This window comes from Pseudoalteromonas maricaloris (genome assembly GCF_024746855.1).
In the GTDB taxonomy this organism is placed as follows: domain Bacteria; phylum Pseudomonadota; class Gammaproteobacteria; order Enterobacterales; family Alteromonadaceae; genus Pseudoalteromonas; species Pseudoalteromonas maricaloris.
This window is the reverse complement of the sequence record NZ_CP024625.1, coordinates 227,844-343,186: the sequence shown is the minus strand read 5'-3', so window position 1 is coordinate 343,186 and position 115,343 is coordinate 227,844. Positions and strand designations below refer to the sequence as shown.

The window sequence follows — 115,343 nt, the reverse complement described above, 5'->3', positions numbered from 1 at the left end:
CAAAATCAATTCCATCAGGTAGGACGAGCTGCTTCTGCTCAGCTGCCCAATAACAGAATTCACTAAACGACCCCGAAAAAATAGCCTTATTGACCGAAGGCACACTCACGTAATGTTTATCTGCGGTAAGTTCTCTGCGCAGCGCATCAAACCCTAAGCGCCAACTCACCTCTTTTTTACGTACTTGTGCCACTCTCCCGGGTGCTGTAACTGTCTCTTGCAGCGCTAACTTCATATCGTGATGAGATAAGTTGAGCTGACTCTGCTGTGCTTCAACACTCATGGCTTGATAATCAGGTGGTGTAAATAAGTGATAGCAGCATGGAGAGAGCGATAGCTTTTTCATGCCATTCGCCACTGCTTGGTGCATAAATACACGATGTAATTCACCACATGCATGCAGGGCAATACCATGGCGGTTTTCAACGAAGTGGTGATGTATGTCATCTTTCAGCACGTCGGCACAATGAAAATGCAAGTTTAGATTTTGCCGCTTCGCACTTTCCTCTCCTTGTCGACACAGATCTGCTTGAAGCTCAATACTGTTCACTTCAGGCGCGCCATGATAAGAAAGCAATCGGCCTAAATGACCTTTACCTGCGCACCACTCTAGTACCGATGCTTTGGTTTCGTTTACTGCGGCAACAAAGTCTTGAAGTTGCTCTAATTTACGTCCCTTTATGCCATTGCTCAGCCAAAACGGTAACTCATCTCTACGGCCCACTTTTTGCGGTAAAGCACTTAAGGCCGCAAGTTGTTCAAGTTCGGGAATATAGCAACTAAAAAAAGCAAAAAGGGCATCAGTGTCACTGTCTAATGTTGATACTGCATCATCGCTTAACCGCAGTAATTCAGATTGCAGTTGTGGCCAAGGAATAGTGAGATGCTCAAAAGCAATGACTTGCCAATATTGTCGGGTATCGAATAATAATTTATCTAGAAGTTGAAAGCGTTTGCTCGGTTCCACAATGGCCACGGTTGTCAGAGAAACAATACCCTTATTCTAGCGTAATTGTTGATGATATTTACGAGAAAAAATTAAGTGGATATACATTGGGATACAAACCAATGTCAAAATCGCTGCAATAATCAACACCCAAGATAGCTTAGGTTGTTCATTCTTCACTTCTGAATAAATAAAGCGCGCTTTGTGTTCATGAAACTGACTCACATCTAAGTGATATAGCTGTGCTATCCATTGCCATTTTGCCGTTGACATTGTTCCAATTGGAATATTAGCCACCTTGATGAATTCCCTTAACTTCTCTGCCTCAAATGCGAGCTGTTCTAGGGTTTTTTGGGTAGCGTATTGCTGCTTAGTTATCGCTAAAGTCTCTTCTAGATGTAACATAGCGTATCGCCAACCTTTAAGGCTCGCGCGACGAAAGCGTTTAACAAGCTCAGGGCGGTTTTCTAGTACGCTTTCCGTAGTAAAGAGCACGTCAGCATAAACGTTTAAACCAAACTGCTTAGGGCAAATTTCACGGGTTGATAGACCGCTTTGCTGTACTGCATAGGGCTCATTGGTGCTATATACTTGCATCGCATCAAATTTACCCGCGATAAAGTCTTTCAGTGGCTCACTGCCTGAATACAAGCGCATATTTTGTGTATTGACGCCTGCACGTTGCAACATCATGAGTAACTCACCGTTTTCTGTGTGTCCTAAATGACTGAGGCGTTTCCCCTGAAAATCACGGGGAACATAAATATCACTGTTGGCTCTTACCATCCAACAATAAGGAGAAGACTGTAGGATCGCAGCAAGCGCCACAAAAGGTTTACCGTTGAGCCTTTGTTTTAAAAGACCAGAGTGAAACACACCAAACTGTGCTTGCCCGTATAGCACGCGAAAATCAACGTTAGGATTATTGGGATCGGCAGGAAGAATATGAACGTCTAACCCTTCCCTATGATAAAACCCTTTTTCCTTTGCCATATAGTAACCAGCAAACTGAAATTGATGCGTCCACTTTAACTGTAATGTGACTTTTTCAAGGGCTGCAATTTGAGTGCTCAAAAATAAAAGTAATAACGCAACATAGTACCTAAACATCATATCCTTGCGTTTTTCAACTGATAATAGCTAACTATAGTTTAAGGTGCTCAGGCTGCCATTAAGATTGGGTAAGTATTGAATATGAAAGTGAGTTAAGTACTACTTTAACTGACTAGGGTTCAAAGCAGCTGTACGTTGCAATTCTCTATATGTGTACCTAGTATGTTCTTAAGGTGATGATAGATCTGCTCCTGGCTGCCTTTGCACATAATGTCATAGCCATTACCATTATTCTTCTCGATGATCCCAAGGTAATTATCATCAATAGCGACAGACTCAACTTGCGCTATTGGCATCATAATTTTATTTGCCCCGTAGATGAGCATTAACTTCTCGCCCTCTTTTAATAACATTTGCTCTGGGCGTCTGTTGGTACCTGTACCACCTTGGAATACGACCGATATCACTGTAATTGCAAACACAATTGGCAAGAAAAGTGTGTGCTCGATCAGATCTGGCCAAAGCGCGCTCGCACCAAAATATAAGCCCGCAAGTAATACAAGCCTTGTAACTAACGTTATGAAGATGTCCTTGTTTTTTCTTTTTCTAATCATGTAATCCACTGATAAAATTAGATACTTTCATGACCAGCGTACCTAATTCAGTACTTATTATCCAGCCTTTTGCTTTGCTAACTGCTCGCCATGCAAAAAGCGTGTAAAACACGGGTTATCTGTTTCTTCTTGAAACTGATACGCTAACTTTGCAAGATGTTCATCAAAGCGCTCATAATCACTGGGCTCTACTTCAAAAGCGGCTAATACATTCCCCTGTGCCGCACCGTGATTGCGATAATGAAATAAAGTAATATTCCAATTACAGCCGAGCATGTCTAAAAAGCGCGCTAATGCGCCTGGATATTCAGGAAATTCAAACCGCAATAAACGTTCATTCATGACGCTCGGCGGTTTGCCGCCTACCATATATCGCACATGTAACTTTGCCAGTTCGTTATCTGATAAGTCATCAAACAGATAGCCATTTTGATGCAACGAGGCAGTTAACTCGGTTAGCTCTTGTTGGCCATTTCTAAGCCCAACACCAACAAAAATTTGCGCTTCGCCACAGCCAGCATAGCGATAATTAAACTCGGTGATCGCTCGGCCACCAAGAGAGTGACAAAAACGCTTAAAGCTGCCTTTTTCCTCTGGAATAGTCACCCCGAGCAATGCTTCATGTTTAGCACCTAGCGCCGTTCTTTCGGCGATATATCTCAACCGATCGAAGTTTAAATTAGCGCCTGACAAGATAGCCGCAACACTCAGCCCCTTTTCACCCGTTTGCGTGAGCCACTTCTTCAAACCCGCGGTTGATAACGCGCCAGAAGGCTCTGCAGTTGCTCTCGTCTCCACAAAAATATCTTGAACCGCCGCACAAATTTCATCGGCATTAACCGTCACGACTTCATCACAAAACTTTTGTGCTAATCGAAAAGTTTCTGTACCAATAAGCTTTACCGCCACGCCGTCCGCGAAGCCACCGACTCGCTCAAGCTCCACAGGTTCTCCCGCTTCAAGTGCAGCTTTAAGGCATGCACTGTCCTCAGCTTCTACCCCAATAATACGGATATCAGGGCGAAGTGACTTCAAATACACTGCCATTCCCGCAAGCAACCCCCCACCTCCTACGGGAATAAATACGACGTCTAGTTCATCAAGTTGCTGAATTAACTCTCGCGCCACCGTACCTTGGCCGATGATCACATCTTTATCATCAAATGGCGGGACAAAAACACCATTTTGCGCTGCACAAAGATCTAGCGCGTACTGCTTTGCCGCATCGAAGTGATGGCCGTGTAAGATCACTTCACCACCGAGCTTACGAACCGCGTTGACCTTGATCTCTGGCGTAGTCACAGGCATAACAATCGTGGCGTGCTGACCTAGATGCGTTGCACTTAGTGCAACCCCTTGAGCATGATTACCCGCAGAAGCGGTATACACCCGCGATCCTTTCGGCAACTGACGTAGCTTGTTATACGCACCACGCAATTTGAAAGAATAGACCGGCTGTTGGTCCTCTCTTTTCAGCCAAATTTGGTTACCAAGCTGGGCTGACATTTGCTCTAGTTGATTCACTTGCGTTACCTCAACGAGCGGTGCCACATTCGCCTGAATAATGGCTCTAAAGTAATCAAGCTCTTGGGAAACCATCGCTAGCCTAACTCCTCTAGTTTTTGTAAGTCACGTACCGCGCCTTTGTCTGCACTCGTTGCTAACAGTGCATAGGCTTTTAGCGCGGGACTCACATAACGTTCTCTGTTAACTGGTTTGTACGCTTCTTTACCACGAGCGAGTTGCTTTTCATGGCGCAACGCCAACTCGGTGTCGTCCAGTTTAACGTCAATACTGCGGTTATAGATGTCGATAGCGACAACATCGCCGTTTTCAACCAGCGCCAGATTGCCACCACTGGCAGCCTCTGGAGACGCATGGCCAATAGAAAGTCCAGAAGTACCGCCAGAAAAACGACCATCGGTAAGTAAAGCGCAGTCTTTATCTAGCCCCATCGATTTAAGATAGCTAGTTGGGTACAGCATTTCTTGCATACCCGGACCACCTTTAGGCCCTTCGTAGCGAATGATCACTACATCACCTTTCTTAACTTGGCCACCCAGTATCCCCTCGACGGCATCGTCTTGAGATTCAAATACTACAGCCGGCCCCGTAAAGCGCAGCATTTCATCGGCCACCCCGGCACTTTTCACGATACAACCATCAGGCGCTAAGTTACCTTTCAATACAGCAAGGCCGCCATCTTGCCTAAAGGCATGCTCGATGGAGCGAATACAGCCGCCTTCACGGTCTAAATCAAGCTCATCCCAGCGATACTCTTGGCTCATAGCTTGGGTAGTGCGGATCCCAGCTGGTCCCGCGCGATAGAAAGTTTGTGCCCGCTCATTATCACGGTCTGCGGCATTCCAACGCGCAATAACTTCACCTAGATTTCCGCCAGCAACATGTCCCACCGACAAGTCCAACTTATCGCCTCTGGCCAGCTCGTTGAGAATGGCCATAATGCCGCCAGCACGGTGAACATCTTCAATGTGATATTGCTGTGTTGCCGGAGCAACTTTACACAAAAACGGTGTGCTACGAGATAAGCGGTCTATGTCATTCATATCAAAATCGACAAAGCCTTCTTGCGCTGCCGCCAATAAATGCAGCACGGTATTAGATGAACCGCCCATCGCGATATCTAATGTCATGGCGTTCATAAATGCGGCTTGGTTAGCAATGTTGCGTGGCAGCACTTGCTCATTGTCTTTACCATAGTACTCATCACATAAAGCCATGATGCGCTTTGCTGCGCCCAAATAAAGCTGTTGGCGGTCTTTGTGTGTAGCTAGTGTCGTACCATTACCAGGCAACGCTAAGCCCAGCGCTTCTAATAGACAGTTCATGGAGTTGGCAGTAAACATGCCTGAACACGAACCACAAGTAGGACAAGCAGAGCGCTCAACTTGCTCAGAATCTTCATCACTCACGGTTGGATCTGCGCCTTTCACCATAGCGTCGACAAGATCCAATTTTAGATCGATATCCGCTAAACGAGTTTTTCCCGCTTCCATCGGGCCGCCAGAAACAAAGATCACCGGAATATTCAACCGCAATGCAGCAAGTAGCATGCCTGGGGTGATTTTGTCGCAGTTAGAAATGCAGACCATGGCATCAGCACAATGAGCATTAACCATGTACTCTACCGAATCTGCAATTAAGTCTCGAGACGGAAGCGAGTAAAGCATGCCGCCGTGGCCCATGGCGATACCATCATCAATAGCAATGGTATTAAATTCGCGGGGTACGCCGCCTGCTTCTGTTATCGCATCAGCCATCAATGCGCTAAGTTGATTGAGGTGAACATGACCCGGAACAAATTGGGTATATGAATTCACGACCGCAACGATCGGTTTATGGAAATCACTGTCCGTCATTCCCGTTGCTCGCCACAATGCACGAGCACCCGCGCGTTGTCTGCCCTCAGTAGTTGTCTTGCTCCGTAATTTAGCCATGCTTCACCTTTTTCTCGGCTTTGCCGAGTTCCTCATTCCCACAATTTACAATGCGCTTTTGTTCGGGACGCTTGGCCCCGATTCCAATAAAATTATTCGTTTACGTATTCTAACCAGCCATTTTCGTCATCAGCTTGACCTTTAACCAAAGCGAAATATGCCTGCTGTAACTCTTCCGTAATTGGACCTCTACCACCATTACCCACGGTAATCTTGTCTACGCTGCGAACAGGTACTACTTCCGCTGCGGTACCAACCATAAAGAACTCATCAGCAAGATAAAGCGCTTCACGAGCGATTGGCTCTTCACGTACTTCATAACCGCGTTTTTTTGCCAAATGGATGATAGTGTCGCGCGTAAGACCAGGTAGAATACAAGCTGTGGTTGGCGGGGTATAAAGCACGCCTTTTTTCACAACAAATAAGTTCTCACCAGCACCTTCGCTTAGGTAACCATTAACATCAAGTGCGATCCCTTCAACATAACCATTACGCTTCGCCTCACCTGAAATCAGCTGTGAAGATAAATAGTTACCACCCGCTTTAGCCGCGGTAGGCATGGTATTTGGTGCAAGGCGGCTCCAAGAAGAAACACACACATCAACACCTTGCGCTAAGCCTTCTTCACCAAGGTATGCACCCCATTCCATCGCAGCGACTGTCATGTCTGCACGGTGAGATTTCGGGTTTAAACCAAGACCTACATGACCCAAAAATGCAAATGGACGAAGGTAAGCATTGGTAAAGTCATTTGCGCGGATTGTCTCTTTACACGCTGCGATTACTTCCTCTTTGGTAAAAGGAATTTCCATACGGTAGATCTTCGCGGAATCAAAGAGGCGTTGAATATGATCGGTTAAGCGGAAAACAGCTGGACCATTTGGCGTATCGTAAGCACGGATCCCTTCAAAAACTGAGCTGCCATAATGTAAAGCATGGCTAAGCACATGGGTGGTCGCTTGAAAATAAGGAACCATTTCACCGTTATGCCAAATTACTTCTGATGTTTGTGTCATTGTTAACTACCTTAATTCTTCTAAATTGCCTGTTTCTGTAGTGTATGCAAGTCAACCGCTTGCACTTCTACTAGCTTACTCAGTTGTGAGGTTAATAAATAGATAGGTTTGTCACTATCTACGGTCATTTTGACGTGGAATAAGTCATCTTGACCTTGTAATTCCAAATTCGTTAAGCGAAATCCGCGATGTCTGGCTACGCGTAAAAAGCGCTCCACTGCGATGCTCTGTTGTTTTACTGCAACGGTTAAATGGTGTTTCATGAAAGGCTCTCCGTCATCATTTCATCATTGGCAGCACCAGGTGGAACAAGCGGCCATACGTTTTCTTTATCGTCGATACAAGCATGTAAAATATAGGGCCCTTGCGCATTCACTATGGCGTCAACGGCATCATCTACTTGGTTTGCATGAGTAATTGTCTGCCCAGGAATACCGAATACGGCAGCCAATGAGACAAAATCTGGATTGTCTGACAGGTCGGTTTCACTGTAACGACCGTCAAAAAAGAGTTGCTGCCACTGTCTCACCATACCCAGCCTTTGGTTGTCTAATATTAATATTTTAACTGGCAGGTTATTACGGCGGATGGTTGCCAACTCTTGAATATTCATCATGATGGAGCCATCGCCAGATACCGTGATCACTGTGTTATCTGGACGTGCTATCTGTGCACCAATTGCAGCTGGTAAGCCAAATCCCATCGTGCCTGCGCCGCCACTACTTAAGTGATTGCTTGGATGACTGAATTTCATGTGCTGCGCCACCCACATTTGATGTTGGCCTACATCGCAGCACACTACCGCTGTATTGGGTAGCTTTTGGCTCAGTTGATTTAACAAATACGGTGCAAATACTTTTTCGCCAGGATAGTCATAACGCCACGCATGTTGACGTTGCAGTGCTTCGATGGTCTCTAACCATTCGGTGTTCGTAACCACGCATTCAAGTTGCGGCAATGACTGTTTTAAATCTGCAATAAGCGAAGCGGCTGCGGGTTTTCGTTTACCCACTTCTGCAGGGTCGATATCTAAATGGATCACCTTTGCCCCTGCAGCAAACTTTGCCAAATTCCCCGTTACACGGTCATCAAATCGCGCCCCGATACATACCAGCAAGTCACATTGCTGAACCGCCAGATTCGCCGCTTGAGTACCGTGCATACCTAGCATTCCTAAGTCATAATCATAATCTGGGGTTACGCTGCCCAAAGCTTTTAGCGTCGATACGGCTGGCATATGGGTCTTTTCTAAAAATTGCATCAGCTGTGACTGCGCATCGGCGCTTTGCACGCCACCACCAATGTAGGCAACGGGTCGTTTAGCATCACATAATAATTGATTGGCTTTTGCTACTTCAGTTTGCGAAACCTTCGGCTGTTCGTCTTGTGGCGCAGCAAAAGGATGAAAAGGTACTTTAGCTAACTGGATATCTTTAGGAATATCGACCAACACCGGACCGGGCCGGCCAGACTGCGCTAAGTACATGGCTTCTTGTAATACCTCAGCCAAGTCTTCCGCTCGCTCAACCATGTAGCTGTGCTTGGTACATGACAGAGACATGCCCAGTACATCCACCTCTTGAAAGGCATCCGAACCGATAGCGGCGGTCGGCACTTGCCCAGTGATAGCCAATAGCGGAACTGAATCCATCATGGCATCAGCAAGTGCGGTGATAAGATTCGTCGCGCCGGGTCCAGAAGTGGCGAAACAAACCCCAAGCTTACCTGTACTGCGAGCATACCCAACAGCAGCAAAACCAGCACCTTGCTCATGACGAGTCAAATAATGCTTAACTGGCGCGCCATACAAAGCGTCATAAATGGGCATGATGGCACCACCTGGGTAACCAAATACGTGTTTAACGCCTTGCTCTTCTAGCACCTTGATAACAAGTTGTGCGCCGGTTGTTGGATTGCTCATGATCTGCTCTCAGTTGCCTTTTTTATGCCCTAAAACGAAAACGCCCCCCGAACCTTTTGGTGCGGGGGGCGTTTATGCTGATACTTTTCTTACAGCACTAACTAGCCCCCGCGGTAATAATAATCACCACGTTGATAATCACGACTAGTAGAGTTGCTGTTAGTAACATTGCTTGAATTCCGTAAATTTAAACTTGGCAATCATTCAGTGTAAGCACTGTGCTGCCTCTTTTTCTATTAATACCGCGCCTTGCACACTGAAGTCAACACAAAAAACTATGCTATTTAAAATTAAAAAACTGACTTTAACGCATAAAAAAACCAAAAAATCACAAACTAAAGAATTAAAACAACCACACATTTTAAAATGCGAATTTTCTATTGGTTCAATTTCGATATAACGAAAAATTTACTTTCTCGATTTGCCTATATGAAATTTTTTCTACCGCCTAAGCGCACTTCATTTTTTAGTGACATTCACATTTCGATATCGCAGACTGACCCTTTAAAACCAACAGGGATCATTACTATGGTTAAAGTATTTTCACCATTGTTATTTATTTATCTTTGCTTAAGCCTTTTCAGTAATCTCGCCAACGCAGAAGTTGGCCTGTGGAAAATAGAAAAGGGCAACAAAATGTCGTACTTATTTGGTACCGTCCACGTCGGTGACAAACAAATGCAAGGTTTACCAGCCAAGGTAAAAAGCGCCATTGCGAGCAGTGATAAAGTCATGGTTGAAGTGAACTTAGAGGCGCTTTCTCCGTTTGCGATCCAACAGCGCTCCATGCCATTTATGTTGTTAAAAAACAACCAAACACTAAAAGATCAGCTCTCTGCAGAAGTCTATCAGAAGCTACAAGACTACTTTTCCAAAAAGCAGATAGATATCGCCTTATTTGAACGCTACGCACCATGGGCCGTGATGATAACTATGCTACAACTGGAATATCAAAAGCTTGGATTTACCGATACCAATGGCATCGATAAACAAGTAATTGCCTACGCAAACGAAAAGAAGATCCCAATTGGTGAATTTGAAACCTTAGAATATCAGCTTGAAATGTTCAGTCAGCTGAGTATTCATAGTGACGCTATGCTCAAGGAAACATTTGCACAGATGTCTGATTTGAATACCTATTTCTTGGATTTAGTTTCCGCGTGGCGAAGCGGCGATTTGGAGAAGTTATCGCATTACTACCAGGTAAGTTTTTCGGATGATAAATACGGCAAATTAGCCGAGCAACTGATGATCATTGAACGCAATAATAACTGGGTGCAAATGCTTAAAAAACAGCTCCCTAATGAATCAACGTTTATTGCCGTTGGTGCATTACATCTTGTTGAAAAGTATGGCCTTGTTGAGCAACTTAAAAACAATGGTTATTCAGTCACCCGACTATAACGCTCAGCGTTATCTTGCTAAAAGGTAAGTAGTTTACTTTTTACTTTGTGGGCGTGTTAAACAGGTACTTCCATCAACACGCCCTAAAAAAATAAAAATCTTTTTAAACCTTTTCATTTTTATTTGCGACTCACCTTTCAAACACTCTCGTTGAAGGTAAAAAATAATGAAAAAGTTAGCGTTAGTTTTAGCATTAAGTGCAGCGGCAATGACTGCACAAGCAAAAGATTCAAAAACCATTACAGCATCATTCCCAAGCAATAGTCTAGCCGAGTTAGAAGTGGATATTGCCGTAGGTAAAATCGATCTACAAACTTACAACGGCAACACCATAGAGGTCGAAATTTTGGTTGAACCGAAAGAGTCAGACAGTTGGTTTGGTAAACCAGATGTAAGTGAAGCTACCCTAAACAGCAACACATCAGGGGATAGATTATCACTCGAGATCAATTCAGATGATTATGAACTATCTTGGCAAGTTAAGGTGCCTGTTAATTTGGCCTTAGATGTTGAGGTTGGTGTTGGCAAAATTGATATTCAAGATCTTAATAACTCTGCTGATTTAGAGGTAGGCGTAGGAAAAATTAAAATTGAGACTACCGCCACCGATTTCAAAAAGGTGTCTTTAGATTCAGGTGTTGGTAAAACGGCAATATCAGGGTTTGGCAACGTAGAGACTGCCAAAAAGAGTATGGTTGGCTCTACAACAGACTATCGTGGTCAAGGTCAATATTCCATCGATGCAGAAGTCGGGGTTGGAAATATTCGTTTAAGACGAGACTAAGTCTCCACACTCATTCAGTAATAGCGCCACTTTGCTATGCAGCACATCCGGTTGCAACGGCTTATACAAATGAGCCGTTGCGCCAAGTGCATAGACCTTATCCAGATCCTCCGCATTAGTATTTGCGGTCACGACCAAAATAGGCACGGTTGGATCTAGTGCTCTCAAACGCTCAGTGGCTTCAAAGCCATCCATCACTGGCATATTTAAATCCATAAGCACGATATCAAACTTACCCACCTCATAGACTTCAAGGGCACCTTCACCATGTTCGGCATGCGTTACCAACTTGGCTATGGGCTGAAGCATTTTTTCAATCACGCGCGCATTTAGTAAATTATCTTCCACCAGTAAAATACGAGCTGACACTGGCTCCATTTTACGAGCCAGCGTCTGTTGGTTGTCAATTTCAATCGGGACTCTCAAGGTTGCTCTTGTACCTGTTGGCTCCCTCGCAATAAAACCTAATCGTCCTCCAAGCGCTGAGGTGAGTAATTGGCAACGCTTCAGCCCTAACTGCGTGCCTTGAAAATGCTCGCTATGCACAGCTTCTCGCAACTGCTGATAGTCGAACCCAGGCCCAGTATCTTCAACAACAAACTCTAAATATGGCGTATCTTCATCTACAACCAAATCCGCAAATACTTGAATGCTGCCACGCTCAGTAAATTTAATTGCATTATTAACCAATTCACCGATCAACCAACCAACACGCTTACAATCACAATAACAAGTCACATCTAACTCATTACTCAATGCCAAATTAAAAGCGAGAGATTTCTTGTGTGCGGTTAGTTGAAAGGCAATACAGGCTGACTTTATTACTTCTCGCAACGCGACTTGATGACGCTCAATGACCACTTCTTGCTCGGAAAGGTTATTAAAGTCTTGAACCGAATAAAGTAATACATCCAATTGATTTACTGCGCTTTTCACATGTTGTAAATGTTGGATTTCTTTGTTTCTCAGATATTCATCTAAATACCCCTGAATGGCCTGCAACGGCGTTCTTAGCTCGTGACTAACACGTGCTAAAAATCGTGATTTTGAGTGTAGTGCATCGTCGGCAAGCTTTCTTGCGACCTCTAATTTATTTAGTGCTTCAGCAATTTCTCGCGCCATTGGGCGAAATACAAATTTCGCTTCTATAAACAGCAGCAACAGTCCAAGCAGCCAAATTAACAACTCTATTTTCCTCACCATTTCTGTTTTACTTCGTGCATGCTGCTCAAATAGTGAAACGGCCTCATTAAGATTGGGGAGTAAATGCTGAGATGCAGTAAAGAGTTGTTCCACTAATTGAGGAGTGGATTGCTGTAACTGAGACCTTGATAAAGTGACAAAAGTATTACTTTGTAAATCCAATTGCACTGGCTCTTGGTAGTAAAGCGCGGCAAGCGCCTCATTCAGATAAATAGCCTCCCCCCCCTCTGTTTTAGTTAAAAACTCATGATTACTCTCAAATTTATCAATGGTTTGACGTAGCTCCTCACTGTCTTTTTTATCCTCTTGTGCACTATAAAGCGCAATACGCTGGGACAACATCCGCTGCATACCGGCAATATTAATTACGTGCGCGTCTTGGCTCTGCTGATACAGCAAGTACTGCATAATCCCCATCGCCATCGACAGCAATATAGCCATAGCAAGTAATGCCCCGATATAACGATTTTTAACTTTATTTATTAACGACATATTTTTGTTTTTCATCTCATAGCATTGTCTCAGCTGCAATGTTAAGTGTAGTTAACAATCGTATTATTTACAGTCCGATGCTTGACACCTAGACGGCCAAAATGTTTCAATGCGTGTTCACCCTATTTAGATAGTTTGATGCCACGGCGTCAAACTAAGGGCTGGAAGAGGTGCGTTATTCAGGTAACTAAGTGAAGGAGAGCAAACTCCGTTGCAGCTTAGTGAGGGGAATATACGCCGAGAAATTGAGTTATTGTTTGCTAATACTCATTTCGGGCGACTGGGCTGAATCCCAGCGACTGTCACCAACATACTTGGTGGAGAGCTTCTGGTCTTAGAAAAATAAGGCCATTGGCTGCCTTATCCTTTTTAAGTCCATTGCTCTTCGAATTTTAACGGTTCGAAGTTTGGACACTCTCCTAACTCCGAACATGATTTAAGTTCGGTAGAGATGAAATCACAATTCAACTTATCTGACTATCCGTTGTGGACGGCTTTAGTAACGCCTTTTGATGCTGAAAATCAGGTTGATTTTAGCGCATTAACGACGCTTGTACGCGATCAAGAGCAAGCTCGTAACGGTATTCTTTTACTAGGCAGTACCGGCGAAGGCCTTGCGCTTACCCAACAAGAGCAGCAACAAATCGTTGAGTTTGTTTGCCAGCTAGCCCCAAGCGTACCACTTATGGTTGCCGTTGGCGGCAGTAATCTTGAGCAGCAAACACAATGGGTGCGCTTTTGTAATACGCAGCCCATTCATGCGCTCTTACTTGGCTCACCAATCTACGCAAAGCCCGGCAAAGTTGGTCTGGCACATTGGTTTAGTACACTACTTAATGAGAGCCACAACCCTTGCATGCTCTACAATGTACCCGGTCGCAGTGCCGTTGCTATCGCCCCTGAACTACTCGGCGAGCTAGCTTGCCACCCTAATCTGTGGGCACTAAAAGAAGCCAGTGGTGATATTGCCACCTTTGAAGCATTTCGTCAGGCAGCGCCTGATGTCGCCATCTATAGCGGCGACGATGGCTTAATGCCCTACTTTGCACAAGCAGGTGCAACGGGTCTGGTGTCTGTTGCGGCAAACGCATGGCCACAGCAAACCGCAGAATTTGTAAGGCGCTCGTTAAGCGGCACCTCTCCTAATTTATTTACCACCTGGTCAGAAGCTGCAAATAGCTTATTTGCAGTGGCAAATCCCATTCCAGTCAAAGTGTTAATGCACTTGCAAGGGAAGCTCACAAGTCCAAACTTGCGCCCGCCACTGACACATTTGGAACTCACCCATACCGATGCGATCACTCGCGCGAACAAAACGATTTTATCTTGGAACTAAGGCAGTAAACATGAGCTGGTTAACCCTACTAAACGATTTAGAAAATGGCACAGTACGTGCGGCAACACAGGATGAGCAAGGCCATTGGCATGCTAACGTAGAAGTAAAACAAGGGATCCTTGAAGCATTTAGAAATGGCGTAAATACGGAGTTCCCAGGTGGATTTGTTGATAAAGACAACTTAGCACCACGCGGATTTGCTACCCAAGATGGCGTTCGTATGGTTCCTGGCGGAAGCAGTGTAAGACGTGGCGCTTACGTTGCAGCCGGCACAATCATTATGCCACCGGCTTATGTCAACATTGGTGCCTATATTGATTCAGGTACTATGGTAGATAGTCATGCGTTGGTTGGTTCTTGCGCGCAAATTGGTAAAAATGTGCACCTTAGCGCAGCTGTGCAAGTGGGTGGTGTATTAGAACCAGTTGGAGCAAGTCCTGTTGTTGTTGAAGACGATGCCTTTATTGGTGCAGGCTGTGTATTGGTTGAAGGGGTTGTTGTTAAACGCGGTGCCGTATTAGCACCGGGCGTGCGCCTTTCAGCAAGTATTCCTGTCTATGATTGCGTGAACGAGCGCTTGCTTGACAAAGGTGAAGCCATCCCTGAAAACGCGATAGTGATCCCAGGCTCTCGTCCAGCTTCAAGTGAGTGGGCTCGCGCGCAAGGATTAAGTATGTCATGCGCACTTATCGTAAAATACCGTGATGAACAAAGTGATGCATCACTGGCGCTGGAAGAGGTTCTACGCTAATGACTTGGTTGAGCACGTCACAGCGAACTGCAGCTGAGGCATTGATCCAGCAACAAGATACGCCTTTCTTTTGCTACGATTTAGATAAGCTAAGTGCGCATGTTAAGCCCTTAGTTGATCAGCAAATCGTTAAGCTTTGGTATGCCGTAAAAGCGAATCCGTTATCACATATCATTGAAACCCTAGATAACGCTGGGTTTAACTTTGATGTGGCATCTAGCGGCGAGCTTGATCAAGTGTTATCTCAAGGGATCGCTCCTGAACGCGTGCTCAACACCGGCCCTGCCAAATCGCTAAAGCAGATCCGCCATTTTGCAACACAAGGCGTACGTATTTTCGTGGCTGAAAGCCACAATCAAGTACGCTGGTTAAATCAAGTGGCCGAAGAGTTTGAGCTTCAATTTGAAGTTTTACTGCGGGTGCAATTACGCTTTGATAAAGCAGAGCACAATCCACTTGGTGGCAATACGCTTACTCCTTTTGGTCTTGGTGCAGAGCTGTGGCAAGCCCTAACTTTAAGTGACTACACCCACCTAGACTTTGTCGGACTGCATATTTTCCAGTGGGGCAATATGCTCTGCAGCGATACACTCGCTGAACTTTGGCAGGCTATGGTTGCGCCTTTAGTTCAGCTCGCTGCTGATTTAGATATTACTCTAAAGGTACTCGACTTAGGTGGCGGCCTTGGCATTCCCTATGATAGGCGAAGCCCTTCTCTCGATTGGCAGAAATTATTAGACACGCTCGCCTTGATAAAATCCGCCACGCAAGTGCAAGAGTTATGGATGGAATTAGGCCGCTATGCGGTTGGCGAATGTGGTTTTTATCTCAACCCTGTGGTGGAACAAAAGCAAAACTATGGTGAACAACAACTGATCGTCGCAGGCGGTGTCAATCACCTGCTGCGTCCAGCGGTTACCGGACAAGCTTTCCCCGCTGAATTGTTACGCCAGTCTCAAGCTGAGACCACAGACTTTCATATTCATGGCCCACTTTGCACAGCATTGGATAAATTAGGCACCCTAGCCTTACCAAGCGACAGTGCCGATGGCGATTGGCTTGTTTTCAGTCAGTGTGGCGCTTACGGCTACACCGAAAGTATGCCGTTCTTTCTATGTCATGAGCTCCCAGCTGAGTACATCATCTCAGCTGGAGAAATCAGCTGTGTCCGTGAAGCAGAGCCCGCTTCAAGTTATTTGAGGTAAACATGAATACCATTACACAACAACATATTCAGGTTGGTGAAATTGCCAACGGCTTGCCTTTGACTATTCCAGTCTATCGCATCAAAGGCGATGGCAGTGGGCCAAAGGTGTATATCCAAGCAAATATGCATGGCGCCGAAGTGCAAGGTAATGCAGTGATTTATCAACTGCTGGAACAGTTGAAGCAATTGTCATTAAAAGCGGACATCACCTTAGTGCCTTACGCAAACCCGATTGGTTGTAATCAGAAATCTGGTGAGTTTACCTTAGGACGTTTTGATCCAATTACAGGCACGAATTGGAATCGGATGTACATAAACCATTCCGGGCTGGTTGCCGAGTTTGTGGAGCAAAATCCGACGCTTTCAATTACAGAAATCACTCAGCAATTTCGCCAACAATTAGTTGAGCACACCCAAGCGCTACTTGATGGGCCCTTAGATAGGTTGACAACGGGTAAGCGCATCGCCTTGAATTTACAACGTCTAGCTCATGAAGCTGACATTGTTTTAGACCTTCACACGGGGCCAATTTCAGCAAAACACCTGTATTGTCCTGAGTATGCAAAAGACAGCGCTCGATATTTTGATATTCCGCATGTGTTACTTATTCCAAGTGACTTTGGTGGAGCAATGGATGAAGCAAGTTTTTGTCCATGGTGGAACTTGCAGCAAGCCTATCAAGCTATAGGCCGAGAGATCCCAGTATTAACAGAAGCGTTTACGGTTGAACTTGGCTCTCAAGAAAAAATTGATCTAGCGGAAGCATTGGATGACGCTAATAGCATTTTGAGCTACCTGAACCATAAACAGGCCTTTCAAGATGCGCACTTTATGCCACAAAACATCACCCGTTACGTCTGTCGACTAGAGAATTATCGCACCTTTTATGCACCAATGAGTGGCATGGTGGAATATACGGCAAAGCTTGGAGAGCATATCAAGGCAGGTCAAACCATCGCCAAAATTCTCAGAATGGAGCGCTATTTATCAGAAACGTCCTTAAATGAGATCAAGTTGGACGAAGATGCCATCGCCATTTTGCACTTTGCCTCTGCTAGTGTGAATCAAGGCACTGAGCTTTATAATTTCTTTACTCAAGTTGAAACACTTTAACTCGAGTACTTTTATTGCGTGAGAGTAAGTCAAAGCAAATAAGCTCTGCTTGTTTAGCTTAACGCTTACTAAGGTATGGCGGCGATAGCCGCCACCTTTTTCTTATTCGACCGTATTTCGCTTTCTGACATTTTTGACCTTCGAGATTCATTTCCCTTTCATTATCATTGATTAATAATGTAATCAATTGTACTTACTCTCGGCGCACACAGGATGAAACTTACATACTTATCAATACCGGCTTTAGCCTTGCTTACCTTGCCACTTTACGCTCAAGAAGCCCAACAGGAAGATGAAATAGATTTAGTCAAACAGTGCGTGCTAAACGCGGTATTAACTGGAGAAAAAGATAAAACCATAGAACAGGTCCGTACCGAATGTGCCGAGGCTGATGCAGATAAAACCTTAAGCCAATTAGATAAACGCATGGCGCGCGAACGTGTAACTGAAAAGAACCGTAATGTATTAACACCACATAAGCGTAACTATATTTTGCCAGTTTCTTATATGACCAACGTCAACAGTAGACCATTCGACGGTCTAAAAGCCATTGACGATGAAGACGGCGAGCCAATCGACAACTTTGAAGCCAAATACCAAATCTCGTTAAAAGCGCCTATTTATAAAAACTTTTCGGATAAAGATCAGGCAATCTATTTTGCTTTTACGCTGCAATCGTATTGGCAGCTGTATAACAAAGATGTGTCTTCGCCATTTCGTGAAACCAACTATGAACCAGAAATCTTTTGGATTAACTTTTTAGATGATGAAAACGTGCTGTGGGGCGATGAGATGGCCTTTGTACTTGGGATTTCCCACCAATCTAACGGTCGCAGTCAACCAAATTCCCGCTCCTGGAATCGTATCTATGCGAATTTTATCTGGGAAAACCGAGGCTTTGTATTCAGCTTTAAACCTTGGTATCGCTTACCTGAAGACGACAAAGAAGATGCCTTGGATCCACGCGGAGACGACAATCCAAACATCGACGAGTACTTAGGTCATTTCGAGTTTAGCGGGGTGTATCGTCACGAGGAGCATGAGTTTGGCTTTATGTGGCGCAATAACTTAAACAGTGATAATCGCGGTGCAATTCAGCTAGACTGGTCATTCCCGATTTGGGGAAGACTGCGCGGCTACGCACAATACTTTAATGGTTACGGCGAAAGCTTAATAGACTACAACACACATACCCAAAGGCTTGGTATTGGCGTGTTGCTCACTGATATTCTTTAAGCGCATTCGAATACAAAAAAGCTCTGAACACTCAGAGCTTTTTCGTTTGGAAAGCTGAGAATAATTCTCTACTTATTGCGGTTTTATCACCACAAATTGCCCCTCAAATTTAGCAACTAGCATGTCGCCATCATAGACATTCACTGGCACCACATATTTTGCTTTGCCAGCCGTCTCTAGCGCTTGTAATTCACCTTCACAGTCCGCAATGGTAACCGTTGCCGCTGGTGCTGTGGTTAAAGGTTTTAGATATTTAATATTGGCATCAGCTAACACAATATCTCCCTCCAACCCAAGTTCCTTAAGTGCCAAATAAGTCGCTCCCCAGCCCGTTAGCGTCGCCATGCTATATATAGAGCCTGCAAACATCGAGTTGTGTAAGTTGAGGTTCGCTTTTAAGTCAGCCTTAGTGGAAAACTGCCAGTCTGTATAGCTTTCGACTTTAATTCCCATCGCATCACTGATTGGAATAGACTCGCGCCAAGTATTTTGTAATACATGGGTCCAATTTGGTTGTCTAAACCAGCCTGGCTCCGTAGGACGTTGTTTTACCATCTTCCAGTGCTGCACATCGTCATAGGCTAAATGTGCCTTTTCAACCACTTCATAGCCATGACGCTCATAAAATGATAACGCGCGCTCACGAGCATACAAAACTAGCTCTTCTGCTTTTTGCGTCCAAGCAATAACCTCAAGCTCGTGTAGCAAACGACTACCTAAGTGATGACCTCGATGCCCTTCTGCAACGGCCATATAGCGTACTTGTGCTTGCTTATGATTGTTAAAATGGAGCCTAGCTACGCCTAGCACTTCACCATCATTATTTTTAATGTAGCGATGTTCAGCTTCTTGTTCTAAATCATCCTGTTCGCTGCCACGAGGTTGATCCCATGGCGCTCTTAACACCTGCCAGCGTAACTGGTAATAGGCTTGCCAATCTTCGCTGCTTTGTGGTGAAGTTACCTCAAACATCACTGACTCCTGTTTTGTTATTAGCCTGTTAAACGACTTTGAATCTAGTACGGATACACCCTACAAGATAAGCCCAGTGTAGGGAATAAAATGCGCCAAAACACTTATCCTTTAGTGTAAAAACTGGTGGACAAGCTGGCATTCACAAAATCCTCGTCTATGATGATGTTATCATGGGAGAATTTATTACGCATTCAGGCACTATCAGCAACGATTTTGTGGACCGGAGCCACCAGCTAGGACACTTGCTATATTGGCATAAACAAGGCAGAAATAGCATCCAAGTGCGGCAAGAGAAATCGTTAAGATGGCTTCTGATAAACAACACATTACAATCCGTTGTGGAGTTAAACCACCCGGAGCACTTGTTATTTCCTCATTTAAAAACATTCGCGAGTCGCTGGCAGCAAGTCACCCCGCCAACCAGCGTACTAGAGCTGGGTCTTGGCGCAGGTGCAATCCGTGATTACCTCAATGCCACTTATCCAGATTGTCACATTACCACCATAGATAACAACCCAGATGTGATCCATTGTTACAAACGCTACTTTGGTGGCGACCCTTTGTGCGATGTTAATTGTGTCGATGTATTTAAAGCGTTGCAACAAGGCAAACGCTACGATTGGATTGTGCTCGATTTATTTAGCGAACTTGAGCCTCCCATTTTCTTGTTTCAGCACCAGTTTTATCGTCTACTCAGAGCTGCTATTAATGATGGAGGCCGACTGTATATCAACTTTTTAACTGAGCATGAGTCGCAGCTCAAGCAACTTCAACACTTATTAATTACCAACTTTGGTAAAAAGCCCTTTATCGAAAAAGTGCCGGACTACGCCAATATGATTATCGAAGTTAAACGCTAGCATTTGTTGATCTTAGATTTTTACGTCAAATCACTATTCAATACTAAAGTTAAAAGTCACAGGGCCGTCATTCAGTAAACTCACCTTCATATCCGCAGCAAATTGTCCTGTCGCGACTTTCAACCCTGCGGCCTTGGCTTGAGCCACAAAGTATTCGTAGAGTGTATTCGCTTGCTCAGGTGTTCCTGCGCTCGAAAAACTTGGCCTCATGCCTTTCTTGGTGTCTGCCGCCAAGGTGAATTGCGATACAACTAATAGTTCGCCTTCAATGTCTTTTAAACTTAAATTCATTTTTCCCTTGTCGTCAGTAAAAATACGGTAGTTACTAACCTTGTGCAGTAACTTATCCGCCGTTTGCTCTGTATCCGACTTTTCAACGCCTAATAGTAACAATATTCCCTTATCGATTTGACCTACAATCTTACCCTCTACTTCTACCTTTGCTTCGCTGACCCTTTGAATTAGTCCTTGCACTACCTACCTCTTGTGACTGCTAATGATGCTGAATTTTGCACAGTAATAGATCAGCCGCTCGCCTTATCGCTTCTGCATAAACGGGGTTAACACTACAATGCCCAACTCCATTCAAAATCAACAACTGCGCCTTAATGCTTTGTGCTAACTGATGAACCGGTGCGTATCGACACATTAAATCATGCCGACTGTGAATAAACCAGATAGGTAAGTGATTGAGCTGATCTGCATCTGCTGTAATTTGTTGTTTTTTGATAAAGCACTGGTGACTAAAAAAATGCACCATATGCTGTGCTTTGCTGAGCTGTTTGTCTGCTTTGCAGAGCCTAATACCTTGTGTATCGCTATCTGTTGTGATCAGGTTATCCCACTCACACCAGCGCTGTGCCGCTTTTCTTTTGAGTAATTCATCCTCGCCAAAGAGTGCCGAATGATAATGGTCTAGCAAGGATTCCACAGTTTGTGCACCTTGTGCAAAGGCAAGATACTGCTCTGGATAAATTTGCGCGGGGGCACCTTGGCTACCATAAAGCCAATGAAGATCCGCCTCATTGCCCAAAAAACTCGACCACAACACCATCCCCAAGACATCTTCACGATGTTGCTCAGCATAAAGAAGTGCCAGCATGGCACCGAAAGATTCCCCAGCGAGTACAGCCTTTTGCAGTCCTAAATGCGCACGAATGGTGTGAATATCTTTCAGCAGGCTCGCGGTATTTATATTACCAAAGTCAGCAGGCGTTGAGTTGCCACAGCCTCGCTGACTAAACAGGATAATGCGGTATTTTTGCGGATTGAAATAACCGAGTACATTACGAGAATGGCCCTGACCTGGGCCACCATGCAGCATGATAAGTGGTGTGCCATCACTACAGCCATATTCCTCTATGCCCAATTGATGTCCTTCACCTACCGCGAGATGAAAGCGACGCAATGCATCGCCATGTTGATACAATAAGCTCATAACTCCCCCTTGGGGGCTTAAGCTAACCGTTATCGGTAAAAGCTAAAGTCCCTGCGCGTCTGGTGGGTCAAACTCCGAGCTTGTATCTAATCCTGCGGCTTCCATATCTTGGGTTAAGCACACTGTAAACTCCGCACCTAACAACACCACTATCCAAGATAAATATACCCAAACAAAAAGAATAGGTACTGTCGCAAGCGCCCCATAGATAACTTCGTATGAGGGAAAATGGCTAATGTATAATGCAAAGCCTTTTTTCGTTAGCTCAAATAACAAAGCTGCAAACAAAGCGCCAGGAACCGCGGCTCGAAATGACACACTGGTATTTGGTACTAAAGTATAGAGCATGATGAAGCCAACCATAGAAATTAAATAGGGCAACATCTTAATTAGTGCACCACTAAACCCTGGGATCCCTTGATCGGCAAATGTCACTAAAGAAACGATATAAGATGTCATACCAATACTCGCGCCCAATAGCACAGGGCCAAGCGTGAGCACCATCCAATAAATAGCAAACGAAATCATCAACGGACGCTTTTGCTTCACTCGCCAAATACGGTTGAGTGTGGTGTCAACATTACGAATAAGTAATAAAGCCACGACGGCCAAAAAACTCACCCCCACAGCTGTCATCTTATTCGCGTTGCCAGTAAATGCACTGATGTGTTCTTTAATGGTGTCCGTCGATGTTGGCACAAAGTTATTGAACACAAAGTTTTCAATTGCAAAACGCGTATCTTCAAATCCAGGAAACGCCGAAAAAATTGCTACACCCACCGCAACTAAGGGAACTAAGGATAACAGAGTGACATACGCTAAATAGCCGGCGTTGACCGTGATCTGGTCCTCAATACACCGCTTACTATAGCGACGCCACCAGCTAGGCTGAGAATGTAAGAATCGCAGTGCTACGACCTTCATTTCGGTTATTCTTTGCATCATAATCAAGTTAATATTCATGGATCACTTTACACATCATAACAATCCCCGCCATAATTTATAGCGCTAAATAGTAATATATAACGACGGTCACATGGCCACTTACTGATTATTGACCTTCTAGAGCCCGGGAGTGCAAATGAAGAAACTCACCTTAAGCGCAGTGTTACTTTTACTTGTTACTGGCTGCCAAAGTGCCTATTACGCCACCATGGAAAAGTTTGGTGTGCATAAACGCGAGATATTGGTGGATCGTGTCGAAGAAACCAAGGAGTCCCAAGAGGAATCACAAAAAGAGTTTCAATCGGCATTGGAAAGACTCACCACCTTAATTAATTTTAATGGTGGTGAATTACAAGAAGCCTATAACCTGCTTAACGATGACTACCAATCATCCCTTGCCGCTGCAGCTGAAGTAAGTAGCAATATAGACAAAGTGGAAGACGTGGCAAACGCACTATTTGACGAGTGGCAAGATGAACTTGAGCAATATTCGAGTGCAAACCTAAAACGTGAGAGTGCTAAGCAATTAAGTCAAACACAGCGCCAATTTGAACGCTTACTTCGCTCAATGCGCAGCAGTGAAGCCAAAATGCAGCCCGTGCTCGACTCACTACAAGATAATGTGCTGTACCTTAAGCACAACCTAAATGCACAGGCGGTAAGCGCTATTAAAAGTGAGTTTACGGGGTTAAAGCGTGATATTAGCGCCCTAATCGCAGATATGAACCGCTCTATTGAAGATTCGAACAAGTTTATTGCTGAGATGAATGCACGTAGAGCTTGAGTATCTTAGTCATTACGGGTTAAAAATAAGACTAAATAGCGTAATCCAAAAGGGCATGTCTCACCGCTATATTGACTTGCACTTATGCGAATACGATTAAAGACCATACTAATCAGGAGACTAGTATGGCCTTCGAATTAAACAGGCAATATTGACCCGTGTCGTAATTTAATGAGGAGTAGGACTCCCCATAAGTAATTGCCATGCAGCAGCCATATAAGTTTGATATTCAAGGATTGGTACTTGCTGCTCAACATTTTGAGCACCCAGTTTTAGGTTAACCTGATAGCTATAAAACTGCTCACCATCACCTTGTTTCCAAACTCGCTCCGTATCTCGAATTGTTTTATATCCAAAAACATTTTCTGGTGCTTCAGAACCAACAAGTGAATGGCCAAAACTAGAAAATGATGTGTTGGGCCTCGCTATCAAGTCCATAATTGTAGCTGTGATATCCATATGTGAAGCAATTGTTCGGTTACTCAATTTAGGTGAAACCCCTTGCCCCAGTAAAAGAATTGGGACATGGGTAAGTTCGTACAAGTTAGGCTTAGCATGAAAATAGCGGCGGCTGTAGTGATCTCCAGTAATGATAAATAGCGCATCAGGATATTTGCGTTGCATATTATCAACAAACTGTCCCATCATTTGATCTGAATACCACAAGTGCCCAAGAGTGTTGGCAGATAGCACCTCATCACCCATTAGCTGAAACTGGGCTGGGTAGTCTCCATTTTTCCAAGGATAATCACTAGCTGATAAATCCAAATTAAATGGACCGTGATAGCTAGTAGTCATAATCAAGTTAAAGCTATTTTCTGGCACTGACTGGCTAACGAGATCAAATAGCTGCCCATCATCAACCCCCCATACACCGGCACTGCCCTTACCTCCTGCATTTGCCGCCGAATAAATATGATCGACGCCATGTCTACTCATAAAATCACCTACTGTTTGCCAAGACAATAAGCCACCATAAAAAAATTGTGATGTATAACCTTGTCCCTCCATCAAATGGATTAGCGAGTAAGTATGAGCCTTACTCGTGAGGCGGCTCATGTTAATACCACTAAATGGAATCCCTGTAACTAGACTGGATAATGAGTTCATTGTGCTTGAAGCAGCAGGCAATGCTTGTTCAACGTAAATACCCTTTGCTTTTAGTCGATGAAAATTTTCTGTTAGCGCCAAATCCCTATATTTATCCTGCAGAGGCCAAGAATCAAAGCTTTCCATCACAATGTAAAAAATGCGAGAAGGTTTTTGAATTAAGGGCCCCATACTACGAGTCTCATTATTTAGCAGCGCAACATCAACCTCATGCTTATCGGCTAAATAAGGGTTAGTACTTGACGTAGTGAGCTGATTTAATTCACCGTAGTCTTGTATCGCGTAGAAGAAACTGCGAAATGGGTTAATAACTAAATTGTTTACAAATGGATCAGTGGTAACAGCTGACCACTTTCTCGATGCAGGACGGGAGTCAAATGAACCTCTAGCGGCGCAAACGAACATAACAAACACCAATATCGAAATAACTGCTTGTTTGATTCTGCTCTTCGGACAAATATTTATTAGTAAGCGATAGTTTCTTTTATCCACAAAACGAGTCCATGCGACCACGCAAGTTAGCAGTACACCTATGCTCAACAAACTACCCCAAGGTTTATACTGCTGAATCGCGGTGCTCAGTATGGCCTGCTGATCATCATATAACCCTTCCAGCATAAAATAATTATATTGAGTTCCATACTCACTGATATAAGTTATCCCGCAGATTCCTAATAATACAAAAACACTCAGATAGATTAGCCCTATCGTATTACGTGCTCGTCTAACCCAATTATCTAATCGCAAAGGCTGTAGGAAACAATTCAGCAAAAAAGGAATAGCGAGACAAACTCCAGCAGCAGAGGAGTCAAATTTAAAACCGGTAGCTAAGGCATCAAACAGTTGGCCAAGCGTAAGATCATACGATACTTTTTCTTTAAAGTTAAAGAGATAGAAAACTCTAAATGACATAAGTAGAAATACCCCACTCAGCCATAATAAAAGTATCTTCCAACTCTCAGTAATAAAAAGGTACCACCGCCCCACCTTTGGTGCGCTAAAAGAAGCTTGCATTGAATGTCCTTTGCAAATTGTAATAAACAATTGTACCAATTTAAGGTTTATATGGGAGGCTTTACAGGTAAGTGTTTACTATTTTTTACAATTTTATGACTACGATGAGAAGCTATAGCATGGGGAAGGATAATTAAGGAAAAATAGGATTTTTAGATAACTGAGAAGAAATTTTGGTTACAAGCCACCTTGTGACAACAGCGTAGAATAACAAATGTAGCGCAGCTCGCGTTACAGCCAGCTGCGTGCATAGCGTGGTAACTCAGCTTTAGTGCAATCCTAGCTAAACGCCATCTCCGGTACGTCATCTGGGCAAATCAATATACCAGCGGTTTTGGCTTGTATTTCCGCGATGCTAACACCGGGAGCTCGCTCAAGTAAATGAAACGCACCACCTTTGACTTCAAGCAGCGCAAGATCGGTTACTATCTTATTGATACAGTTTACGCCGGTGAGCGGTAAACTGCAGTGCTGTAGTAGCTTGGACTCGCCTTGTTTATTCGCATGCGTCATGGTACAAATTATATTTTTAGCCCCAGCGACAAGATCCATCGCACCACCCATGCCCTTGATAAGCTTATCTGGGATCATCCAGCTGGCAAGATTACCTTGCTGATCTACTTCAAAGGCGCCAAGCACCGTCAGGTCCACATGACCGCCACGGATCATTGCAAAGCTTTCTGCCGAACTAAAAATGGCGGCTCCCGTACGGGCCGTAACGGTTTCCTTACCCGCATTGATCATATCCGCATCCACTTCCTGTTCAGTTGGATAAGCGCCCATGCCTAATAAGCCGTTTTCCGATTGCAGCATCACATCCATGCCCTGTGGCACATAATTGGCCACCAGCGTGGGGATCCCAATGCCAAGGTTGACATAAAACCCATCTCTTAATTCCTGTGCCACTCGCATGGCCATTTGCTCTCTGGTTAGTGTCACTATACTTGCTCCTTCACAGTACGTTTTTCGATGCGTTTTTCGAACTGTCCTAGAATCACTCTGTCGATATAAATTCCGGGGGTATGAATTTGGCTCGGCTCGATTTCGCCGGGCTCAACTATTTCTTCCACTTCAACGACAGTAATTTTTCCAGCTGTTGCGGCCATCGGGTTAAAGTTCATGGCGGTGTGGCGATAAATACAGTTGCCAAAACGGTCTGCTTTCCACGCTTTTACAATGGCAAAGTCTCCCGTAATACTCGGCTCTAAAATATATTCTCTATCACCAAACGTTTTTACCTCTTTACCCTCAGCGACGGGTGTACCAACGCCTGTTGCGGTGTAAAAAGCGGGGATCCCAGCTCCACCTGCGCGCATCTTTTCTGCAAGTGTCCCTTGTGGAGTTAATTCAACTTCCAATCCACCGCTCAATAACTGCTGCTCAAACAAGGCGTTTTCTCCCACATAAGAAGCCACCATTTTGCGGATCTGCTTATCCTCAAGCAAAATCCCTAAACCAAACCCGTCTACTCCGCAGTTATTAGAAACCACGGTTAAGTCCTTTGTGCCCGAGTGGCGTATTTGGCTTATCAAACCTTCAGGGATCCCACACAAACCAAAGCCCCCTGCAATCACGGTCATGCCATCGCAAAGTCCTGCCATTGCTTCTTCGTAGCTTACGACTACCTTATCAAATCCAGCCATCATTCCTCCTATTGCACTGTCCAGCCGCCGTCCAGCACAATGGCTTGGCCAGTAATGTTGCGTGACTCATTTGCGAGTAAAAAATTGACAGCATGCGCAATCTCATCCAACCCTATAAAGGCCTTTTTCGGCATTGGCGCCAACATAATATTGTTTATCACTTCATCTTCGCTGATCCCATGCTGTTTCGCTTGCGCGGTAATTTGCTGTTCTACCAATGGGGTTTTTACATAAGCGGGGCAAATAGTGTTCACGGTGATATCGCAGTCCGCGGTTTCCAGCGCCAATACTTTGCCAAATCCCATTAACCCATGTTTTGCAGCGACATAAGCAGACTTATATTTAGAAGCAACTAAGGCGTGGATAGAACCAATATTGACGATGCGGCCAAAGCCTCCTCTGCGCATATGCGGCAATACCGCCTTACACAACATGGCGGGGCCTGTTAGCATCACGTCTTGCAGCAATTGCCATTTATCTTCTGGATAATGCTCTAGTGCTTCAACATGTTGCACGCCTGCATTATTGATAAGCACATCAATGTTATCGTGCTGACGGATAAAGTCAGCGATGTCTTGCTTATTAGCTATATTGAGCGCAAACGCTTGAGCATTTCCTCCGTCACTGACGATAGACTCGGCCACCGTCTGTGCTTGCGCTAAGTTCAAGTCTACCAGTAATAGGCTGTAACCTTGTTTGCTCAGGGCCATCGCGATATAGCGACCAATGCCACTTGCAGCCCCTGTGATCAACGCCGTCTTCATCGTCACTCCTTGATTATTTTGCTAAGAACTGAGCAATGGTGTCAGCCTGTGATTGAATTGAAAAAATACCGTCTAAATGCCCCCAAACGCCTTCTATCTCTGTAATTTGCACGTCTTTATTCTTGGCTTTAAGGGTTTCTGCTAACTTACGAATGGGCTCAGGCCTTAATAACAAGTCATTGCTTGCAGGCATCAACAAAACCTTTGCTGTGATTTTATCGATAGCGCTATCAAAATTACCTTGCATGCCTGCGGTATATAGTTGCGAGGCGCGGACTAAGTACAAGATAGAATTCGCATCTTGCGTTTCAGCCCTCGCTCGTGCGCGCGTGGCTAGCGTTTGGCTGAGTTTAGGAAGCTGACGAATATCTTGTTTTGCTTTGGGATCAAGCACAATAAAGTCTGGAAAACTGGCGTTGTAAATAGCGGGGTGCATCGCGTCTTGAGTAATATTAAGCATCGTAGCCGTGAGTCCAGCAAGCGGCCTTTCCCCGTCGTAGTAGTCCCCGCCCTGCCAATTTGGATCAAGTCGGATAGGTAAAGCCCATTTCTCTAACGCCGCAACGGTCCAAGCATCCATCTTTGCCGCGCCAATCACATGAATTAAACGTGACACTTTTTCGGGATAGCGCACCGACCATTCTAACGCTTGGAAAGACCCCATAGACGCGCCCATCACCGCATGTAGTTTGTCGATACCTAAGCTATCCAGTAGTTGCTTTTGCACTTCAACAAAATCACCGATAGTCACCACGGGAAAATCCAAGCCGTAAGGTTTGCCTGTTTTCGGATTAATAGACGCCGGGCCCGTCGTGATCACATCTTTACTATGCCAGTTTGCATTGACCAAAGTATCTGCGCTTATCACAAAGTACTTGTTAGTATCTATCGCTTTACCCGGGCCGATAATGGCATCCCAGTAACCTGCCAATACGTCAGACTCTCGATACTTACCCGCAGCGTGAGATGTGCCAGAAAAGAAATGCGTGATCAAAATTGCATTGCTTTTGTCGGCATTTAATTTGCCATAGCTTTCCCAGCCTACCTTAACGTCAGGAATGCTGACTCCAGACTCCGTAGTAAAATGCGCGAGTGTAAATGACCGCTTTTCAACCAGCATAGGTTTGTTTGTCTCACTGCCATAGACAATATTGCTGGCAACGAACAAGAGTAACAGGAAAATCCGCTTCATTGCTGTATCTCTCCGTTAAAATAAGATGAATAGGGTTAATGCGAGGGCAACGCCCACCAGCGGCACGACCGCAGTCAACGCAGCCATGGACCAGTATGCTCGTTGATGTGTTTCTTTACAGATGGCGCGAATGGTTGTGACCACATAACCGTTGTGCGGTAAGGTATCCAAAGCGCCTGAGCTAATAGCGACAACACGATGTAATTGTTCTGGATTGACACCCGCATCAATGTAGTGCGGTGCCACTAAAGGTAACGCAATAGCTTGCCCACCGGATGCAGAGCCAGTTAAACCGGCTATTACACTTACCGCCACAGCGGCGCCAAGTAGCTCATTACCCGGCATCTGTGTCATCATATCGACCGCTAATTGAAATGCCTCGGTGTTTTTTGCTACCGCACCAAAACCCACTACCGCACTAGTATTACCGATAGCAACTAGCGCACCTGTTGTACCTAAGTTAATCGCGGCCCCTATGTTGTGAAAATGCTTAAAGTTAATCGCGACAATACTGAGTACACCGCCAAGTAGAGCTACAATAAGTGCATTTTGCTGCAGCACATCATGAAGTGTAAAAGATAAAATCAACACCACGATTAGAGGCAGTACGCCAGTGATTGGATGAGGATAGTTACGTTCATGGATTTCAGGGTCGTCTTCTTTCGCCTCAAAGTGCTCTCCATTTGCCACCGCTTTGGCTATCATCTTTTTCAACCACCAATAGCCAGTAATAGCCATAAATGTGGCAACCACTAGACTGACTTCCCAAGCCGCATAAGGCGAAGTGCCTAAATATTTTATTGGGATCCAGTTTTGGATTTCCGGGGAGCCTGCCGAAGTCATGGTAAAGGTGACTGAGCCGAAAGCCAGAGTTGCGGGAATAAAGCGCCTTGGTAAATTGGCATCTTTAAATAAGCTAAGCGCCATAGGATAGACAGAGAAAGCGACAATAAAAACACTGACGCCGCCATACGTTAGTACCGCACAGGCAATCACCACCGCTAATACCGCATGTTTCATACCTAACTTGTCGACAATATAGCGTGCCACGCTGTCGGCAGCACCACTGTCTTCCATGAACTTACCGAACAAAGAGCCAAGCAAGAACATGAAAAACCAAGCACTCAAAAAGCCAGCAAAGCCATCCATATAGAGTGTAAGAAAGCTGCTTTCTACAGCTTCTGTGGGAAATAGCGCAACGCCACTCGTTAATGCGACCAATAAAGCGCACAGTGGAGCTGCGATAAACAAGTTTACGCCACGGAGAGTTAGCCAAATAAGCAGGCCAAGTCCTCCTGCCAGTCCAAGCATACTGAGCATAAGGGCTTCCTTTTATTGTTATTAATGCCCGTTATAAGTTGATGTGTTGGGCATGCTGTTGATGAATATCAGTGTGGCGTGCAGGCGCAATAAAAACCATAGTACTAAGGTTATAGAAGCCCTACACCCCGTGTTAATCCTAGCGTATCAAGGCATTAGTACTAAGGTACTAATAGAAAAACTTTACAACTCCCCTATGCTTTGGTGTGACAACAAGCACCCAAAATGACAATAATAGGGATCACAGGATGAACATTTACCAACCTAGATATTCAGCTATCGCGTTGGCTATTACACTCGCAACTCAAGTCAGCCCAGCGGCAGCAGAACAAGCAACACAATCAGAAGGCAAGCTAGAACGCATCGAAGTCACGGCGCGTAAGACGGTAGAAAACCTTCAAACCGTTCCAGTTGCAGTGACTTCTATCGGTGAAACCGATCTACTCGAAAATGGCATTTCAGTACTTTCTGAAGTCCAGCAGTTTTCACCCAATACCACGCTTCAAGCTAGCCGAGGTACTAACTCTACCCTCACTGCCTTTATTCGTGGTGTGGGGCAACAAGACCCATTATGGGGTTATGAACCTGGTGTAGGCATTTACATCGATGACATTTATTTAGCAAGGCCACAAGGGGCCGTACTTGACCTCCTTGATGTACAACAGATTGAAGTACTACGAGGACCGCAAGGAACGCTATACGGCAAAAACACCATTGGTGGCGCAATAAAATATGTCACTAAGGAAATGTCTGGCGATGCGACTTTTAACGTGGAAGGGACTGTTGGTAGTTATAATCAACGCGATCTTAAGATCACAGGTCAACTGCCGCTCGTGGAAGACACGCTCTATCTAGGTTATGGCTTTGCCACTTTGAATCGAGATGGCTTTGGTGAGTTCAAGGTTTCAACGCTACCCGGCCAAGACAAGGAAAACTACAATAAAGAAATTCAAGCTGCGCGGTTAACCTTAGAATATCGTCCAAGCGATGATTTGTTCTTCCGTTTAGCATGGGATAAAACCGACGATGACTCCAACTCTAAAGGGGGTTATCGGTTGTTGCCGAGCTTACTGACTGACGCCCCCGTGCCTGACAGCGTATTTGATTCTTACACTAGTATGCCAACTTGGAATAAAGTCGAGCTTGAGGGATATAGTTTGACCGCTCGCTGGGATCTTTCTGACGCCACCACAATAAAATACATCGGTGCTAGCCGAGATAGTTACTCCCCGACCAATATCGACTTTGATAATACGCCATTACGGATCTTTGATGTACCCGCCATTTATGATGACGAGCAAACCACGCATGAGATACAGCTAAGCCATGCAGGTAACGGCTATAAATTTGTCTCTGGTCTATATTATTACGATGGCGAGTCATGCGGCCAATTCCAAGCAATTTTGGAAGTGTTAGGACAAAGCTTGGGCGCTCCCGGTCTTACGCGAGAAGTCAGTGGTTGTAACAACTCAAATAGTAAAGCCGCGTATATTCAAGGCACCATTGATTTAGCAGAGCAGTGGTCGCTCACATTGGGCGCTCGTTACACTAAAGACAGCAAAGAAGCACAAGTCAGCAATGGTTTGGTCTTTGATGTCGTGTATCCCGAATCAAATTGGATCCCAGGTTATACACGCCCTGCAGGTGAACTCGTACCGTCAGTGCTTGATGATGAAGAAGATTGGTCACGGTTTACACCAAGAGTGGGAGTGGAATATCAATACAACCGCGATATCATGTTCTTTGCCAGCTATGCTCAAGGATTTAAATCCGGCACCTTCAACCCCAGAGCTAGCACCGCAGAGCCTGCTGCAGACCCTGAAATCGTAGATTCATTCGAAATCGGTATGAAAAGCGAGTGGCACGATAATCTAAGAGCCAATATCACGCTATTCACATTAGATCACAAAGACCGCCAATATATTTCCGTGTTGCCCGGTGCAACCTCAGCCGATCTAAACCAACGACTTGGCAACATTGGTAAGTCTACAGCAAATGGTATTGAAGCCGAGCTTAGCTATGTCGCTACAGAGGCGCTGAGTTTTGATGCCGCGATAGGATATATAGACAGTGACTTCGAAGAGGTACTCGACACTAATCCAGACACCGGTGCGACATTTGACAAATCAGACCGCTTTAGTATTTCTAACACCCCTGATTTAACTTTTAACTTTGGGGCGACATACAAGCTCTACAGTGATATTGGCGATTGGGTGTTCAATGCCAGCTACTACCATCGTGGTGATTATGTTTTATTTGAGGAAGATAGCCTACTGACGCAGGATAGCTATGGTTTAGTCAATCTGAGTATTAATTGGTATAGCACAGATGGCAATTGGCGTGTTGGTCTTCATGGGAAAAACCTGACGGATGAAGAATATATGATAGGAGGCTATCAGTTCGTGACACCAGACCCAAGCGATCCGAGTAATGTGAGTAAGTACACGCCGGGGCTTGGTGGTGATAATACCTTGATAGGCTACTTTGGCGACCCAAGAACCGTTTCGCTTACCGTGGGTTATCGTTTTTAGCACCGAAAGCGAGGCTGCTAGGGAGCCTCGCTATCTCAATCACTTGATGTAGTTTTGGAAATACCCTATAACAACGGATACTAGGAGTTAGTTAAGGATGTCTCAGGTGCAAGCAATCATCGCTGATGACCACCCATTATTTCGCAGCGCACTCAAACAAGCCGCTGCACAAGCGATTGGTCATGACCCTATCAAAGAAGCCAGTACCTTAGACAGCTTATTCGAGATGTTGCTCGCGCATCCTGAAACAGAGCTAGTATTTTTAGACTTATCTATTCCTGGCGCGAAAGGTCTCGAAGGTCTTGCCCGGTTAAGAAATCAGTATCCAGACATATTAGTGGTCATGGTTTCAGCCAACGAATCGGCAGCCGTTATTAGCCAATGCATTGCCCTCGGGGCAAGCGCTTATATTCCCAAGTCTTCCTCACTAGAGGTGATCAGTGATGCCATCAAGCTGGTTATTGAAGGAGAAACTTGGTTACCCGAAATCGTGGATATCGCGCCTGAAAATGACAGCGAACAAGCACAATTTGCACGTAATTTAGAAAAGCTAACTCCCCAGCAATATCGAGTATTAACCATGATTGCCGACGGCCTTTTGAATAAGCAGATTGCGTATGCGATGTCGATTCAAGAGACCACCATCAAACAGCATGTTTCAGCTATTTTAAAAAAGCTCAATGTGTATAACCGCACCCAAGCTGGGATCCTATTTAATCAGCTGGCTACGGATGTACATCTCGACGATGAAGCGAGTGCTTAAATAACCTGAGCTGCGGATAATTAATGCCTTTCTAGCAGCCAGTTTTAGCGCTAACTGCGTTGAATTCACTTCCAATAGCCAGCTATTGGTGCGTAAATTCGCCTTGCTTTCCCTAAAACTCTCTGGCTAGACAAGGAAAAAACTAAGTTGTGCTTTAGAAACAATGAGTTGGAACATTCCTTATCCAAACCTCAGGTTAAATAACTAGATTAGTCGCTTAATCATGCGCTTTAGGGCTGGCGTTTTAAGTGGTTTATAGAGTAATGGGCTCCCTGCATCACTCACTCGCTCGCGTATAGCCTCGTCATGGTTAGCCGTGTTAATAATGATTGGCATATCATCAAGCGCAAGCGCTGCTATTACCTCAAGTCCCGTGACACCATGATCAAGCTGATAATCCGCGATCAGCATATCTGCCCGACTCGTTGCTTGCAGCGCGCTAAGCTCTGCTTCATCTCGTGCCACAGCTACTTGGCACCCCCAACTTAGTAATACTTGAGATAATGCATTAAGTGCGTTGGCATCATTATCTAGCAACCAAATAGATAGACCCGATAATTGCGAATCACCGCTGGGCTTGTCAGCGGTTACTTCGGTCTTTTGATCTGTCTGCATTCCAAAACTTGGCAATGTTAAGGTAAATTGTGTGCCTTTATTAAGTTGTGAGCCAAGGGTAATGGGAATTTCCAACACTTCGCAAATTCGTTTGCTGATCGCAAGTCCAAGTCCTAACCCCTGTGCTAACTCTTTACTGTGAAGCTGTTTGAACTCTTGAAATATGGCGTCCTGATCTTGCTTTGCAATACCCACTCCTGTGTCTTCAACAATGATAGAAACACTCTCCCCCTGACATTCAGCGATAAGTCTTACCGTACCAGACTCAGTGTAACGGATAGCGTTACTCAGTAAGTTTCCCAATACCCTTTTTAGCAGTGCTTTATCGGTGTAGAGCATGACATCACAAACCCGCACCGCAAACGCTAATCCTTTGTCTTTCGCAACCGCCCCATATTCATTTTCCAATGGTTCCAGCAGTGACGACAATGCAAAGCGCGAGCGATTAACCTTAAACGCCCCAGCCTCTAACTTTGTGAGTTCAAGAATGCTCGACAACAGTTCTTCAGCACTTGCCAATGAACTTTTAATGCTTTGCGAAAGCTCAGCTAAGTCGGTCCCTTGGGCCTTTTCACTCATCAATGAGCAAAACAGGCTCGCTGCGTTAAATGGCTGTAACAGATCATGACTTGCTGCGGCGAAAAAGCGGGTCTTACTCTCCGTTGCATGTTCCGCTTGGCGTTTCGCAGAAGATAAAGCACGGTTGGCGTCTATCAACTCTTTGGTCCTTGCCGCGACCGTTTCTTCTAGATTTACATTTACTTGCTCTAGTAAGGATTGTTGTTTTACAAACTCGGTGATATCCGTATAGGTCGTTACAAATCCACCTCCAGGCAATGGGTTACCTTGCATTTCAAACACTCGACCATCGTGATGCTCGCGGCGGTAGCGATACGCATTGCCTCGTCGTAAATGTGATAGACGTTTCTCTACTTGCTGCTCTACATCAGCATCACCAAATAGTCCACGCTGCGCATTGTAACGAATAAGCTCAGCCACAGGACGCCCGATAAACAACGCATTGTCTGGATAATTAAACATTTCTGCGTAGCGCTGGTTCCAAGCGACCAATTGCAGCTGGCTATCTACTACACTTATCCCTTGACTGACGTTTTCTATCGTTGACTGTAGTAAGTCGCGATTAAAACGTAGCACCTGTGACGCTTCATCGACAAATTCTGCAACTTGCTCTAAAGGTTGGCGTTTTTCATCTTTGGCAACATCTAAAATCAGTTTCGCAGATGCCCCTCCAACGAGCGTCGACATCTCCCGCTCGATCATATTTTCCACTTGCAATGGCGCTGGCAGTTTCCAGTTAGCAGGCTCTTTAGGAAAATGAAGCTCTACAAGCTGCTGTGCACGCGCTTGCTCGCTAAAGCGCTGCAGTAATGTTGCCAAATCCTGGTAACTCAATACCGTGTTAGCGGACTGTGCAGACTTGGACGGCATGACAAACTTATTGCTTTGTAGCCGCTCAGCAAGACGTGCGGATGAAATAAACGGCACCAGCAAATAAACCAACAAATTTGCACTTAAAGAGATCAAGACGGACTGGCTCGTACTGTCTAACCCCAGACCCAAAAAGTCTAAAGGTGCTAACCATCTTATATTCATAGGCCCCGCGCTCAGCCAGTTACTTTCGAAGTTAAAGCCACTAATGAGGCTCGGTAACAACAGCGTGTAAAACCAAATAGCAAACCCCGTCACAATCCCCAATTGCGCGCCTAAGCATGAAGCCCCACGCCACCATAAACCAACCACCATAGCGGGCGCAAACTGCGCAACCAAGGCAAATGACATGAGCCCCATATTCGCCAACGTGTTGCCCTCAGCCAGCACGCGATGACTGGCGTAACTCAATAATAAAATGCCAACAATAACCACCCGTCGAGCATTGAGCAGATTAAACTTAGATAAACCCCGATGGCTCGAATTTAACTGCGAGCGGCGCAACAAAAATTGATTGATAAAGTCATTGGTGATCATAATAGATAGCACGATGGCTGAGACTATCACCATGCTCGTCGCCGCAGAGAACCCTCCTAAAAAGGCTATCAAAGCGACTAAAGGTGCATCAGATCCCAGTGGTAAGGCAAGCACAAACGTATCGTAGCCAACATCTTGACCATTAAAATACACCAGCCCGGCATAGGCGATCGGCAAAATAAATAAATTAATCAGCAACAAATAAACGGGAAACAACCAGCGTGCGGTCTTAAATTGGTTTTGTTCATCATATTCAATAAAAGAGGTATGAAACTGCCTCGGCAAACACAACGTTGCCAATACCCCTAAAAGAACATGAACTAAATAAACATAGGTTGGGCTAGCCGATGCCTCTATTTGCTTGGTAATTCCCTGCTGCTCCGCCTGGTTAAATAAATGAGTAGGTGATTCAAAGAGCACAAAACAGACATAAACACCGACAGCAATAAACGCTAGTAACTTAACTAATGACTCAAAGGCGATGGCAGTCATCAATCCCGGGTTATGCTCACTCGGTCTCAGCCTACGAGTGCCAAACAAAATAGCAAACAGGGCTAACAGCAAGGTGATATAAAAAGTACTATCTCGCCAAAACGCGACACTCACCCGCTGGGTGTCACTTGTTAGCATACCGATACTGGCGCTGGTAGCATTAAGCTGAAGGGCAATATAGGGCACGACCGCAATAACAGAGATCAGAGAAATGAGTCCAGACAAACTAGAGGAATTACCGTAACGCGTGGCAATAAAGTCCGCCATAGAGGTGAGCTGCTGCTGGCGGCATATTTCAGCAATTCGTGTGTAGACTTGCCAACCAAATATAAACAGTAAAATCGTGCCAACATAAGTTGGGGCAAGCCACCAGCCATTATTTGCCGCTTGCGCGGTAGTACCAAAAAACGCCCAAGAGGTGCAATACACCCCAAGTGACAAGGCGTAGGTAACTTGCTTGGCACGATAAGATCTAAATTTAGTACTCGCCCTATCTGCGCCCCATGCAATGGTAAATAAAAGCGCTAAATACAGCAGCGCAATAAGACTGATCAGCCCGATAGAAAACATAACTGTGATGATTTTTTATTATTTGCTCTAGCATAACGGCTGTACAGTAAAAAGACAGCACACTTTAGTGCTACAGCTTATCACCACTTATAACCTAAAACTGCTGACCGATTTATCCAGTGCACGGGATAAAGACAGCAGCGACAATGCTTCATCTGACGCTCGCTCGGCTCCGGTTGCTGTCTCTTGCGCAGTTTCGCTGATTTCTGTCACACTTTGCGAAAGTTGCTGTGTAACCGTATTTTGCTCCTCAGAAGCACTGGCTATTTGCAGGTTCATATCTTTAATCGTACTCACAGAGGAGGAAATCGCTTGTAACACTTCATCCGTTTTCGCTGACTTGTCCGCTGTATCTTTAGCATCTTTCACGTTCTCTCGCATCATACCAACGGAGCGCTTCGCTTCATTTTGCAACTTAGAGATCATCTCTTGAATTTCGTCCGTGCTCTTTTGGGTGCGACTCGCAAGGCTTCTCACCTCGTCGGCCACTACAGCAAAGCCTCGCCCTTGTTCGCCAGCTCTTGCGGCTTCAATTGCTGCGTTGAGCGCCAACAAATTAGTTTGCTCCGCTATACCCCTGATAACATCCAAAATAGAACCTACCGACTCTGTTTCTTGTTCAAGATTCTCAATGGTTTTGCTAACATTTTCTATTTTACCAACTAGACCTTCCATTGCTTGCTGTGTTGCAACAACAACTTGAACACCTGAATTAGATTGAGAATCGGCATCGGTCGCGGCATCCGCTGCGAGTTGAGCACTTTGGGTTATCTCAGCAATCGTGGCAGCCATTTCATTCATCGAAACAGCACTATGACTGAGTTGCTCCATTTGGTTGTCTGCTCCTTGTTTAGACTGGGAGGTGATAGCACTAAGAGTTTCCGACGAGGAAGATAATGCATGCGTGGAGCTTTGGATTTCTGCAATGATGGCTTTTAGTTTGTCAGCCATATCACGCATTGCCAAATAAATACCGCTAACCGATTCCCCCCTGTCAAACTGTAGTGTGAGGTCGCCACTGGCTATCCTTGATGCCACTTCCGCGATTTCTTTTGGCTCCCCACCAATAGGGGCTTTGATTAGTCGTGTGATATACCAACTTAAAAAGCAGCCTAACAAAATTACCACAACAGATACTGCAATAATAATTGTTACTGTCTTCCTACTCTCACTTTGAGCTATGGGACCTAATTCATCCTGCCTTTCCTTGATCGATTCTTTCACACGTGCCAAATGCTCTGCGATATTTTGACCATTAATATTTAGTACTTCGGTAATCAGTCGATTTCTCTCTGTGATAATATCTTGTACTTCTCTCACTCCATCTAAGTAGCGTTCTCCTGATTGTTCTATATCAAGCAGTAAATTTTTTGCATTTTCATTCATAAACCTAGACTTAGACTGAGTTAGAAACATCTTCTCTTGTTTTAGTTCATCCATGGCTCTGTTGTAGTCATTTAACTGGTTACTCACTAAGAATTTCGTTACGAAAAGTCTTCCTAGCAGCAGCTTTTCCTGCATATGTGTAGCAGCCGCAAGTCCTTCAAAGTCACTCATATCAATGCTAGATTCTATTAATTGCGAAATATTCTTGCGCATTTGAGGGCCTATTTTATCCAGCCCGTCATGAACCACAGTATTTCTACGACCATAAAGTGCCATAATCTCCCTAAAAGCAGTTTCATATATAACCAAAGCTGTTTCACTTTTTTCAATGAGCTGCTTGCTTTCTTTTTGACTAAGGGCCTCCTTGGCTTCCGCTAATTCATCATGTAAAAGCTTTACCTTCTGTTCAAATTGTTCAATATCGTCTTTTGATTGCTGCTTCAAATAATTCAGCACATTGATCCTAAGTGAGAGCAAATTCGCTTCTAATGTACTTGCTAGATTGCTAGCCCTTGCCAAAGAGCGATACTCAACAAAATTACTATAACCGCCATTCAATCCAACATAAGCGACGCTAGAGAGTACAACCATAAGTACAATCATTACTCCAAATGAAGTAGATAATTGTTGGCTTAACCTTAACTTAGAAAGCATAAAAGCACCTGACATTGTATTTATAGATAAGCCTATCAGCATTCATAGATGCCAAAACTATTAGCTTGTATTTAATACAATAATCATTGTCGTGTTTTTTGATTTAGTAAAGAAATGTACCGATTAAAAATCGAACAAAGTAAAGTAACGACCTTTAATGCTCCATATTTATGATTGGCTTGTTGAATAAGGAGCGGCGTATTACGTCCAGCACTGCGATAAAGCTATCGACTCTGGAACAAATAAGTATATAGAGGTAATAACCAACCATCTTCGTTGCGCTCAAACATACATCCAGAAACGCAAAAGCCCCAGCAGATGCTGGGGCTTTATAAAAGTCTAATTTAGTTAAAAACTAAAATTAAGCTTTCTTAGGACGTTCAATCACGTCAACTAGCGTCCAAGACTTTTTCTTAGAAATTGGCGCACATTCGCGAATAGTCACGACGTAACCTGTGAGTAGCTGTGTTGTTTTCATCGTGTGCGTGCAACTTAGTTGTACGCTTGATGCTTTCTTTCTATAAAGAGTACCGTAGATCGGGTGGTTAACCTGACGCTCGATAGAAACAACGGTTGACTTGTCCATTTTGTCGCTAACTACGATAGCGGCTTATAAAAGCCATCCAGAAACGCAAAAGCCCCAGCTAATGCCGAGGCTTTATAAAAGTCTAATTTAGTTAAAAACTAAAATTAAGCTTTCTTAGGACGTTCAATCACGTCAACTAGCGTCCAAGATTTTTTCTTAGAGATTGGTGCACATTCGCGAATAGTTACGACGTCACCTGTGAGTAGCTGTGTTGTTTTCATCGTGTGCGTGCAACTTAATTGTACGCTTGATGCTTTCTTTCTATAAAGAGTACCGTAGATCGGGTGGTTAACCTGACGCTCGATAGAAACAACGATTGACTTGTCCATTTTGTCGCTAACTACGATAGCGGCTTATAAAAGCTATCCAGAAACGCAAAAGCCCCAGCTAATGCAGGGGCTTTATAAAAGTCTAATCTAGTTAAAAACTAAAATTAAGCTTTCTTAGGACGTTCAATCACGTCAACTAGCGTCCAAGATTTTTTCTTAGAGATTGGTGCACATTCGCGAATAGTTACGACGTCACCTGTGAGTAGCTGTGTTGTTTTCATCGTGTGCGTGCAACTTAATTGTACGCTTGATGCTTTCTTTCTATAAAGAGTACCGTAGATCGGGTGTTTAACCTGACGCTCGATAGAAACAACGATTGACTTGTCCATTTTGTCGCTAACTACGATAGCGGCTTATAAAAGCTATCCAGAAACGCAAAAGCCCCAGCTAATGCCGGGGCTTTATAAAAGTCTAATTTAGTTAAAAACTAAAATTAAGCTTTCTTAGGACGTTCAATCACGTCAACTAGCGTCCAAGATTTTTTCTTAGAGATTGGTGCACATTCGCGAATAGTTACGACGTCACCTGCTAGTGCTGTGTTGTTTTCATCGTGTGCGTGCAACTTAGTTGTACGCTTGATGAACTTACCGTAGATCGGGTGTTTAACCTGACGCTCGATAGCAACAACGATTGACTTGTCCATTTTGTCGCTAATTACACGACCTTGTACAGTACGGATCTTATCGCTCATTATGCACCTGCCTTCTGGTTAATAACCGTTTTCACACGCGCAATATTGCGACGTACTTTCTTAAGCTCGTGAGTTTGAGCTAGCTGACCAGTGCTCGCTTGCATGCGCAGGTTGAACTGCTCACGAAGAAGCTCTAGAAGTTCAGCATTTAGCTCTTCTACGCTTTTGTCTTTAAGTTCGCTAGCTTTCATTACATTACCGTCCGAGTTACAAATGTTGTTTTGAAAGGTAATTTACGAGCAGCTAGGTCGAATGCTTCACGAGCAAGCTCTTCTGAAACACCTTCCATCTCGTAAAGTACTTTACCAGGCTGAATTTCAGCAACCCAGTATTCAACAGAACCTTTACCTTTACCCATACGAACTTCAAGCGGTTTCTCTGTAATTGGCTTATCTGGGAATACACGGATCCAGATTTTACCTTGACGCTTGACGTGACGTGTCATAGCACGACGAGCTGCTTCGATTTGACGAGCAGTCATACGGCCACGGCCAGTCGCTTTCAAGCCGAAAGAACCGAAGCTAACTTTGTTACCGCTGGTAGCCAGACCACGGTTGCGGCCTTTGTGTACCTTACGGAATTTTGTACGTTTTGGCTGTAACATTAGTCGCTACCTCTTACTTAGCACTTTTTTTAGCTTTCTTCGGCGCACGTTTAGCTGGCTTCTCTTGCTCTTGAACTAGTGGAAGACCACCAATTACTTCGCCTTTGAAGATCCAAACCTTAACACCGATGATACCGTAAGTGGTCAAAGCTTCTGAAGTTGCGTAGTCGATATCAGCACGTAGAGTGTGTAGAGGTACACGACCTTCACGGTACCACTCAGAACGTGCGATTTCAGCACCGCCTAGACGGCCGCTTACTTCAACTTTGATACCCTTAGCACCTAGGCGCATTGCGTTTTGTACTGCGCGCTTCATAGCACGACGGAACATAACACGACGCTCTAGCTGAGAAGAGATACCGTCAGCAACTAACTGTGCATCTAGCTCTGGCTTACGTACTTCTGCGATGTTGATTTGCGCAGGTACACCAGCAAGCTTAGTTACAGCTTGGCGAAGCTTTTCAACATCTTCACCTTTTTTACCGATAACAACACCAGGACGAGCTGTGTGAATTGTTACACGGATTGATTTAGCTGGACGCTCGATAACGATCTTAGCTACAGAAGCACTTTTCAATTCCTTAGTAAGGTATTGACGTACTTTGTGATCGCCAAAAAGCTGTTCAGAGAAATCTTTTGTATTCGCGTACCAAGTAGATACCCAAGGCTTTGAGATACCTAGGCGAATACCAGTAGGATGAACTTTTTGTCCCATTACTTATATCTCCTAGCTATCCGATACCACAACAGTGATGTGGCTTGTACGCTTAAGGATACGGTCTGCGCGTCCTTTAGCACGTGGCATAATACGTTTCATTGTAGGACCTTCGTCTACAAATACTTTAGCCACTTTAAGCTCATCAATGTCAGCACCTTCGTTGTGCTCCGCGTTCGCGATAGCAGACTCAAGTACTTTCTTAACTAATACAGCCGCTTTCTTTGGGCTGTACGCCAGGATTTCTAGCGCGCGATCAACCGGAAGTCCACGGATTTGATCTGCCACTAGACGTGCTTTCTGCGCCGAACCAGAGGCGAATTTGTGTTTAGCTAATGCTTCCATCATACCCTCCGATTAACGCTTCTTAGCTTTCTTATCCGCAGCGTGACCGCGGTAAGTACGTGTAGGTGCAAATTCACCCAGTTTGTGACCGATCATTTCGTCTGTGATGAACACAGGAACGTGCTGACGACCATTATGGACAGCGATGGTCAATCCGATCATGTTAGGTATGATCATTGAACGACGGCTCCAAGTTTTAATTGGCTTCTTGTCACCGCTTTCCAACGCTTTCTCTACCTTCTTCAGCAAGTGTAGGTCAATAAATGGACCTTTCTTGAGAGAACGTGGCATGGCAATTCCTCAACTATTATTTAGTACGACGACGTACGATAAACTTATCAGTACGCTTGTTCTTACGAGTCTTGTAACCTTTAGTAGGTACGCCCCATGGAGATACAGGGTGACGACCACCAGAAGTACGACCTTCACCACCACCGTGTGGGTGGTCAATCGGGTTCATGGCAACACCACGAACTGTAGGACGGATACCACGCCAACGATTTGCACCAGCTTTACCTAGTGAACGTAGCATGTGTTCTGCGTTACCTACTTCGCCAAGAGTCGCACGACAATCAGACTCAACCTTACGAACTTCGCCAGAGCGAAGACGTAGTGTTACGTATTGACCTTCACGAGCAAGGATCTGTACGTAAGCACCAGCAGAACGTGCAATTTGTGCACCTTTGCCAGGTTTAAGTTCAACGTTGTGTACAGTAGAACCTACAGGGATATTACGCATAGGTAGTGTGTTACCAACCTTGATTGGTGCATCAACACCAGATTGGATTGCATCACCTGCTTTAAGACCCTTAGGTGCAATAATGTAACGACGCTCACCGTCTGCATATAATACAAGAGCGATGTTTGCGCTACGGTTTGGATCGTACTCTAGACGCTCAACTTTAGCTGGAATGCCATCTTTTGTGCGTGTAAAGTCGATTACACGGTAGTGTTGCTTATGACCACCACCGATGTGACGAACCGTGATACGACCGTTGTTGTTACGACCACCTGATTTAGAGTTTTTCTCTAATAGCGGAGCGTAAGGCTTACCCTTGTGTAGATCAGGGTTAACCACTTTAACGACGTGACGACGACCCGCAGAAGTTGGTTTACACTTTTGAAGTGCCATAATTCTAACTCCCCTTATTACTCGGCGCCGCCGACAAAGTCTAGCTCGCTACCTTCTTTAAGAGTAACGTATGCTTTTTTCCAATCGCTACGACGGCCAAAACGCATACCAGTACGCTTTGTCTTACCCTTAACATTTAGAGTGCGAACACCAGTTACTTCTACTTCGAAAAGCTTTTCTACAGCTGCTTTAACTTCAGCTTTAGTTGCATCTTTAGCTACTTTGAAAACGATAGTGTTGTTTTCTTCAGCAGATACAGTGCTCTTCTCAGAGATGTGTGGAGCAAGGATTACTTTTAAAAGACGTTCTTCACGGATCATGCTAGCGCCTCCTCAAGTTGCTTAACAGCAGCAGCAGTAATCAGAACCTTATCGAAAGCGATTAGGCTTACTGGGTCGATGCCAGCTACGTCACGCGTGTCAACCTTGTACAGGTTACGTGCAGAAAGGAATAGATTCTCATCTACTTCTTCAGTCACGATTAGTACGTCTTTAAGCTCAAGTTCTTTAAGCTTAGCTACTAGTTCTTTAGTCTTTGGTGCTTCTAGACCAAAGTTTTCAACAACTACTAGACGATCTTGACGAACAAGCTCAGAAAGAATGCTCTTGATCGCACCGCGATACATTTTACGGTTAACTTTTTGGCTGTGATCTTGCGGCTTAGCTGCAAAGCTCACACCACCGCTGCGCCAGATTGGGCTGCGGATTGTACCAGCACGTGCACGGCCAGTACCTTTTTGGCGGAATGGTTTCTTACCACCACCGCGTACTTCAGAACGTGTCAATTGAGCACGAGTACCTTGGCGAGCACCTGCTGCATAAGCAACAACTACTTGGTGTACCAATGCTTCGTTAAACTCACGTCCAAAAGTAGCTTCGGAAACTTCAAGCGCGCCAGCGCCTTTAATTGCTAATTCCATCACTAAATCTCCAGGACTTATGCTTTAACAGCTGGTTTAACGATAACGTCACCGCCGATAGCGCCAGGTACTGCACCTTTAACTAAAAGCAAGTTACGCTCTGCGTCAACACGTACTAGTTCAAGGTTCTGTGTCGTTGAACGAACATTACCCATTTGACCGGCCATTTTCTTACCTTTGAAAACTTTACCAGGAGACTGGTTTTGACCGATTGAACCAGGAGCACGGTGAGATAGAGAGTTACCGTGAGTTGCGTCTTGCATGCTGAAGTTCCAGCGCTTAACACCACCTTGGAAACCTTTACCTTTTGAAGTACCAGTAACGTCTACTTTTTTCACTTCAGTGAAAAGTTCAACAGTTAGCTCTGAACCTACTTCAAATTCACCTTCACCGCCGTTAAGACGGAATTCCCACAGGCCGCGACCCGCTTCAACGCCAGCTTTAGCGAAGTGACCCGCTGCTGGTTTGTTTACACGGCTTGCTTTTTTCTCGCCTGCAGTAACTTGAAGCGCGTTATAACCGTCAGTTGCGTCAGATTTGATCTGCGTAACACGGTTAGGAGTCGCTTCGATAACTGTCACAGGGATAGATACACCATCTTCAGTGAAGATACGTGTCATACCCACTTTACGACCGACTAGACCTAATGCCATTTTCCTAAAACCTCTCTAATCTTCCGATTAACCCAGGCTGATTTGAACATCAACACCAGCAGCAAGGTCTAGGCGCATTAGAGCGTCTACAGTCTTGTCAGTTGGTTCTACGATGTCGATCAGACGTTTGTGGGTGCGGATTTCATACTGATCACGCGCGTCTTTGTTTACGTGCGGAGAGATCAATACTGTGAAACGTTCTTTGCGCGTAGGTAGTGGGATTGGACCACGAACCTGTGCACCAGTGCGCTTCGCTGTTTCCACGATTTCCGCCGTTGATTGGTCAATCAAACGGTGGTCAAAAGCTTTTAGGCGAATACGAATGCGTTGATTTGACATTCTTAAACCTCAAAATAAAAAGAGCATTTAAAAAGAGCATAAAAAAACGACCGAGACTAACTCAATAATTCCTGAGAAGTCGGTTGTTAATTTATTTCTACCGTTGAACTCACAATTGGAGTTCCTGTTCATAGGGCCTGAAATCCAGACCTTTCATTTACTTTCCTAGACACTATGGTCAAGAAAGTCTGCATATTATAGTGATATTGGTGATAAATGCAACAACTAATACAAAGTAATTTTATAGCTAGGATCCGTAGGCGCTGTCGCGCAGATACAGCGCTTTGAACATACACCATCTTTCTCCCACACAAAGCACATAGAACAAAATTCACTCTACTCAAGCGTTCGCTTCTGTTAGTCTTCCATAGTGAAATATTGCGACAAGAAAACATGGATGACGCCTTTGTAAATGGTCAGTCCAGTTAAATCTTGGTATTCTATGGCTAATGATAATTGTTCGGTATTCCCATGCAGATTTTTTCTTATTTGCTTACAACCATCGCTCGCTGTAGCAACTGGCTTTTTGTTAAAAGTAAAGTATTGCCAGAGCATCCCATCGAGGATTACGAGCTAGATCCCAGCATTCCCACATTTTATGTAGCGAGACTCGACTCGGTATCAGACATGGTCGCGCTAGACGTTATGTGTAAAAAGCTTGGTTTACCAAGACCGTCTCAAAAAGCGCGAATAGGCAACAAAGAGCTCAATCGCTTTGTTGGGATCCAGACTCCGCCAAGTGTCTTTGGTAATAGTCATAAACCAAGTGATGCGCTTGAACATAGCAAAGCGATTTTTGAAGCGCTAAAAGATGATAACAATACCGATGCGCAGGTTATTCCGGTCACCATATTGTGGGGTCGTAATCCAGGTAAAGAAAAGCCAGGTGTGGGAACCTTATTATCCAACTCATTAACACCGAGCTGGCTGCGCAAATGCTTTGTGATCTTGTTTTCTGGCCGGGATAACTTTGTTCGATTTTCCCGCCCGATTGAACTCAACCAATTGTTAAACGATAAAGCAGACGTTGAGGAGCTACCACATAAGCTACTGCGCGTTGCACGTGTGCATTTCCGTCGTCAAAAATTGGCCGCTACCGGCCCCAAACTGCCATCACGTGAGCAGCTATTTAATTCTATCTTAGCGTCGCAAAGTATTAAAAAAGCCATTGCAGACGAAGCAAAGGCAAAAGGTCTAAGTCAGGAAGAAGCGAGATTACAAGCACTGAGGTTATTAGACGAAATAGCCGCAAACTATTCAGACGCCATGGTACGTGTAGCTGACAGGGCCCTCACTTGGCTGTGGAACAAGCTTTATAATGGTATTGAAGTTAATAACTCAGACAAAGTACAAGCACTTGCGGACAAAGGACACGAGATTATTTACGTACCATGTCATCGTAGCCATATGGATTACTTACTGCTCACTTATGTGATTTACCATCAGGGTTTAGTACCACCGCATATCGCAGCTGGCGTTAATCTCAACTTTTTCCCTGCGGGCCCGATTTTCCGTCGTAGTGGCGCCTTCTTTATTCGCCGCTCCTTCTCTGGTAACAAACTCTATTCCGCGGTATTCAAGGAATATTTAAGTCAGTTATTCATCAAAGGGTATTCCGTTAAGTTTTATACCGAAGGCGGCCGCAGTCGTACCGGTCGTCTACTTCCACCAAAAACGGGGATGCTGGCAATGACACTGCAATCTATGCTTCGCGGCATTGATAGACCTATTTCCCTCGTACCCGTGTATCTCGGCTACGAACATGTTATGGAGATCAACACCTACCTCAAAGAGCTAGCTGGCAACAGTAAGAAAAATGAGTCTATCTTTGGTATTTTTAAGGCGATTAAGAACCTTAAAAACTATGGTAGAGGGTATTTAAATTTTGGCGATCCAATATCAGTCAACCAATTTTTAAATGAGCATCAACCAGATTGGCGTGATTCTATCCACCCCACCGAGACTCAAAAGCCAGCTTGGCTAAACAAGCAAGTTGCCGATCTCGCTGATGTTATCATGACTGAGATAAATAACTCTGCAGCACTGAACTCAGTGAATTTGCTTGCGACTATTTTGCTGAGTAACGAGCAATTTGCATTGCCTAAATCACAACTGCTACAACAGCTCGATTTGTATCTTGGACTACACAGACATGCACCTTATCACGACAATGCGACGGTGCCAGATTCGAGCTCTGAGGGCTTACTCGATCATGCACTTAAGCTTGATAAGTTCGATATTATTGAAGACAGTTTTGGCAGCATCATTAGTGTTAAGGAAAAAGAACGCGCTCTGCTTAATTATTACCGTAACAATATTCTGCACCTGTTTGCCGTACCAAGCTTAATCGCTCAGCAGCTCTTCAATCGCTACAGCTTGACTGTAGATGAGTGCCGTAAAGAGGTAGCGCTTTTGTATCCCTTGTTTGCAAAAGAGTGGTTCTTAACAGACCTTAAGACAGGATATATAGAGTCTATTTTTGAATACTTTGCGGCTAAGGGTCTAATCACCTTTGATGGTCACCTAGCCTCAGTTAACAAAGATGGTAGCGCATTGGCACAATTAGAAATGTTAGGTAAAGTGATCCACTTAACGCTTGAGCGCTACGCAATCACGATTAACCTAGTTAAGCGTCATCAAGGATTAAGTCGTAGCGAGCTTGAAAAAGAAAGTGCACTTCTTGCCGACCGACTAGGAACTTTACACGGTATCAAAAGCCCAGAGTTTTTTGACAAAAAAGTGCTCAGTGCGTTTGTCACTAGCCTAAAAGAGCAAGGCTTTATAGAACAAGATGAAGCCGCGGGCATTCGTGGCACAGAATCACTACATATCTTAGAGCAGTACTTAAAAGCCCTGCTACCTGCTCGAATACATCAGTCTATTCAGCATATCGTCTAATATCATAAGGCCCCAATTTAGGGGGCCTACTTTATGGTGCATAGCAAAGCTTAAGTTAGACGATTATCTACTACTTGCTTTATAACAACAGCAATAACACATAGTGCTGCCGCTATATCTACAGAGATCATTTGATGCGGCCAAACTAAAGCGATACCTAAAAGCGCTAACACCATCCTGATAGGTTTATTGAGCTTCGCCTCCGCATAGCCATATATCGCTGCTGCCAAAGCGTACATCCCCACAAGCGCGGTGAAAAAAACCTGCATGATCTCGAAATTACTCCCCCCGATAAACGGCGTATAAGCAAACAGTAAGGGAACGATGTATAGCGCTTTGGCCGTTTTCCATGCTTCTATACCTGTTGCCATCGGCGGTGTTTTGGCAATTCCCGCAGCGGTAAAAGCGACCAAACATACTGGCGGTGTTACATTGCTATCTTGCGATAACCAAAAAATAATCATATGGGCAGAAAGTAGCATCATGGCTAAATGCGTTGCATCAAATTGGCTACTGCGAATAATATCAATAGCCTCTGGCGGCAAGCTTGCCAAAATAGTAAACACTTGAGCCGCTGTAATATTTGGCTGGTTGTATATCTCACCTAGTGCTGGCGCCATCATACTCATCATCATCGTCGCAGTATCATTGAGTTGACCATTTACTATGACCTCTACCAGTGCTGACTGGCTGATCAAGCCATACAAAGCCGGTGCAGAAAGCGTTGCCAACACAATATATGATGCCGTCACAGGCAGCCCCATACCGATAATTAGCGAGGCCAATGCAATCAATACCAACAACAGTATCAAGCTTGCTCCCGCCCATTCATTTATCATTAGAGAAAAAGTAACCCCTAAGGAGCTGATCGAAATACAATTCACCAGCATGCCAATGGCAACCAATAATATTGCTGTCTTGGCGCTGTTTTCAGTTGCATTTGCAAGCGCAGCCAAAATCTTTGACCACCTCATCGGCGCAGGTGAAAACAAAGAAAACAGACACACACTGAGCGTCGCAATGCTGACTGCATAAGTTGGCGTAAAGCCATAAATCATCAATGTTACGAGCAACACGATAGGTAATAAATGATGCCAACCGGACTTCAGCTCTTGCCAAGCACTCAATTGCCCTGACTCTAATGCTGGCTGGATATTCAAACGTTTAGCTTGAATACGTACAAAGATGGCAATAGATGCAAAATAAAGCAGTGCGGGAACAAAGGCCGCCGCAATTATCGTAAGATAAGGAATTTGAGTATAGGAGGCCATCACAAATACACCTGCCCCCATAATCGGCGGGATCAGCTGACCTCCCGTCGATGCTCCCGCTTCAACTGCTGCCGCAAACTTTGCAGGAAAGCCAGCTTTCTTCATTAATGGAATGGTGATCACCCCAGTTGCCGCTGTATTCGCGATAGCTGAGCCCGATACGGAGCCCATCATGCCCGAGCTGACGACAGCAACAAGGCCTTGTCCGCCAACCATTCGACCAACAAGCGCATTGGCAAAGCGAATGATAAAATCTCCTGTTCCTGCTTGGACTAGAAATGCACCAAACAGGATAAACATAAAGACAAACGTCCAAGAAATTTTAGCAATAGGTCCAAACAAGCCGTCATCAAAGTAATTGCGAAACAAAATAGTTTCTGCGCTTAAACCAGCAAAATGAAACACGCCATCAATATACTGTCCCAAAAACAGTACATAACTCATCGCCAGTAGGATCATCATCGGGATAAACCAGCCCATACAGCGTCGGACCAACTCAAGCGCTAGGAGTACAGCGGTGGAAGATGCTATCCAGTCAGCCGTAGCAAATTCATAATTACGCGCAGCCAGCGCATCACTGTACAGAACAAGATAGCCGCAGCTCACGATTAAACCGATAAATAGCCCGATATCAATAACGCTAGAAAGCACTGCTAATTTGCCAATTCTAAGTGGCAAGGTGAGTAAGATAATGCTACCAAATAACATGAAATGGATGGCTGAAATATAATTATCCGGCCAAGTGGCGACCAAGTTAAAATAGAGGTGCAACAGACTCGTGAGTATCGCTAAATAAAAAGCGATCCGATCACGAGTTGGTGCTGCTACTGCGCTTTGCTCATTGCTACTATTACTCATTGATAGATACTATCCCATTTTACTTAGTTGACGGCGTTATTGCAGATGAGCAGGTACGGCAATACCTATTTCTTTATAATACTTCAGCGCACCGGGATGTAGCTTAGCAGGCAGTCCCATGAGTGCCTTTTCTATCGCCATGGCTTTAGTCGCTTTATGGATGGTTTGAAGAAAGACTAAATTTTCATAAATTGCCTTGGTGAGTAGATATACATCTTCCTCACTCATGTCTTTATGTGCTGCAAGAAAGTTTGGCTGCGCAATCGTTTTAATTGCGTTAGTTTGACCGGGGTAAGTGTTAGCTGGGATCTCGAAGCGTGACCATAGCTCTACCTCAGCGTTGACTTTATTTAGCTGCTCATCAGTAAAATCCAGCACAGTGATACCATTGGCATCGGCTGCATAAGCACTTGTAATAGCGCTGACAGGTACTCCTGCTGGAATATTCATTCCCGCAATCTGACCATTTTGTAGGGCGCTAGAAGAGCCCGCGTAACCTTTATGCACCAAAGTGAATTTGTCACTATCAACGCCCAGTGCAGCCATGATGTGCTTCCCAGAACCTTCCGTTCCAGAGTTACGCTTACCAATGCCAAACCCTTGTGAATATAGGTTTTTCAAATCTGAGACGTTGCCCGTTTTGGCATACTTCTTAGCAATGACAAAGTGCTCTACGTTTTGCCACAGCATAGTCACAGAACGCAAATAACCTTGTTTGCCAACGGGTGCCATTGCCCCCGTCCCCTGCGTCGCCCACGCACCGTAAAGACCCTGTAGAATAGCCAGTTCAGCTTCTTTATTACGCATGAGTTTGAGGTTATCACCAGAACCAGCAGAGGTAATTGCCGACACGCTCATACCGTGCTGCGGCGTGACTTTTAGCTTAGTTAGTGTCGCAATCGCGACGCCTACTGGGTAAAAAGTGCCACCAGATGAGGCTGTCGCCAAAATATAAGATCTGTCTTTATCTACATTAGCAAAGCTTGCAAAAGTACATAGTGACATTGTGATACTGAGCACAGTAGAAATTGTTCGAGCCGAAAGACCTAACATCTTTACACTCCCTAATTTTAGGTTTTATATGGGCTTATTGTGCACACCTTTACGCAATTAACCAAATTTTTACGTGACTGGTGGCAGGGTATCTGCGTATAGAATAGGGAGATTAAATGGTGAAAATATGGATTTTAAGCTGTCGAAAGCTAATATAAGAACATTATCGGATTGTTCGTTATAACCATCACAATGACAAAAATGAGGCTTTAATAGGAGAATAACCCTTTTCCTTTGTCGCGATATAAAATCGCTGCTACGACAAAGAGTTTATCGCGAGGTAAACTCGCTCCCACCACAAAAATTCTATCTTTAAAATCGCGATGTAAAGTCACTGCTTCGACAAAGAGTTCATCTTTTAGAGCGTAATAATAAAAAGTCTGTACTCCTTATCGGAGAATGACCCTTTTCACTGGTCGCGATATAAAATCGCAGCTACAAGGTATTATAAAAGCCTGTACGTCTTTATTGGAGAACGACCCTTTTCGCTGGTCGCGATATAAAATCGCTGCTACGAGGTATTAAAAAAGGTCGAACTCCTATTAGAGAACGACCCTTTTCATTTGTCGCGATATAAAATCACAGCGACAAGGCATTAAAAAAGGCCGCCAAAGCGACCTTTTTTATGTGTGTTACGACAATCTAAAGATTACTCTTCGATTGTTGCAACAACACCAGCACCTACTGTACGGCCACCTTCACGGATAGCGAAACGTAGACCTTCGTCCATTGCGATTGGTACGATTAGCTCAACAGTCATCTTGATGTTGTCGCCAGGCATTACCATTTCTACGCCGTCTGGTAGCTGGATGTCACCAGTTACGTCTGTTGTACGGAAGTAGAACTGTGGACGGTAACCTTTGAAGAAAGGAGTGTGACGACCACCTTCATCTTTCGAAAGTACGTATACTTCTGAAGTGAATTTTGTGTGTGGCTTGATTGAACCAGGCTTACATAGTACTTGACCACGTTCAACTTCATCACGCTTAGTACCACGTAGTAGTGCACCGATGTTCTCACCCGCACGACCTTCGTCTAGAAGCTTACGGAACATCTCAACACCCGTACAAGTTGTCTTCGTAGTTTCTTTAATACCTACGATTTCTACTTCGTCGTTCACGTTGATGATACCAGCTTCTACACGGCCTGTTACTACTGTACCACGACCCTGGATTGAGAATACGTCTTCGATAGGCATGATGAATGGCTTATCGATGTCACGCTCTGGCTCTGGGATGTAAGAATCTAGTGCTTCTGCAAGCTCAACGATCTTCGCTTCCCACTGCTCTTCGCCTTCTAGTGCTTTAAGCGCTGAACCTTGGATTAGTGGTAGGTCATCACCTGGGAAGTCGTACTCAGAAAGTAGTTCACGAACTTCCATCTCTACTAGCTCTAGTAGCTCTTCGTCGTCAACCATGTCACATTTGTTCATGAATACGATGATGTAAGGTACACCAACCTGACGAGAAAGTAGGATGTGCTCACGTGTTTGAGGCATAGGACCGTCAGTAGCAGCAACTACTAGGATCGCGCCGTCCATCTGTGCAGCACCTGTGATCATGTTTTTAACATAGTCAGCGTGTCCTGGACAGTCTACGTGTGCATAGTGACGAGTTGGTGTGTCATACTCAACGTGTGAAGTTGAGATTGTGATACCACGCTCACGCTCTTCTGGAGCGTTATCGATTGATGCGAAGTCTTTTGCTTCACCACCGTATACTTTTGCAAGTACGTTAGTGATTGCTGCAGTTAGAGTTGTTTTACCGTGGTCAACGTGGCCGATTGTACCTACGTTTACGTGCGGTTTTACGCGTTCAAACTTTTCTTTTGCCATGACGAAACCTATAAGTTTTGTGTATCTAGATTACATATAAAAATAATCCACGACGAGTGTGGATTAGAATTATTCAGTCTATTATAAATATTTTTTCGACAATTCAAAGGAAGTATTTGAGAAGATTCTTCGGAGACTGGTGCTGATAGGCAGATTTGAACTGCCGACCTCACCCTTACCAAGGGTGCGCTCTACCAACTGAGCTATATCAGCACGCCAGACGAACTGGAGCGGGCAGCGGGAATCGAACCCGCATCATCAGCTTGGAAGGCTGAGGTAATAGCCATTATACGATGCCCGCTTTAGGAACCTGTTCTTAACTACCTCTAACCGTCAAGAATAAAGTGGTGGAGGGAGCTGGATTCGAACCAGCGAAGGCTGAGCCGTCAGATTTACAGTCTGATCCCTTTGGCCGCTCGGGAACCCCTCCACGTAAAATTCTTTCCTAAAGCATCCTATACAAGATAGGGTAAAAAGATGGTGCCGACTATCCGAGTCGAACGGATGACCTACTGATTACAAGTCAGTTGCTCTACCAACTGAGCTAAGTCGGCACTGCTTTAGTACGGGGCGAGATATTAGAGCAACCATTGACTCGATGCAACAGGAATATGCAAAAAATCTTAAATTTATTGTTCAAACGCTCAGTTTTAAGCCAATCCCATGACATTTTTACAGTTATTGCGGGTTTTTCCACCAAACTGACAGCCCTTTGAATACCAAAAGGTCATCAAAAACCGCTGACACAATATGGTTTTTTATTAACTCGCCATATCCACCTGCGCACAATACCAACGCAGACTCATTATTAAGTTGCTGTTTTGCACTATGTACGAGCCCAAGTGTTGCGGCTAACGCACCATTTTTCACCGCTTCTGGTGTATTTTTAGCAAATTCTGCGGCAAACGGCGTGTTGTCATCACAAAATACCCGCTCTGCACGCGCGGTAATACTGGAAATCATGAGATCGATGCCTGGTAAAATCCACCCTCCCATGTGTATCCCTTGTGCAGTCACTACATCAACCGTGGTCGCAGTGCCAGAATCAATTACGATAATATCTTGTGTTGGATATAGAGCATGCGCGGCAAGTACCGCAAGCCACCTATCAATTCCCAAATTTTTAAAATTAGGATAGGCGCAAGTTACCCCAGCTCGCCTTGGCGATACGTGTGCTTGCTCTAACACAAGACCAAACTCAGAGGCGCGACTTTCCACCCACTGTAATCCTGCTCCCTTACCAACCTGAGAGCAGACAATTGCAGTTAGCTTTTGCCATTCAATATCACTTTCTTTTACAGGACTAATACGGCCTTCATGCTCAAGCGCATATTTAACTGCAGTATTACCTACGTCAATTAGCAGTTTCACGATATCACCTTTCTTAACGAAATTTCACCGCCATAAAAAGCTTTCAGCTCACCATCTTGCCTAAGCAATAAGCCGCCTTGCATATCGATGCCTTCACAGATCCCACGCCATTCTCTTTGTCCTGTACTCAAGGTTACCGCGTCACCTTTAAAGGCATTTAGACTATTCCATTCGGTCACCATTTCGCTCAGTCCAGACTCTTTATACTGGGCAAGACGCTCAGACAAAGAGTGAGTGAGCTGCACCACTAACTGATTTTTATCAATTTGGCCTAAGTGCGTTTGCAGATCTGTCCAAGCTTGGTCGATGTGTTTAGAGGCTGATTCTGGCATGCATATATTTAGCCCAATCCCAATTACAAGATGGCAAGGCCCTTCTACCTGCCCCTCTAGTTCAACCAAGATCCCCGCCAGTTTTTGCTGGTTGAGATATATATCGTTTGGCCATTTTAGTTCAACGGAAATACCATAAAGAACCTTTAACGCATCATATACTGCAAGTCCTACAGCAATAGATAAGCCCATCGCGGCTTGCATGCCAGCGTCAAACTGCCAGTAATAACTGTAATAAAGGTTAGCACCAAAGGGCGATTGCCATACCCGACCTCTGCGCCCTCTGCCAGCTTGCTGCATTTCAGCCACCAAGACATGGCCTGAGCCTATATTCTGTTTGTCCTGCAAACGACGCATTAGCTCGCTATTCGTGGAGTCTATAATTGCGTGATATTCGATTGGACATTCACTTTGAAATTGCTGTTGCCATAGAGTATTCAACTTACTTTGATGAATAAGCGGTAAGCTATAATTGAGTTTATAACCGCGGCCATTGACTCGAAAAATATCCACGCCCATCTCTTGCAACGCCGCTATATGCTTCGCAATAGCCGCGCGACTAATACCTAGTTGCTCGCCAAGTTCTTGCCCTGAGATAAATTCTCCTTTATTCAAGGCCGCTAAAATCGTTTGCTTTTTATGATCAGGCGTTTTCATGGCGTTCCACACTTTGCAACTGACATTCACCATGCTTTGTTATAAGGCGCACTTCATGCTCAAGTAACACAGCAAATTTTTGCCAAACGGTTTGCTGAATATGACTCACTAACTGTGTTAAATCTTCACCGGTACTGCCACCACTATGAACAAGTACCAGTGCTTGTTTCTCATACACACGAATGGCTCCACGGTGGCAGCCTTTTAGACCCGCTTTGTCAATTAACCAGCCAGCCGCAAGTTTTACATGGTCATTGTCCACATCAAACGCTGGCATCTCTGGAAATTTACTTTGCAACTGAGCTGCAAACGCCCTATCAACTACTGGGTTTTTAAAAAAGCTCCCGGCATTTGCAAGCATCGCAGGATTGGGCAATTTACTGTTTCGAGTAACTATCACCGCTTCACAAATCTCTTGCGCGGTTGCTGTATCACTCAAGCTTTGTAGAGGGCCATAACTTAACGTTGGCTGCCAACGTTTAGGCAATGTCAATGTCACTTCAGTAATAACGAACTTATCTTTTAGGCGGTGTTTAAAGACTGAATCTCGATAACCAAATTCACACTCTGCATTGGTTAATGTCGTGAAACGCCGCTCAGCGATATCAAATCCTCTAACGGCGGTGATAAATTGTGATACTTCAACGCCGTAGGCGCCGATATTTTGTACCGGCGCCGCACCAACAGTACCAGGGATCAGCGCGAGATTTTCTAACCCGTCAATTCCGTTATCAAGCAGCTTTGTAACGAGCTGGTGCCAGTTTTCTCCAGCTGCAACTGTAACGATATAATCATCATCTTGTTGCTCGATATCGACACCTAAGGTCGCAAGCTTAATAACGGTTCCAGCATAGTCTTCCAGAAAAATGGTATTACTCCCTTCCCCAATTAAAAAGAAAGGACGACTGAAATCGAGCTCAACCAGCGCATGTGGATCTGTGATAACGATAAGGGACTCGCAACCCGATGGCAGCGAAAAAGTGTGATAAGACTGCAAACTTGTCACTGCAGCACCTTGCCAATATTAACTAAACTGGCGCTAGTGTAGCGCATTGCCCTGACTTACGCATTAACGTCATCTTACCCATCATTTTATGTAACCCATCGGCTTATACTGTTTAAATGGTTAGAAATTAGTTATGTTAGCCGCTCTAATTGGGAATATTCTTTTTATAAGAGCAGCATTATGATGAAACTTTCGGCACTTTCGCTCAGCCTTGCCATGGCTGGCCTTGCCCACACTGCTGATGTAAACGCAGCCGTTGACCAACACACTTACGCCAATCTTAACGATGTTATTACCACACACTTGCATCTAGACCTAGACGTTGACTTTGAAGATAAGCAGCTAGAAGGTTTTGTTGAACACACACTAGATTGGCAGAATCGCCAAGCAAGAACGTTGGTACTAGATACGCGTGACCTCGAAATCGATAAAGTGATGTATCAAGGTAAAGATGATAAATGGCATACCGCCAAGTTTGATCTTGCCAAGCGCGATGATGTGAAAGGTGCTAAGTTAACTATTCACTTTAAAGAGCAAGCAAAAAAAGCACGTATTTATTACAACAGCTTGCCAGTAGCATCAGGTCTACAGTGGTTAACACCGCAGCAAACCGCAAGTAAATCTCACCCATTTATGTATAGCCAATCTCAAGCTATTCATGCTCGTAGTTGGATCCCTGTGCAGGATACGCCAGCAATGCGTGTGACTTACTCTGCTCGCGTACATACGCCTAAAGATGTACGTGCGGTAATGAGTGCGGACAATACCGGCGCATTGATCAAAGATGGCGATTATTGGTTTGATATGCCGCAAGCTATCCCACCGTACCTAATTGCAATTGGTGCAGGTAACCTTGAATATAAAGAGATGTCGCACCAAACTGCGATTTTTGCAGAACCGCAAATCCTTGATGCCTCTGTTGCAGAGTTTAATGATACGCAAGCGATGATCGATAAAACCAATGCCATGTATGGTGAATACGCTTGGGGTAGATACGACCTGCTCATGTTGCCGCCTAGCTTCCCGTTTGGTGGTATGGAAAATCCACGCCTGTCATTTATCACGCCAACTGTAGTTGCCGGTGACAAAAGTTTAGTAAACCTAATCGCCCATGAGTTAGCGCACTCTTGGTCTGGCAACTTAGTGACCAACGCGACGTGGGAAGACCTATGGCTAAATGAGGGTTTCACCTCTTACGTTGAAAACCGTATTATGGAAGAAGTGTTTGGTCGTGACCGCGCGGTGATGGAACAAGCACTTGACGCTGCAGGCCTACGCGCACAACTTAAAACTATCGCCGCCCCTGATACACGCATGAATTTAGAGCTTAATGGCCGCGATCCTGACGATGCGTTTAGCTCTGTACCTTACACTAAAGGTCAATTATTCCTTATTTATCTAGAAGAAAAGTTTGGTCGTGACAAGTTCGACAAGTTTGTTAAAACCTACTTTAACACTTTTTCTTTTAAATCTCTGACTACTGATGAATTCGTCGCGTACTTAGACAAAAACTTACTACAGCAATATCCTGGTATCGTGAGCTTAGAAAAAGCCAAAGAGTGGATTTATGAGCCAGGCTTGCCAAGCGATGCACCGAACCCAACTTCTGATGCCTTTGAAAAAGTGGATGCGCTAACCCAAGCTTGGCTAAAAGACGAGAAAACACTTGCAGATTTACCGACCGACGCTTGGACAGTACATGAATGGCTGCACTTTATTAATAACTTACCAAGAGATCTCGCCATCGAGCGTATGGAAGCATTGGACAAGGCATTTAAGCTGACGCAATCGACCAACGCTGAACGCGCATTTGCTTGGTATATGCTAGCAGTAGGTAACGGCTACCAAGCTATTTACCCAGACCTTGAAAAGCACTTGGTAAGTATTGGTCGTCGTAAGCTTATTGTGAATTTATACAAGTCTCTCATTAAGCATGGCAAACGTGACTGGGCTTACCGTGTTTACCAGCAAGCACGTCCGGGATACCACCCACTTGCTCAAGGCACCATCGACGCCTTATTTGAATAATACTAATTGTATTAGGTAAATGAGCTATTTGAATCGGAGAAATAGCTTTAGTAGCTAGGCAAAAATTTTGCTATTTAGTTGTTCTAAATGAGAAATTTTTAACGACGCTAATATGGTATTTCACCCTTCAAATTGATTGGAGACCTAGTGCAATTGGTATAATACATTTCAAAAACAAAAAGAGCGCTTCAATAAGCGCTCTTTTCTATTTTAAGTTTAAGTTCAAACTTAAATTACTTGTGGTATTGACGGCTAAATTCGTGAACCGCATTGATGAAAACACCTGCATTTTCAGGGTCAACATCAGGTGTAATGCCATGGCCTAAGTTAAACACATGACCATTACCTTCGCCAAAGCCGGCTAATATATGCTGAACTTCTTCACGAATACGCTCATGGGTACCGTGTAGCATTGAAGGATCCATATTACCTTGTAGTGCAACTTTATCGCCTACACGACGTTTTGCATCGGCAATATCAATCGTCCAATCTAGACCAACTGCATCACATCCAGTGGCTGCAATCGCTTCAATCCATTGACCGCCATTCTTCGTGAATAATGTCACGGGTACTTTACGACCGTCATTTTCACGGATCAGGCCATCTACAATTTTGTGCATATACTGTAGTGAAAACTCTTTGTAGTCACGCGGGCTTAACACCCCGCCCCAAGAGTCGAAGATCATTAGAGACTGAGCACCCGCTTTTACTTGCGCATTTAGGTAGTCGATAACCGAATCAGCCACTTTATCTAGCAGTAGGTGGAGTGTCTGCGGCTCTGCAAACGCCATCTTTTTAATCTTACCGAATGTTTTGCTGCTACCGCCTTCAATCATGTAAGTCGCTAGCGTCCATGGTGAGCCGGAGAAACCAATAAGTGGTACTTCACCTTTAAGCTCACGACGAATTGTGCTCACCGCATTCATTACATAACCAAGCTCATCGGTTGGATCTAATTTTGGTAGCTTTTTAACATCGTCTAACGATTGGATAGGACGCTCAAACTTTGGACCTTCACCAGTTTCAAAGTAAAGCCCAAGTCCCATTGCATCTGGAATAGTCAAAATATCGCTAAACAGAATCGCCGCATCTAGTGGATAACGACGAAGCGGCTGTAATGTCACTTCACATGCCAGTTCTGCATTTTTACAAAGGCTCATAAAGTCACCAGCTTGTGCTCTGGTGGCACGATACTCTGGTAGATAACGACCAGCTTGGCGCATCATCCATACTGGTGTGACGTCAACTGGTTGTTTTAATAGCGCTCGTAAATAACGATCGTTTTTTAATTCGCTCATAGCGTCTCTATTCCAATACTTAAATTCAATTGTGCGGATTGTATCACTAAGTGCACATGGGCACTATCTAAACTATCCTTGCCAGCGCCTCGTTATGATCTAGATTAAACCTCACTTTATTAGGAACAAATTCATAAGCTTGTGTAAAAAACACCGAAACAAGCAATTAAACTGTTTGCAACACGATTAAAAGGTTGGTATAAAATTACCGCGTTAGAAAAATAACAACAAAACACCTTCAATTAGAAAAATAACAACATTACGCAACAAGCTAAACTGCTATTTTGAACCACCTTGAGTTTCTCTCGGTGGTTTTTTTATTTTTATCCTCCTGAATTTGTTAACATTCCCGATAATCAAACCAATAATCTTTTGATCTTTTTACGCTTTTACAGAAAAAATTGGTTGACCTTTTGCCCCGTTTCCCTTTCCATAGAGGTAGGTAACCCGCTTAAGGAGAATCACTATGCTTTCGCAGTTAGAACAAGCCCAACAGAAATGGGGAGGCAGCCATAGTGTAATTGATGCATGGTTAGCAGAGCGTCAGGAACTATTGGTTTTATATTATAAAGTTGCAGGATGCTCACCAACTCGAAATGGTAAAGCACTTCCTGAGCAAGTTGACATTCAGTCATTCTGCCAGATTTTGATGGACTATCTTTCAGCTGGTCATTTTGAAATTTATGACAACATTGTTGAGGCCTGCCAAGAAAAAGGCCCTGAAAGCGCAAAACTGGCTCAGTCACTGTATCCTCGGATCACAGATACGACTGATACCGCACTTGATTTCAACGACAAATACGCTGAAGTAAATCAAGAAACGCAAGAATTAACAGACTTCGATAACGACCTGTCTGTGTTAGGTGAAACGCTTGAGTTACGCTTCCAATTGGAAGATGAGCTGATCGATAACCTTTATTCTAATCACACTGAATAGTCTAAATTTGCGGGCACCAAAATATAAAAAAAGGTGAGATAGCTATCTCACCTTTTTCTTTACGGACACTGCCAAATTATTCAGCAGCTTCTTCAGCTTCGTCTTCGATACCTAGCAGCTCAACTTCAAATACCAGTGTTGAATTAGCTGGAATTTTACCAAGGTTACGAGTGCCGTATGCAAGCTCCGCAGGAATAGTAAACTTATATTTAGCGCCAGTGTTCATTAACTGTAGACCTTCAGTCCAACCTGCAATAACTTGGTTTAGGTTGAAAGTGGCAGGCTCATTACGTGCATAAGAGCTATCGAACTCAGAACCATCTAACAAAGTACCTTTATAATGTACTGTCACCTTGTCTGTTGCGACTGGTTTTTTACCATCACCTTCGCTTAGCACTTCATACTGAAGACCTGACTCAGTCACCTGAACGCCCTCTTTCTTCGCGTTCTCAGCTAGGTACTTATCGCCTTCTTCTTTATTCTTCTTCGCGTCAGCTTCAACTTTAGCAGCTTGCTTTTCACGAACAGAAGAATCTAGTGAAGTGAGTACTTCACGGATTTTTGCTTCATCCAGCTTAGCTTCACCAGCCAGTGCGTCTTTAAAACCACGCATAAGTAACTCTTGATCAAGTTCAATGCCTAGCTCTTTTTTATCCGCTAAGTCTTTTTGCAAGAAGTTACCAACTGAAGCACCGATACCGTATGCTTGCTGTTGCACCTCTGTATCTAGCTTAACTTCAGCAGGCTTCTGCTCTTCTGCTTTTTTATTACACGCTACTAGTGCTAACACTGAAGCAGCAACGAGTGACAGTTTAATTGTCTGTTTCATTCTCAACTCTCCGACAGTCCCTACTATCAAAACACCAATGCTCGCGCAAGAGAGCTTGATATGCGGTGCCATTGTTAATTTTATATTAATAAGAAAAGGTGCTAGCCACATTAACATTCTCTGATCAGAATGCCAATATGCATTTGCTTGCCATTATCGCGTAACGACATTACGCTTTTAATACGCTAATATCAAAATAATATCTTGTTTTTAGTGCCTTTAGTCTACCTGTTGTAGACTTCGGAGTTAAGGAGGATTTACCTAATTTATGGTCAAACTCGTCAACATTAAGTGGACAAGCCTCCTCTTTGCATGCGCGATGCTCAGTTGCTTCACCTTAACCGGCTGTGGCCCTGACACTTCAAAAGCCATTATGACCGTAGAACATGCCAGCAGAGGGGCATTTTCTGCTGCTATCTCTGCGGACGGTCACTACAGCCTCGTTTCTTCCATAGAGCATGGGGCCGTACTTTGGGATAATCAAGAGCAAGGCCTCAAATTTCAATGGCGTCACTCCGATGTCCCCGATGATCTCATTCACTCACTGGCTTTAGCTAATGACAACTCCACGGCCGTCACAGCCACTGATAAAACATTCGCCATCTGGAGCGTCGAAAGTGGTCAAAACCTAGGATATTTTGAGATCGAGTCTGGCACTATTCGAGATATCGCAATTAGCAATGCGGGCCGATATTTACTCTATGCCCGCAGTGATAACGTTGTCGTTCACCTCGACTTAGAGAGTGGAAGGCGGATAGAGTTCCTTGGACATCAAGAAAATATCAATTCTATTGCCATGTCTCCCAATGGTCACTTTGCCTTAACCGGAGGCAACGACTATACCGCTTACTTTTGGGATACTAGAACGGGGCAAGTGATCCATCGCTTTAACCACCCAAGTCGCGTGACCAAAGTTGCATTAGATGACCAAGGAAGATTTGCTTTTACCGCAGATAGCATGAAAAAAGCGAGCATTTGGCAATTAACTTCTGGTGATCTCAAAGCACAATTACAGTATATTGCTCGCCAGAAAATTTTCAGTGCAGTGCGCTTTAATCAAGACGCAACGCTCTTGGCTACCGGCTCACCTAACCGCGAGCTTATTTTATGGCAAGTGAGTGATGGGGAACGATTGCAAACTTGGCGTGTACAACCCCGAGAAGGCAGCCGCCCTAAGTCTGCGGTTGTCTTTGACGTTGCTTTTCAAGACCAAGACACTGCATTGTTAACCGAAAGTTCCAGCGGACTACTGGAAAAATTTGCGCAGGTGAAAAAGCCATGAATGAAATCGAAAACAGAATTACTGAGCTTGAGGCTAAGCTTGCCTTTCAAGAAGATACAATCGAAACCTTAAATGAAGAGCTAAAGGCACATCAGCAGCGCTTGGCTAAAATGCAACGACAAATTGAGCTATTGGCAGAGAAAATGAAGGAAGGCCGCGACCCAGGTTTAATGCCTCAACATCAAGAGCCACCACCACCGCACTACTAACAAATTAATTGAAAACCGGGGTGATCACTCACTCCGGTTTGAACACCCCAATAACTTGCTCAAACTGGCGTGTAGAAGCCTGTACCGCGTCTTTCGGCTGTGACATTACGTGGCCACACTCAACACATTCAACTTTTTCAACATCATGCTCTTTGTAGAGCATCATTACGTCGATTTTTTGGCATTCTGGACAACTTGCCCCTGCAATAAAACGCTTCTTAACTTTCAACTCTACACCTCTAATGAACACCGAGTTTAAGGTTTGTCATTTTATCCTAATTTTATTTGTCATGATACGCTTGGAGTAAGGGATTGGATCCATGCTATGATGCGCGCAATTTAGACAGACTTTTAGAATTATGATCCAACTTTCTGATATCGAGCTACTTCGTGGCAGTAAAACACTGCTAAAACAAGCTAATGCAACGCTTTATCCACAACATAAGGCGGGCCTTGTCGGTGCCAATGGCTGTGGTAAATCATCTCTCTTTGCGCTGCTAAAAGGTGAGCTGCAACTCGATTCAGGTGATTTTTCTATTCCCAAAGATTGGTCTATTGCATCGGTAAAACAAGAAACCCCAGCACTCTCCATTAGCGCCCTCGAGTATGTACTACAGGGACACCCTGAATACTATGTATTGAGAACGCAGCTACAACAAGCGGAGCGGGACGGTGATGGGGAACTACAAGCAAAAGCACACCAACAGCTAGAGAACATCAAAGGGTATAGTATTGAAGCCAAAGCGGGTGAACTACTCCATGGCCTTGGTTTTAGCAATGAACAGATTGAGTTTGCCGTTAGCGACTTTTCTGGTGGCTGGCGCATGCGCTTGAACCTTGCGCAAGCGCTGATCCGCGATGCCGATTTATTGCTTCTGGATGAGCCAACCAACCACTTGGACTTGGACGCTGTTTATTGGCTAGAACGCTTTTTGCGCGCCTATCAGGGTACATTAGTGCTTATTTCTCACGACCGCGAATTTTTAGATGCGGTTGTTAGCGAGATTTGGCATATCGACCAACAGCAGATCAACGTTTATAAAGGTCACTATTCTCAGTTTGAGCGTCAAAAAGCAGAGCGCATGGCACAGCACCAAGCGCTTTACGAGAAGCAACAAGAAACGATTGCACATTTAGAGAAGTTTATTACCCGCTTTAAAGCGAAAGCGAGTAAAGCAAAACAAGCGCAAAGTCGTGTGAAGGCCCTTGAACGCATGGAAATGCTCGCGCCCGCTCATGCAGATTCACCATTTAATTTTGAATTTGCAGATCCAACGAGCTTGCCTAATCCATTGATGACACTAGAGCAAGCCAAAGCGGGCTATGGTGACGTTACCATTTTGCATGACATCAAGCTTAATCTGGTCCCAGGTAGCCGTATTGCGTTACTTGGCCGTAACGGCGCTGGTAAATCGACCCTAATCAAGTTACTTGCCGGCGATTTAACCCCACAAGCTGGTGAAGTGTTCCAACACCAAGGATTAAATGTAGGCTATTTTGCTCAGCATCAGCTTGAGTCTCTCGATCTTGAGGCCAGTGCGGTTACCCATATTCAACGTCTAGACCCTAAAGTACCAGAGCAGCTTATTCGTGATTTCTTGGGCGGTTTTGCTTTTCATGGTGATAAGGCCCTCGAACCCGTTGCGCCGTTTTCTGGTGGCGAAAAAGCACGACTCGTACTAGCAATGTTGGTGTATCAAAAACCGAACTTGCTATTGCTCGATGAACCGACCAACCACCTAGATTTAGAAATGCGACACGCACTTGTGATGGCCTTGCAAGGTTTTGAGGGTGCAATGGTCACGGTTTCCCACGATCGCCACATGCTGAAAAATACCGCTGACGAGTACTATTTAGTTGATAATGGAACCGTTTCTCAGTTCGGCTATGACTTAGATGCTTATTACCAATGGCTCATGAATGCCAATAAAGAGCAAGCGAAACCAAGTGGCTCAGAGGCTGAACCAAAGCAAAACTCTAATGCCAATCGTAAAGAGCAAAAGCGTCTTGAAGCCGAATTCAGAAAAACCATTCAGCCGTTGAAAAAGTCGATTGAAAAGCTCGAAAAACAGCTCGACCAGCTCACTGAGCAAGCAGACGAAATTGAGCAAGCTTTGGCTGACAACAGCCTATACACGGACGAGAACAAAACAAAATTAAGTGACTTACTGGCAAAACAAGCCAAGATAACCCCTGAGCTTAATGACACAGAAGAAAACTTATTAATGGCACTGGAAGAGTTAGAAGAAAAGCAAAACCATTTCGATGAGACTGGAGAGATATGCTAAGTCGTGAAGACTTTTGGCAGTTTGCCTGTGAATTCTACAGCCGCCCGCAGATGCAATCGCGGCTGCTGAATTTGCAAGATGCTACAGGCAAAAATATCAACCTGTGCCTGTTACTTTGTTACCTAGACACTTTAGCACTGACGATTACCCCCGACACCCTAGCCGCACTGGTAAAGACTGCTAAGCAATTTGACCAAGCGGTGCTACAACCCCAACGCGCGATCCGCCATACCCTAAAAACACATCATCAAGACTACCAAGACTATCAAAAGTTGCGTTCAGCGATGCTGGCTGCAGAGCTTGAGCTTGAAAAGCGTCAACAAGCGCTATTGCTGGAGACATTAAAGCGCTTTTCGTCTGCGCCACTGCAATCAAGTAGCAATGTGCTGCTCTATTTGAGTCAGAGTGAGTACGACGCTTTATTCAATACGACTGACTTCTAAGCCATTAAATCAATATAAGCCCTGTTGTTTACCCAACTTAGATATAAAACCTGATCGAGATCAAGCCTTTGCCTAGGTTTAATTTCACTCAGGATTGAAACTTGATCTTGATCATATCAAGCCCCTCAGACCTCCACTACTATTTACTCATCGACAAATTAGGAGGCACAGCCATGAACGTATTCTTTAGAGACTTTTTTTCCGACCCTGTGTTGTTTCTGTCTTTTGGCTTTTTAGGGATTGTAATTTTGCTGTGCTGTTATTACGTCTACTTTTTCATTAAAAAAGTCATGGACGCTGAAGTACCTAACGAACAATAGAACAGATTTAAATGTATTACCTTGGGGCGATTGAAGAATAAGTAGTAGAAGATCGGCTCGACGTAGTTCCCCAACTTGCAGAATTAAGCACGACGCACAAAGCACCTTATCAGTTTACTGGTCGGGTGCTTTTTATTTGCTTAACCCTCACCTGATAATACGTTAAACTGGCTAAAACGTGTTTTGCAACTGGATAGCTTCCTTTCTTTGCTTTGCGAGCAACCGTCAAAAAGACGCAGTTTCTATTATGAATCAAGCCATGAAAACAATAACAGCCGATAATTACGAATTTAAACCCGCTTGGTGGATGCGCAACCGCCATGCCCAAACCATACTTCCGCGATTCTTTAGGCCGAGACTACAGGTGCCCGTCGACTATGAAACACTAGACACACCAGACGATGACTTTTTAGAACTTGCATGGGCAAAACACGGCGATAAATCGGCACCTTTGGTTGTGGTATTGCACGGGCTAGAAGGCAATATCAACAGCTTTTATGCAAAAGGCCTATTAAAAGCGTTGGTACACCATGGTTTTGATGCCGTACTGATGCACTTTCGCAACTGCTCACGTGAAGTGAATCGCCAAGCCAGGGCTTATCATAGCGGCGAAACCTCAGATCTTGGCTTTTTTATAGATACGCTAAAAGCCCGTTTTCCTAAACGGCCATTATTTGCGGTTGGCTTTTCGCTCGGTGGCAATGTACTTGCCAAATACTTGGGAGAAACCAAATCGCAAAGCGGTCTTGAGGCTGGCGTTGTCGTCTCAGCGCCTTATCACCTTTCTTCCTCTTGTCAGGTGATCAGAAAGAGCTGCTTTAAACTCTATCAAAAATACTTGCTAGACAGGATGAAGAAGTCTTTTTCACGTAAGCTAGACACCATCCAGTCGCAAATTAGGATAGACAAGCCCGCCCTTTATGCCATTGATGACCTATGGCAGTTTGACGATAAGATAACGGCACCGCTGCATGGTTTTAACGGCGCGGAAGACTATTACGCACAAGCAAGTTCGCAGCCCTACTTAACCCAGATCACGACACCAACACTCCTGATCCACGCCGAAGATGACCCCATGCTATCACCACAAGCCGTGCCTACAGCCGCTCAGGTTAACTCACCGGTGACGCTCGCAGTGAGTCCGCACGGTGGTCACGTAGGATTTATTTCGGGAAGTAACCCCCTTAAACCAAAGTTTTGGCTAGAAAGCGTTATTCCACAATATTTACAGCAAATTTATAGTAAGGCTAAGTAGTATGCTCATTCCCTATCAACAACTTCCGCAAGAGACGCTGGACAACCTTATTGAGCACTATGTGCTGCGTGAAGGAACAGACTATGGCGATACTGAAGTCAGCACCGAGAGCAAAGTCGCGCAAGTGAAAGCACAGCTAAAATCCGGAGAAGCACTGATCGTTTTCTCGGAATTACATGAGTCGGTGAATATTGTTAGCAAACGACAATTTCAAGCAATGCAAGCACAAGAAGATTACGAATATTAAAAAACCTTCAGCTTTCTTTGTATTTAGCGCTAATCGTAAACAGTTGTCGAAGTGACAGGAGTTGTTACAATCAAATTTCTATAACTATAAAGGAAAGGCAATTTTATGAAGCTCGGCACTGCTCTTTGCGCCCTCGCGCTGGCTGTTTCTACCGCTTATGCAACTGAATACAAAGCCTCTGAGCGCGCAGTTAAACTCGCTCACGATAACATCCTAATTGATACACACATCGACGTTCCATATCGCATCCAAAGTAAATGGGATGATGTTAGCCAAGCAACCGAAGGCGGTGATTTTGATTACCCTCGCGCGGTAAAAGGCGGTCTTAATGCGCCATTTATGTCTATTTATATTCCTGCTAATTTAGAATTTGAAGGTAAAGGTAAAAGCTATCAACTCGCCAATCAACTGATTGACGGTATGGAAGCCTTAGCGCATCGCGCACCAGATAAATTTGCAATGGCTTACAATACCGATGACATTTATGCGCAATTTGACAGTGGTATTATGTCTATCGCGATGGGCATGGAAAATGGCTCACCCATTGAAGGTGAGATGAAAAACCTTAAGCATTTTTATGACCGTGGCGTACGCTATATCACCTTAGCACACTCGCAAAGCAACCATATTTCTGACTCTTCTTATGACGTACGCCGTAAATGGAAAGGCTTAAGCCCATTTGGTAAAGAGCTTGTGGTTGAAATGAACAAAATTGGTATGCTCATTGATGTATCACATATTTCCGATGACGCCTTTTATCAGGTTATGGACATTTCAAAAGTGCCGGTCGTTGCTTCACATTCATCCCTGCGTAAATACACCCCTGGATTTGAGCGCAATATGGATGACGAAATGCTCAAAGCCTTGGCAAAAAATGGCGGCGTGATCCAAATTAACTTTGGCTCGAGCTTTGTGACGGCAAAAGCTGGAGCTTGGTATGACAAGCGTGACGAAGCACAAAAAGAAGCCAAAGACAAAGATCGCACCGATTTTAGAGCGGCGTTTAGAGCAAAAAATCCGTTCCCATTTGCCACACTTGATCAAGTGCTAGATCACATTGACCACGTCGTTAAGTTGATAGGGATAGATCATGTAGGCATTGGTTCAGATTACGATGGTGTGGGTGACTCACTACCGGTTGGCTTGAAAGACGTGTCAACGTATCCAAATCTTGTGCAAGGTCTTTTGGATAGAGGCTACAGTGACGCTGATATCAAAAAGATTTTAGGTGGCAATACCCTACGCGTGTGGAAACAAGCTGAGGCTTACGCAAAGAAGTTTGCTAAATAACTGTTCAAACAGCTGATTTCATAAGGTGTGCCGCACGGCACACCTTACAAGACCTTAGACTTTAAACTGGGATAATTCATCCACCAATTTACTGGTGACTCGCAGCACATCATCCGAAATTTGATGCGTTTCTCCAGACAGTCGCTCGCCGTCCAATGTTTTGTCATTTAAATCAGTTAGATTGCTGCTAATCTCAGTAGATACTGCATTTTGCTGCTGAGTCGCATGAGCGGTTTGCTCTGAAAGCTCAGTCACTTTCACCGCACTTTGTGCAATTAACTCCAATAGCTCCGTTGCCTTCGCAAAACTTTCTACCGCAACATCAACATACTGCTTACCATCTTCAATGGTCTTTTGTGAGTCCTCGACGCTATGTGAGAATGCTTCCAACATCTTCTGAATATCATTAGTGCTGTCTTGTGTTCGAGTGGCCAGTGACCTAACCTCGTCAGCTACCACCGCAAATCCACGACCTTGTTCACCTGCTCTTGCCGCTTCAATTGCCGCGTTGAGTGCTAATAAATTGGTTTGTTCAGCAATTCCGCGAATAACATCGAGCACTTGCGTAATGTTTTCAGAGTTTTTTTGTAAAGCTAACGAACTGGAGAGTGCCGCTTCCATATTATCAGCAAGATGAGTGATTTTTTGTTTTGAATCAGCCAACACTGTTTTACCTTGTGCTGCGTAGCGATGTGAAGCTTCAGCTTCTTTCAATGAGTTTTCAGCCACCGACGAGACTTCTTGACTTGAGTGACTTAGCTGATGTACCGCGCTAACAATGGTATGTGATGACTTACCAAGCGAGTCGATTAAGTCATGGCACTGTGTGGCATAATGACTGAGTTTTGACGACAAACTCGACAGATCGCTACCATCTTTCACAAGTGCTGTAACCATCGCCTGTAAACTTTCGAGAAAATGATTAAAGTTTAGCGACAGCTTTGCAAACTCATCATTTCCTTTGATTTCAATGCGACCAGTTAAGTCTCCGTCCCCAGAGGCAATTTCAGAGATCCTATCCGACACAAAATTTATCTGCTTTGCTAGCTGACGAGGGATCCGATAAGCTATCCAACAAGCAATACCAAGTAGGAGCAAGGCACCAACACCAAGACCCCACTTTATCTGAGCAACTTCAGCAACGACTAACGCGCGACTTGCAGCAGATTTTTCATCGGCTAATTCACCGGCTTTATCAAGCACATCACGAACTGCACCAAATAACTTAGCCGACTCAGTTTGAAGCGCTTTATCTGTTGGAGTTTTAATACTCGCCACCGTCACGCGATACCAGCTTTGAAAGTCCGCATCAAAAGTTGCAAAACTACCCAGCTCACTCTGGTGGAGTGACATAAACTGAAGATACTTTTGATAACGCTGTTTCACCTGCTCGGCGTTTTCTTCAAAATCCGCCCACTTATCTTCACCAGCTAATAATTTGAGGTAGGCTTCTTGAGCTTGATAAAAGTCCCTATCCGCATTGAGTACCACTGACACGGCTTTTAAATAGTTTTCAGTTTGGATCTCAAGTGCCGATTGCACTTTATTGAGCAACACCGAAAAACCAAAAAACACAAATAGCAGCACGATCGTCAACATAGCCGTTGGCAACGAACTTTTGACTCGAATACTATGTAAATCCATCTTCATACACCTCAAATAAGAGATAGTAAAAGCCTAGACCATATAAAGATTTATAGACAAATATTCGCAGCATATAGCTACCGAGTTTAATGCTGAAAAGATGAAAATTGAGGCGATGACCTAGAGAGTAAATACTCAGCTTCAGAATCAATAGTATGAAGTTTTAGATTGTGTAGGAAAAGTAGGCTAACTATAGAACAAAGCTTAAACTTCAGCACCAATAAAATTGGTTGCAGGAGCCATTAATTTATTAAGAGCGAACCGACGACTTTTGTACGAGTTCTTTAGATTTTGCAGTCCAATTAAAAATTGGTTGCGGGAGCCGGATTTGAACCGACGACCTTCGGGTTATGAGCCCGACGAGCTACCAGGCTGCTCCATCCCGCGCCTGTATATTTTTGTGAATCTATTCTTCGTCGGGGACCGACGACCTTCGATTCTTTCCAGGTTTAGCGAGTCCGACGAATGATTTATCATTCTGCTCCATCCCGCGCCTGTATTTGTACTTAATTTTAAGTCTTGTACTTGAGACTTTATACATCCAACTGATGTTGGTTGCGGGAGCCGGATTTGAACCGACGACCTTCGGGTTATGAGCCCGACGAGCTACCAGGCTGCTCCATCCCGCGCCTGTATATTTTTGTGAATCTATTCTTCGTCGGGGACCGACGACCTTCGATTCTTTCCAGGTTTAGCGAGTCCGACGAATGATTTATCATTCTGCTTCGTCCCGCGCCTGTATTTGTACTTAATTTTAAGTCTTGTACTTGAGACTTTATACATCCAACTGATGTTGGTTGCGGGAGCCGGATTTGAACCGACGACCTTCGGGTTATGAGCCCGACGAGCTACCAGGCTGCTCCATCCCGCGCCTGTATATTTTTGCGAATCTATTCTTCGTCGGGTACCGACGACCTTCGATTCTTTCCAGGTTTAGCGAGCTCGACGAATGATTTATCATTCTGCTCCATCCCGCGCCTGTATATTCTTAAAAAGGACTTCCTTTTCAAGAGGCCGCTATAATAATGGATTAAAATTTTATTGCAAGGGATTTAACGCTTAAAACAGTTCAAGTGCGCAAAAATCCCACAACCTTCAACTTAAACCGTTATTTATTCTATCGTTCGATGATGTGGACTGATCAACTTTTGCCATTGCCAATCGGGATGCCCCATAACAATAAAGTCTGGGTTTTCGGTAGTTTCTCGTCGATTGTAGGTCAACGGGTTAAACTCAGCATCGGTAATACAACCCCCGGCTTCTTCGACGATGATTTGTGACGCGCCAGTATCCCACTCTCCCGTTGGCCCTACTCGTAAAAAACAATCCGCCTTACCTTCTGCGATAATGCAGGCTTTTAATGAACATGACCCAAGTGCCACAGTGTCGAACTGACTATTTAAGTACTGACTTACCGCTTCAAGCTTTTGTCTACGGCTTACAGCCAATGTGAGCGTTTCTCTTGGCGAGACGAAAATGCGTTTACTTTCGCCTGAGTCACTACGTTTAAACGCACCTTCATCTTTGCTGGCGTAATATGTCAGCCCTTGAGATGGCCAGTAAATGACGCCTAACACAGGATGATTATTCTCGATGAGCGCAATATTGACGGCAAAGTCACCGCTTTCAAGAATAAATTCCCCAGTGCCATCCATAGGATCGAGTAACCAGTAGCGCTGCCAATCTTGTCGCTCACTCAATGGTGGAATTGGTGTTTCTTCAGACATTACCGGAATGTCAGGTGCTATTTCAGCAAGACCCGCCATTAAGATCTCATTAGATGCCAAATCTGCGGCAGTGACAGGAGTGTGGTCAGACTTTTCTTTTTTACCAATATCATCGGCTTGATAAATTGCCATAATGGCTTCACCGGCACGTTTTGCCAGTACGATGCAAGGCTCTAAATAGGACTGCAATTTACGCCTCCAGATTCAAATGTGCTTTTAATAACAGTAGTGCCGCGACACTTCTTGCTTCAGTAAAGTCCTCTTGATGTAACAGATCATATAATTTATCTAGCGGCCACTTCACTACTACCAGTGGTTCTGGTTCATCACCTTCAAGCTGTTCAGGGTAAAGTTCACTAGCGACCAAAATATGCATTTTGGCATTAAAGTAACTCGGTGCCAGTGACACTACTTTGAGTTCAGAGAAAGCATTTGCACCAAAACCCACTTCTTCTTTTAGCTCTCGGTTACCCGCTTCCACTGGGGTTTCGCCTGGGTCAATTAACCCTTTGGGAAAGCCGAGTTGATAGTCATGTGTTCCTGCACAGTATTCTCTCACTAATAATAGCTCATTATCAGCAGTTATGGGCACGATCATTACTGCGCCACGGCCACCGCCACGGACTCTTTCGTATTCTCGTTGCTCGCCATTCGAAAAAGATAACGAAAGTGCTTCTACCGTGAACAATTTGCTTTTAGCCACGACGTCGCAAGCTAAAATTTCTGGTGGTGTGGGATGCTTTTTATGTGACATAGATCATTATTTGCTATCATGGCGAATAACCTAATCATAAAGCCTTTGAAGTTAAATGCCTATGCTAAATTGGTCAAATATCGATACCGTTTTGTTAGATATGGATGGCACATTACTCGACCTCCATTTTGATAATCACTTTTTTCTCGACGTTGTGCCTAAGGCACACGCAAAACGTCAAGGCTTAACTCTTGAGGCTGCAAGGGCCGACATCCTCGCCCGTTATGACGCGGTAATGGGCCAGATAGAATGGTATTGCCTAGATTATTGGCAGGAGCAACTACAGCTACCCATTATGGAGCTTAAACGTGAAGTGCAACACTTGATCTCCATTCGTGAGGATGTACCAGCGTTTTTAGAGGCCTTAAGAGAGAGTGGAAAACAGCTTATCTTGTTGACCAACGCTCACCCAAACAGTCTAAGTTTGAAAATTGAGCGTACCCAATTCGATAAGTATCTCGACAAATTGGTTTCAACCCATGAATATGGCGTAAGTAAGGAAAGTCAGACGTTGTGGCAACAAGTAGAGCGTGATTTGGGCTTTGATAAGTCCCGCACTTTATTTGTGGACGATAGCATTAGTGTATTAAATGCTGCGAAAGAGTTTGGTATTGGCCATTTGCTTGCCGTTGCTAATCCTGATAGTCGGCAACCAGAACGAGAGATCACTGAATATCTCTCAGTCTCCGATTACCGTACCTTGCTACCTATTATAGATTAAGCTGGGTAGCGAGCTTTTAAGCCGTCGTACACGTGTGTTTTAAAGTCTGGGTGCGCTGTATCTAGACTTTTCACCACTTCGACTAGGTGTTCGTTATCTTCTTGGCCATTCCATACCTTGATGTAAGAGCCATCTTTATAGCCATGATCTTGGCGGAAGAAGTTAAGCGTGTTTTTACCGACATATCCACGGTATAGGTCATCAATAGACATCCCGATTTGCTGCATACAACCCGCAAACGCATGGGCATCAAACTCGCGTTTGGTTACAGCCGCACTTGCAAGTAATTCAAGGGTTTCCTTGAAGTCTTCTGCGGTAGTTGGCTTTGCCAACTCAGCCTCTAATTGAGTCGCTAGTTGCTCAAATGATGTTTCGCCATCGATACGTAAAGACAAGCCAAAATGAAAAATATCCACTAGCTCTAAAATCACTTGCTCAGTATCTGGCGTTTGCTTTTTCCACCATTTCCAACCGTAGTGATCTAGCATTTCTGCACACTCAACCCAAATTGCGCGGTACCATTCAAACCCTTGTTCAAACCATTGTTGGTGTACTTTGGTGTTCATGGCATGTTGCATTTCTAGCATAACCACAAGCTTAGTGATGTTTGCAGACATTGTGCTCTCTCTTCATGGAAATCAATTACGAGCGATATCATACCGAAGTGAAAGATTTTCGCCAGCGCTTAGGTCTTCTGAGTCGATATCAACTTGAAACCCTAGGAACTTTTTATGCGTCATTTTATTTTATCGCTCGCTTTGGCTTGTTCAGCCTTTGTCAGCGCAGCTGAAATCACTAATATCGCCGCAGCACCTGAGCAAGTGAGCCCACTCCTTCCTGGCATTGATGCCCCTGCATTACAACTCAAAGATAAGTCAGGTAACACTGTCGACCTCGCGACACGCTATAAAGAAAATACCACCGTACTGGTGGTTTATCGTGGTGGCTGGTGTCCATACTGTTCAAGACAGCTCGCGGGGATCCAAGAAATTGAACCACAGCTTGTTAAAATAGGGGCACAGATTATTGCTATCGCACCAGACTCACCTGAGGCGCTGGCAAAAAGTACAATTGAATCCTCTCACTACCAACTGTTGTCTGATAACGAGATGCGTATGAGCCAAGCGTTAGGTCTCGCCTATTTTCTAGATGATAAGACAGCCCTTGCTTATCGCAACAAATTGGGCGTAAATTTTGTTGATTTTGAAGGGAACGATAAAGTTGCCTTGCCGGTGCCGGCGGTATTTGTAGTCGATAAGAAAGGCTTGATCCAATTTCAATATGCAAACCCAAATTACAAAGTGAGATTGGATGAAAGTGTGCTACTAGCCGCGGTAAAAGCAGCTAGTCAACTATAGGAAAAGCACATAAAAAATGGAGTCCGAAGACTCCATTTTTAGCGATTTTCTAACCGGTTATAATCAAATAACCCATATTCAACGCCACGTGTTTGCTTGGCAATATCGTGGATTAAATCACTGTAACGCCAAAACTCTGGGTGAGTCCTGCGGATCCCATATTGCGCTCGTAGCGCTCGGTAATCAGACTCACTATTCATTTGGCTAAATGATGAGACGAAGTCCTCTTGTGCTGCCTCGCTTTCTAAATACCAAATTGCCTCTGGGTAATCTCCGATAAAACCTGGCACAATCGTCGCTGTATCTTCGGTATACGCTCTTTGCCCTTCTTCATTTAACAAACTGGAGATGTTGTAGTGGGCATTATGGTGTAATAGCGAGAACGCTTGATGTGAACCGTCACTTTGCTTAGTAATAATAAACGAGACCTGAGGAAGCAAATTAATCGCCCTAACGGACATGCTATTGAGTGCCTGCAATGGCTTGCCGACGGCTTGATAGTCATAATCCCTATTTAGAACGGGCTTCAGCACAGCATGCAATTTGTCATACAGCTCTTGCTTTGGATCGTCCGTTTCGTATTTTATCCCCGTTGGCGCACCGATTAGTGATTTGCGATTGATAAACTCACTTAAACTCAAGTGTGACTTACGATACCAATAGCGTTTAATTTCCTGACGATGACTAAGTGGCAGTAAATTTAAAAAGTTTTGCTCACCTTCAAGCCTCAAGAAGTCCATATATAAGCGTGTGATCAGCTGATGACCAATGTTGCCATACACGTCAAAACCCGCCACCAGCAAGTAGTGAATGCGCTCGAACAAAGCATAGTCTAATACCCAAGCTGTTTTGGGAGGCTGACCAATAAAACCTTTAACCACCGTTGCGCTATCAAAATGACGGAAGATAGTTAATGCTGCATTCGGGTTTTCCCCCTCACCACGCCAAATCAAGTCCATATTGAGGCGCTGCCCATCGGCAAACATCTTATCTGCAAGCTCAGTTTTAGCACGTAAGTAATCCTGCTGCTTAGTGGCGTATTTAGCCCAACTGGAAAGCGGTAACGCATTACTTTGCTCAGCCGCAGGTAGCACCAAATCTTCATCATGTTTAAGCAGCAGCTGGTTCACCGCTTCATTACTATTTTTTTCAGGATCAACAAACGCCACCCAAAAATGGTCGTTAATGACGTTAAGCGCTATTTGACCTCGGCATACAGGGCCTTTGATAAAGCCTTTTACAATTAACTCTGCCTCATCCAGCATAAATTGATAACGAGAATTGACCGGAATATCTTTGAATACCTTAAATGGGTTTGCTGCAAGCTCTGGCTCATATCCTGGCAGTTCATCCACGTGATAATCCGCTGCATAAAATTGCTGATGTAACCGTGATAGCTTAGCGTCGTTCAATGCCAGTGGCATGTGAGTTTTTGACAAAATAGTACTGCGCACTTGCATCAATCGATAATACACCCTATCGATCTTAGGATCGTCAAACGGACGCACCGAGCTCACCAGCGCGATTGGCTGACCGGGCGGTGTGCTTGAGCGTACCAATTGGAAAAACGCAGGGTCATCCAGATGAGGGAAGTGGATATGGGCTAAATACCAATGCTCAAATATATAACGCGCGGCAAGGCGGTGTTTATTCGAGTCCTGATTAAGAAATTGTTCCCACTTCTTCACTTCTTTTTGTGCTGCAACACTTGGCTTCGCAATCTGGCTCATTTTACTGCCACTTTGCAGCCATGCTTCCAAGGTTTTGAATTCATCCTGCGTGAGCGCTGGTAAGCCGTAGGGCATACCCGCATGAGGCTGTTGTTTCGCAAGGGTAGAAAATTCATCCATGGTTGGGCAAGACTGCGTTCTATCTAAAGAGAAATCAAACTCTTTACCCAAGATGCCTTGCTCAGGAAAACGATGAGACATTTTTAACAGCAAACTATTATAAAGCACACTTCCAGCTAGGTTGCTGTATTCAGATTGATTGCGCTCATTCAGCACTGGGGTAAAACCACGCTCACGCCACTGTGTCGTAGTTTGGGCGTCAAACAACAGCCGGGTTGGTGTTTGAGCTAACAACCGCGTGCCGTCATACACTAATTCCTTCGACAATCCCCTATCTATTCCTTCTGGAGATGACAGTTTGAGCTGGCAAGGTGCATCATAACAACCATGACAAACCACACAACGCGACTCCAAAATGGGCTTCACGCTTTGTAAGTAACGTGCACCGCCTTGGTGATATTGTTCGATTCGTGCTTGGGGTTGCTCTGGTCCAAACATATCATCATATTTAGACACACCCAAAGCCACACATCCAGAAAGCACGGCGACAACCACCGCACAAAACAGTACACGTTTAGACATTTACTCGCCCTCGTCGTCATCCAGCCCAAGATCAAAAGTCGGCATCATTTCTACTGGAGGCGAGACAAATAATGCATCGCTACTGGTGCTCAGCACAGCACTGAGAATAGGCCCGCGATTAATGAGCAATTGCAACTGATGCTCTGCCCCTATCAACTCAGTCACTGTCGTACTAATGTTGTTGAGCGCATAGTCATCAATATGCAAGCTAATATTCTCATCTTCTTTTGGGTTTTGGCACAAATGAGCAAGGAGGTTCTCACTCAACATCACTGATACTTCAGCATCTGGAGAGTCGATATCACGATTCTCGATGTTGTCGTCTAACAAAAAAAGCGGCAGTGACAATGGGGTATCTTGTTGTAATTCCATCAAAGGTTACCATCTGAGTATTTGCTTTATATTAGCACAGTTAGATGGCTGATGGCTGAAAAGGGGGCGACGATGCGCCCAGCTTGATTACCAAGGAAGCGTGTCGCCATTGGAGTGCCAAAAACCACCACTGTTTTCGATAGTTAGGTGTTCAATTCTCTTAATTAAACGTTCCGCCGCAACATCTGGACCAATATCACCTGCAAATCCCACCATCTGCGTTTGTACAAAGCCTGGATGGAATAGTCCAACAGCGATATCTTGGTTTTTCAGCTCGTGAGCCATACTCACACTCGCCGCGTTTAATGCTGCTTTCGACATTCTATAACCAATGTAACCACCAGAACCATTATCTGCAATCGAGCCCATACGACTTGTGATCATGGCAACTTTACTACCTGCTTTGAGGTTATCGAGCAGTGCATGAGTAACTCGAATTGGTCCTAACGCATTAACGTTAAATTGGTGGTCGATATTTTCAAAATCCATTTCCGCTAGCGTTTCATTATGAAATACCCCAGCGTTATTAATAAGAATGTCTATCTTCTCCGAGCCCAATGCCGCCAATAACTTTTTCGCACCATTTTCCGTCGCAACATCGATATCTTCAATGATATCCACGCCTAGAGATTCTAGTTCTGCCGATGCTTTGCGAACAACCGCAGTTACTTTGCAGCCTAGAGATAAGTATTGTTTACAAAACTCTAATCCGATCCCACGGTTAGCACCGGTCACCAAAACATGTAGTGTCATATCCTTCTCCTCACGATTTTTATGCTCAAACTATTACAATTGGTATGAGTTTACTAAACTCAAGGTCAATCTCGACTGAATTCATTTTTATGATGTACTTTTTCACTTTCTGACAACTTTGCTACAGTTATAACTCTGACAACCGTAAGGGTATGTTGTGAAACTCGCACTTAGCACCCTCTTGCTTCTCTTTATCCACAAGGCGGCGTTCGCCTACCAAATCAATGTCAGTGAGCTGGTCGCTTATCAGCTTGGCCAACAGCAAATCGCGCAACTCATGCAAAAGATATACGCACTTTTGGATATCACCCCCACACTCGTCGTGTTACCCAGTGAGCGCGGATTAGAATATGTAGATCAAGGGTTTTATGATGCGGAAGCAGGACGCACTAGCGCTATTGCAAATGCCTATCCTAACTTACTGCAAATACCCGAACCACTTGTAACCGTGCAAATGGCGGTGTTTTGTCTCAAGAAGGAGCATTGTACTTTGTCGACCCAGCAAGACTATGTGGTAATACAAGGCAGTTTAATAACGGAGCAAGTTTGTCAGCGTAAGAAGTTGACCTGTAATGCGGTTTCTAACGACGTTTCTGCGTTTCAAGCGCTTGAAAAAGGTCATGTAGAACAAATTTTAGCTGATGACTTATTTGCGCTTGGTGCGCTATGTCAGTCAGGACTCGCCGCGGTTTATGTGCGTAGGCTACGAGATGCGAGTTATCCTATTTATCACTATATCAATCGCAAACACCAAGACCTACTGCCGAAATTAACTGCGTCTATCAAGCAGCTAAATAGCAGTGGCGAGCGCGACATTATCTTTAGTAAACTCTCAGGTCACTTTGCCACTTGCCATGGCAAAGTGATTGAATTAGAAATGCATTAAGTTGAAATATCATCCATGGCAGATTCTATGATAGAGAATACCGCCCCTTGAGGGTCGGTTATCACGCTAAAGCGACCCACTTCTGGTATATCTGTCGGCGGTACACAAATTTCTCCGCCAAGCTTTTGGGCAAATTCAGCTTTACTATCGCAGTCCAATACCGCAATGTAAATCATCCAGTGCGGAGGAATGTCTTCACCCCACTCTGTCGTCATTTCTAACATGCCGGCGACAGGTTGCTCATTTACTTTGAATAAGGTGTAGTCCATATTTCCCATGTCTTTAACTTCTATTCGCCACCCAAATAATGCTGAATAAAAGTCACAACTTTTGGCGCTGTTTTTACTCACTAGCTCAAACCAATAAGGAGTATTCGCTTCAAGATGACGTTGCGTCCCAATATGACCACCCTCTTGCCATAACGCAAACACCGCTCCACCTGGCTCCTTTAACATTACCATCCGCCCTGCCCCTGGGACATCATGAGGGCCTGCAAGCACTTCAGCACCGAGTTCGTTGGCTTTGGTTAGACATTCATCGACATTGTCTACCGCCACATAAGCAAGCCAGTGACTAGGCATGCCTCCCTGTTGTTGTTCAGCGGTCATCTGATACATCGCTGCGACATCATCGACTTCTTTTTGCAACATGGTGTAATAACAATCTTCACCAATGGGTTGGTCAAGAATTTGCCAATCAAATAGTTGGCTATAGAAGGGTTTTGCTGACTGCCAATCGCTTGAACACAATTCAATCCAACAAAAATAACCGGGTCTAAATTCACTAATTATTGCCATGGGGATCACCTGTCAATCAAAGTCTAATGAATATAGCAGCAATCAGCCGATAAGAAAGCGTAGTCAAAATATGGCTTATTTTTCAATTTGCCCATACTTAGGTGAGCGCACGCCATAAAGCAAACCATTGCTTGAGTCCGCTGATAATAATCTCTGTGATGCTTTCTGTGAAACTTCGAATCCTTTATCTGAAGTGCTTTCAATCACCTGATTTAGTACCGCGCCAATCAATGCTCCAGCCAAACTGTTATCACGGTCATCTCTGTCTTCACTACTTGACGCTTTTGACTTACCACGCCAAATTACTTGGCCAGTTTTTAAATCAACCAACCTTGCCGATAGCGCTACGGTAGTGTCACTATCTAATACAACGTATGACGTACCATAATCTTGAATCTCTATGTATAAAGCAGCGTCAGCAGCAAAGATTTCATAGAGCTTGTCTATCGCGACACTGTGAACATCATGAGCCACAGTTAAGCCGTTATTTTTAAAAGTCTCATTGACCAAAGATACTGGAAAAACATAATAGCCAGAGTCTGCAAGTGGCTTCACCACCGTCGCCATAACCCCAAAAGGTGCAACAATTTCATTGGAATTATTGATAGGCGGTAACACCAGTATCGACTTAGGATCGCTTTGGATAAAGGCACTATAATCCTGTTTAGGTGCTGTCGCACAGCCATTCAATAAGGCAAAAGTCAAAAGCACCAAGCTCGCTTTAATCCATTTCATCTTATTCTCCCTGTGCATTTTTTAGTAAAAAGTCGATATATTGCCCGGACTCAGGATACAGTTGTTTTTCCTGTTCAAAATACGCAAAACCTTTGCTGTCATCCCCTTGCATCAAATATAAGTAACCGAGATGCGCATACATGCCTGGTGCGGGACTGATCTGCTTTACTTCGGCGCGCGCTATGCTTGACTCTAACTGACTGATCTGCTGCTCAAGCGACTGCCCATCACCTCGAAAGAACTCATAGAGGTTACGTTCGTAAGAACCGTAATAATATTGTGGTGTCGTACTCTGACACCCAGACAATATCAATAGTAAAGTCGCCACAAATACCGTTTGCTTCATAATTTACCTGAGGTTTAGATTAGCTGTGGGAATTGTCTATAAAGGCTTCCAATCGCCTTTCTCGATGCCGCTAACCAAGTTATTGACAGCCTCACGAATGGCTAAATCAAGTACCTTGCCGTTTAGCGTTGAGTCATACCCTGCAGTGCCACCAAAACCAACCACTTCGCGATTAGATAAGCTGTATTCTCCAGCACCTTGCACCGAGTACACGACTTCTGAACTAGTCACATCAACGATATTCAGATTTACCTTAGCGTAAGCAATTTGCGATTTTCCTTTACCTAAAATGCCGAATAATTGTTTATCACCTACTTCTTTTCGACCAAACTCAGAAACATCTCCCGTGATCACAAAGTTAGCACCCTTAATACTTTGTTTTGCGCCAGTAAATCCAGCTTCTTGGGCAATTTCTGTCATGTTTTCTCTATCTAAAACAATAAAGCGATTACTCTGCTGTAAATGGGTGGTCAGAATAGTTTTAGCCTGAGAGCCCAAGCGGTCCGGTCCTGAACTAAACACCCCATTGTGAAAAGCTGAATGGTTTTGCAATTTACCAACCGCTAACTGGCTTTTTGGGCCATTGTAAACTTGATTATATGAGGCCACTTTTGGTGCTTCTACCGTTCTTGATGCTTCCGTTGCGCAACCCGCGGTTAATCCGACAAACGTCAATGCAATTACTGTGGCGAGCGGTTTATTCATTATCATTCTCCTAGAGTCATGTGCGTCTGTCTGTGACGCGACGATTCGTTTTGTTAATAACAATGTAGATAAATTTAGCTGACTTTAGTGTTAATTTTTGTTTGGGAAAAATGCAATAACGCTACATCTAGTTAGAATTTTAAAGATAGTGCAAAATCAAACCGAATACAGCACCGGAAAAAGTAGTCCAGACGACTATAGAAACGGCCATCAAAAAAACAAAAAACTTTCTACAACAAAGCGTTATGAATTTATAAGTTTGTGCTTTGCTTAGTGCTGCACAAAGCACCAAGCAAGATTACTGTTAAAAAGCGCAATACACTTTCCAACAAATTAGCGTTGGCGCATCACACCTTCTTGAATAGTCGACGCAACTAACTCTCCTTGGCGGTTAAAAAATTGACCTCGTACTAGGCCTCGGCCATTAGACGCGCTCGGACTATCAACGCTATATAAAATCCATTCATCCATTCTAAACGGACGATGGAACCACATCGCATGGTCTATTGTCGCAACTTGCATATTTGGCTGCATAAACGACAAACCATGTGGTTGTAGTGCTGTTGGTAAAAATTCAAAATCTGAGGCATAAGCCAGCAAATAGTTGTGGATCCTTCTGTCGTCCGGCATCTCACCATTGGCTTTAAACCAAACATTTCTCACCGGGTCCTGTTTTTTAGGTTTAAATGGATTTTGAAAGTTTACAGGGCGCATATCCAGCGGCATTTCTTGCGTAAATTTCGCTCGAAGAGATTCTGGAATGAGGTCCGCATGTTCTTGATAAAAGTGGAGTGATGACTTTAACGTTTCAGGCTCTGGCACATCCGGCATCAAAGATTGATGAGAAACGCCCGGCTCATCCCCTTGGAAAGAGGCTGTCATGTAAAATATCGGCTTACCATATTGAATGGCACTGATCCTACGAGTGCTAAAACTGCGACCATCACGAATGTTTTCGACATCGTAGACAATGGGCTTGCTCGCATCACCAGGACGCAAAAAGTAAGAGTGCAGCGAGTTAACAAAGCGCCCTTCTGGTAAGGTGTATTTTGCTGCGGACAACGCCTGCCCCATCACCTGACCTCCAAACACTTGAGGAAAACCAAGGTCTTGGCTTTGACCTCGATATATCCCTTGCTCAATTTCTTCAAGGCTGAGTAAATCCAACAGATTTTGTAACACTTGACTCATGTTGCACTCCGAACGTCTAGTAGAACTGGCGATAGTCGTTATAATGAGATAATACTTTTACCAAATCCAAGTAAGACTCGGACTGGTAGCAAACCAAGTACATTGCTCAAATGAGTATAATACATCATAACTCAAACTATTGGACTAACCCATATGGCTTATTGGCTGTTTAAAACAGAACCCGATGCATTTTCCATTGATGACTTAAAAAACGCGCCTGAGCAGCAAACTTTTTGGGAGGGAATTCGTAATTATCAGGCAAGAAACTTCCTGCGCGACGAGGTTAATGTAGGTGACTCAGTGTTTATTTACCACTCAAGCTGTAAAGTGCCTGCGGTTGTCGGTATTGCCAAAGTGGTGAAAGCAGCAGAGCCAGATCCACACCAATTTGACTTAAGCAGTGATTATTATGATGCCAAATCAAGCACCGATAACCCTCGCTGGGTAGGCGTCACTCTAGCATACGAGCAGCACCTACGCCCGGTGACCCTGCAGGCGATAAAAGCCAACACTGCGCTCACCGAGCTGGCTTTAAAAAAAGGGGGACGGTTATCCATCATGCCCATCATCGAACCTGAGTGGCAGATTATTTTGGAGATGTCGGGGCAAAGCTAACGTTTTGCTTTGCCTTTTTGTCGCCCGTGTTTAGGCACTATGCTGATATATAGCAGTAAAGCGACCCAAGAAAATAGTAGCGTTCCTATCAGCCAGCCGTTTTTTTCATGCCCTTTGCTGCGCTTGCTTCCTGCAACTAAAGCGACAGGAAGTAAGTAAGCGCACACAACAGCAATCATCAAGAAGAGTTCTTCGAACATAGTGATGACCAGTCAACCTCTGATGCTAGCACCCGTTGCGGTGCAATATAGTGCAAAATATCTCCCCCTGTGATGTTGTAATCCAAAGGTGGGTTTAGATCCATGTCTAGTGCATTTATATCGTGCGCAACACCGAGCAACGTCGCATCATGATGCTGTTTAAAATAACCAAAAATATCACCAAAGGTTAAACAGCTTACCTCTGCTGGTAAGGCTAAGCTGAATTGCGTATCGCCGTGTAGCGTCGACAGCAATTCCTCTTGTACTCGGCTTGAGCCTGGGTCTTGCATTGCTCGCACTAAGATTTCCGCAGACATAGATGCTGAGCATTCAACATTTTTACAATGCTCTCTTAAAAGCAGTGCTTTGCTATCGTCCAAGAAGTGCGCGCTAATATGAGCTTCGAGTTTTACTACCCGGCTAAGCTTTAGCGCGGTGGTAAATGTCTGGTTATCATCATCGCCATCAATGATGATTTTGTCAGCCCGCTCGATGTTAATCCGACTTAGCTGTTCGTCATCAGTAAAGCTGGTTAAACGCGCAAATGCGACTTCCGGATAACTCAACAGCGGATGCTCCATGGCCTCGGTGACGGCTAATACGATTTTTCTATCTTCGCGTTTATTGTCACCTAAAATGTAGTCCACCATTTTTTTCGTTCTCACATCATGCCAACCAAAAATTACGATGTGGTTTTGCAAATGTGCAAAGTCTTTTTCCCCTGTCATGCCTCTTCTCACCCAATACGTCACAAATTGTCCAGCTTTTCCCAATAACACACCAAATAGCGCAAGGCCAAATGGGATCTGTATAATGGCAACGACTAAACGGCCAAAATCCGTTGTTGCACTAAAGTCTCCGTAGCCAACTGTTGAAGTCGTCACTACGTAGTAATAAAAGAACGTGCTCAGTGGCAATAATGCCGATTCATTGCTGAGCCATAACAACCCCCAAGTCACCGACATATGAATGAGCGTTGCCATAAATAACAGTTGCCAGCTGGCCTTATCCACATGAGCCCGCATCAAAACAACTAAACGCTTAAAAATTATAGGCATATTGCTTCCCTATCAAATACATACTGCTACCTTACTGCAGATTTTAGCCAAAAAACAACACGACATATCGACTTCTTTGATATAGTCTTAGAAAAGGTTACAAGAAGTAATGAGGGGTTAACATGGCTGGCGTATTGGCCTCAGTAGATCAACGCACACAACTGGTGGGTGAAAACCGCCTTGAGTTGCTATTGTTTCATCTTCATAGCCGCCACTTTTTTGCGCTCAACGTCTTCAAGGTAAAAGAAGTTGTTAAGCTCCCTCATCTCAATAAAATGCCCAATGCACACCCAAAAGTATGTGGCGTAACCAATATTCGTGGCGAGTCTATTCCGATTATCGATTTACGACAAGCGATATGCATGCCGCCATGCGACCGAGACAAAGACTGCAACCTAGTGATCACAGAATACAACCGCTCAGTGCAGGCCTTCTTAGTTGGTAAAGTTGACCAAATCGTCAATACTACGTGGTCCGATATTATGCCAACCCCCAAGTCTGTTGGCCGCAATCACTACCTCACCGCACTGACTAAAATCAAACGTGACGGCGTTGAACACATCGTTGAGATTATCGATGTAGAAAAGGTACTTGCCGAAATCGTTGAGTACAAAGTTGAGATCCCGCAAGACATTCTAGATAAAGATATCATCAACGAGTTTCATGGCCGTAAAATTCTACATGCCGATGACTCGCCGACTGCTCGTCGTCAAGTTGCCGATACCTTGGCACAATTGGGCATAGAAATCATCCCAGCGACTGACGGCCAAGAGGCGCTCAATGTGTTAAAGCACTGGGCCGACGAAGGTATCGACGTACAAAAAGAGTTACTTGCGGTGATCACCGATGCAGAAATGCCGGTTATGGATGGTTATCGACTCACCTATGAAATTCGCAATGACAGTCGCCTGAAAGACCTTTATGTCATTCTCAATACCTCACTCAGTGGCAGCTTTAATCATGCCATGGTCGAAAAAGTGGGTTGTAATGCGTTTCTATCAAAATTCCAACCCGATTTATTGGTAACAGAGGTACAAAATCGCTTGAAGGACGTTTTGCAAAAATAAATATAAACACTGTATAAAAAACCAGTTTATGTTTCTTTATAAATCATGATGTTACCTTTACTCGGTTAGGTTTGCTTTGCGATATGCTGGGATTTACGGCAACGACTCGGTATACTTGCCATCATTTGAGCAAATAGGCAAAGCAATGGACGTATCAGAATTACTCGACGGCCTCAACGACAAACAGCGCGATGCAGTCGCCGCGCCTCTGCAAAACATGTTAGTGCTCGCAGGTGCGGGGTCAGGTAAAACACGAGTACTCGTTCATCGTATTGCTTGGCTTATGCAAGTTGAGCACGCCTCTCCATTTAGTATTTTCGCGGTAACCTTTACCAATAAGGCAGCCAAAGAAATGCGTGCTCGTGTTGAAGCGACGCTCAATGGCCCTGTTGGAGGTATGTGGATAGGCACTTTCCACGGCCTTGCTCACCGCATGTTACGCGCTCATCACCGTGAAGCTAAATTACCAGAATCATTTCAAATTCTAGATAGCGATGATCAGCAACGAATGATCCGCCGTTTGCTCAAAGCCATGAATATCGATGAGAAAAAGTGGCCACCCAAGCAGTTAAGCTGGTACATCAGCGCGCGTAAAGACGAAGGATTAAGACCCAAAGATATTCAAGCATACGATGTCAATGAACAGCTGATGTTGAATGTATATAGTGCTTACCAAGATGCCTGTGATAGAGCCGGTCTTGTTGATTTTGCCGAGATCCTATTGCGCTGCTACGAGCTATTACAGCAACAACCTACCTTGCTACGTCACTATCAACAACGCTTCCGCCATATGCTAGTGGACGAGTTCCAAGATACCAACAGCATTCAATATTTGTGGCTCCGCCTGCTTGCAGGTAGTGACAACAATATCATGATCGTAGGGGATGACGACCAGAGTATTTATGGCTGGCGTGGTGCAAAAATAGAAAACATCAAACGTTTTCTGGACGACTTTAACGCCGAAACGATCCGACTTGAACAAAATTATCGTTCTACTGCAACCATTCTAAAAGCATCCAATGCGCTCATTGAAAACAACGCCGAGCGAATGGGGAAAAGTCTCTGGACCGACGGTAACCAAGGCGAGCCAATTTCAATTTACGCCGCTTTTAATGAACTTGATGAAGCACGCTTTGTGGTTGGCAAAATTAAATCTTGGTTACAGGCTGGCAATGCGCTCAGCGACAGCGCTGTACTCTACAGAAACAACGCACAGTCCCGAGTGTTAGAAGAAGCCTTGCTTCAAGAAGGGTTAAAATACCGTATTTATGGCGGTATGCGTTTCTTCGAACGCCAAGAGATTAAAGATGCCCTGTCTTATCTTCGTATAATCAGCAATCGCAATGATGACGCGGCATTTGAGCGTGTGATAAACACGCCTACCCGTGGTATTGGTGATAAAACGTTAAGCCATATTCGCGATTGTGCGCGTCACGAATCACTCTCACTTTGGGATGCAGCCAAAGCCGTGCTTGCGCAAAAGCATTTAGCAGGAAGAGCTGCTACGGCGGTGACAAAATTTATTGAATTAGTCGAGCAGCTCGACGATAAAATTGCCGAGCTTGAACTGGCACAACAAGCGCAGACAGCCATTGAGCAGTCAGGTCTCATGGCAATGTATCAAGCCGAAAAAGGCGAAAAAGGCCGCGCTCGAGTGGAAAACTTGGAAGAATTGATCAGTGCTTGTGGTCAGTATGAGCTGCCTATCGATGAAGATTTTACTTCACCATTACAAGGCTTTTTAGCCTATACCTCTTTGGAGGCAGGCGAAGGTCAGGCTGACGAGCACGAAGACGCGGTACAAATGATGACGCTGCACTCGGCCAAAGGTCTCGAGTTCCCATTGGTCTTTATGGTTGGGGTCGAAGAAGGCATGTTCCCATCGCAGCAAAGTAATGAAGAGTCGGGCCGCTTGGAAGAAGAGCGCCGTTTGTGCTACGTCGGTATGACGCGTGCCATGGATAAGCTATACATTAGCCACGCAGAAAGTCGCCGCTTGTATGGCCAAGAAAAACATCACAGCCCTTCAAGGTTCTTACGTGAAATTCCTGAAGACTGCATGGAAGAAATCCGGATTAAAACGCAAATTTCTCGTCCGGCTAACTCGGGTCGATTCAGCCCATCAATCAGTCACGCGACCTTTGAAGATAGCGGCTTTAATTTAGGCCAACGCGTCCTCCATGCCAAATTTGGTGCCGGCACAGTGCTTAACTATGAAGGTGCAGGTGCTCAGTCACGCATCCAGGTTAGCTTTGATGATGTTGGTAGTAAGTGGTTAGTTACCGCCTATGCAAGACTTCAAGCTCTCTAATCTGCCACTATTACGTTCTCAGCTTGCCGATGCCCGCCATCGGCAACTCATGCTTATCACTGGTAGCCAAGCTTGGTGTTATACGCAGTGCCAGCAGCTATTAGCAAACTCAAATGATAACCTTATCCTAAGTAGCAACAAGACATTAGAACATGCCGTTTGGCCCGAGCATTTACATCAAATACTCGGACAAGAATTTAGCAACCTAGTCTACGACGGCTTTAGTGGTATTGTGCCTAACAAAATCGCAGCTGCTGCGGGCACAGTAAAGGCAGGCGGCTTACTGCTGTTGTTACTTCCCGAGTTAGATGAACTCGACCACTGGCTAGACCCTGCAATTACCCGCTGGTGCTCTGAGGGACAAACGCCCAAACATAGCTACTTTTTAAAAAGGTGGCAGCAACTCTGGCAGCAACAACCAGCTTGGCATATCAGTGAGCACTTTGGAGCTCAACTGCCCTCAGCGTATCTTGCTGCAAGTTCAGCGGTTTGTGGTATTGAGGAGCAAAAAAACGTACTGACACAACTCTCCACAGCATTGGAAAACCAGCAAACACCTGTATTGCTGAGCGCTGATAGAGGCAGGGGAAAGAGCGCGCTATTAGGTCTCTTGGCATCAAAGCATCCTACGCAACAATTTGTTATTTGTAGCCGCCACCTTCATGCTCTGCATAGTTGCTTTAGCATGCTTGCTCAAGCACTCAATACCGAGGTTGATGTAAAAACGAAGAAGCTGGCTAATCTCAGCTATGTGGCACCAGATGCGTTACTACAACAAGCCTCTACACTTGATAGCAATACGGTTATTTTGGTGGATGAGGCAGCCGCCCTGCCAGTTCCATTTTTAATACAAGTTGCTCAACTTGGCTTTCGCTGCATTTTTTCCAGCACCTTAGTTGGTTATGAGGGTAATGGTAGAGGCTACACCTTACGGTTTAAACGCTACTTAGAATCACATTACCCAAGTTATCTTGATTTCACCTTATCGACTCCTATTCGTTACGCATCGAATGATCCACTGGAGCAGCAGATCAGGGATTTATTTGTACTCGAGTGTAAAGCGACATCACCCATACTCACTTCATCAACCACAATGCGTGCTATTTCCCAGAGTGAGTTGATAGAAAATAACTCGTTACTTGAGCAAGTTTTTTCACTGCTCGTATTAGCGCATTATCAAACCAGCGTGGATGATTTAAGGCAATTGTTAGATGCACCCGATCTGCATTTACGAGGTGCATTTTGCAATAACAAGCTAGTAGGAATTTGCCTTGCTGTCATCGAAGGCGGACTCGCTTCAGATCTCGCAGAAGATATTCTAGCAGGAAAGCGAAGACCCGCAGGTCATCTCATGGCGCAGCAGCTAACGACAAGTTTTGGTGATAGTCGGTTTGTCACCGAAAAAAGCGCAAGAGTCGTTAGAATAGCCGTGCACCCGGATGTACAACAGCACGGAGTTGGCCGCCGCCTACTGGCGTTCTTTGAAACCACATTACCTGAAGATATCAGTTACATAGGAACCAGTTTTGGCCTTACAGCGCCATTGCTTTCGTTTTGGTCACAACGACACTATCAGCCAATGAAACTGGGTTTTAAGCAAGATAAGGCCAGTGGTGAGTATGCGCTTTTGATGTTCAAAAAAGTCCGAGGCGACATAGGCAACACCTATACTCGAGTATTCAAACAAGCTTTTTTCTATCAGTTACGCTCGCACTATCAACAACTAGATACTGAGGTGGTGAGCGCGCTATTAGCGACCTTACCCTTTGAACATATAACTAATGAGCAGCTGGATTATTTGCACTATTTACGTAACAGCAATCCGGTTGAGCAACAAGTATGTCCTTTTATATGGCAGCTGATCACAACCGATCCTCGATTACTTAAAAACTTAACTAAAGTTTCCAAAGCATTAGTAATTCGTCTAATATTACAGCAACATTCGACCCAAGTCGTACTTAATTTGCTTGGATTATCTGGTAAAAAGGCCCTCACCACAACGCTAAGAGAGACAGTGCAGCAAGTATATGAGTATTTTCGGTGTTAAGTTTTTACTATTCGTTTTTGCTTCTGCTGTACTGAATTTTACAGTATCCGCTCAATCTGTGGTGAAAATTGGCATGTCTACTGCCCTTTCAGGGCCCGCAAAAGAGATCGGTCAACAACTGAAAGCGGGTGCCGAGCTACACTTTAACTTTTATAATCAGCACAAAGCGAACGGTGCAGCTGCGATTGAGTTGCAGGTGTTGGATGATGGCTATGAGCCACACAAAACCGTAACCAATGCTCGTAAGCTCGTTTACGAAAATAAGGTCGATGCATTGTTTGGCGTAATGGGCACCCCCACATCTTATGCCATAAAGCCGATTTTAGAGCACTCTAAGGTTCCCTTTCTTATGCCATATACTGGCGCTGAGTTTCTTCAAGAACCACATACATTTAATGTCTTCAACCTCCGCACTAGCTACAATAAAGAAGCACAAGATATCATCCGCTACTTTATCGATGAACAAAAGCTAAAGCGGGTGGGTTTACTCATTCAAGCCGATGAATTTGGTCTAACCGTAGAAAAAAGCCTAACCAGAGCGCTTGCGGAACATGGATTAAAACCCGTTGTGGTAACGCGTTTTAGACGTAATACCGATGATATTGAACGAGCCCTTGAACAAGCACAGCAGTATAAAATAGAAGGCTTCGCGATGGTAGGCACCTACACGCCACTGTCTAAGTTTATTAATCGCGCCATGGAGGTTGGCCTTGAAACACAATACGCAACGGTTTCATTTGCTTCCTCAAATGAGCTGTTTGCCAGACTCAAAGGTAAGCCCAAAGTTTTAGTCACCGAAGTTGTACCCGACCCTGCGATTTGCAAGGGCAAGCTTTGTGATACTTTTCGCGAGGCAGTTCGCAATACCACACTTTCCCATAACGAACAGGTTTTTGAGGGCTATCTCAATGCCTACTTATTGACGACTGCTATCCAGCAATGTGAGCTGCCCATTGATAGCGATTGTCTGCTAAACGCATTACAACAGGAGTTGGAGCATAACTCCGTTATTCGAGAGGTATTTATGCTCCAGCCAGCGCAAAAGAAATTGCCAGTTTACCGCTCCTTTTTCCAATAATGTTCTATGCTTAGTTGATACTGACCATATGCGAGGCTGACATGGATTTAATTAACTTTCGCGTCGGGAAAAAAACAATATCACTGCAAATCCTCGATATTCTATTAACTGAACGCTACGAAGAAAATTTAACGGATTTACCCAATGACAACCCCAGCTTTTTGGGTGTCAAAGATTACATGGGCGTACCGACCCCTATTTTTGATTTAGGGATCATATTGAACAAGCGCTCGTCCTACGAAACCAATCAAGAATTGGTCAGCATGCTAAAGCAGCAAGAGCAAGATCATAAAGAATGGCTTGTCGCACTCGAAGCAAGCATTTTTAACGATGTCCCCTTCACTAAAGCCAAAGATCCAAAACAATGTGCTTTCGGGCAGTGGTATTACGGCTTCAAAACTGAAAATGACGACCTCAAAGCGCTTCTAAAACGCTTCGAAGAACCGCATGCAAAACTACATTCATTAGCAGATAAACTATTAGTGATGTGTGCACAGGGACACAAACAAGAGGCTATAGATACTCTCGCTCGCGAAAAGAGCACCACTTTTAATAAACTCATGCGATTATTTGAATCCGCTCGTGATCAGATCATGCTCGACCATAAACCTATCATCGTCTTTACCACTCAAGATGGCCAAAGTCCGCATATCGGTTTGCTTGTCGATAAGGTAGAAGATAACGTTCACTGTGATGAAAGCGATATTAAATCACTGCAGGAAATGACCAGTATTGGTTTTGAAATAGATGCGCAAACCAAAAAATTGATGAAAGGCTTGGTCAAGATGGGAAAACGCCACAGCGTATTGATTGACCCTAGCGCCATTTTCCGCCCTGAACATTTACAAAGCTATGAGCCAGAAGAAACGGAAGAGTACGGCTTATTTTAGAGTTAGCAAATGGAGCACAAAAAAACGCCGCAAAAATTGCGGCGTTTTTTGTATTCTAAATAACCTGCCTTTGAGATAAGTTGTTATCTCAAGTCCAGGTCAACTATTATTTAGCTTGGCGGCTTGCGCGTTTACGCTCGCTTTCAGTCAATAATTTCTTACGAATACGGATGCTTTCAGGCGTTACTTCTACAAGCTCGTCGTCATCGATGAACTCAAGCGCTTGCTCTAAAGACATAACAACAGGTGGCACAAGGTTTTGTGCTTCATCAGTACCAGATGCACGTACGTTGGTTAACTGCTTACCTTTAAGCGCGTTTACCGTTAGGTCGTTATCACGGCTGTGAATACCAATAACCATACCTTCGTACACTTCAACACCGTGACCGATAAATAGGCGACCACGCTCTTGTAGGTTAAATAGTGCGTTTGTTAGCGCTTTACCTGCTGCGTTAGCGATTAGTACACCGTTCTTACGCTGACCGATGTTACCGCCTTTGTGTGGACCGTAATGTGAGAACGTGTGGTACATCAAGCCAGAACCAGACGTTAACGTCATAAATTCAGTTTGGAAACCAATTAGACCACGTGCAGGCATCATGAAGTCCATACGCACACGGCCTTTGCCGTCTGGAGACATGTCAGTCATTTCTGCTTTACGCAAACCAAGCTGCTCCATGATAGAACCTTGGTGCTCGTCTTGACAGTCAATTGTTACTGTTTCGTACGGTTCTTCTAGCTGACCATCAACATGGCGCAAGATTACTTCTGGACGAGATACAGCAATCTCGTAGCCTTCACGACGCATGTTCTCGATAAGAATACCTAAGTGAAGTTCACCACGACCAGATACACGGAAGCTATCAGGGTTATCCGTTTCTTCAACACGTAATGCAACGTTGTGCACAAGCTCAGCTTCTAGACGCTCAAGGATATTACGAGAAGTTACGTATTTACCTTCTTGGCCTGAGAATGGTGACGTGTTTACAGAGAAAGTCATTGTTACTGTTGGTTCATCAACTGACAGTGGCGGTAATGCCTCAACATTATTCTGACAACAGATAGTGTCAGAGATTTTCAGCTCACCAAGACCTGTGATTGCGATGATATCACCCGCCGTTGCTAGCTCAACTTCGTGACGATCAAGACCTAAGTAACCCAGTACTTGGCCAACTTTACCGTTACGCGTCTTACCATCAGCACCCACGATAGTCACTTGTTGGTTAGGTTTAACTGAACCACGTGTGACACGGCCAACACCGATAACACCAACATATGAGTTGTAATCAAGCTGAGAAATTTGCATCTGGAACGGACCTTCAGGATCCGCGTTAGGCGCTTCAACTTCGTCTACGATAGCTTGGAACATTGGTTCCATGTTGTCAGACGGCTCATCTAGGTCAAGTGTTGCCCAGCCGTTGATTGCTGATGCGTAGATCACTTTAAAGTCTAGCTGTTCGTCAGTTGCACCTAAGTTATCAAATAGATCGAAAACTTGATCCATTACCCAATCAGGACGAGCGCCCGGCTTGTCGATTTTGTTGATTACAACAATTGGCTTAAGACCCTGAGCAAACGCCTTTTGCGTTACGAAACGCGTTTGTGGCATCGGACCTTCTTGTGCATCAACTAGTAGTAATACTGAGTCAGCCATCGAAAGAACACGTTCTACTTCACCACCGAAATCGGCGTGTCCCGGAGTATCTACGATATTGATACGGTAGTCGTTCCACTTGATTGCGGTATTTTTTGCAAGGATGGTGATACCACGCTCTCTTTCAAGATCGTTTGAGTCCATCACTCGCTCTTCATTACCACCGCGCTGCTGTAGTGTACCTGATTGCTCAAGTAGCTTGTCTACAAGCGTTGTTTTACCGTGGTCTACGTGCGCGATAATCGCGATATTTCTTAACTTTTCGATGCTCATATTATTACTCAGTGAAGTTGGCCCTCAGTGATCCTAGTCGATCTACGCAAAAATGCGCGTTGAGATTGCCCGATTGAGAATTAAAGGTCGCGTATTATCTACTATTAATGTGACAGATGAAAGTTTATCCAACATTTTTTTCAATAATCCTTATTGGTGCGCGCATAAATCAACAACCTAGTGTGGCTTTAGCACTACTTTTTAAGCTTTTGCAGAGGGTTTGTTATTCCCGCCATATATGTAAGAGTTTCAACGCCAAAAGAGGATTTTCATCTGTCGACAAATTTGATCCCTGTAACTTTGGGCTTTTTACTTCACAGATCCAAAAGTTGTTTTTGCTTTATCTGTACTCTTAAACTATACCAATGCTCATTAAGCGAAAACGGCTATCACAGGGAATCGCTTGCACCAACATTGCGCACCATAATGAAACATTTACGCACCAAATTAGTGCATCAAGCTAACTCCTAAATTTCCAGAAAGTTAAAAGTCACTATTTATCAAAAACTTAAAAACATGGCACAGATCAAGCTTATCTGTGTGCAATTGCAGTACATTGCAGCAAAAAATAACCCAACGAGTCGGAGGACACATGTCACAATCGGTTTTAGATTTTATTAAAGAGCACGACGTAAAATTTGTTGATTTACGTTTCACAGATACAAAAGGTAAAGAACAACACGTATCGATCCCACATCATCAAGCCGATGAAGACTTCTTTGAAGACGGCAAAATGTTTGACGGCTCATCTATCGCTGGTTGGAAAGGCATCAACGAATCTGACATGGTACTTATGCCTGACGCAGAAAGCGCTAAGCTAGACCCATTTGCAGAAGAAACAACGCTTATCGTTCGTTGTGACGTGGTTGAGCCAAACACACATCAAGGTTATGAGCGTGACCCACGTTCAGTAGCTAAGCGCGCTGAAGAGTTCATGCGTTCAACGGGTATAGCAGACACCGTATTATTCGGTCCAGAGCCAGAGTTTTTCTTGTTTGACGATGTTAAATTTAAAACTGATATGTCTGGCTCAATGTACAAAATCGATGCTGAAGAAGCAGCTTGGAACTCAGACAAAGACTACGAAGGCGGCAACACAGGCCACCGTCCTGGCGTAAAAGGTGGTTACTTCCCAGTAGCACCGGTAGATTCGTCTAATGATTGGCGTGCAGCTACTTGTTTAGTACTTGAAGAAATGGGCCACGTTGTTGAAGCGCACCACCACGAAGTAGCAACTGCTGGTCAAAATGAGATTGCGACTCGCTTTAATACTATGGTGACTAAAGCAGACGAAATCCAAGAGATGAAGTACGTTATCCACAACATGGCTCACCTATACGGTAAGACGGCAACCTTTATGCCTAAGCCAATTGTTGGTGATAACGGTTCAGGTATGCACTGTCACCAATCACTTGCTAAAGACGGCAAGAACATCTTCGCAGGCGACAAGTACGGCGGCCTATCTGAAGAAGCGCTTTACTACATTGGTGGTATCATTAAGCATGCTAAAGCAATCAATGCATTCACTAACCCAGCAACAAACTCTTATAAGCGTCTAGTACCAGGGTTTGAAGCGCCAGTTATGCTTGCATATTCAGCACGTAACCGCTCAGCATCAATCCGTATCCCTGTGATCCCATCAGAGAAAGGTCGTCGTATCGAAGTACGCTTCCCAGATCCTGCCGCGAACCCATACCTAGCTTTCGCAGCTCAGTTGATGGCTGGTCTTGACGGTATCCGCAACAAGATCCACCCTGGCGATGCAATGGATAAAGATTTATACGACCTACCAGCGGAAGAAGCAGCAGAAATCCCAACTGTTGCAGCATCACTTGATGAAGCGCTTGCTTCTCTAGATGCTGACCGTGAGTTCTTAACTCAAGGTGGCGTATTCACTGACGACCTAATCGATGCATATATCGCACTTAAGTCGAAAGAAGTTGAAAAATTAAACATGACAACTCACCCAGTTGAGTTCGAAATGTACTACAGCGTTTAATCGCTAACCGACTACTACGCTCAATACTGCCGTATTGAGCTTGTAGAGCCAAAACTCATTATGCGTTTCTGGCACTCTTAATCATATGTGTTCTCAAGCCCGTTGTTACGGGCTTTTTTAATGCAATTCAAAAGCTTAAAGAAAGTCGCTTTTATGTTGTCATTATGGGAATTATTCATTTGTAACTCGCAATTCCAACTGCTCTATACTACAGTATGAACAGTAGTTTGCTCTGGAGATTTGTGGTGCGTCAGTGGTTTCTTATAATGTCGGTTAGCATGACGCTAGCCCTAACAAGCATTGATGCTGCAGCAGAGTCCAATCCAAAAATCTATCGCTGGAAAGACAAAAACGGTCATTGGGTCTATTCTGATGTCCCGCAGCCTGGTTCGAAAGAAGTCAAACTCAACGCCAGCGCCTTAACCATGCCAAGTGTTGATACTAGAATTCTCGAGCAAACGGATACGACACCAACTATTCAATATACAGCTAAAATCACTTCTCCTGAGCATGAGCAAACTATCCGTGATAATAGCGGCAGCGTATACGTAACAGGCACTATAGAGCCAAGGTTTACCCAAGGATTAAGCGTGCAACTCTTTCTCAATGGAACAGCCACAGGGCCAAAACAAAGTAATACTCAGTTTGCTTTGCGTGGCATTGATCGCGGCGAGCATTCTGTGGTTATGAAAGTGTTTAATCAAAAAGGTATGTTAGTCGCCCAAAGTGATGTTCATAAGTTCTTTTTGCACCGCAATACCGTAAATAATTAAAGCGATATTGCTTACCTACACTGGCTTGCAACCAGTAGTTGCAAACACACCACGCTCATTTCCTCTGGTATTGAGAAAGCCAAATTCGACATTTCATTGTGTTCAATCCACAACCTTTGCTCACCAACCTGAACTTGATAGTAGACCTCAGCCTTTGTTCGCAATAAATATTTATCTCGCCAGTTAGGTTGAACGACTCGCATCACACCTGTAAGGGTGGTTTTCTCGCCATTCGTAGCTCGATGTACACTCGCGGCTTGAGGAGGAAAGCAGTTAATCTGTTCGGTAACATACTTAGCGCTTTGAAAGTCACACCCGCTCATACAGAACGTGACAAAAAGGCTCCCCCCACAAAAACGAGCTAGATGTATTTTTTGACACAAAGCATTAATAATGTGGGCACCTTAAAGTTGGCATGCTTTATTAATAACAAGTTTAGGATACGAGTTCGAAAACCCCTAGTTTCTGAGCTTAGGTAATAATTTACTTTAATGGATGCAAAGCTATGCTATTCTCATTGCACCACATTGGTGCACGGTGAACATATATGGATCAACATAACTCGATTGACTTGGATAAAGTTTGGCAATCTCTCTCAACCGCGATTTTAGTGCTCGATCAAAATTTAATGATCCACTATGCCAATTACAGCAGTAGTGAACTACTGGGACTCAGCACAAAACGGCTTGTCGGACTGGCGATTGATAGTGTATTTAATCATCATCATATTGACCTGCCACGGCTCTCTAAATACGTGCTACAAGATGGCGTAGACTGCCAGCAACACAGGGTAGACGTGGTATTCGTAGATAATCGTGTCGCGACACTAAGCCTGCATGCCAGACGAATTTACCTTGCAGACAAGGCGTATATTTTAGTGGAATGTCGCCGTGTTGATGATGCCCTGCGTTATGACCAAGCATCCAATCAAATGCACCAATTTCAGGCAGCTCGAAACCTCATTCGCGGTCTTGCCCATGAAATAAAAAATCCACTTGGTGGGATCCGCGGTGCGGCGCAATTATTGCAGTATGAAACTGATCAACAAGAACGGGAAGAATGTGCCACGCTCATTATTGAGCAAGCAGATAGATTGCGCGAGTTGGTAGATAGATTGCTTGGACCCAATCAGTTACCACAAAAAGAGCCGTGTAATATCCATCAGGCGTTAGAATCGGTGATTAAGTTAACCACCTTGGAGCGCGATGCCGATATCACTTTGGTAAAAGATTATGATCCCAGTATTCCGGCTATCGTGATAGATCAAGCCAAAATTCAGCAGGTTCTGCTGAATATGCTGCGCAATGCGCAGCAAGCACTACAACATGACGGTACGATCACCATCACAACGCGCATTAAACATCGTCTTCATCATGGTGAGCGACTATTGAAAAAAGCATTGCTCATCCGTATCAGCGACAACGGTCCGGGGATCGCTGATGAGGTAAAAGAGACATTGTTCTTTCCGATGATCACGAATAAAGAAGGAGGCTCTGGACTTGGGCTCTCTATCGCGCAAACTTTGGTAGAGCAACACCAAGGATTTATCGAATGCGATAGTTGGCCAGGACACACAGAGTTCAGTATCTACCTTCCCTTTGACAACACCGAAACAGGAAACGTGCAATGAAATCAGTTTGGTTAGTCGATGATGACGCTTCAATCCGATTTGTTTTAGAAAAGGCATTAAAGCGAGCTGAGTTTGAAACCGAGAGCTTCGCCAGTGGTCAAGATGTATTGACCGCGCTTGAATATGAGCAACCCGCAGTGCTGATCTCAGATGTACGTATGCCAGGTATCGATGGCATGGCCTTGTTAGATAAAATTGCAGGGCTCTACCCAAACCTGCCAGTGATCATTATGACCGCCCACTCGGACTTAGACTCTGCGGTCAACGCATTTAAAAAAGGGGCGTTTGAATATCTCGCCAAACCTTTCGACTTAAACGAGGCCGTTTCCCTTGTGCAACGTGCATTTCGCGCAGGCCAGCAAACTAAAAAGCAAAAGCGCCACAGTGAAAAAGCCAATAGCCCCGACATTATTGGTGAAGCCCCAGCTATGCAGGAAGTGTTCCGCGCCATCGGTAAACTTTCCGCTTCAAGCATGAGTGTATTGATTAACGGCGAATCTGGTACGGGTAAAGAGCTTGTGGCAGGCGCGCTGCACAATCACAGCCCGCGCAAAGACGCTTCTTTTATCGCGCTCAATATGGCCGCCATCCCCAAAGATCTCGTCGAGTCTGAGTTGTTCGGCCATGAAAAAGGCGCTTTTACCGGTGCTGACAGCATGCGCCGTGGTCGCTTTGAACAAGCCGATGGCGGCACCCTATTTTTAGATGAGATCGGTGATATGCCACTGGACGTACAAACTCGGCTATTGCGCGTACTCGCCGATGGTGAGTTTTATCGGGTTGGTGGCCATAACAGCGTGAAAGTCGATGTCCGTATCGTCGCGGCTACCCATCAAGACTTAGAGACACTGGTCAAGCAAGGTAAATTCCGTGAAGACTTGTTTCACCGTCTAAATGTCGTCAGGTTAAAACTTCCAGCCTTACGTGAGCGCCCTGAAGATATCGCCGCCCTGTGCGATCACTTCCTTGCAAAAAGCGCAAAGGAGCTAAAAGCCGAGCCAAAAATCATCTCCAAACATGCTCTGCAAAAAATGCAGGTGTATCATTGGCCTGGCAACGTTAGACAATTGGAAAACACCTGCCGTTGGTTAACGGTAATGGCCCCGGGTGAACTTGTCACCCCTGCGGATCTTCCCGAAGAGCTAGAAAAGCCACAACAGATTGACGCCTTAGAGCATGGCAATTGGCTGGACGCATTCCAAACTTGGTTAGACTCAGAGTTACGTAAAGGAAAAGACCATATTTGGCCCGATGTACAGGCACAATTAGAAACACGACTGATCAAATCCGCACTCAATGCCTGTCATGGTCATAAGCAAGATGCGGCGTTAAAGATAGGTTGGGGACGCAATACGTTGACCAGAAAGCTAAAAGAGAGAAATATTCAAGATTAGACGACAAGCTGAGTATTATGACTCAGCTTTTTCCTCACCACTTCAGTTCCCAAAATGAATAATATCTGATTGAAAATCACACAAACAACCAGTAGCTTGGACTATGCCGTATCTTGTTACTCGGCATAACTTACATTTTGTAAAGGAATCGCTATGAAAATTACATTGAATAAAAAACCACTAAAACATTTATCTAACAGCAAGAAGCTAGCAAATGAGCTTACACCGCAAGCTGCTGGTGGTTATGATGTTACCTCCCCACACAATAAAGGCTGTATCAGCTATCAGGGGATGACGTGCCCTACTTCGCCGTACGACCCTGCTTGCTAGAATGATTTAACTCATGTCGCTTATCGTTATATACCAATCCACATAAATAGTTGGCGACATAATCAAGTAGATTGGTGTAAGCGACAATAAAAAATCATTGCTCTAATCAAAAAAAGTCGCCACTATTTAATAAAGACAATGTACTAACTTATGTAAGCCTGTGAAACTGCTTGAAAATGTCCCACTGTTTAAACAACTAGAGATCATCAATCGCTTAGCGTTTTTTAAAGAGTTTACGCTTGCCGAGCGCCAGGTGTTACTCGAGTCTTTTGGTCACTTATATCTGGTGCAGCAAGAGCGTCACGCCTTCAAACGTTTTGAAAAAGACAATCGCTTGTATATTGTGTTAAGCGGTGAGTTTTTGATTTTTAAACAAGATGCGGCCCATGATTTAGGTAAGGTTGGTCCTGGTGAATTTTTAGGTGAAGGCGCATTTATCACTAACCGAGAACGCAGTACTAGCGCACAAGCGTTAAAAGACAGCATCATCTTGGCAATAACCCCAGATGCACTAACACGCTTGCCCAATGTGATCCGGGAAAAAATCAAAGATAAGCTCATTGAAGGTATGAGCCATCGCATTGCAAAGCTCAATGCATTTATTGAAGGGCAAGGAACCTAAATGAGCAATGGGAGCCATAGCTCCCACTTTTTATTATGCTAATAGCTCACTGAATGCATCAAACAAGCTATCTAGCTCTTCTATGGTGTTGTAATGCATACAACCGATGCGAACAACCCCACCTTTATCCATCACCCCTAGCTGCTCGCAAAGCCCTTGGGCGTAGAAGTTGCCATCCCATACGCACATGTGCTTTTTACCTAAGAATTCCGACACGGTACGTGGCTCGATGCCATCAAATGTCAAAGCAAACGTTGGTGTACGCTCAGCAAGTCGCTCACGTGACTCGATACCAAAAAGTTTAATCTTTTTAAATTCGGCTAAACGCGTTAAAAAGTGTTGGCTAAGCTGCATCTCATGCGCTTTTGTGCGTGCAAACGCCTCAACCAGTTTCTCACGGCGTGGGGTATCTGCACTCATCTCGCTAAGTGAAGCGATGTAGTCAATCGCCGCAACAACACCCGCTAGTCCTTCGAAACTCTGCGTACCAGTTTCCCAGCGGCCTGGGATAATGTCTTTTGCCGGCTCCACCTTATAAGGAGTAAAACCTTCTAAATGCTCACGCTTACCATACACAATGCCCACGTGCGGACCAAAGAACTTATAAGCAGAGCACGCAAGGAAGTCGCAATCCAAACCTTGTACATCGATTAGCTCATGAGGTGCATAATGCACAGCATCAACATATACCAATGCACCAACTTGGTGCGCAAGCTCCACAATGCGTTTGATATCGTTGATTGAGCCCGTTGTATTTGATGCATACGTCACCGCAACTAACTTAGTCTTGGCATTTAGTAGTGATTCAAAATGCGCAAGATCAAGCGTGCAATCGGTTTCATTAATACGCACCGCATGCACCGTCGCACCTTTATCTTCGGCGGCTTGACGCCATGAAGAAACGTTTGAATAGTGATCGGCATTAGTCACAATGACTTCATCACCCGCTTGCCATTCGCGAGATAGCGCACGGCTAAAGCTAAAGGTTAGGCTGGTCATGTTGGCACCAAATACAATTTGATCTGCGCTTGGCGCATTGAGTAAGTCCGCAACCGCTTGGCGCGCTTCACTCATCAAACTGACGGTCTTATCGCTCGAGAAAAATGCCCCACCTAAGTTAGAGTTAAAATAACCAAGGTAAGCAGACATCGCGCTCAACACGGATTGCGGGACTTGAGAGCCACCCGGGCCATCAAGGAAGATTGGCGCGGTTCCACCAATATTTTGCATAAGCGCAGGGAACTGACGACGCACTTGATTTAAATCCATACTACCCTCTTAGGCTGTAAATACGAAGCAGTCTAGATAACCAACTTGCTCGGCATCTAGCTTGTTCATTGGTGTTGCGTTATGCCACACTTCACGGTCATTTACGAGCGCAAATAAACCATCTTTGATTTCCATTTTGAAGCAAGGTTCGGCTTCTTTGTGCTCATATACCAATAGCTCGCCACCAGCGATATTTTCGTGAGAAACACCACAAACACACACATGGTCAAAGCCATCTTGGTGCACACCTTCTGGCGCGGGAGGGGTATCGCTTTCAATCGCTAACATGCGAAACTGATGCACTTCTATGCTGGTATCGTCTGCAATTCCTGTCATGGCTTTGAATTCAGCAAGCATATGCTTAAAGCCATCGGTGTTTAACATGTCCAGCTCAAGGTTTTCGTAAACACGCTCAATATTACCTTGGAAAGTATTAATTGAATCGTCTTGAACGAAAGCCTTAGTCGGCTGCAATGTCACTTCACCGCCAGTGAATTTAACCACAGAATAACGGCGCTTTCTGAATGCACCATCGGCATAAGGGTTATCTGGAAGTTGATTGAAAAAAGGCTTAACTGCGTCGATATGTGACTGCGGTAAAAAGCGTAGTTGTAATAAATTCTGGTTGTTTACTGTTGTCATGATCCTCTCGCCCATTGATGAGAATTTGCCGACAATTCTAATAAAACCAGAGAAAATTACTGTTTAAAAAAACGGGATTTTAACAACTAAAACGCAATAAAAACCCACTTAAAACCACTTTAATGGATTACTTATCTAGATTTAAAATAATGCTTGATAACACCATTTAAGATGAGCGTTTTATGTGCATAAAAAAAGCCAACATGCGCTGGCTTTTTTCTTTCAATGAATTCTAGAGCGAGTAATTAGACCGCTTGTTGAATGATCACTGAGTCTGCCTTTTTAGTGTACTGAGGCATCTTGTGGAAGTTCAAGTAACGGTAAGTGTCCGCAGCCGTTGCATTGATCTTCTCTGCATACTCTTGATATTCAGCAGGCGTTGGTAGTTTACCAAGAATAGCAGCTACCGCTGCAAGCTCTGCTGATGCAAGGAATACGTTTGCACCTGTACCTAAACGGTTAGGGAAGTTACGAGTCGAGGTAGAAACAACCGTTGCTTTATCAGCAACACGTGCCTGGTTACCCATACATAGTGAACATCCTGGAGTTTCGATACGTGCACCTACACGACCGTAAATACCGTAGTAACCTTCGTCGGTTAACTGATCGCGGTCCATCTTCGTTGGTGGAGCAACCCATAGTTGCGTTGGTAGACGACCACCGAAGTTATCCAGTAGTTTACCCGCTGCACGGAAGTGACCGATGTTAGTCATACAAGAACCAATGAATACTTCATCGATCTTCTCACCTGTTACCGCTGAAAGTAGACGTGCGTCATCAGGGTCATTCGGTGCACAAAGGATTGGCTCTTTGATATCAGCAAGATCAATCTCAATGGTATGCGCGTATTCTGCATCCGCGTCAGCAGTCATTAGCTCAGGGTTTGCTAACCACTCTTCCATCTTAGTGATACGACGCTCAATAGTACGTACATCACCATAGCCTTCAGAGATCATCCACTTAAGCATCACGATGTTAGAGTTTAGGTACTCTTCGATAGACGCTTGTGAAAGCTTAACGGTACAACCTGCCGCACTACGCTCTGCAGATGCGTCAGATAGTTCGAACGCTTGCTCAACCGTTAGGTGCTCAACACCTTCGATTTCAAGGATACGGCCAGAGAATTCGTTGATCTTACCTTTTTTCTCAACTGTCAATAGGCCTTGCTGGATTGCATAGTAAGGGATAGCGTGTACTAGGTCACGTAATGTGATACCCGGCTGCATTTCACCTTTAAAACGAACAAGGATTGACTCAGGCATATCCAACGGCATTACACCCGTTGCAGCTGCGAATGCTACCGCTCCTGAACCTGCTGGGAATGAAATACCTAGTGGGAAACGAGTATGCGAGTCACCACCTGTACCTACCGTATCAGGCAGTAGCATACGGTTTAGCCATGAGTGGATAACACCATCACCAGGGCGTAGCGATACACCGCCACGGTTCATGATGAAATCAGGAAGTGTGTGGTGTGTGTTTACATCGATTGGCTTAGGATAAGCTGAGGTATGACAGAATGACTGCATCGTAAGATCAGCAGAGAAGCCAAGACAAGCAAGGTCTTTAAGCTCATCACGCGTCATTGGACCCGTAGTATCCTGAGAACCTACCGTTGTCATTGTTGGCTCACAGTATTGACCTGGGCGTACACCTGTCATATTACATGCTTTACCAACCATCTTCTGTGCAAGCGTAAAGCCTTTACCAGAATCAGCCACTAACTTAGGCTTACGGAAGATGTCTTCAGCTTCAAGACCAAGAGACGTACGAGCTTTGTCCGTAAGGCCACGACCAATGATCAGTGGAATACGGCCGCCTGCACGCACTTCATCTAGAATTACGTCTGATTTCAGTGAGAACGTTGAGATAACTTCGTCAGTGCCGTGACGCTTAACCACACCTTCGTAAGGGAAGATGTCGATTTGGTCGCCCATGTTTAGTTCGTCAACTGGAAGCTCAATCGGTAGTGCACCAGAATCTTCCATGGTGTTGAAGAAGATAGGCGCAATCTTGCCACCCAGACACACACCACCAACGCGCTTGTTTGGTACGAATGGAATGTCATCACCCATGAACCAAAGTACAGAGTTAGTCGCAGATTTACGAGATGAGCCTGTACCAACAACGTCACCTACGTACGCTAGCGGTAAACCTTTACCATTAAGCGCTTCAAGTTGTGCAATTGGACCTACTTCACCTGGCTTATCAGGGTTGATACCATCACGCTCGTTTTTAAGCATAGCCAGCGCGTGTAATGGGATATCAGGACGAGACCAAGCATCTGGTGCTGGAGACAAGTCGTCTGTATTTGTTTCGCCAGTTACTTTAAATACAGTCACTGAAATCTTGTCTGCGACGGCTGGTTTCTCAAGGAACCATTCTGCATTTGCCCATGACTCGATCACTTGCTTAGCAAACTCATTGCCCGCTTTTGCTTTTTCTTCTACATCGTAGAATGCGTCAAACATCAGTAGCGTGTGAGACAAACCTTTAGCAACGATTGGCGCGATAGCGGCATCGTCTAGTAGGTCGATCATCGGCGCGATGTTGTAACCACCAAGCATAGTGCCAAGTAGTTCAGCTGCATACTCTCTTGAAATGAGCGGTGATTCCGCTTCGCCTTTCGCTACTGCAGCCAAAAAGCCTGCTTTTACGTATGCGGCATCATCTACACCAGGCGGTACACGGTTGATAAATAGATCAACGATGAACTCTTCTTCACCTGCTGGTGGAGTTTTTAGTAATTCGATAAGGTCAGCAGTTTGCTGCGCGTCTAACGGCTTAGGCACGATACCTTGCGCGGCACGCTCTTCTACGTGTTTACGATATTCTTGAAGCACAATATTGCCCTCTTGGTGACGTGGACAGACAAGTAAATGATCTGGCTGCGATTATTGATGCAATCGGCTGAACCATTCCCTTGACCATAAAATATAATGAACAATTATAAGGTCTTTGAGTATAGATGAAAATCTTGCATGCGATACCTCGCCTTATAGTCACTATAAATACAATGAATAAGCATACCGAAACAAGTATATTTTGATGAATATTAGTCAAACGAGAATCATTTTAATTTTGCGAAAAGGTATGCTTGGTGGGATCAAAAAAGGCTCCTGAAGGAGCCTTTTTGCATAAGCTAAGTTGAAAATTAACGCTTAACTTTTACTTTCTCTTTAGAAGAAACGTGCGCTTCTACACGACGGTTTTCCGCATGTGCTTTTAGCGTGTTTGCTGGGTTTTTCAAACGCTCTTCACCGTAACCAACCGTAGTAATACGCATTGAATCTACACCCATATCAACGAGTTTCTCAGCAACGTTTTTCGCGCGGCGCTCAGAAAGCTTTTGGTTGTAATCAGCATCACCCACAGCTGACGCGTGACCTTCAATCACAACATCTGCATTTTTATGCTCTTTCAAGAACTTAGCAACCGCGTTGATATCATCAACATATTGCTGTGAGAAAGTTGCATCGTCATGCGGGAAGCGGACTAGCAGGCTTACTTTGTCTTCTTTAGTCTCGTACAAAGTACAGCCAGACGCATCAACGGCATCCGTCATTGGTGTGTTAGCACATTTGTCTTCGCTATCCACAACACCATCTTTGTCACTGTCTTGCGGTGCTTCTGCAACTACAGGAGCTGGGGCTGGCGCAACCTCTTCCGATTTACCTGCGCTACCAAACGAGTAGTTGATACCGATTTTACCACCAACATCAGTAAAACCAGCTTCCAAGCCTTGGTAAACCGCCGCTTCTGCATTTACGAACAAGTGATCGGTAAAGTAATGACGAACACCAGCACCTACGTTAGCAAAGGTGTTATCTGAGATCACATCTAGGTTCATCTTTTTGATACCCACTAGACCGTAGAATGGACCACCATCAAAGTGATACAAGCCGTCGATACCGTAACGCTCGGCGTCCATTGAACCATTGCTGATACCACCAAGGTCGAAATCCATATCTGCATATTCGATACGACCACTCCAAAACTTGTCAAAGCGGTAGCCAATTTCTGCACCCCAGCCTGTAGAGTCTTCTACGTCTAGACCAGCCATATCACGGTGATTCTGCCAATCAGCATCATAGTAATCACCAAACACACCAAGATATACACCTTCTGTAGGCTCAGTAGTGTTTGCATTTGCATTGGCTGTCACTGCCATCGCAACTAGTAAGCTCAAAGTTTTAATTTTCATCATTCCTTCCCATCTCTGTTAGTTTACGCATTGAGTATCGACTCGGATAGTCTATCAGAAAATGCGTCTACCGATTACGTTGCATAGATAATATTAGCTCGTCTATTAATGTTTACTTAACGTTACATAAGGAATTTTTGCTATTTATGAATTAATTTTGATGACCAAATAGGATTTGATACAGGCCTTGTTCCTTTAACAAATCCTTATGTTCTCCATACTGGGACACTTCACCATCATCTAAAACATAAATTAAGTCGGCTTGTTTTATTGCGCTCAGTCGATGCGCAATAATCAAAGTCGTTCTATCAGCCAAAAACGCTTGCAAATTGCGATGAATTTTTGCCTCAGTCTCAATATCAAGTGCCGAGGTTGCTTCATCCAACACCACCACTTTAGGATCGGCAACAACCATTCTAGCAATGGCTAACCTTTGCTTCTGTCCTCCGGACAATTTAATCCCGTTGCGACCAACTTGCGCATCTAATTTGTCAGCCAGAGCAAGTACGGTATCAGCTAGCTCTGCAACTCGGAGTGCCTGCCACAGCACTTGGTCAGATACCTCTCGTCCCATTGCTAGATTTTCACGGATGCTGGTATTAAAGAGTATCGGCTGCTGCAATACGGTCACTATATTATCTCGCACTGCTTCGTAACCAATTTGCTCTACTGGCGTGTCATTTATATGAATCTCGCCACTTTGCTTTTCATACAATCCCAAAAGCAATTGCACCAAAGTAGATTTACCACCTCCAGACACCGCTACTAACGCTACTTTTTTCCCTGCTGGAATATGCAAAGATACCTGCTTGAGCACGGGTTGCTCTGCAACGTAAGCGAAGTCTATATTGGCAAATTTGATATCAACCTGAGATGAATCAAAGACGGTTTTCGTAGCGGGATATTGTGCTTCTGTCGCAAAATTAAAAACCTGATTTAACCTACTAAGCGCCGCCGAGGCACCATAGTACGCATATTGAATACCAAGAATTTCCTGTACAGGCCCCATCATGAACCAAAGGTAACCAAATACCGCAAATATCTGGCCGACCGTTAAATCAGAAAACACCACCATAAACATAGCGACAGCACGGAAAAACTCGAACCCGACCAAAAACACGGTAAAGCTTAAGCGGTTAACGGCATCCGTTTTCCATTGTGACTGCACCGCGTAATGTTTGAGATCTTTGGCGGCTACTTTAACTTGTGCAAAGTAGTTACCCTCTCGACGAACGGCTTTTAGTTGAGAAATAGCATCTAGCGTCTCGACTAGTGAAGTTTGCAGTGCCTCAAATGCAGCATTCTCTTCCTTTTTCAGCTCTTTAACATGTTTGCCAAACTGCCGAGAAAAATAAATGACCGCCGGATTGAGCAACAAGATCACCAGCCCCAACATCCAATCAATCCAAAGCAAAATCGCCGCAGTGCCAATGATTGTGAGTAAACCGATTAAAAAGCGTGACAAGGTTTGGCTGATAAATTTATCCAAGGTTTCTACATCGGTAATACAGCGAGAACTAATTGCTGCACCGCCTTGGCTTTCGTACTCCTTCAGTTGAACTTTAGGTAAATGCGTAAGTAAGCGCTCACGGATTTGATAACTAATGTCCTTGCCAATAATAGTAAACTGGCGTGACTGCATCACCCCTAACACCAAACTGGCCAAGCGCATGGTTATTACAGCCAACAAAATAACCACGATATAGCCACTGGGGCCATGCCATTGCTCGGGCAATACTGAGTTCATCCAAGCCACTGCTCTGCCTGGTTTGTCTAGTAAGACTTCATCGACCAGCAACGGCATCATCAAAGGGATAGGGACACTCACCAACGCGGCAAACAGGGCGATGATATGCGCCTTAATAAGTGGCCGTTTGTGTTCAAGGACTTTACGTTTAATTTCTTGCCAAGAAAGCTGCTGTTCTGCCATTTAGGTTCCACAAAAAGTTTGATAGTGGGCCGGTGTAGACGCGCTGGTCCACGATTCAGGATAGTCTTTGTAATCATAGGGCGACGTCAACGCAGTTAGCCAATCCTCTAGCGTTTGACTCATGCCTTGACGATTAAATAGTGCAATCTCAGCCTCCACCAACGCATTACGGGGGATAAGTATCGGATTAGCTTGACTCATCAAGTTAGCCGCAACCTCATCGGCAGCACGCCTTTGCGCCCATTGTCGCTGCCAGCTCTCCAACTCCGTTGGCACGGATAAAGCTTTGTTTGGATGACCAAGCAAGCTATTAGTTAGTGCCGCAAAGGTATTGGTAAAGTCTAGTTCGTGCTCCGTCATCAACTTGAGTAAGTCACTAAGTAGAATGTCGTCTGCGTCGCTCCATTCATCAATACCAAGCTTAGCCGCCCACATATCTTTATACTTGCGATTAAACGATTCAGAAAACTCCGCTAAAGTTTGACTAAATGCTTCAATTCCCGCTTGCTCATCTTGCCACAACACCAATAAGGCCTCGGCAAGTCGAGCACAGTTCCAATTCATGATGTTTGGCTGGTTACCAAACGCATAACGGCCTTGGCGGTCGATAGAGCTAAACACGGCGTTAAAATCAAACTTTTCCATCATTGCACAAGGGCCAAAGTCTATCGTTTCGCCACTGAGCAAAATATTGTCGGTATTCATCACGCCATGAATAAAGCCTACCCGCATCCACTCGACGACTAAGTCAACCAACTGTTCACACACTTCACGAAACAATTCGAGTACATCCTGTTCGGACTTAACTTTAAATCCCTCAAATAATTGCTCGCCCAGCAAGTTAAGTAGGCTCCATAGCTCATCTTTATTTTGCTGAGTAGCCAGATATTGTAAGGTGCCGATGCGGATATGGCTTTTTGCCACACGACATACAACCGCGCCAGGTACTTCACCTTGACGATAAACATGGTGTCCAGTGGTTACAACAGCCAGGCATTCCGTAGTTGGAACACCCAAGCCAACCATAGCTTGGCTCATGATGAACTCACGTACCGCAGGTCCTAGCGCACAAAAACCATCACCGCCTCGAGAAAATCGCGTCGCTCCAGAGCCTTTCAAGTGCAGGTCGTATTGACGTCCGTCATCAAGTTTCACTCCACCAATTAAATGCGCTCGGCCATCACCAAGTAACGGGTTAAATTGCCCAAACTGATGACCACTGTAGGCTAAGCTCGTAGGCTCAATATTGTCTAAAGGGCGCTGACCACTTAACAGTTCAGCAAGCGCAGTGGTGTCGTATTTCTCTAGCTCAAGCTTAACTAGCAACTGCGTATTGGATAATAGTAATGTGGGCTGATTAAATCTTGCTGGTTGCTCCTTAAAGAGCAGAGCAGAGCCTTGATAAGGCTGAAAAAATACCATGCGGTCATCTCCATTTTTAGCGAATATTGTCACCAACACTCATTGACACAATTTGGCTTAACTCTTGTAAGCTAAGCCCGCTATATTGACGCATTTCATTGAAAAATTGCTGCGCCGCTTGCAGTGACTTCTGACTTTGCAAGCCACCATCAATGATCTCCTCGGCACGTAGTACCGTTTCGACATCTTTACTCAGTAAAAACGTATCTTTACCTAACACACGAAGCGCGTAAGGGCCAGTATTCCCCCCAAGTCTCGAGCCATGCTTTTTCAAGTACAGCCACAAACCAACAATATTGTCTTCCGGCCAGTTTGCGACGAATTCACTAAAGCGGCCATGCTGTTGTTGCACTTCAAAAATCATATGGCAATTATCAGCGATACTTTTTACCTTTTTAGCATTACGAATGATTCGTTCATCCTGACTACGTTGCTCGTACATTTCAGGAGACATCATTAACAACTTCTCGATTGAGAATTGCCAAAACACTTCTCTAAAGCCGTCCCATTTATTATCAACCACCGCCCAATAAAACCCACTTTGAAATATCTTGCGCGTAAATTCTTCTAACCATTGATCATCACTTAATGCCAATAGCGATTCGGTACTCAATGGTTGACTAAGCTTAGCTTTTAGCGCCGCCTCAGAGCCTTTACGCTCGGCAGCCCTATGATAAATTTTTTCGAATACTTTCATGCTCGTATATACGTCCGATTTGCATTCCCTACAGAGTAACTGATCTCGGGGTTGGATGTGAGGTTTTTAGCGCAAATTACCTTTGAATCGTAGGCTAAAAATACGCACCATCTTATTGCATTTTTACTAAATATTTACAGCCAAGCTTCGTCAACTAGGTATCTAAAATTGCGCCGCAGCGCTGGGAAATGAGGACAAACCATGTTGAGTGAAATATCTGCTTTGCAATCCACCAATACAACGCTTGAGTCCATTGACTTATCACAACAAGCTTTTTTTGTTTCGGGCACACGGTGCTTCTTAACTCAACGGCCACATCATAGGTTCACCACTCAGATAAAAGATCACGATGTATTAGTGAGCCAGTTAAAACGAGAGCTAGCAAAGTGCAGCAGCAATGATGCGATAGCATTCGGTGTGCTACCATTTTGCAAAACTCAACAAGCTCAATTTATTGTAACTGAGCAAGCGCACCAATATGATAAAGAAACTTTCAAGCAATGGATAACCGCCAAAGGCACGCTTAAGCAGGACACTATGCCATCGCTTGAACGTATCTCGCATAGACAATCACAGCATCACTATGAGAGTGCGATACGTGAAGCCAAAAAGCTATTTGCCAATGAACAATTAGAAAAAATTGTTCTTGGCAAACAAGTAGACCTCTATTTTGATGCACCACTTTCACCGGAAACCATTCTGACAAATTTATTAACCCAAAGCCCTAGCGGTTTTCACTTCTCTTTCCCAACGGAACATAATTCCACCTTGATGGGCGTGAGTCCAGAATTACTCTTACGCAAACATGGGCAAGCGGTGCTCAGTAATCCCCTTGCAGGCTCAGCTAAACGTTCAAATGATAAGGCTATGGAGTTTAAACTCAAACAAGCATTAATGGCATCAAAGAAAGATCGGTATGAACATGCTGTTGTATTGGTAGAAATGTCACAGGTTTTACAACCTTGGTGTCAAAAGCTTACCATACCCAGCTCGCCCTCATTGCTGAGCACAGCAACGATGTGGCACTTGTCCACAGAGGTTGAAGGTCAACTCGCCGACGCTAACACTCATGTATTAGCACTAGCCAATCGTCTACATCCTACGCCTGCACTATGCGGTAAACCGACTGCCGATGCCTATCCTTGGATCCACTCACTAGAGGGAGAAAGTCGTGACTTTTTCTCAGGGATCGTTGGTTGGTGTGACAAACATGGAAATGGTGAATGGGTGGTGGTTATCCGCAGTGGTGAGATAAGTGCGAATCATGCCAGACTATTTGCGGGAGCTGGTATTGTCGCAGCTTCTGATCCGACTGCTGAATGGCTAGAAACCGAAGCAAAACTTTCAACTATGCTAAATGCGCTTGAATCCAATCAGGCTTACCATCAACTTAGCCAAATCAAGATGCGCGCAACTGCTTAACTGCAAAACGATAAAAATGCCCAGCATTTTACTGGGCATTTTAATTTTCGGAATTAACTTACCTGCGGTATTACACGTTTATAACAGCAGGCGCTAACCCAGTTAAAACTGGTAAGATACACTTGCTTTAATGTTTCTTCCTGGTTCATAGTCCATTAAGAATAATTCACCAAATACTGGGTGAAAAGAAACCCCGTTTTTAGAAGATTGTGAAGAATAAAACTCATCAAACAAATTATCTACACCTAGACGAACATGCAAACTAGGTACTGATTCAGGCTGCCAGTGTGCGCTGATATTATGCACGGTGAAGCCATCTTTACTGTTGTCTAAATCGGCGCCATAGAGATCGGTACCTTGTGCCACATCATCAACAACCATAAAATCCCAATTCAGCGTCAAGTTATACGCCGTAATTTGGTAAGTAAAGTCAGCTGAAATAGTATCACCCTGCTCTCGCTCTAAACGCGCGCCATCTAACGAGGCATACTGTGTAAATGCATCAAGTTCACTCTCAGAGTTAGAGTAAGTTAACTGAAAAGAAAACGCATCAAGCGCAAAACCAGCATAAGCTTCAAACCCATCTACAGTCATATCACCGACGTTGTCTTTCCACGTTTCACGAGGTGCACCGCCAGGTAATGCTGCATTATCAAAAATATAGTCGTCAATTTGCGTTCTGAATATCGTTGCGCCTAAACGGAGTGTCTTGTTGGTCCCAACTTCACCATCATAAGCAATCGAAAACTCGGTATTAATGCCCGTTTCCGCTTCAATGTCTTGATTGCGGTTATCACCTAAACCAGCACCAACAAATACCTCACTTATTTCTGGGCCTTTAAATAGCTCAGTCGAACTTAACTTCACCATTAAATTTTCATTAAATTGATACTCAGCAGCCAATGATAAAGAAAATTCCGAATAATCATTGTTCACTGTGCCTGAATCTATATCGTAGCTATCGTGCCTAACACCAGGAATAACCGCCAAACCATTACCAAAATCAATTTTGTCCTGAATGAAAAAGGCTAGATTTTTCGCACTTTCTTCAGAGTGCTTTGAACCACCTGACGCAATAGCTAGATCGTACTGAGTATCGTGCTTCACATAATCTGCGCCATAAGTGAAGGTATGCTCTTCTTCAGCAAAAAGCCCAGTTGCCAGTGTTTCACCAAGCAAATTTAGCCCCGTATTTTCAGCTTCACCCGTCACTTCTCCAGCGTACGCTTGGAACCTAGGAGAAGGAGACATAGACCAACCTGATTCGTCGCGATAAAGTTCACTGGTATTGGAATATAAGCTCGCCTTTAATGAAGAGTTTTCGCCCCAGTTAAGATCATAGCTCAGCGTAATTGTGTCTCTTGTAAACTCTGTCGGCCATAACAAAGGGATCTGCAAGCTATTAGTAATAGCAACATCTGTCGCTAAGCCCATATCAGGGCGATAACTGTAGTCACCTTCATCTTTATAAGTCTCGAAACTCAGTGCAAGACGTTGGTTGTTATTAATATTCCAACCAAATTTAATTAGCGCATCAGAAACTTCACCTTCAAGACCTTTTACCTCACCATCAGTACCTGCAACGACTTCATCGTTTTGGTCTAAGATCTTGCCACCACCCACTTCGTAATTATCACGCTCAACATGGTTGTAATATGCAAGAAAGTCGACATCATCGGTCAACAAACCAAAACCCGTTACCGAGTAATTATGCCCGGCATTGTCTGCAGCCCCTGCTGAAACACGAGCGGCAAAGCGATCGTCACCAGAAAGCAATTCACGTGCTTCTTTTGTTTCGAACCGCACTGAACCACCAAGACCGCCGTTAATTACTGAGTTAGTGCCCGTTTCAATATCTAC

105 protein-coding genes, 7 tRNA genes and 1 riboswitch (2 of these 113 cut by a window edge) are annotated in these 115,343 nt (G+C 44.5%); of the genes, 38 read left to right on the top strand and 74 right to left on the bottom strand.

The annotated features are described in order from the left end of the window. The 8 genes from CTT31_RS01350 to ilvG form a co-directional block, all read right to left on the bottom strand. A protein-coding gene (locus CTT31_RS01350) for an SAM-dependent methyltransferase (RefSeq protein WP_260491811.1) crosses the window boundary here: on the bottom strand, window positions 1-976 show its 5' portion. 221 nt of this gene lie to the left of the window's left edge; the window shows 976 of its 1,197 coding nt (coding positions 1-976); its start codon is at window positions 974-976; its stop codon lies beyond the left edge, outside the window. Window positions 977-1,003: 27 nt separating this feature from the next. Continuing rightward, complete coding sequence (locus CTT31_RS01345; protein ID WP_260492388.1) at window positions 1,004-2,056, bottom strand: ABC transporter substrate-binding protein; 1,053 nt, start codon at window positions 2,054-2,056, stop codon at window positions 1,004-1,006. A 122-nt stretch (window positions 2,057-2,178) separates the two neighbouring features. After that, the gene (locus tag CTT31_RS01340; protein WP_211859076.1) at window positions 2,179-2,613 is read right to left on the bottom strand and encodes a hypothetical protein; all 435 of its coding nucleotides are present in this window, start codon (window positions 2,611-2,613) and stop codon (window positions 2,179-2,181) included. A gap of 57 nt (window positions 2,614-2,670) precedes the next feature. Continuing rightward, a complete protein-coding gene (ilvA, locus tag CTT31_RS01335) occupies window positions 2,671-4,212 on the bottom strand; it encodes a threonine ammonia-lyase, biosynthetic (RefSeq protein ID WP_130125743.1) in 1,542 nt (513 codons plus the stop codon). Between the two features lie 2 nt (window positions 4,213-4,214). After that, window positions 4,215-6,071, bottom strand: coding sequence for a dihydroxy-acid dehydratase (gene ilvD, locus CTT31_RS01330; RefSeq protein WP_010607767.1), 1,857 nt, complete (start codon window positions 6,069-6,071; stop codon window positions 4,215-4,217). A 92-nt stretch (window positions 6,072-6,163) separates the two neighbouring features. Continuing rightward, window positions 6,164-7,087, bottom strand: coding sequence for a branched-chain amino acid transaminase (locus tag CTT31_RS01325; RefSeq protein WP_010607766.1), 924 nt, complete (start codon window positions 7,085-7,087; stop codon window positions 6,164-6,166). 20 nt (window positions 7,088-7,107) lie between these two features. Then, window positions 7,108-7,350, bottom strand: coding sequence for an acetolactate synthase 2 small subunit (gene ilvM, locus CTT31_RS01320; protein WP_010376329.1), 243 nt, complete (start codon window positions 7,348-7,350; stop codon window positions 7,108-7,110). Beyond that, window positions 7,347-9,008 (bottom strand): acetolactate synthase 2 catalytic subunit, encoded by a 1,662-nt coding sequence (ilvG, locus tag CTT31_RS01315; protein ID WP_260491810.1) that lies wholly within the window; start codon window positions 9,006-9,008, stop codon window positions 7,347-7,349. Before ilvG ends, ilvM begins: the two co-directional genes overlap by 4 nt. Before the next feature lie 528 nt (window positions 9,009-9,536). Here ilvG and CTT31_RS01310 point away from each other — a divergent pair. Together CTT31_RS01310 and CTT31_RS01305 are read left to right on the top strand one after the other, a co-directional pair. Beyond that, the gene (locus tag CTT31_RS01310; protein ID WP_211859073.1) at window positions 9,537-10,412 is read left to right on the top strand and encodes a TraB/GumN family protein; all 876 of its coding nucleotides are present in this window, start codon (window positions 9,537-9,539) and stop codon (window positions 10,410-10,412) included. Window positions 10,413-10,578: 166 nt separating this feature from the next. Next, window positions 10,579-11,196: a hypothetical protein gene (locus tag CTT31_RS01305; protein ID WP_211859072.1), complete on the top strand. Its 618-nt coding sequence runs from the start codon at window positions 10,579-10,581 to the stop codon at window positions 11,194-11,196. Here CTT31_RS01305 and CTT31_RS01300 read toward each other — a convergent pair. Continuing rightward, a complete protein-coding gene (locus tag CTT31_RS01300) occupies window positions 11,182-12,906 on the bottom strand; it encodes a response regulator (RefSeq protein WP_211859071.1) in 1,725 nt (574 codons plus the stop codon). The two genes, CTT31_RS01305 and CTT31_RS01300, sit on opposite strands and share 15 nt — an antisense overlap. Before the next feature lie 142 nt (window positions 12,907-13,048). Further along, window positions 13,049-13,227, top strand: a riboswitch (Lysine riboswitch). A 115-nt stretch (window positions 13,228-13,342) separates the two neighbouring features. Between CTT31_RS01300 and dapA the strand changes: the two genes are divergently transcribed. The 5 genes from dapA (at window position 13,343) to CTT31_RS01275 (ending at window position 18,534) form a co-directional block, all read left to right on the top strand. Further along, window positions 13,343-14,227, top strand: coding sequence for a 4-hydroxy-tetrahydrodipicolinate synthase (gene dapA / locus CTT31_RS01295; RefSeq protein WP_211859070.1), 885 nt, complete (start codon window positions 13,343-13,345; stop codon window positions 14,225-14,227). Between the two features lie 10 nt (window positions 14,228-14,237). Beyond that, window positions 14,238-14,978 carry a 2,3,4,5-tetrahydropyridine-2,6-dicarboxylate N-succinyltransferase gene (locus CTT31_RS01290; protein WP_211859069.1) on the top strand — a complete coding sequence of 247 codons (741 nt, stop codon included), beginning with the start codon at window positions 14,238-14,240 and terminating at the stop codon, window positions 14,976-14,978. Continuing rightward, window positions 14,978-16,183: a PLP-dependent decarboxylase gene (locus CTT31_RS01285; protein ID WP_260491809.1), complete on the top strand. Its 1,206-nt coding sequence runs from the start codon at window positions 14,978-14,980 to the stop codon at window positions 16,181-16,183. The genes CTT31_RS01290 and CTT31_RS01285 overlap by 1 nt, the downstream gene beginning before the upstream one ends. Before the next feature lie 2 nt (window positions 16,184-16,185). Beyond that, window positions 16,186-17,298 carry a succinylglutamate desuccinylase/aspartoacylase family protein gene (locus CTT31_RS01280; RefSeq protein WP_211859067.1) on the top strand — a complete coding sequence of 371 codons (1,113 nt, stop codon included), beginning with the start codon at window positions 16,186-16,188 and terminating at the stop codon, window positions 17,296-17,298. A gap of 213 nt (window positions 17,299-17,511) precedes the next feature. After that, window positions 17,512-18,534, top strand: a complete 1,023-nt coding sequence (locus CTT31_RS01275) for a phospholipase A (RefSeq protein ID WP_211859066.1) — start codon at window positions 17,512-17,514, stop codon at window positions 18,532-18,534. A 72-nt stretch (window positions 18,535-18,606) separates the two neighbouring features. Here CTT31_RS01275 and CTT31_RS01270 read toward each other — a convergent pair whose 3' ends face one another. After that, window positions 18,607-19,506: a bifunctional GNAT family N-acetyltransferase/hotdog fold thioesterase gene (locus CTT31_RS01270; RefSeq protein WP_069018843.1), complete on the bottom strand. Its 900-nt coding sequence runs from the start codon at window positions 19,504-19,506 to the stop codon at window positions 18,607-18,609. A gap of 173 nt (window positions 19,507-19,679) precedes the next feature. Here CTT31_RS01270 and CTT31_RS01265 point away from each other — a divergent pair, with 173 nt between their 5' ends. Beyond that, the gene (locus tag CTT31_RS01265; protein ID WP_211859065.1) at window positions 19,680-20,369 is read left to right on the top strand and encodes a spermidine synthase; all 690 of its coding nucleotides are present in this window, start codon (window positions 19,680-19,682) and stop codon (window positions 20,367-20,369) included. Between the two features lie 33 nt (window positions 20,370-20,402). Here the strand turns inward: CTT31_RS01265 and dtd are convergent, their stop codons facing one another. The 3 genes from dtd to CTT31_RS01250 are packed head-to-tail and all read right to left on the bottom strand — an operon-like array spanning window position 20,403 to window position 22,752. Next, window positions 20,403-20,843, bottom strand: coding sequence for a D-aminoacyl-tRNA deacylase (gene dtd / locus CTT31_RS01260; RefSeq protein ID WP_211859064.1), 441 nt, complete (start codon window positions 20,841-20,843; stop codon window positions 20,403-20,405). A 19-nt stretch (window positions 20,844-20,862) separates the two neighbouring features. Next, a complete protein-coding gene (locus tag CTT31_RS01255; RefSeq protein WP_260491808.1) occupies window positions 20,863-21,807 on the bottom strand; it encodes an alpha/beta fold hydrolase in 945 nt (314 codons plus the stop codon). A gap of 42 nt (window positions 21,808-21,849) precedes the next feature. Next, on the bottom strand, window positions 21,850-22,752 hold the full coding sequence (locus CTT31_RS01250; protein WP_045962271.1) for a virulence factor BrkB family protein: 903 nt from the start codon (window positions 22,750-22,752) through the stop codon (window positions 21,850-21,852). A gap of 136 nt (window positions 22,753-22,888) precedes the next feature. Between CTT31_RS01250 and CTT31_RS01245 the strand changes: the two genes are divergently transcribed. After that, window positions 22,889-23,536 (top strand): DUF2959 domain-containing protein, encoded by a 648-nt coding sequence (locus tag CTT31_RS01245; protein ID WP_211859061.1) that lies wholly within the window; start codon window positions 22,889-22,891, stop codon window positions 23,534-23,536. Between the two features lie 168 nt (window positions 23,537-23,704). Here the strand turns inward: CTT31_RS01245 and CTT31_RS01240 are convergent, their stop codons facing one another. From CTT31_RS01240 to CTT31_RS01215, 6 genes are all read right to left on the bottom strand, one after another. Next, window positions 23,705-25,660, bottom strand: coding sequence for an LTA synthase family protein (locus CTT31_RS01240; RefSeq protein ID WP_260491807.1), 1,956 nt, complete (start codon window positions 25,658-25,660; stop codon window positions 23,705-23,707). A 279-nt stretch (window positions 25,661-25,939) separates the two neighbouring features. Further along, window positions 25,940-26,599: a 3-oxoacid CoA-transferase subunit B gene (locus CTT31_RS01235; RefSeq protein WP_260491806.1), complete on the bottom strand. Its 660-nt coding sequence runs from the start codon at window positions 26,597-26,599 to the stop codon at window positions 25,940-25,942. Further along, window positions 26,599-27,303 (bottom strand): CoA transferase subunit A, encoded by a 705-nt coding sequence (locus CTT31_RS01230; protein WP_260492387.1) that lies wholly within the window; start codon window positions 27,301-27,303, stop codon window positions 26,599-26,601. The genes CTT31_RS01235 and CTT31_RS01230 overlap by 1 nt, the downstream gene beginning before the upstream one ends. A gap of 8 nt (window positions 27,304-27,311) precedes the next feature. Then, window positions 27,312-28,067, bottom strand: coding sequence for a 3-hydroxybutyrate dehydrogenase (locus CTT31_RS01225; protein WP_010607747.1), 756 nt, complete (start codon window positions 28,065-28,067; stop codon window positions 27,312-27,314). A gap of 13 nt (window positions 28,068-28,080) precedes the next feature. Next, entirely contained in the window at window positions 28,081-29,259 is a 1,179-nt protein-coding gene (locus tag CTT31_RS01220) for an E22 family MetX-like putative esterase (RefSeq protein ID WP_260491805.1), read from the bottom strand. A 15-nt stretch (window positions 29,260-29,274) separates the two neighbouring features. After that, window positions 29,275-30,579 carry a GntP family permease gene (locus CTT31_RS01215; protein ID WP_260491804.1) on the bottom strand — a complete coding sequence of 435 codons (1,305 nt, stop codon included), beginning with the start codon at window positions 30,577-30,579 and terminating at the stop codon, window positions 29,275-29,277. A gap of 248 nt (window positions 30,580-30,827) precedes the next feature. On the opposite strand from CTT31_RS01215, the gene CTT31_RS01210 reads away from it, so the two are divergent. Next, on the top strand, window positions 30,828-33,110 hold the full coding sequence (locus CTT31_RS01210; RefSeq protein ID WP_211859057.1) for a TonB-dependent receptor: 2,283 nt from the start codon (window positions 30,828-30,830) through the stop codon (window positions 33,108-33,110). Between the two features lie 97 nt (window positions 33,111-33,207). Further along, complete coding sequence (locus CTT31_RS01205; protein ID WP_211859056.1) at window positions 33,208-33,873, top strand: response regulator transcription factor; 666 nt, start codon at window positions 33,208-33,210, stop codon at window positions 33,871-33,873. Between the two features lie 204 nt (window positions 33,874-34,077). On the opposite strand, the gene CTT31_RS01200 is transcribed toward CTT31_RS01205, so the two are convergent. The 16 genes from CTT31_RS01200 to rpsJ form a co-directional block, all read right to left on the bottom strand. Further along, window positions 34,078-37,536 carry a PAS domain-containing hybrid sensor histidine kinase/response regulator gene (locus CTT31_RS01200; protein ID WP_260491803.1) on the bottom strand — a complete coding sequence of 1,153 codons (3,459 nt, stop codon included), beginning with the start codon at window positions 37,534-37,536 and terminating at the stop codon, window positions 34,078-34,080. An 87-nt stretch (window positions 37,537-37,623) separates the two neighbouring features. Beyond that, on the bottom strand, window positions 37,624-39,576 hold the full coding sequence (locus CTT31_RS01195) for a HAMP domain-containing methyl-accepting chemotaxis protein (protein ID WP_249122439.1): 1,953 nt from the start codon (window positions 39,574-39,576) through the stop codon (window positions 37,624-37,626). A 361-nt stretch (window positions 39,577-39,937) separates the two neighbouring features. Beyond that, window positions 39,938-40,180: a 30S ribosomal protein S17 gene (gene rpsQ / locus CTT31_RS01190; RefSeq protein WP_260492386.1), complete on the bottom strand. Its 243-nt coding sequence runs from the start codon at window positions 40,178-40,180 to the stop codon at window positions 39,938-39,940. A gap of 86 nt (window positions 40,181-40,266) precedes the next feature. Further along, window positions 40,267-40,509, bottom strand: coding sequence for a small ribosomal subunit protein uS17 (locus tag CTT31_RS01185; protein WP_260492385.1), 243 nt, complete (start codon window positions 40,507-40,509; stop codon window positions 40,267-40,269). 86 nt (window positions 40,510-40,595) lie between these two features. Further along, a complete protein-coding gene (locus tag CTT31_RS01180; protein WP_260492384.1) occupies window positions 40,596-40,838 on the bottom strand; it encodes a small ribosomal subunit protein uS17 in 243 nt (80 codons plus the stop codon). 86 nt (window positions 40,839-40,924) lie between these two features. Then, complete coding sequence (rpsQ, locus tag CTT31_RS01175) at window positions 40,925-41,182, bottom strand: 30S ribosomal protein S17 (RefSeq protein WP_010607740.1); 258 nt, start codon at window positions 41,180-41,182, stop codon at window positions 40,925-40,927. After that, window positions 41,182-41,373 (bottom strand): 50S ribosomal protein L29, encoded by a 192-nt coding sequence (gene rpmC / locus CTT31_RS01170; RefSeq protein ID WP_010376372.1) that lies wholly within the window; start codon window positions 41,371-41,373, stop codon window positions 41,182-41,184. Before rpmC ends, rpsQ (CTT31_RS01175) begins: the two co-directional genes overlap by 1 nt. Then, complete coding sequence (gene rplP, locus CTT31_RS01165; protein WP_010376373.1) at window positions 41,373-41,786, bottom strand: 50S ribosomal protein L16; 414 nt, start codon at window positions 41,784-41,786, stop codon at window positions 41,373-41,375. Before rplP ends, rpmC begins: the two co-directional genes overlap by 1 nt. Window positions 41,787-41,799: 13 nt before the next feature. Then, window positions 41,800-42,501, bottom strand: a complete 702-nt coding sequence (gene rpsC / locus CTT31_RS01160) for a 30S ribosomal protein S3 (RefSeq protein ID WP_010376374.1) — start codon at window positions 42,499-42,501, stop codon at window positions 41,800-41,802. Window positions 42,502-42,513: 12 nt separating this feature from the next. Next, on the bottom strand, window positions 42,514-42,846 hold the full coding sequence (gene rplV / locus CTT31_RS01155) for a 50S ribosomal protein L22 (protein WP_010376375.1): 333 nt from the start codon (window positions 42,844-42,846) through the stop codon (window positions 42,514-42,516). A gap of 12 nt (window positions 42,847-42,858) precedes the next feature. Then, the gene (rpsS, locus tag CTT31_RS01150; RefSeq protein ID WP_010376377.1) at window positions 42,859-43,137 is read right to left on the bottom strand and encodes a 30S ribosomal protein S19; all 279 of its coding nucleotides are present in this window, start codon (window positions 43,135-43,137) and stop codon (window positions 42,859-42,861) included. Window positions 43,138-43,153: 16 nt separating this feature from the next. Then, window positions 43,154-43,978, bottom strand: a complete 825-nt coding sequence (gene rplB / locus CTT31_RS01145) for a 50S ribosomal protein L2 (RefSeq protein ID WP_010607737.1) — start codon at window positions 43,976-43,978, stop codon at window positions 43,154-43,156. 17 nt (window positions 43,979-43,995) lie between these two features. After that, complete coding sequence (gene rplW, locus CTT31_RS01140) at window positions 43,996-44,298, bottom strand: 50S ribosomal protein L23 (protein WP_010376382.1); 303 nt, start codon at window positions 44,296-44,298, stop codon at window positions 43,996-43,998. After that, complete coding sequence (gene rplD, locus CTT31_RS01135; RefSeq protein ID WP_010376385.1) at window positions 44,295-44,897, bottom strand: 50S ribosomal protein L4; 603 nt, start codon at window positions 44,895-44,897, stop codon at window positions 44,295-44,297. Before rplD ends, rplW begins: the two co-directional genes overlap by 4 nt. A gap of 17 nt (window positions 44,898-44,914) precedes the next feature. Then, window positions 44,915-45,550 carry a 50S ribosomal protein L3 gene (gene rplC, locus CTT31_RS01130; RefSeq protein ID WP_010376387.1) on the bottom strand — a complete coding sequence of 212 codons (636 nt, stop codon included), beginning with the start codon at window positions 45,548-45,550 and terminating at the stop codon, window positions 44,915-44,917. A 27-nt stretch (window positions 45,551-45,577) separates the two neighbouring features. Beyond that, on the bottom strand, window positions 45,578-45,889 hold the full coding sequence (gene rpsJ, locus CTT31_RS01125) for a 30S ribosomal protein S10 (protein ID WP_010376390.1): 312 nt from the start codon (window positions 45,887-45,889) through the stop codon (window positions 45,578-45,580). A gap of 471 nt (window positions 45,890-46,360) precedes the next feature. Here rpsJ and plsB point away from each other — a divergent pair, with 471 nt between their 5' ends. Next, complete coding sequence (gene plsB / locus CTT31_RS01120; RefSeq protein ID WP_211859050.1) at window positions 46,361-48,787, top strand: glycerol-3-phosphate 1-O-acyltransferase PlsB; 2,427 nt, start codon at window positions 46,361-46,363, stop codon at window positions 48,785-48,787. Window positions 48,788-48,837: 50 nt separating this feature from the next. Here the strand turns inward: plsB and CTT31_RS01115 are convergent, their stop codons facing one another. The 10 genes from CTT31_RS01115 to murB all read right to left on the bottom strand — a co-directional run bounded on the left by CTT31_RS01115 (window position 48,838) and on the right by murB (window position 57,169). Further along, window positions 48,838-50,916, bottom strand: coding sequence for a TRAP transporter permease (locus CTT31_RS01115; protein WP_211859049.1), 2,079 nt, complete (start codon window positions 50,914-50,916; stop codon window positions 48,838-48,840). Between the two features lie 36 nt (window positions 50,917-50,952). Beyond that, the gene (locus CTT31_RS01110) at window positions 50,953-51,969 is read right to left on the bottom strand and encodes a TAXI family TRAP transporter solute-binding subunit (RefSeq protein ID WP_260491802.1); all 1,017 of its coding nucleotides are present in this window, start codon (window positions 51,967-51,969) and stop codon (window positions 50,953-50,955) included. Between the two features lie 649 nt (window positions 51,970-52,618). Next, on the bottom strand, window positions 52,619-53,803 hold the full coding sequence (gene tuf / locus CTT31_RS01105) for an elongation factor Tu (protein WP_119230648.1): 1,185 nt from the start codon (window positions 53,801-53,803) through the stop codon (window positions 52,619-52,621). A 137-nt stretch (window positions 53,804-53,940) separates the two neighbouring features. After that, window positions 53,941-54,016: transfer RNA gene (locus CTT31_RS01100), tRNA-Thr, on the bottom strand. 13 nt (window positions 54,017-54,029) lie between these two features. Then, window positions 54,030-54,104: transfer RNA gene (locus tag CTT31_RS01095), tRNA-Gly, on the bottom strand. 44 nt (window positions 54,105-54,148) lie between these two features. After that, a tRNA-Tyr gene (locus CTT31_RS01090) sits at window positions 54,149-54,233 on the bottom strand. A gap of 48 nt (window positions 54,234-54,281) precedes the next feature. After that, window positions 54,282-54,357 (bottom strand) — tRNA-Thr (locus tag CTT31_RS01085). A 124-nt stretch (window positions 54,358-54,481) separates the two neighbouring features. Then, window positions 54,482-55,174 (bottom strand): type III pantothenate kinase, encoded by a 693-nt coding sequence (locus tag CTT31_RS01080; protein WP_211859047.1) that lies wholly within the window; start codon window positions 55,172-55,174, stop codon window positions 54,482-54,484. Beyond that, window positions 55,171-56,163, bottom strand: a complete 993-nt coding sequence (gene birA, locus CTT31_RS01075; protein WP_174170915.1) for a bifunctional biotin--[acetyl-CoA-carboxylase] ligase/biotin operon repressor BirA — start codon at window positions 56,161-56,163, stop codon at window positions 55,171-55,173. Before birA ends, CTT31_RS01080 begins: the two co-directional genes overlap by 4 nt. Continuing rightward, window positions 56,150-57,169 carry a UDP-N-acetylmuramate dehydrogenase gene (gene murB / locus CTT31_RS01070; protein ID WP_211859046.1) on the bottom strand — a complete coding sequence of 340 codons (1,020 nt, stop codon included), beginning with the start codon at window positions 57,167-57,169 and terminating at the stop codon, window positions 56,150-56,152. The genes birA and murB overlap by 14 nt, the downstream gene beginning before the upstream one ends. Before the next feature lie 183 nt (window positions 57,170-57,352). Between murB and CTT31_RS01065 the strand changes: the two genes are divergently transcribed. Then, complete coding sequence (locus CTT31_RS01065) at window positions 57,353-59,197, top strand: M1 family metallopeptidase (RefSeq protein WP_211859880.1); 1,845 nt, start codon at window positions 57,353-57,355, stop codon at window positions 59,195-59,197. 233 nt (window positions 59,198-59,430) lie between these two features. Here CTT31_RS01065 and hemE read toward each other — a convergent pair whose 3' ends face one another. Then, window positions 59,431-60,495, bottom strand: coding sequence for a uroporphyrinogen decarboxylase (hemE, locus tag CTT31_RS01060; RefSeq protein WP_010374544.1), 1,065 nt, complete (start codon window positions 60,493-60,495; stop codon window positions 59,431-59,433). A gap of 466 nt (window positions 60,496-60,961) precedes the next feature. Between hemE and CTT31_RS01055 the strand changes: the two genes are divergently transcribed. Beyond that, entirely contained in the window at window positions 60,962-61,432 is a 471-nt protein-coding gene (locus tag CTT31_RS01055) for an Rsd/AlgQ family anti-sigma factor (RefSeq protein ID WP_010374541.1), read from the top strand. A 76-nt stretch (window positions 61,433-61,508) separates the two neighbouring features. Here CTT31_RS01055 and fkpA read toward each other — a convergent pair whose 3' ends face one another. After that, window positions 61,509-62,261 (bottom strand): FKBP-type peptidyl-prolyl cis-trans isomerase, encoded by a 753-nt coding sequence (gene fkpA / locus CTT31_RS01050; RefSeq protein ID WP_026001096.1) that lies wholly within the window; start codon window positions 62,259-62,261, stop codon window positions 61,509-61,511. 268 nt (window positions 62,262-62,529) lie between these two features. On the opposite strand from fkpA, the gene CTT31_RS01045 reads away from it, so the two are divergent. Further along, a complete protein-coding gene (locus CTT31_RS01045) occupies window positions 62,530-63,543 on the top strand; it encodes a WD40 repeat domain-containing protein (protein WP_260491801.1) in 1,014 nt (337 codons plus the stop codon). Then, window positions 63,540-63,752 carry a SlyX family protein gene (locus CTT31_RS01040; RefSeq protein WP_010374533.1) on the top strand — a complete coding sequence of 71 codons (213 nt, stop codon included), beginning with the start codon at window positions 63,540-63,542 and terminating at the stop codon, window positions 63,750-63,752. The genes CTT31_RS01045 and CTT31_RS01040 overlap by 4 nt, the downstream gene beginning before the upstream one ends. Window positions 63,753-63,780: 28 nt before the next feature. Here the strand turns inward: CTT31_RS01040 and CTT31_RS01035 are convergent, their stop codons facing one another. Then, the gene (locus CTT31_RS01035; protein ID WP_010374531.1) at window positions 63,781-63,981 is read right to left on the bottom strand and encodes a YheV family putative zinc ribbon protein; all 201 of its coding nucleotides are present in this window, start codon (window positions 63,979-63,981) and stop codon (window positions 63,781-63,783) included. 130 nt (window positions 63,982-64,111) lie between these two features. On the opposite strand from CTT31_RS01035, the gene CTT31_RS01030 reads away from it, so the two are divergent. The 6 genes from CTT31_RS01030 to CTT31_RS01005 all read left to right on the top strand — a co-directional run bounded on the left by CTT31_RS01030 (window position 64,112) and on the right by CTT31_RS01005 (window position 69,595). Continuing rightward, entirely contained in the window at window positions 64,112-66,040 is a 1,929-nt protein-coding gene (locus CTT31_RS01030) for an ATP-binding cassette domain-containing protein (protein WP_260491800.1), read from the top strand. Beyond that, window positions 66,034-66,483 carry a TIGR02444 family protein gene (locus CTT31_RS01025; RefSeq protein WP_260491799.1) on the top strand — a complete coding sequence of 150 codons (450 nt, stop codon included), beginning with the start codon at window positions 66,034-66,036 and terminating at the stop codon, window positions 66,481-66,483. The genes CTT31_RS01030 and CTT31_RS01025 overlap by 7 nt, the downstream gene beginning before the upstream one ends. Window positions 66,484-66,656: 173 nt before the next feature. After that, entirely contained in the window at window positions 66,657-66,803 is a 147-nt protein-coding gene (locus tag CTT31_RS01020; RefSeq protein WP_010374526.1) for a hypothetical protein, read from the top strand. 247 nt (window positions 66,804-67,050) lie between these two features. Further along, on the top strand, window positions 67,051-68,058 hold the full coding sequence (locus CTT31_RS01015) for a hydrolase (protein ID WP_260491798.1): 1,008 nt from the start codon (window positions 67,051-67,053) through the stop codon (window positions 68,056-68,058). Between the two features lies 1 nt (window position 68,059). Continuing rightward, entirely contained in the window at window positions 68,060-68,305 is a 246-nt protein-coding gene (locus tag CTT31_RS01010) for a YheU family protein (RefSeq protein ID WP_260491797.1), read from the top strand. A gap of 105 nt (window positions 68,306-68,410) precedes the next feature. Next, the gene (locus CTT31_RS01005) at window positions 68,411-69,595 is read left to right on the top strand and encodes a dipeptidase (protein WP_039494707.1); all 1,185 of its coding nucleotides are present in this window, start codon (window positions 68,411-68,413) and stop codon (window positions 69,593-69,595) included. 54 nt (window positions 69,596-69,649) lie between these two features. Here CTT31_RS01005 and CTT31_RS01000 read toward each other — a convergent pair whose 3' ends face one another. The 6 genes from CTT31_RS01000 to nudE form a co-directional block, all read right to left on the bottom strand. Then, the gene (locus tag CTT31_RS01000; protein WP_260491796.1) at window positions 69,650-71,239 is read right to left on the bottom strand and encodes a methyl-accepting chemotaxis protein; all 1,590 of its coding nucleotides are present in this window, start codon (window positions 71,237-71,239) and stop codon (window positions 69,650-69,652) included. A 310-nt stretch (window positions 71,240-71,549) separates the two neighbouring features. Next, window positions 71,550-71,626 (bottom strand) — tRNA-Met (locus CTT31_RS00995). 165 nt (window positions 71,627-71,791) lie between these two features. After that, a tRNA-Met gene (locus tag CTT31_RS00990) sits at window positions 71,792-71,868 on the bottom strand. 165 nt (window positions 71,869-72,033) lie between these two features. Then, window positions 72,034-72,110 (bottom strand) — tRNA-Met (locus CTT31_RS00985). Window positions 72,111-72,351: 241 nt separating this feature from the next. Then, window positions 72,352-73,155 (bottom strand): 3'(2'),5'-bisphosphate nucleotidase CysQ, encoded by an 804-nt coding sequence (gene cysQ / locus CTT31_RS00980; protein WP_260491795.1) that lies wholly within the window; start codon window positions 73,153-73,155, stop codon window positions 72,352-72,354. A gap of 1 nt (window position 73,156) precedes the next feature. Beyond that, window positions 73,157-73,720 (bottom strand): ADP compounds hydrolase NudE, encoded by a 564-nt coding sequence (nudE, locus tag CTT31_RS00975; protein ID WP_017219353.1) that lies wholly within the window; start codon window positions 73,718-73,720, stop codon window positions 73,157-73,159. A gap of 61 nt (window positions 73,721-73,781) precedes the next feature. Here nudE and yrfG point away from each other — a divergent pair, with 61 nt between their 5' ends. Beyond that, complete coding sequence (gene yrfG, locus CTT31_RS00970; protein ID WP_260491794.1) at window positions 73,782-74,441, top strand: GMP/IMP nucleotidase; 660 nt, start codon at window positions 73,782-73,784, stop codon at window positions 74,439-74,441. Here the strand turns inward: yrfG and CTT31_RS00965 are convergent. Further along, window positions 74,438-75,058 (bottom strand): dUTP diphosphatase, encoded by a 621-nt coding sequence (locus tag CTT31_RS00965; protein WP_017219351.1) that lies wholly within the window; start codon window positions 75,056-75,058, stop codon window positions 74,438-74,440. The genes yrfG and CTT31_RS00965 overlap by 4 nt on opposite strands. A gap of 114 nt (window positions 75,059-75,172) precedes the next feature. On the opposite strand from CTT31_RS00965, the gene CTT31_RS00960 reads away from it, so the two are divergent. Continuing rightward, the gene (locus CTT31_RS00960) at window positions 75,173-75,799 is read left to right on the top strand and encodes a peroxiredoxin-like family protein (protein ID WP_260491793.1); all 627 of its coding nucleotides are present in this window, start codon (window positions 75,173-75,175) and stop codon (window positions 75,797-75,799) included. Between the two features lie 38 nt (window positions 75,800-75,837). Here CTT31_RS00960 and CTT31_RS00955 read toward each other — a convergent pair whose 3' ends face one another. The 3 genes from CTT31_RS00955 to CTT31_RS00945 all read right to left on the bottom strand — a co-directional run bounded on the left by CTT31_RS00955 (window position 75,838) and on the right by CTT31_RS00945 (window position 79,296). Further along, window positions 75,838-78,171 (bottom strand): fatty acid cis/trans isomerase, encoded by a 2,334-nt coding sequence (locus CTT31_RS00955; RefSeq protein WP_260491792.1) that lies wholly within the window; start codon window positions 78,169-78,171, stop codon window positions 75,838-75,840. Then, window positions 78,172-78,543 carry a hypothetical protein gene (locus tag CTT31_RS00950; protein ID WP_010374501.1) on the bottom strand — a complete coding sequence of 124 codons (372 nt, stop codon included), beginning with the start codon at window positions 78,541-78,543 and terminating at the stop codon, window positions 78,172-78,174. An 87-nt stretch (window positions 78,544-78,630) separates the two neighbouring features. Then, on the bottom strand, window positions 78,631-79,296 hold the full coding sequence (locus CTT31_RS00945; RefSeq protein ID WP_010607904.1) for an SDR family oxidoreductase: 666 nt from the start codon (window positions 79,294-79,296) through the stop codon (window positions 78,631-78,633). Window positions 79,297-79,453: 157 nt separating this feature from the next. Between CTT31_RS00945 and CTT31_RS00940 the strand changes: the two genes are divergently transcribed. Continuing rightward, window positions 79,454-80,182, top strand: a complete 729-nt coding sequence (locus tag CTT31_RS00940) for a transporter substrate-binding domain-containing protein (protein WP_260491791.1) — start codon at window positions 79,454-79,456, stop codon at window positions 80,180-80,182. Here CTT31_RS00940 and CTT31_RS00935 read toward each other — a convergent pair. The 5 genes from CTT31_RS00935 to tesB all read right to left on the bottom strand — a co-directional run bounded on the left by CTT31_RS00935 (window position 80,179) and on the right by tesB (window position 83,956). Beyond that, the gene (locus CTT31_RS00935) at window positions 80,179-80,979 is read right to left on the bottom strand and encodes a VOC family protein (RefSeq protein WP_260491790.1); all 801 of its coding nucleotides are present in this window, start codon (window positions 80,977-80,979) and stop codon (window positions 80,179-80,181) included. The two genes, CTT31_RS00940 and CTT31_RS00935, sit on opposite strands and share 4 nt — an antisense overlap. Window positions 80,980-81,054: 75 nt before the next feature. Next, the gene (locus tag CTT31_RS00930) at window positions 81,055-81,714 is read right to left on the bottom strand and encodes a DUF799 domain-containing protein (protein ID WP_211859033.1); all 660 of its coding nucleotides are present in this window, start codon (window positions 81,712-81,714) and stop codon (window positions 81,055-81,057) included. Between the two features lies 1 nt (window position 81,715). Then, window positions 81,716-82,060, bottom strand: coding sequence for a DUF4810 domain-containing protein (locus tag CTT31_RS00925; RefSeq protein WP_211859032.1), 345 nt, complete (start codon window positions 82,058-82,060; stop codon window positions 81,716-81,718). Window positions 82,061-82,096: 36 nt separating this feature from the next. Next, window positions 82,097-82,765 (bottom strand): CsgG/HfaB family protein, encoded by a 669-nt coding sequence (locus CTT31_RS00920; RefSeq protein WP_260491789.1) that lies wholly within the window; start codon window positions 82,763-82,765, stop codon window positions 82,097-82,099. Window positions 82,766-83,098: 333 nt separating this feature from the next. Beyond that, window positions 83,099-83,956 carry an acyl-CoA thioesterase II gene (gene tesB / locus CTT31_RS00915; protein WP_045989393.1) on the bottom strand — a complete coding sequence of 286 codons (858 nt, stop codon included), beginning with the start codon at window positions 83,954-83,956 and terminating at the stop codon, window positions 83,099-83,101. 153 nt (window positions 83,957-84,109) lie between these two features. Between tesB and CTT31_RS00910 the strand changes: the two genes are divergently transcribed. Further along, window positions 84,110-84,571 (top strand): EVE domain-containing protein, encoded by a 462-nt coding sequence (locus tag CTT31_RS00910; protein ID WP_211859030.1) that lies wholly within the window; start codon window positions 84,110-84,112, stop codon window positions 84,569-84,571. Here CTT31_RS00910 and CTT31_RS00905 read toward each other — a convergent pair. Both CTT31_RS00905 and CTT31_RS00900 read right to left on the bottom strand, forming a co-directional pair. After that, window positions 84,568-84,750: a hypothetical protein gene (locus CTT31_RS00905; protein ID WP_010374482.1), complete on the bottom strand. Its 183-nt coding sequence runs from the start codon at window positions 84,748-84,750 to the stop codon at window positions 84,568-84,570. The two genes, CTT31_RS00910 and CTT31_RS00905, sit on opposite strands and share 4 nt — an antisense overlap. Continuing rightward, window positions 84,750-85,829 (bottom strand): potassium channel family protein, encoded by a 1,080-nt coding sequence (locus CTT31_RS00900; protein ID WP_211859029.1) that lies wholly within the window; start codon window positions 85,827-85,829, stop codon window positions 84,750-84,752. The genes CTT31_RS00905 and CTT31_RS00900 overlap by 1 nt, the downstream gene beginning before the upstream one ends. A 122-nt stretch (window positions 85,830-85,951) precedes the next feature. On the opposite strand from CTT31_RS00900, the gene CTT31_RS00895 reads away from it, so the two are divergent. The 5 genes from CTT31_RS00895 to CTT31_RS00875 all read left to right on the top strand — a co-directional run bounded on the left by CTT31_RS00895 (window position 85,952) and on the right by CTT31_RS00875 (window position 93,222). Then, window positions 85,952-86,896 (top strand): chemotaxis protein CheV, encoded by a 945-nt coding sequence (locus CTT31_RS00895; protein WP_260491788.1) that lies wholly within the window; start codon window positions 85,952-85,954, stop codon window positions 86,894-86,896. A gap of 145 nt (window positions 86,897-87,041) precedes the next feature. Beyond that, on the top strand, window positions 87,042-89,207 hold the full coding sequence (gene uvrD, locus CTT31_RS00890) for a DNA helicase II (RefSeq protein ID WP_211859028.1): 2,166 nt from the start codon (window positions 87,042-87,044) through the stop codon (window positions 89,205-89,207). Next, the gene (locus tag CTT31_RS00885) at window positions 89,185-91,254 is read left to right on the top strand and encodes a tRNA(Met) cytidine acetyltransferase TmcA domain-containing protein (RefSeq protein WP_260491787.1); all 2,070 of its coding nucleotides are present in this window, start codon (window positions 89,185-89,187) and stop codon (window positions 91,252-91,254) included. Before uvrD ends, CTT31_RS00885 begins: the two co-directional genes overlap by 23 nt. After that, window positions 91,235-92,332 (top strand): ABC transporter substrate-binding protein, encoded by a 1,098-nt coding sequence (locus tag CTT31_RS00880; protein WP_039494740.1) that lies wholly within the window; start codon window positions 91,235-91,237, stop codon window positions 92,330-92,332. Before CTT31_RS00885 ends, CTT31_RS00880 begins: the two co-directional genes overlap by 20 nt. Before the next feature lie 41 nt (window positions 92,333-92,373). Further along, window positions 92,374-93,222, top strand: a complete 849-nt coding sequence (locus tag CTT31_RS00875) for a CZB domain-containing protein (protein ID WP_260491786.1) — start codon at window positions 92,374-92,376, stop codon at window positions 93,220-93,222. Between the two features lie 106 nt (window positions 93,223-93,328). Here CTT31_RS00875 and typA read toward each other — a convergent pair whose 3' ends face one another. Continuing rightward, complete coding sequence (typA, locus tag CTT31_RS00870) at window positions 93,329-95,149, bottom strand: translational GTPase TypA (protein WP_010374470.1); 1,821 nt, start codon at window positions 95,147-95,149, stop codon at window positions 93,329-93,331. A gap of 592 nt (window positions 95,150-95,741) precedes the next feature. Here typA and glnA point away from each other — a divergent pair. The 6 genes from glnA (at window position 95,742) to CTT31_RS00840 (ending at window position 101,897) form a co-directional block, all read left to right on the top strand. After that, window positions 95,742-97,148 (top strand): glutamate--ammonia ligase, encoded by a 1,407-nt coding sequence (gene glnA / locus CTT31_RS00865; RefSeq protein WP_260491785.1) that lies wholly within the window; start codon window positions 95,742-95,744, stop codon window positions 97,146-97,148. A 266-nt stretch (window positions 97,149-97,414) separates the two neighbouring features. Then, window positions 97,415-97,921, top strand: coding sequence for a DUF4124 domain-containing protein (locus tag CTT31_RS00860; RefSeq protein WP_260491784.1), 507 nt, complete (start codon window positions 97,415-97,417; stop codon window positions 97,919-97,921). A 547-nt stretch (window positions 97,922-98,468) separates the two neighbouring features. After that, window positions 98,469-99,551, top strand: coding sequence for a nitrogen regulation protein NR(II) (gene glnL / locus CTT31_RS00855; protein WP_130163304.1), 1,083 nt, complete (start codon window positions 98,469-98,471; stop codon window positions 99,549-99,551). Continuing rightward, window positions 99,548-100,945, top strand: a complete 1,398-nt coding sequence (ntrC, locus tag CTT31_RS00850; RefSeq protein ID WP_260491783.1) for a nitrogen regulation protein NR(I) — start codon at window positions 99,548-99,550, stop codon at window positions 100,943-100,945. The genes glnL and ntrC overlap by 4 nt, the downstream gene beginning before the upstream one ends. Window positions 100,946-101,098: 153 nt before the next feature. Then, complete coding sequence (locus CTT31_RS00845; RefSeq protein ID WP_157757218.1) at window positions 101,099-101,275, top strand: hypothetical protein; 177 nt, start codon at window positions 101,099-101,101, stop codon at window positions 101,273-101,275. 160 nt (window positions 101,276-101,435) lie between these two features. Then, window positions 101,436-101,897 (top strand): cyclic nucleotide-binding domain-containing protein, encoded by a 462-nt coding sequence (locus tag CTT31_RS00840; RefSeq protein WP_130125713.1) that lies wholly within the window; start codon window positions 101,436-101,438, stop codon window positions 101,895-101,897. Window positions 101,898-101,930: 33 nt separating this feature from the next. Here CTT31_RS00840 and CTT31_RS00835 read toward each other — a convergent pair whose 3' ends face one another. From CTT31_RS00835 to CTT31_RS00805, 7 genes are all read right to left on the bottom strand, one after another. After that, window positions 101,931-103,166, bottom strand: coding sequence for a cysteine desulfurase-like protein (locus tag CTT31_RS00835; RefSeq protein WP_260491782.1), 1,236 nt, complete (start codon window positions 103,164-103,166; stop codon window positions 101,931-101,933). A gap of 9 nt (window positions 103,167-103,175) precedes the next feature. After that, on the bottom strand, window positions 103,176-103,808 hold the full coding sequence (locus tag CTT31_RS00830; protein WP_010374441.1) for a 2OG-Fe dioxygenase family protein: 633 nt from the start codon (window positions 103,806-103,808) through the stop codon (window positions 103,176-103,178). 245 nt (window positions 103,809-104,053) lie between these two features. Further along, complete coding sequence (gene acnB / locus CTT31_RS00825; RefSeq protein WP_010374439.1) at window positions 104,054-106,651, bottom strand: bifunctional aconitate hydratase 2/2-methylisocitrate dehydratase; 2,598 nt, start codon at window positions 106,649-106,651, stop codon at window positions 104,054-104,056. Between the two features lie 311 nt (window positions 106,652-106,962). Next, a complete protein-coding gene (locus tag CTT31_RS00820) occupies window positions 106,963-108,012 on the bottom strand; it encodes an OmpA family protein (protein ID WP_039494753.1) in 1,050 nt (349 codons plus the stop codon). Window positions 108,013-108,163: 151 nt separating this feature from the next. After that, window positions 108,164-109,942 carry an ABC transporter ATP-binding protein gene (locus CTT31_RS00815; protein ID WP_130125711.1) on the bottom strand — a complete coding sequence of 593 codons (1,779 nt, stop codon included), beginning with the start codon at window positions 109,940-109,942 and terminating at the stop codon, window positions 108,164-108,166. Next, window positions 109,943-111,364, bottom strand: coding sequence for a protein adenylyltransferase SelO (locus tag CTT31_RS00810; protein ID WP_130125727.1), 1,422 nt, complete (start codon window positions 111,362-111,364; stop codon window positions 109,943-109,945). Between the two features lie 16 nt (window positions 111,365-111,380). After that, entirely contained in the window at window positions 111,381-112,061 is a 681-nt protein-coding gene (locus CTT31_RS00805; RefSeq protein ID WP_039494758.1) for a DNA-3-methyladenine glycosylase I, read from the bottom strand. Between the two features lie 201 nt (window positions 112,062-112,262). On the opposite strand from CTT31_RS00805, the gene CTT31_RS00800 reads away from it, so the two are divergent. Continuing rightward, window positions 112,263-113,483, top strand: a complete 1,221-nt coding sequence (locus CTT31_RS00800) for an isochorismate synthase (protein ID WP_260491781.1) — start codon at window positions 112,263-112,265, stop codon at window positions 113,481-113,483. Window positions 113,484-113,585: 102 nt separating this feature from the next. Here the strand turns inward: CTT31_RS00800 and CTT31_RS00795 are convergent, their stop codons facing one another. After that, a protein-coding gene (locus tag CTT31_RS00795; protein ID WP_039494760.1) for a TonB-dependent receptor domain-containing protein crosses the window boundary here: on the bottom strand, window positions 113,586-115,343 show its 3' portion. 387 nt of this gene lie beyond the right edge of the window; 1,758 of the gene's 2,145 nt are visible here — the last part of the coding sequence; its start codon lies off the right edge, out of view; its stop codon occupies window positions 113,586-113,588.

Bases quoted from the DNA above. Each gene is read 5' to 3' on its own strand.
- CTT31_RS01345 (WP_260492388.1), bottom strand. From the start codon at position 2,056: ATGTTTAGGTACTATGTTGCGTTATTACTTTTATTTTTGAGCACTCAA.
- CTT31_RS01340 (WP_211859076.1), bottom strand. From the start codon at position 2,613: ATGATTAGAAAAAGAAAAAACAAGGACATCTTCATAACGTTAGTTACA.
- ilvA (WP_130125743.1), bottom strand. From the start codon at position 4,212: ATGGTTTCCCAAGAGCTTGATTACTTTAGAGCCATTATTCAGGCGAAT.
- ilvD (WP_010607767.1), bottom strand. From the start codon at position 6,071: ATGGCTAAATTACGGAGCAAGACAACTACTGAGGGCAGACAACGCGCG.
- CTT31_RS01325 (WP_010607766.1), bottom strand. From the start codon at position 7,087: ATGACACAAACATCAGAAGTAATTTGGCATAACGGTGAAATGGTTCCT.
- ilvM (WP_010376329.1), bottom strand. From the start codon at position 7,350: ATGAAACACCATTTAACCGTTGCAGTAAAACAACAGAGCATCGCAGTG.
- ilvG (WP_260491810.1), bottom strand. From the start codon at position 9,008: ATGAGCAATCCAACAACCGGCGCACAACTTGTTATCAAGGTGCTAGAA.
- CTT31_RS01310 (WP_211859073.1), top strand. From the start codon at position 9,537: ATGGTTAAAGTATTTTCACCATTGTTATTTATTTATCTTTGCTTAAGC.
- CTT31_RS01305 (WP_211859072.1), top strand. From the start codon at position 10,579: ATGAAAAAGTTAGCGTTAGTTTTAGCATTAAGTGCAGCGGCAATGACT.
- CTT31_RS01300 (WP_211859071.1), bottom strand. From the start codon at position 12,906: ATGAAAAACAAAAATATGTCGTTAATAAATAAAGTTAAAAATCGTTAT.
- dapA (WP_211859070.1), top strand. From the start codon at position 13,343: ATGAAATCACAATTCAACTTATCTGACTATCCGTTGTGGACGGCTTTA.
- CTT31_RS01290 (WP_211859069.1), top strand. From the start codon at position 14,238: ATGAGCTGGTTAACCCTACTAAACGATTTAGAAAATGGCACAGTACGT.
- CTT31_RS01285 (WP_260491809.1), top strand. From the start codon at position 14,978: ATGACTTGGTTGAGCACGTCACAGCGAACTGCAGCTGAGGCATTGATC.
- CTT31_RS01280 (WP_211859067.1), top strand. From the start codon at position 16,186: ATGAATACCATTACACAACAACATATTCAGGTTGGTGAAATTGCCAAC.
- CTT31_RS01275 (WP_211859066.1), top strand. From the start codon at position 17,512: ATGAAACTTACATACTTATCAATACCGGCTTTAGCCTTGCTTACCTTG.
- CTT31_RS01270 (WP_069018843.1), bottom strand. From the start codon at position 19,506: ATGTTTGAGGTAACTTCACCACAAAGCAGCGAAGATTGGCAAGCCTAT.
- CTT31_RS01265 (WP_211859065.1), top strand. From the start codon at position 19,680: ATGGGAGAATTTATTACGCATTCAGGCACTATCAGCAACGATTTTGTG.
- CTT31_RS01255 (WP_260491808.1), bottom strand. From the start codon at position 21,807: ATGAGCTTATTGTATCAACATGGCGATGCATTGCGTCGCTTTCATCTC.
- CTT31_RS01250 (WP_045962271.1), bottom strand. From the start codon at position 22,752: ATGATGCAAAGAATAACCGAAATGAAGGTCGTAGCACTGCGATTCTTA.
- CTT31_RS01245 (WP_211859061.1), top strand. From the start codon at position 22,889: ATGAAGAAACTCACCTTAAGCGCAGTGTTACTTTTACTTGTTACTGGC.
- CTT31_RS01240 (WP_260491807.1), bottom strand. From the start codon at position 25,660: ATGCAAGCTTCTTTTAGCGCACCAAAGGTGGGGCGGTGGTACCTTTTT.
- CTT31_RS01230 (WP_260492387.1), bottom strand. From the start codon at position 27,303: ATGGCTGGATTTGATAAGGTAGTCGTAAGCTACGAAGAAGCAATGGCA.
- CTT31_RS01225 (WP_010607747.1), bottom strand. From the start codon at position 28,067: ATGAAGACGGCGTTGATCACAGGGGCTGCAAGTGGCATTGGTCGCTAT.
- CTT31_RS01220 (WP_260491805.1), bottom strand. From the start codon at position 29,259: ATGAAGCGGATTTTCCTGTTACTCTTGTTCGTTGCCAGCAATATTGTC.
- CTT31_RS01215 (WP_260491804.1), bottom strand. From the start codon at position 30,579: ATGCTCAGTATGCTTGGACTGGCAGGAGGACTTGGCCTGCTTATTTGG.
- CTT31_RS01210 (WP_211859057.1), top strand. From the start codon at position 30,828: ATGAACATTTACCAACCTAGATATTCAGCTATCGCGTTGGCTATTACA.
- CTT31_RS01205 (WP_211859056.1), top strand. From the start codon at position 33,208: ATGTCTCAGGTGCAAGCAATCATCGCTGATGACCACCCATTATTTCGC.
- CTT31_RS01200 (WP_260491803.1), bottom strand. From the start codon at position 37,536: ATGTTTTCTATCGGGCTGATCAGTCTTATTGCGCTGCTGTATTTAGCG.
- CTT31_RS01195 (WP_249122439.1), bottom strand. From the start codon at position 39,576: ATGCTTTCTAAGTTAAGGTTAAGCCAACAATTATCTACTTCATTTGGA.
- rpsQ (WP_010607740.1), bottom strand. From the start codon at position 41,182: ATGAGCGATAAGATCCGTACTGTACAAGGTCGTGTAATTAGCGACAAA.
- rpmC (WP_010376372.1), bottom strand. From the start codon at position 41,373: ATGAAAGCTAGCGAACTTAAAGACAAAAGCGTAGAAGAGCTAAATGCT.
- rplP (WP_010376373.1), bottom strand. From the start codon at position 41,786: ATGTTACAGCCAAAACGTACAAAATTCCGTAAGGTACACAAAGGCCGC.
- rpsC (WP_010376374.1), bottom strand. From the start codon at position 42,501: ATGGGACAAAAAGTTCATCCTACTGGTATTCGCCTAGGTATCTCAAAG.
- rplV (WP_010376375.1), bottom strand. From the start codon at position 42,846: ATGGAAGCATTAGCTAAACACAAATTCGCCTCTGGTTCGGCGCAGAAA.
- rpsS (WP_010376377.1), bottom strand. From the start codon at position 43,137: ATGCCACGTTCTCTCAAGAAAGGTCCATTTATTGACCTACACTTGCTG.
- rplB (WP_010607737.1), bottom strand. From the start codon at position 43,978: ATGGCACTTCAAAAGTGTAAACCAACTTCTGCGGGTCGTCGTCACGTC.
- rplW (WP_010376382.1), bottom strand. From the start codon at position 44,298: ATGATCCGTGAAGAACGTCTTTTAAAAGTAATCCTTGCTCCACACATC.
- rplD (WP_010376385.1), bottom strand. From the start codon at position 44,897: ATGGAATTAGCAATTAAAGGCGCTGGCGCGCTTGAAGTTTCCGAAGCT.
- rplC (WP_010376387.1), bottom strand. From the start codon at position 45,550: ATGGCATTAGGTCTAGTCGGTCGTAAAGTGGGTATGACACGTATCTTC.
- rpsJ (WP_010376390.1), bottom strand. From the start codon at position 45,889: ATGTCAAATCAACGCATTCGTATTCGCCTAAAAGCTTTTGACCACCGT.
- plsB (WP_211859050.1), top strand. From the start codon at position 46,361: ATGCAGATTTTTTCTTATTTGCTTACAACCATCGCTCGCTGTAGCAAC.
- CTT31_RS01115 (WP_211859049.1), bottom strand. From the start codon at position 50,916: ATGAGTAATAGTAGCAATGAGCAAAGCGCAGTAGCAGCACCAACTCGT.
- CTT31_RS01110 (WP_260491802.1), bottom strand. From the start codon at position 51,969: ATGTTAGGTCTTTCGGCTCGAACAATTTCTACTGTGCTCAGTATCACA.
- tuf (WP_119230648.1), bottom strand. From the start codon at position 53,803: ATGGCAAAAGAAAAGTTTGAACGCGTAAAACCGCACGTAAACGTAGGT.
- birA (WP_174170915.1), bottom strand. From the start codon at position 56,163: ATGAAAACGCCTGATCATAAAAAGCAAACGATTTTAGCGGCCTTGAAT.
- CTT31_RS01065 (WP_211859880.1), top strand. From the start codon at position 57,353: ATGAAACTTTCGGCACTTTCGCTCAGCCTTGCCATGGCTGGCCTTGCC.
- hemE (WP_010374544.1), bottom strand. From the start codon at position 60,495: ATGAGCGAATTAAAAAACGATCGTTATTTACGAGCGCTATTAAAACAA.
- CTT31_RS01055 (WP_010374541.1), top strand. From the start codon at position 60,962: ATGCTTTCGCAGTTAGAACAAGCCCAACAGAAATGGGGAGGCAGCCAT.
- fkpA (WP_026001096.1), bottom strand. From the start codon at position 62,261: ATGAAACAGACAATTAAACTGTCACTCGTTGCTGCTTCAGTGTTAGCA.
- CTT31_RS01045 (WP_260491801.1), top strand. From the start codon at position 62,530: ATGGTCAAACTCGTCAACATTAAGTGGACAAGCCTCCTCTTTGCATGC.
- CTT31_RS01040 (WP_010374533.1), top strand. From the start codon at position 63,540: ATGAATGAAATCGAAAACAGAATTACTGAGCTTGAGGCTAAGCTTGCC.
- CTT31_RS01030 (WP_260491800.1), top strand. From the start codon at position 64,112: ATGATCCAACTTTCTGATATCGAGCTACTTCGTGGCAGTAAAACACTG.
- CTT31_RS01025 (WP_260491799.1), top strand. From the start codon at position 66,034: ATGCTAAGTCGTGAAGACTTTTGGCAGTTTGCCTGTGAATTCTACAGC.
- CTT31_RS01020 (WP_010374526.1), top strand. From the start codon at position 66,657: ATGAACGTATTCTTTAGAGACTTTTTTTCCGACCCTGTGTTGTTTCTG.
- CTT31_RS01015 (WP_260491798.1), top strand. From the start codon at position 67,051: ATGAATCAAGCCATGAAAACAATAACAGCCGATAATTACGAATTTAAA.
- CTT31_RS01010 (WP_260491797.1), top strand. From the start codon at position 68,060: ATGCTCATTCCCTATCAACAACTTCCGCAAGAGACGCTGGACAACCTT.
- CTT31_RS01005 (WP_039494707.1), top strand. From the start codon at position 68,411: ATGAAGCTCGGCACTGCTCTTTGCGCCCTCGCGCTGGCTGTTTCTACC.
- CTT31_RS01000 (WP_260491796.1), bottom strand. From the start codon at position 71,239: ATGGATTTACATAGTATTCGAGTCAAAAGTTCGTTGCCAACGGCTATG.
- nudE (WP_017219353.1), bottom strand. From the start codon at position 73,720: ATGTCACATAAAAAGCATCCCACACCACCAGAAATTTTAGCTTGCGAC.
- yrfG (WP_260491794.1), top strand. From the start codon at position 73,782: ATGCTAAATTGGTCAAATATCGATACCGTTTTGTTAGATATGGATGGC.
- CTT31_RS00965 (WP_017219351.1), bottom strand. From the start codon at position 75,058: ATGTCTGCAAACATCACTAAGCTTGTGGTTATGCTAGAAATGCAACAT.
- CTT31_RS00960 (WP_260491793.1), top strand. From the start codon at position 75,173: ATGCGTCATTTTATTTTATCGCTCGCTTTGGCTTGTTCAGCCTTTGTC.
- CTT31_RS00955 (WP_260491792.1), bottom strand. From the start codon at position 78,171: ATGTCTAAACGTGTACTGTTTTGTGCGGTGGTTGTCGCCGTGCTTTCT.
- CTT31_RS00950 (WP_010374501.1), bottom strand. From the start codon at position 78,543: ATGGAATTACAACAAGATACCCCATTGTCACTGCCGCTTTTTTTGTTA.
- CTT31_RS00945 (WP_010607904.1), bottom strand. From the start codon at position 79,296: ATGACACTACATGTTTTGGTGACCGGTGCTAACCGTGGGATCGGATTA.
- CTT31_RS00935 (WP_260491790.1), bottom strand. From the start codon at position 80,979: ATGGCAATAATTAGTGAATTTAGACCCGGTTATTTTTGTTGGATTGAA.
- CTT31_RS00930 (WP_211859033.1), bottom strand. From the start codon at position 81,714: ATGAAATGGATTAAAGCGAGCTTGGTGCTTTTGACTTTTGCCTTATTG.
- CTT31_RS00925 (WP_211859032.1), bottom strand. From the start codon at position 82,060: ATGAAGCAAACGGTATTTGTGGCGACTTTACTATTGATATTGTCTGGG.
- CTT31_RS00920 (WP_260491789.1), bottom strand. From the start codon at position 82,765: ATGAATAAACCGCTCGCCACAGTAATTGCATTGACGTTTGTCGGATTA.
- tesB (WP_045989393.1), bottom strand. From the start codon at position 83,956: ATGAGTCAAGTGTTACAAAATCTGTTGGATTTACTCAGCCTTGAAGAA.
- CTT31_RS00910 (WP_211859030.1), top strand. From the start codon at position 84,110: ATGGCTTATTGGCTGTTTAAAACAGAACCCGATGCATTTTCCATTGAT.
- CTT31_RS00905 (WP_010374482.1), bottom strand. From the start codon at position 84,750: ATGATTGCTGTTGTGTGCGCTTACTTACTTCCTGTCGCTTTAGTTGCA.
- CTT31_RS00900 (WP_211859029.1), bottom strand. From the start codon at position 85,829: ATGCCTATAATTTTTAAGCGTTTAGTTGTTTTGATGCGGGCTCATGTG.
- CTT31_RS00895 (WP_260491788.1), top strand. From the start codon at position 85,952: ATGGCTGGCGTATTGGCCTCAGTAGATCAACGCACACAACTGGTGGGT.
- uvrD (WP_211859028.1), top strand. From the start codon at position 87,042: ATGGACGTATCAGAATTACTCGACGGCCTCAACGACAAACAGCGCGAT.
- CTT31_RS00885 (WP_260491787.1), top strand. From the start codon at position 89,185: ATGCAAGACTTCAAGCTCTCTAATCTGCCACTATTACGTTCTCAGCTT.
- CTT31_RS00880 (WP_039494740.1), top strand. From the start codon at position 91,235: ATGAGTATTTTCGGTGTTAAGTTTTTACTATTCGTTTTTGCTTCTGCT.
- CTT31_RS00875 (WP_260491786.1), top strand. From the start codon at position 92,374: ATGGATTTAATTAACTTTCGCGTCGGGAAAAAAACAATATCACTGCAA.
- typA (WP_010374470.1), bottom strand. From the start codon at position 95,149: ATGAGCATCGAAAAGTTAAGAAATATCGCGATTATCGCGCACGTAGAC.
- glnA (WP_260491785.1), top strand. From the start codon at position 95,742: ATGTCACAATCGGTTTTAGATTTTATTAAAGAGCACGACGTAAAATTT.
- CTT31_RS00860 (WP_260491784.1), top strand. From the start codon at position 97,415: ATGTCGGTTAGCATGACGCTAGCCCTAACAAGCATTGATGCTGCAGCA.
- glnL (WP_130163304.1), top strand. From the start codon at position 98,469: ATGGATCAACATAACTCGATTGACTTGGATAAAGTTTGGCAATCTCTC.
- ntrC (WP_260491783.1), top strand. From the start codon at position 99,548: ATGAAATCAGTTTGGTTAGTCGATGATGACGCTTCAATCCGATTTGTT.
- CTT31_RS00845 (WP_157757218.1), top strand. From the start codon at position 101,099: ATGAAAATTACATTGAATAAAAAACCACTAAAACATTTATCTAACAGC.
- CTT31_RS00835 (WP_260491782.1), bottom strand. From the start codon at position 103,166: ATGGATTTAAATCAAGTGCGTCGTCAGTTCCCTGCGCTTATGCAAAAT.
- CTT31_RS00830 (WP_010374441.1), bottom strand. From the start codon at position 103,808: ATGACAACAGTAAACAACCAGAATTTATTACAACTACGCTTTTTACCG.
- CTT31_RS00820 (WP_039494753.1), bottom strand. From the start codon at position 108,012: ATGAAAATTAAAACTTTGAGCTTACTAGTTGCGATGGCAGTGACAGCC.
- CTT31_RS00815 (WP_130125711.1), bottom strand. From the start codon at position 109,942: ATGGCAGAACAGCAGCTTTCTTGGCAAGAAATTAAACGTAAAGTCCTT.
- CTT31_RS00810 (WP_130125727.1), bottom strand. From the start codon at position 111,364: ATGGTATTTTTTCAGCCTTATCAAGGCTCTGCTCTGCTCTTTAAGGAG.
- CTT31_RS00805 (WP_039494758.1), bottom strand. From the start codon at position 112,061: ATGAAAGTATTCGAAAAAATTTATCATAGGGCTGCCGAGCGTAAAGGC.
- CTT31_RS00800 (WP_260491781.1), top strand. From the start codon at position 112,263: ATGTTGAGTGAAATATCTGCTTTGCAATCCACCAATACAACGCTTGAG.